102 protein-coding genes and 1 other RNA gene (2 of these 103 cut by a window edge) are annotated in these 115,343 nt (G+C 58.8%); 41 read left to right on the forward strand and 62 right to left on the reverse strand.

All coding sequences use genetic code 11. The annotated features are described in order from the left end of the window. From guaB to ACA063_RS23895, 3 genes are all read right to left on the reverse strand, one after another. Positions 1-658 carry the beginning of an IMP dehydrogenase gene (guaB, locus tag ACA063_RS23885; protein WP_497663617.1) on the reverse strand. It extends 812 nt beyond the left edge of the window, so the window shows 658 of its 1,470 coding nt (coding positions 1-658); it begins with the start codon at positions 656-658; its stop codon lies beyond the left edge, outside the window. Positions 659-876: 218 nt separating this feature from the next. Beyond that, entirely contained in the window at positions 877-1,425 is a 549-nt protein-coding gene (locus ACA063_RS23890) for a sugar ABC transporter ATPase (protein ID WP_497663618.1), read from the reverse strand. A gap of 162 nt (positions 1,426-1,587) precedes the next feature. Further along, entirely contained in the window at positions 1,588-2,355 is a 768-nt protein-coding gene (locus tag ACA063_RS23895; RefSeq protein WP_497663619.1) for a sulfite exporter TauE/SafE family protein, read from the reverse strand. Between the two features lie 100 nt (positions 2,356-2,455). Between ACA063_RS23895 and ACA063_RS23900 the strand changes: the two genes are divergently transcribed. The 3 genes from ACA063_RS23900 (at position 2,456) to ACA063_RS23910 (ending at position 5,711) form a co-directional block, all read left to right on the forward strand. Next, positions 2,456-3,352 carry a LysR family transcriptional regulator gene (locus tag ACA063_RS23900; RefSeq protein WP_497663620.1) on the forward strand — a complete coding sequence of 299 codons (897 nt, stop codon included), beginning with the start codon at positions 2,456-2,458 and terminating at the stop codon, positions 3,350-3,352. A gap of 154 nt (positions 3,353-3,506) precedes the next feature. Then, positions 3,507-4,886 (forward strand): exodeoxyribonuclease VII large subunit, encoded by a 1,380-nt coding sequence (xseA, locus tag ACA063_RS23905; protein WP_194692762.1) that lies wholly within the window; start codon positions 3,507-3,509, stop codon positions 4,884-4,886. A gap of 3 nt (positions 4,887-4,889) precedes the next feature. Further along, positions 4,890-5,711 carry a peptidoglycan DD-metalloendopeptidase family protein gene (locus tag ACA063_RS23910; RefSeq protein ID WP_162438720.1) on the forward strand — a complete coding sequence of 274 codons (822 nt, stop codon included), beginning with the start codon at positions 4,890-4,892 and terminating at the stop codon, positions 5,709-5,711. A 207-nt stretch (positions 5,712-5,918) separates the two neighbouring features. Here the strand turns inward: ACA063_RS23910 and ACA063_RS23915 are convergent, their stop codons facing one another. Next, the gene (locus ACA063_RS23915) at positions 5,919-6,230 is read right to left on the reverse strand and encodes an NGG1p interacting factor NIF3 (protein ID WP_497663621.1); all 312 of its coding nucleotides are present in this window, start codon (positions 6,228-6,230) and stop codon (positions 5,919-5,921) included. 5 nt (positions 6,231-6,235) lie between these two features. After that, complete coding sequence (gene purL, locus ACA063_RS23920; protein ID WP_497663622.1) at positions 6,236-10,132, reverse strand: phosphoribosylformylglycinamidine synthase; 3,897 nt, start codon at positions 10,130-10,132, stop codon at positions 6,236-6,238. A gap of 274 nt (positions 10,133-10,406) precedes the next feature. On the opposite strand from purL, the gene mltF reads away from it, so the two are divergent. Then, complete coding sequence (gene mltF, locus ACA063_RS23925; protein WP_162438717.1) at positions 10,407-11,867, forward strand: membrane-bound lytic murein transglycosylase MltF; 1,461 nt, start codon at positions 10,407-10,409, stop codon at positions 11,865-11,867. A 126-nt stretch (positions 11,868-11,993) separates the two neighbouring features. Here the strand turns inward: mltF and pdxJ are convergent, their stop codons facing one another. The 8 genes from pdxJ to lptF form a co-directional block, all read right to left on the reverse strand. After that, positions 11,994-12,740 (reverse strand): pyridoxine 5'-phosphate synthase, encoded by a 747-nt coding sequence (gene pdxJ / locus ACA063_RS23930; protein ID WP_497663623.1) that lies wholly within the window; start codon positions 12,738-12,740, stop codon positions 11,994-11,996. Between the two features lie 66 nt (positions 12,741-12,806). Next, positions 12,807-13,496: a DNA repair protein RecO gene (gene recO, locus ACA063_RS23935; RefSeq protein WP_497663624.1), complete on the reverse strand. Its 690-nt coding sequence runs from the start codon at positions 13,494-13,496 to the stop codon at positions 12,807-12,809. 174 nt (positions 13,497-13,670) lie between these two features. Then, on the reverse strand, positions 13,671-14,573 hold the full coding sequence (gene era, locus ACA063_RS23940; RefSeq protein ID WP_059403406.1) for a GTPase Era: 903 nt from the start codon (positions 14,571-14,573) through the stop codon (positions 13,671-13,673). Then, entirely contained in the window at positions 14,566-15,255 is a 690-nt protein-coding gene (gene rnc, locus ACA063_RS23945; protein ID WP_497663625.1) for a ribonuclease III, read from the reverse strand. The genes era and rnc overlap by 8 nt, the downstream gene beginning before the upstream one ends. 184 nt (positions 15,256-15,439) lie before the next feature. Beyond that, complete coding sequence (lepB, locus tag ACA063_RS23950; protein WP_497663626.1) at positions 15,440-16,294, reverse strand: signal peptidase I; 855 nt, start codon at positions 16,292-16,294, stop codon at positions 15,440-15,442. 5 nt (positions 16,295-16,299) lie between these two features. Then, positions 16,300-18,099, reverse strand: a complete 1,800-nt coding sequence (lepA, locus tag ACA063_RS23955; RefSeq protein ID WP_150746888.1) for a translation elongation factor 4 — start codon at positions 18,097-18,099, stop codon at positions 16,300-16,302. Positions 18,100-18,270: 171 nt separating this feature from the next. After that, positions 18,271-19,332, reverse strand: coding sequence for an LPS export ABC transporter permease LptG (gene lptG, locus ACA063_RS23960; protein WP_497663627.1), 1,062 nt, complete (start codon positions 19,330-19,332; stop codon positions 18,271-18,273). Continuing rightward, positions 19,325-20,443, reverse strand: a complete 1,119-nt coding sequence (lptF, locus tag ACA063_RS23965) for an LPS export ABC transporter permease LptF (protein WP_497663628.1) — start codon at positions 20,441-20,443, stop codon at positions 19,325-19,327. The genes lptG and lptF overlap by 8 nt, the downstream gene beginning before the upstream one ends. A gap of 393 nt (positions 20,444-20,836) precedes the next feature. On the opposite strand from lptF, the gene ACA063_RS23970 reads away from it, so the two are divergent. From ACA063_RS23970 to rlmF, 5 genes are all read left to right on the forward strand, one after another. Beyond that, positions 20,837-22,327: a leucyl aminopeptidase gene (locus tag ACA063_RS23970; RefSeq protein ID WP_497663629.1), complete on the forward strand. Its 1,491-nt coding sequence runs from the start codon at positions 20,837-20,839 to the stop codon at positions 22,325-22,327. 164 nt (positions 22,328-22,491) lie between these two features. Continuing rightward, positions 22,492-22,920: a DNA polymerase III subunit chi gene (locus ACA063_RS23975; RefSeq protein ID WP_497663630.1), complete on the forward strand. Its 429-nt coding sequence runs from the start codon at positions 22,492-22,494 to the stop codon at positions 22,918-22,920. A gap of 8 nt (positions 22,921-22,928) precedes the next feature. Further along, positions 22,929-23,303 carry a DNA polymerase III subunit chi gene (locus tag ACA063_RS23980; protein ID WP_194692680.1) on the forward strand — a complete coding sequence of 125 codons (375 nt, stop codon included), beginning with the start codon at positions 22,929-22,931 and terminating at the stop codon, positions 23,301-23,303. 226 nt (positions 23,304-23,529) lie between these two features. Beyond that, on the forward strand, positions 23,530-26,376 hold the full coding sequence (locus ACA063_RS23985) for a valine--tRNA ligase (RefSeq protein ID WP_497663631.1): 2,847 nt from the start codon (positions 23,530-23,532) through the stop codon (positions 26,374-26,376). A 271-nt stretch (positions 26,377-26,647) separates the two neighbouring features. Beyond that, entirely contained in the window at positions 26,648-27,670 is a 1,023-nt protein-coding gene (gene rlmF / locus ACA063_RS23990; RefSeq protein WP_194692682.1) for a 23S rRNA (adenine(1618)-N(6))-methyltransferase RlmF, read from the forward strand. Between the two features lie 205 nt (positions 27,671-27,875). Here the strand turns inward: rlmF and ACA063_RS23995 are convergent, their stop codons facing one another. Then, positions 27,876-28,157: an HU family DNA-binding protein gene (locus tag ACA063_RS23995; protein WP_007905514.1), complete on the reverse strand. Its 282-nt coding sequence runs from the start codon at positions 28,155-28,157 to the stop codon at positions 27,876-27,878. A gap of 475 nt (positions 28,158-28,632) precedes the next feature. Here ACA063_RS23995 and yejK point away from each other — a divergent pair, with 475 nt between their 5' ends. Together yejK and ACA063_RS24005 are read left to right on the forward strand one after the other, a co-directional pair. Continuing rightward, positions 28,633-29,637 carry a nucleoid-associated protein YejK gene (gene yejK, locus ACA063_RS24000; RefSeq protein WP_008147593.1) on the forward strand — a complete coding sequence of 335 codons (1,005 nt, stop codon included), beginning with the start codon at positions 28,633-28,635 and terminating at the stop codon, positions 29,635-29,637. Continuing rightward, a complete protein-coding gene (locus ACA063_RS24005) occupies positions 29,637-29,987 on the forward strand; it encodes a glutaredoxin family protein (RefSeq protein ID WP_497663632.1) in 351 nt (116 codons plus the stop codon). The genes yejK and ACA063_RS24005 overlap by 1 nt, the downstream gene beginning before the upstream one ends. Positions 29,988-30,135: 148 nt before the next feature. Here the strand turns inward: ACA063_RS24005 and ACA063_RS24010 are convergent, their stop codons facing one another. The 9 genes from ACA063_RS24010 to ACA063_RS24050 form a co-directional block, all read right to left on the reverse strand. After that, entirely contained in the window at positions 30,136-31,071 is a 936-nt protein-coding gene (locus ACA063_RS24010) for a glutathione S-transferase family protein (RefSeq protein WP_497663633.1), read from the reverse strand. A gap of 89 nt (positions 31,072-31,160) precedes the next feature. Continuing rightward, complete coding sequence (locus tag ACA063_RS24015; RefSeq protein ID WP_497663634.1) at positions 31,161-31,472, reverse strand: GIY-YIG nuclease family protein; 312 nt, start codon at positions 31,470-31,472, stop codon at positions 31,161-31,163. A 40-nt stretch (positions 31,473-31,512) separates the two neighbouring features. Next, positions 31,513-31,983, reverse strand: a complete 471-nt coding sequence (locus ACA063_RS24020) for a nuclear transport factor 2 family protein (protein WP_497663635.1) — start codon at positions 31,981-31,983, stop codon at positions 31,513-31,515. Positions 31,984-32,084: 101 nt separating this feature from the next. Continuing rightward, the gene (locus ACA063_RS24025; protein ID WP_497663636.1) at positions 32,085-33,395 is read right to left on the reverse strand and encodes a CynX/NimT family MFS transporter; all 1,311 of its coding nucleotides are present in this window, start codon (positions 33,393-33,395) and stop codon (positions 32,085-32,087) included. Beyond that, positions 33,385-34,044: a FadR/GntR family transcriptional regulator gene (locus ACA063_RS24030; protein ID WP_497663637.1), complete on the reverse strand. Its 660-nt coding sequence runs from the start codon at positions 34,042-34,044 to the stop codon at positions 33,385-33,387. Before ACA063_RS24030 ends, ACA063_RS24025 begins: the two co-directional genes overlap by 11 nt. Positions 34,045-34,311: 267 nt before the next feature. Then, positions 34,312-35,076 carry an amino acid ABC transporter ATP-binding protein gene (locus tag ACA063_RS24035; RefSeq protein WP_032859991.1) on the reverse strand — a complete coding sequence of 255 codons (765 nt, stop codon included), beginning with the start codon at positions 35,074-35,076 and terminating at the stop codon, positions 34,312-34,314. A gap of 10 nt (positions 35,077-35,086) precedes the next feature. After that, a complete protein-coding gene (locus ACA063_RS24040) occupies positions 35,087-36,184 on the reverse strand; it encodes an amino acid ABC transporter permease (protein WP_497663638.1) in 1,098 nt (365 codons plus the stop codon). Between the two features lie 10 nt (positions 36,185-36,194). Then, entirely contained in the window at positions 36,195-37,376 is a 1,182-nt protein-coding gene (locus ACA063_RS24045) for an amino acid ABC transporter permease (RefSeq protein ID WP_497663639.1), read from the reverse strand. A gap of 65 nt (positions 37,377-37,441) precedes the next feature. After that, a complete protein-coding gene (locus ACA063_RS24050; protein WP_162437257.1) occupies positions 37,442-38,473 on the reverse strand; it encodes an amino acid ABC transporter substrate-binding protein in 1,032 nt (343 codons plus the stop codon). A 470-nt stretch (positions 38,474-38,943) separates the two neighbouring features. On the opposite strand from ACA063_RS24050, the gene ACA063_RS24055 reads away from it, so the two are divergent. From ACA063_RS24055 to ACA063_RS24075, 5 genes are all read left to right on the forward strand, one after another. Beyond that, positions 38,944-39,600, forward strand: coding sequence for an alpha/beta hydrolase (locus tag ACA063_RS24055; protein WP_497663640.1), 657 nt, complete (start codon positions 38,944-38,946; stop codon positions 39,598-39,600). A gap of 97 nt (positions 39,601-39,697) precedes the next feature. Then, positions 39,698-41,185 (forward strand): ATP-dependent RNA helicase RhlB, encoded by a 1,488-nt coding sequence (gene rhlB, locus ACA063_RS24060; RefSeq protein WP_497663641.1) that lies wholly within the window; start codon positions 39,698-39,700, stop codon positions 41,183-41,185. A 139-nt stretch (positions 41,186-41,324) separates the two neighbouring features. After that, on the forward strand, positions 41,325-42,272 hold the full coding sequence (locus tag ACA063_RS24065) for an ornithine cyclodeaminase family protein (RefSeq protein ID WP_497663642.1): 948 nt from the start codon (positions 41,325-41,327) through the stop codon (positions 42,270-42,272). 149 nt (positions 42,273-42,421) lie between these two features. Beyond that, positions 42,422-43,549 carry an NAD(P)/FAD-dependent oxidoreductase gene (locus ACA063_RS24070; RefSeq protein WP_497663643.1) on the forward strand — a complete coding sequence of 376 codons (1,128 nt, stop codon included), beginning with the start codon at positions 42,422-42,424 and terminating at the stop codon, positions 43,547-43,549. Positions 43,550-43,638: 89 nt separating this feature from the next. Next, on the forward strand, positions 43,639-44,265 hold the full coding sequence (locus tag ACA063_RS24075) for a helix-turn-helix transcriptional regulator (protein WP_497663644.1): 627 nt from the start codon (positions 43,639-43,641) through the stop codon (positions 44,263-44,265). Positions 44,266-44,449: 184 nt separating this feature from the next. On the opposite strand, the gene hmpA is transcribed toward ACA063_RS24075, so the two are convergent. Then, on the reverse strand, positions 44,450-45,631 hold the full coding sequence (hmpA, locus tag ACA063_RS24080) for an NO-inducible flavohemoprotein (RefSeq protein WP_497663645.1): 1,182 nt from the start codon (positions 45,629-45,631) through the stop codon (positions 44,450-44,452). A gap of 156 nt (positions 45,632-45,787) precedes the next feature. Between hmpA and norR the strand changes: the two genes are divergently transcribed. The 5 genes from norR to ACA063_RS24105 all read left to right on the forward strand — a co-directional run bounded on the left by norR (position 45,788) and on the right by ACA063_RS24105 (position 50,248). Beyond that, on the forward strand, positions 45,788-47,338 hold the full coding sequence (gene norR, locus ACA063_RS24085; protein WP_497663646.1) for a nitric oxide reductase transcriptional regulator NorR: 1,551 nt from the start codon (positions 45,788-45,790) through the stop codon (positions 47,336-47,338). Between the two features lie 242 nt (positions 47,339-47,580). Then, positions 47,581-48,483 carry a chemotaxis protein CheV gene (locus ACA063_RS24090; RefSeq protein ID WP_162437249.1) on the forward strand — a complete coding sequence of 301 codons (903 nt, stop codon included), beginning with the start codon at positions 47,581-47,583 and terminating at the stop codon, positions 48,481-48,483. 27 nt (positions 48,484-48,510) lie between these two features. Then, on the forward strand, positions 48,511-48,969 hold the full coding sequence (locus ACA063_RS24095; RefSeq protein WP_497666580.1) for a GNAT family N-acetyltransferase: 459 nt from the start codon (positions 48,511-48,513) through the stop codon (positions 48,967-48,969). A gap of 57 nt (positions 48,970-49,026) precedes the next feature. Beyond that, a complete protein-coding gene (locus ACA063_RS24100; protein ID WP_497663647.1) occupies positions 49,027-49,353 on the forward strand; it encodes a hypothetical protein in 327 nt (108 codons plus the stop codon). 145 nt (positions 49,354-49,498) lie between these two features. Further along, positions 49,499-50,248: a YkgJ family cysteine cluster protein gene (locus tag ACA063_RS24105; RefSeq protein WP_497663648.1), complete on the forward strand. Its 750-nt coding sequence runs from the start codon at positions 49,499-49,501 to the stop codon at positions 50,246-50,248. Positions 50,249-50,400: 152 nt separating this feature from the next. Here ACA063_RS24105 and ACA063_RS24110 read toward each other — a convergent pair whose 3' ends face one another. Beyond that, the gene (locus ACA063_RS24110; RefSeq protein WP_497663649.1) at positions 50,401-50,658 is read right to left on the reverse strand and encodes a hypothetical protein; all 258 of its coding nucleotides are present in this window, start codon (positions 50,656-50,658) and stop codon (positions 50,401-50,403) included. Between the two features lie 140 nt (positions 50,659-50,798). Continuing rightward, positions 50,799-51,125 carry a type 1 fimbrial protein gene (locus ACA063_RS24115; protein ID WP_497663650.1) on the reverse strand — a complete coding sequence of 109 codons (327 nt, stop codon included), beginning with the start codon at positions 51,123-51,125 and terminating at the stop codon, positions 50,799-50,801. 259 nt (positions 51,126-51,384) lie between these two features. On the opposite strand from ACA063_RS24115, the gene ACA063_RS24120 reads away from it, so the two are divergent. The 6 genes from ACA063_RS24120 to ACA063_RS24145 all read left to right on the forward strand — a co-directional run bounded on the left by ACA063_RS24120 (position 51,385) and on the right by ACA063_RS24145 (position 60,328). After that, on the forward strand, positions 51,385-52,545 hold the full coding sequence (locus tag ACA063_RS24120) for an efflux RND transporter periplasmic adaptor subunit (protein WP_497663651.1): 1,161 nt from the start codon (positions 51,385-51,387) through the stop codon (positions 52,543-52,545). Further along, positions 52,542-55,655 (forward strand): multidrug efflux RND transporter permease subunit, encoded by a 3,114-nt coding sequence (locus ACA063_RS24125; RefSeq protein WP_497663652.1) that lies wholly within the window; start codon positions 52,542-52,544, stop codon positions 55,653-55,655. Before ACA063_RS24120 ends, ACA063_RS24125 begins: the two co-directional genes overlap by 4 nt. A 9-nt stretch (positions 55,656-55,664) precedes the next feature. Next, positions 55,665-56,342: a heavy metal response regulator transcription factor gene (locus ACA063_RS24130; protein WP_077044915.1), complete on the forward strand. Its 678-nt coding sequence runs from the start codon at positions 55,665-55,667 to the stop codon at positions 56,340-56,342. Continuing rightward, the gene (locus ACA063_RS24135) at positions 56,332-57,696 is read left to right on the forward strand and encodes a heavy metal sensor histidine kinase (RefSeq protein ID WP_497663653.1); all 1,365 of its coding nucleotides are present in this window, start codon (positions 56,332-56,334) and stop codon (positions 57,694-57,696) included. The genes ACA063_RS24130 and ACA063_RS24135 overlap by 11 nt, the downstream gene beginning before the upstream one ends. Positions 57,697-58,343: 647 nt before the next feature. Next, complete coding sequence (locus ACA063_RS24140; protein WP_497666581.1) at positions 58,344-58,568, forward strand: hypothetical protein; 225 nt, start codon at positions 58,344-58,346, stop codon at positions 58,566-58,568. 257 nt (positions 58,569-58,825) lie between these two features. Continuing rightward, positions 58,826-60,328, forward strand: a complete 1,503-nt coding sequence (locus ACA063_RS24145; RefSeq protein ID WP_497663654.1) for a sensor domain-containing diguanylate cyclase — start codon at positions 58,826-58,828, stop codon at positions 60,326-60,328. A gap of 178 nt (positions 60,329-60,506) precedes the next feature. On the opposite strand, the gene lpxC is transcribed toward ACA063_RS24145, so the two are convergent. The 18 genes from lpxC to rsmI form a co-directional block, all read right to left on the reverse strand. Continuing rightward, positions 60,507-61,418, reverse strand: coding sequence for a UDP-3-O-acyl-N-acetylglucosamine deacetylase (gene lpxC / locus ACA063_RS24150; protein WP_008060300.1), 912 nt, complete (start codon positions 61,416-61,418; stop codon positions 60,507-60,509). 112 nt (positions 61,419-61,530) lie between these two features. Further along, positions 61,531-62,724 carry a cell division protein FtsZ gene (ftsZ, locus tag ACA063_RS24155; protein WP_162437241.1) on the reverse strand — a complete coding sequence of 398 codons (1,194 nt, stop codon included), beginning with the start codon at positions 62,722-62,724 and terminating at the stop codon, positions 61,531-61,533. Between the two features lie 78 nt (positions 62,725-62,802). After that, positions 62,803-64,062: a cell division protein FtsA gene (ftsA, locus tag ACA063_RS24160; protein WP_059406214.1), complete on the reverse strand. Its 1,260-nt coding sequence runs from the start codon at positions 64,060-64,062 to the stop codon at positions 62,803-62,805. Between the two features lie 15 nt (positions 64,063-64,077). Then, complete coding sequence (locus ACA063_RS24165) at positions 64,078-64,947, reverse strand: cell division protein FtsQ/DivIB (protein WP_162437240.1); 870 nt, start codon at positions 64,945-64,947, stop codon at positions 64,078-64,080. A gap of 4 nt (positions 64,948-64,951) precedes the next feature. Beyond that, positions 64,952-65,908 (reverse strand): D-alanine--D-alanine ligase, encoded by a 957-nt coding sequence (locus tag ACA063_RS24170; RefSeq protein WP_497663655.1) that lies wholly within the window; start codon positions 65,906-65,908, stop codon positions 64,952-64,954. After that, positions 65,905-67,365, reverse strand: coding sequence for a UDP-N-acetylmuramate--L-alanine ligase (gene murC / locus ACA063_RS24175; RefSeq protein ID WP_497663656.1), 1,461 nt, complete (start codon positions 67,363-67,365; stop codon positions 65,905-65,907). Before murC ends, ACA063_RS24170 begins: the two co-directional genes overlap by 4 nt. Further along, complete coding sequence (gene murG, locus ACA063_RS24180) at positions 67,358-68,428, reverse strand: undecaprenyldiphospho-muramoylpentapeptide beta-N-acetylglucosaminyltransferase (protein WP_497663657.1); 1,071 nt, start codon at positions 68,426-68,428, stop codon at positions 67,358-67,360. The genes murC and murG overlap by 8 nt, the downstream gene beginning before the upstream one ends. After that, entirely contained in the window at positions 68,418-69,635 is a 1,218-nt protein-coding gene (gene ftsW, locus ACA063_RS24185) for a putative lipid II flippase FtsW (RefSeq protein ID WP_490146400.1), read from the reverse strand. The genes murG and ftsW overlap by 11 nt, the downstream gene beginning before the upstream one ends. Next, entirely contained in the window at positions 69,632-70,978 is a 1,347-nt protein-coding gene (gene murD / locus ACA063_RS24190; protein WP_497663658.1) for a UDP-N-acetylmuramoyl-L-alanine--D-glutamate ligase, read from the reverse strand. The genes ftsW and murD overlap by 4 nt, the downstream gene beginning before the upstream one ends. Positions 70,979-70,983: 5 nt before the next feature. Then, positions 70,984-72,066 carry a phospho-N-acetylmuramoyl-pentapeptide-transferase gene (gene mraY / locus ACA063_RS24195; protein WP_162437234.1) on the reverse strand — a complete coding sequence of 361 codons (1,083 nt, stop codon included), beginning with the start codon at positions 72,064-72,066 and terminating at the stop codon, positions 70,984-70,986. Next, a complete protein-coding gene (locus ACA063_RS24200; RefSeq protein WP_497663659.1) occupies positions 72,066-73,433 on the reverse strand; it encodes a UDP-N-acetylmuramoyl-tripeptide--D-alanyl-D-alanine ligase in 1,368 nt (455 codons plus the stop codon). Before ACA063_RS24200 ends, mraY begins: the two co-directional genes overlap by 1 nt. Then, a complete protein-coding gene (locus tag ACA063_RS24205; RefSeq protein ID WP_194692699.1) occupies positions 73,426-74,889 on the reverse strand; it encodes a UDP-N-acetylmuramoyl-L-alanyl-D-glutamate--2,6-diaminopimelate ligase in 1,464 nt (487 codons plus the stop codon). Before ACA063_RS24205 ends, ACA063_RS24200 begins: the two co-directional genes overlap by 8 nt. Then, positions 74,889-76,628: a peptidoglycan D,D-transpeptidase FtsI family protein gene (locus tag ACA063_RS24210; RefSeq protein WP_178114290.1), complete on the reverse strand. Its 1,740-nt coding sequence runs from the start codon at positions 76,626-76,628 to the stop codon at positions 74,889-74,891. Before ACA063_RS24210 ends, ACA063_RS24205 begins: the two co-directional genes overlap by 1 nt. After that, the gene (ftsL, locus tag ACA063_RS24215) at positions 76,628-76,921 is read right to left on the reverse strand and encodes a cell division protein FtsL (protein WP_110964807.1); all 294 of its coding nucleotides are present in this window, start codon (positions 76,919-76,921) and stop codon (positions 76,628-76,630) included. Before ftsL ends, ACA063_RS24210 begins: the two co-directional genes overlap by 1 nt. Next, positions 76,918-77,865 carry a 16S rRNA (cytosine(1402)-N(4))-methyltransferase RsmH gene (rsmH, locus tag ACA063_RS24220; RefSeq protein WP_497663660.1) on the reverse strand — a complete coding sequence of 316 codons (948 nt, stop codon included), beginning with the start codon at positions 77,863-77,865 and terminating at the stop codon, positions 76,918-76,920. Before rsmH ends, ftsL begins: the two co-directional genes overlap by 4 nt. After that, positions 77,862-78,317, reverse strand: a complete 456-nt coding sequence (mraZ, locus tag ACA063_RS24225; RefSeq protein WP_008147486.1) for a division/cell wall cluster transcriptional repressor MraZ — start codon at positions 78,315-78,317, stop codon at positions 77,862-77,864. Before mraZ ends, rsmH begins: the two co-directional genes overlap by 4 nt. A 446-nt stretch (positions 78,318-78,763) precedes the next feature. After that, positions 78,764-79,117: RNase P RNA component class A (gene rnpB, locus ACA063_RS24230), an RNA gene on the reverse strand. 75 nt (positions 79,118-79,192) lie between these two features. Further along, a complete protein-coding gene (gene rsmI, locus ACA063_RS24235) occupies positions 79,193-80,098 on the reverse strand; it encodes a 16S rRNA (cytidine(1402)-2'-O)-methyltransferase (RefSeq protein ID WP_497663661.1) in 906 nt (301 codons plus the stop codon). A gap of 176 nt (positions 80,099-80,274) precedes the next feature. Here rsmI and ACA063_RS24240 point away from each other — a divergent pair, with 176 nt between their 5' ends. The 4 genes from ACA063_RS24240 (at position 80,275) to ACA063_RS24255 (ending at position 83,721) form a co-directional block, all read left to right on the forward strand. Beyond that, positions 80,275-82,086, forward strand: coding sequence for a penicillin-binding protein activator (locus ACA063_RS24240; protein ID WP_497663662.1), 1,812 nt, complete (start codon positions 80,275-80,277; stop codon positions 82,084-82,086). Continuing rightward, the gene (locus ACA063_RS24245) at positions 82,086-82,448 is read left to right on the forward strand and encodes a YraN family protein (RefSeq protein ID WP_497663663.1); all 363 of its coding nucleotides are present in this window, start codon (positions 82,086-82,088) and stop codon (positions 82,446-82,448) included. Before ACA063_RS24240 ends, ACA063_RS24245 begins: the two co-directional genes overlap by 1 nt. 104 nt (positions 82,449-82,552) lie before the next feature. After that, on the forward strand, positions 82,553-83,146 hold the full coding sequence (locus ACA063_RS24250; RefSeq protein WP_162437226.1) for a phosphoheptose isomerase: 594 nt from the start codon (positions 82,553-82,555) through the stop codon (positions 83,144-83,146). Continuing rightward, a complete protein-coding gene (locus ACA063_RS24255) occupies positions 83,143-83,721 on the forward strand; it encodes a BON domain-containing protein (protein WP_497663664.1) in 579 nt (192 codons plus the stop codon). The genes ACA063_RS24250 and ACA063_RS24255 overlap by 4 nt, the downstream gene beginning before the upstream one ends. A 182-nt stretch (positions 83,722-83,903) precedes the next feature. On the opposite strand, the gene ACA063_RS24260 is transcribed toward ACA063_RS24255, so the two are convergent. From ACA063_RS24260 to rplM, 7 genes are all read right to left on the reverse strand, one after another. Further along, positions 83,904-84,317 (reverse strand): ClpXP protease specificity-enhancing factor, encoded by a 414-nt coding sequence (locus tag ACA063_RS24260; protein ID WP_162437224.1) that lies wholly within the window; start codon positions 84,315-84,317, stop codon positions 83,904-83,906. A 16-nt stretch (positions 84,318-84,333) separates the two neighbouring features. Beyond that, the gene (locus ACA063_RS24265; protein WP_497663665.1) at positions 84,334-84,951 is read right to left on the reverse strand and encodes a glutathione S-transferase N-terminal domain-containing protein; all 618 of its coding nucleotides are present in this window, start codon (positions 84,949-84,951) and stop codon (positions 84,334-84,336) included. A 150-nt stretch (positions 84,952-85,101) separates the two neighbouring features. Further along, positions 85,102-85,884, reverse strand: a complete 783-nt coding sequence (locus ACA063_RS24270) for a cytochrome c1 (RefSeq protein WP_497663666.1) — start codon at positions 85,882-85,884, stop codon at positions 85,102-85,104. Next, positions 85,884-87,095, reverse strand: a complete 1,212-nt coding sequence (locus ACA063_RS24275; protein WP_497663667.1) for a cytochrome b — start codon at positions 87,093-87,095, stop codon at positions 85,884-85,886. Before ACA063_RS24275 ends, ACA063_RS24270 begins: the two co-directional genes overlap by 1 nt. After that, positions 87,095-87,688, reverse strand: coding sequence for a ubiquinol-cytochrome c reductase iron-sulfur subunit (gene petA / locus ACA063_RS24280; RefSeq protein ID WP_007905300.1), 594 nt, complete (start codon positions 87,686-87,688; stop codon positions 87,095-87,097). Before petA ends, ACA063_RS24275 begins: the two co-directional genes overlap by 1 nt. A 268-nt stretch (positions 87,689-87,956) precedes the next feature. Then, complete coding sequence (gene rpsI, locus ACA063_RS24285; RefSeq protein WP_002555064.1) at positions 87,957-88,349, reverse strand: 30S ribosomal protein S9; 393 nt, start codon at positions 88,347-88,349, stop codon at positions 87,957-87,959. A 14-nt stretch (positions 88,350-88,363) separates the two neighbouring features. After that, positions 88,364-88,792 carry a 50S ribosomal protein L13 gene (gene rplM / locus ACA063_RS24290; RefSeq protein ID WP_007905295.1) on the reverse strand — a complete coding sequence of 143 codons (429 nt, stop codon included), beginning with the start codon at positions 88,790-88,792 and terminating at the stop codon, positions 88,364-88,366. Positions 88,793-89,037: 245 nt separating this feature from the next. Here rplM and ACA063_RS24295 point away from each other — a divergent pair, with 245 nt between their 5' ends. Further along, on the forward strand, positions 89,038-90,078 hold the full coding sequence (locus ACA063_RS24295; protein WP_497663668.1) for an NADP(H)-dependent aldo-keto reductase: 1,041 nt from the start codon (positions 89,038-89,040) through the stop codon (positions 90,076-90,078). 104 nt (positions 90,079-90,182) lie between these two features. Here the strand turns inward: ACA063_RS24295 and ACA063_RS24300 are convergent, their stop codons facing one another. Beyond that, positions 90,183-91,319 carry an acyl-CoA dehydrogenase family protein gene (locus tag ACA063_RS24300; protein ID WP_194692704.1) on the reverse strand — a complete coding sequence of 379 codons (1,137 nt, stop codon included), beginning with the start codon at positions 91,317-91,319 and terminating at the stop codon, positions 90,183-90,185. A 219-nt stretch (positions 91,320-91,538) separates the two neighbouring features. On the opposite strand from ACA063_RS24300, the gene ACA063_RS24305 reads away from it, so the two are divergent. The 5 genes from ACA063_RS24305 (at position 91,539) to ACA063_RS24325 (ending at position 97,988) form a co-directional block, all read left to right on the forward strand. Then, positions 91,539-92,459 (forward strand): GlxA family transcriptional regulator, encoded by a 921-nt coding sequence (locus tag ACA063_RS24305; RefSeq protein ID WP_497666582.1) that lies wholly within the window; start codon positions 91,539-91,541, stop codon positions 92,457-92,459. A 242-nt stretch (positions 92,460-92,701) separates the two neighbouring features. After that, entirely contained in the window at positions 92,702-94,648 is a 1,947-nt protein-coding gene (locus ACA063_RS24310) for a flavin monoamine oxidase family protein (protein WP_497663669.1), read from the forward strand. A gap of 173 nt (positions 94,649-94,821) precedes the next feature. Beyond that, the gene (locus ACA063_RS24315) at positions 94,822-95,709 is read left to right on the forward strand and encodes a nitrilase family protein (protein WP_497663670.1); all 888 of its coding nucleotides are present in this window, start codon (positions 94,822-94,824) and stop codon (positions 95,707-95,709) included. A gap of 16 nt (positions 95,710-95,725) precedes the next feature. After that, complete coding sequence (locus tag ACA063_RS24320) at positions 95,726-96,943, forward strand: hypothetical protein (protein ID WP_497663671.1); 1,218 nt, start codon at positions 95,726-95,728, stop codon at positions 96,941-96,943. A gap of 64 nt (positions 96,944-97,007) precedes the next feature. Continuing rightward, on the forward strand, positions 97,008-97,988 hold the full coding sequence (locus ACA063_RS24325) for an asparaginase (RefSeq protein ID WP_497663672.1): 981 nt from the start codon (positions 97,008-97,010) through the stop codon (positions 97,986-97,988). Positions 97,989-98,200: 212 nt separating this feature from the next. Here ACA063_RS24325 and zapE read toward each other — a convergent pair whose 3' ends face one another. The 3 genes from zapE to ACA063_RS24340 form a co-directional block, all read right to left on the reverse strand. Beyond that, complete coding sequence (zapE, locus tag ACA063_RS24330) at positions 98,201-99,295, reverse strand: cell division protein ZapE (protein ID WP_162437214.1); 1,095 nt, start codon at positions 99,293-99,295, stop codon at positions 98,201-98,203. A 91-nt stretch (positions 99,296-99,386) separates the two neighbouring features. Further along, positions 99,387-100,742 (reverse strand): tryptophan--tRNA ligase, encoded by a 1,356-nt coding sequence (locus tag ACA063_RS24335; RefSeq protein WP_497663673.1) that lies wholly within the window; start codon positions 100,740-100,742, stop codon positions 99,387-99,389. A gap of 24 nt (positions 100,743-100,766) precedes the next feature. Then, positions 100,767-101,396, reverse strand: a complete 630-nt coding sequence (locus ACA063_RS24340; RefSeq protein ID WP_497663674.1) for an alpha/beta hydrolase — start codon at positions 101,394-101,396, stop codon at positions 100,767-100,769. A gap of 144 nt (positions 101,397-101,540) precedes the next feature. Between ACA063_RS24340 and ACA063_RS24345 the strand changes: the two genes are divergently transcribed. Beyond that, complete coding sequence (locus ACA063_RS24345; protein ID WP_162437212.1) at positions 101,541-101,975, forward strand: Z-ring associated ZapG family protein; 435 nt, start codon at positions 101,541-101,543, stop codon at positions 101,973-101,975. A 164-nt stretch (positions 101,976-102,139) separates the two neighbouring features. Here ACA063_RS24345 and ACA063_RS24350 read toward each other — a convergent pair whose 3' ends face one another. The 6 genes from ACA063_RS24350 to ACA063_RS24375 all read right to left on the reverse strand — a co-directional run bounded on the left by ACA063_RS24350 (position 102,140) and on the right by ACA063_RS24375 (position 112,138). Continuing rightward, positions 102,140-102,868, reverse strand: a complete 729-nt coding sequence (locus ACA063_RS24350) for a YiaD family glycine zipper/OmpA-like lipoprotein (RefSeq protein WP_162437200.1) — start codon at positions 102,866-102,868, stop codon at positions 102,140-102,142. A 132-nt stretch (positions 102,869-103,000) separates the two neighbouring features. Continuing rightward, on the reverse strand, positions 103,001-103,642 hold the full coding sequence (locus ACA063_RS24355; protein ID WP_162437199.1) for an MBL fold metallo-hydrolase: 642 nt from the start codon (positions 103,640-103,642) through the stop codon (positions 103,001-103,003). 80 nt (positions 103,643-103,722) lie between these two features. After that, positions 103,723-106,461: a winged helix-turn-helix domain-containing protein gene (locus ACA063_RS24360; protein ID WP_497663675.1), complete on the reverse strand. Its 2,739-nt coding sequence runs from the start codon at positions 106,459-106,461 to the stop codon at positions 103,723-103,725. Positions 106,462-106,825: 364 nt separating this feature from the next. Next, a complete protein-coding gene (locus tag ACA063_RS24365; protein WP_497663676.1) occupies positions 106,826-108,190 on the reverse strand; it encodes a DUF1329 domain-containing protein in 1,365 nt (454 codons plus the stop codon). A 28-nt stretch (positions 108,191-108,218) separates the two neighbouring features. After that, positions 108,219-110,120 (reverse strand): DUF1302 domain-containing protein, encoded by a 1,902-nt coding sequence (locus tag ACA063_RS24370; protein ID WP_497663677.1) that lies wholly within the window; start codon positions 110,118-110,120, stop codon positions 108,219-108,221. A 335-nt stretch (positions 110,121-110,455) separates the two neighbouring features. Further along, on the reverse strand, positions 110,456-112,138 hold the full coding sequence (locus ACA063_RS24375) for a fatty acid--CoA ligase (RefSeq protein ID WP_497663678.1): 1,683 nt from the start codon (positions 112,136-112,138) through the stop codon (positions 110,456-110,458). 333 nt (positions 112,139-112,471) lie between these two features. Here ACA063_RS24375 and ACA063_RS24380 point away from each other — a divergent pair, with 333 nt between their 5' ends. Both ACA063_RS24380 and ACA063_RS24385 read left to right on the forward strand, forming a co-directional pair. Continuing rightward, complete coding sequence (locus ACA063_RS24380; RefSeq protein ID WP_497663679.1) at positions 112,472-113,365, forward strand: glycosyltransferase family 2 protein; 894 nt, start codon at positions 112,472-112,474, stop codon at positions 113,363-113,365. A gap of 46 nt (positions 113,366-113,411) precedes the next feature. Further along, entirely contained in the window at positions 113,412-114,050 is a 639-nt protein-coding gene (locus tag ACA063_RS24385; RefSeq protein ID WP_194692721.1) for a CatB-related O-acetyltransferase, read from the forward strand. Positions 114,051-114,096: 46 nt separating this feature from the next. On the opposite strand, the gene ACA063_RS24390 is transcribed toward ACA063_RS24385, so the two are convergent. Next, positions 114,097-114,726 (reverse strand): LysE family translocator, encoded by a 630-nt coding sequence (locus ACA063_RS24390; RefSeq protein ID WP_162437191.1) that lies wholly within the window; start codon positions 114,724-114,726, stop codon positions 114,097-114,099. A 281-nt stretch (positions 114,727-115,007) separates the two neighbouring features. Here ACA063_RS24390 and ACA063_RS24395 point away from each other — a divergent pair, with 281 nt between their 5' ends. After that, on the forward strand, positions 115,008-115,343 hold the beginning of the coding sequence (locus ACA063_RS24395; protein WP_497663680.1) for a 2-hydroxyacid dehydrogenase. Its footprint extends 630 nt past the window's final position; 336 of the gene's 966 nt are visible here — the first part of the coding sequence; its start codon is at positions 115,008-115,010; its stop codon lies off the right edge, out of view.

The raw sequence follows: 115,343 nt of genomic DNA on the forward strand, positions 1-115,343 counted from the left end.
CTACGCGCAGACGACCTTGATCGTCCTTGCTGGCCAGCGGGTAAGCCTTGGCTTTTTCGATGTCGTTGACGGTCATCATGCCTTTGAGGGCGAATTTGTCGTCGACGATCAGCACACGTTCGATACGGTGCTTGTGCAACAGCTCGCGAACGTCGTTCTTGTCGGCACCTTCCTTGACAGTGACCAGGCGCTCTTTAGGCGTCATCACTTCGCGGACAGTCGCTTCCAGACGATTTTCGAAACGCACGTCACGGGAAGTGACGATGCCGACGAGGTCGCCATCGTGCAGTACCGGAACGCCGGAGATGTTGTGCATGCGGGTGAGTTCGAACAGTTCACGAACCGTGGCGTCAGCCTCGATGGTGATCGGGTCCTTGACCACGCCGGCCTCGTAACGCTTGACCTTGCGCACTTCGGCAGCTTGCTGCTCGATGGTCATGTTCTTGTGGATAATGCCGATGCCACCTTCCTGAGCCATGGCAATTGCCAGACGGGCTTCAGTGACGGTGTCCATGGCGGCAGAAACCAGGGGAATATTCAGCTCGATGCCACGGGTTAGGCGGGTCTTGAGACTGACTTCGTTAGGAAGCACCTCTGAATAACCAGGCACTAGGAGAATGTCGTCGAATGTCAGAGCTTCTTGGCTGATACGCAGCATCGCGGGGGCTCCCGAGCGGGAAAATGGAAGCGCGCCATTATAGTCAGACACCCCCTCGGGTTCAATGTAAAACTCTGGGTATTATTGTCATTACTGATATACGGGAAATATCGCCCTTTGTAGGAGCTGCCGAAGGCTGCGATCTTTTGATCTTGATTTTAAAAAACAAGATCCAAAGATCGCAGCCTTCGGCAGCTCCTACAGGGGGTTGTGGTGATTCAGAGCTCGACTTTCACCCAGCTCACCGGCTGATCGAGCCAATCGGCAAACTCATCGATAAAGCTCTGCTTGAACCCGGCTTCGGCCCAGTTATTGAAAATGAACCCGAGATTGGAAAACCCGCATTCCTGTAAAAACAGAAACCCGTTGATGTCATCTTCATGCCCGCATTCAGGGCAGGTGAAGTTATCGGTACGCCCCGGCATCCACTCTTCCAGGCTTTCAAACAGCGCTTCGCCGATTTCCTTGCGGCACTCGGCACAGCCCGCCTCCTCCAGGAAACCCTTGGCCGGCGTATAGATGCAGCGTTTGGTGATGATCTCCAGGCCATTGACCGGCTCACCAAACGGCAGTGCTTCCGGGTGCAGCACGACCGCGCGCGCGCCGTCGCCGATGGCATGGGCCATGCGACTGCCGGTTCGGCCACAGGTGGTCAGTTCTTCCTTGATGATGTTCTTGCGCACCAGCCAGCGCACGATCGCCCGCGCCCGGGGTTCGTGCACCGGCAGGGTGGAAATTTTCGGGACGATGATGCTTTGGGAATTCATGGGTGCAGCCTACCAATACTGAATGATCACCCTTGTGGGAGTGAGCCTGCTCGCGATAGCGGTGTATCAGTCAACCATGATATTGCCTGACCCACCGCTATCGCGAGCAGGCTCACTCCTACAGGGTTTGCGGCCGGCAGCTTAATCCCTGACAAGCACAGGTCAAGTACTCAGATACCGCCAGATCAAGGCAATTCCACTCGCCAGGACCAACCAGGTCACGAGCCGCACGAATGCCTCGCGGGACAATCGCAGGGTCAGCCGCCGGCCGATCCATAGCCCTAACGCCATCGCGGGTAACAAACACAGCGCCAGTACCAACAAGGGTAGCTCGGCATACACGCCTGCGACGGCAAACAGGCTCAACCGCACCACCGTGCTGCAGCTGATCAGTGCGCTTTGGGTCGCGCGGGCCGATTCCTTGGGCAGCCGACTGTTCAAATAGATCGCATATAAAAAGCCGCCACTGCCAAACAGCGCGCCGAACATCCCGCCCACCGTGCCCATGGGCACTGCCCAACCGGCAGACAATTGCGCCGGCCGTTTTTTTACCCACAAGCTATAGACCGCATAGGCACTGATGAACAGCCCCATCAGTAACAGCAGCAGATCCGATTTCAGGTTGAGCAGAAAGATCACCCCCAAGGTGCACCCCACTGCCATACAGGGCAACAGCCGCAGCAATTCAGGTTTCGCCACATCCTTTCGTGAGGGCAGCAGATTGCCAAAGGCCGCCACGAAATCCAGCAAGACCAGCAGCGGCACAATCTTCGACAGCGGCATGAACAGAATCAGAATCGGCCCTGCCACCAGCGCCGTACCGAAGCCGGCAATGCCAAACACGATGTACGCCAGAGCGATACCCAGCCCGATCACCAGCCAATCCGTAGCGCCGAATGGCCACTGGCTCAACAACTCAATCACGTTCATCTGCTCGCCTTCCTTGAACACCTGTCATGACTTTAGCTATCGAGGAGAGTTGCGACTAATATCTTAAAAGTCGCTTACTCATCTCAAAAAGGCATGCCTCGTGTTATCGACCCGGCAATTGCGGTACTTCGTCGAGATCGCCGAATGTGGAAGTTTCAGCATGGCAGCAGAGCGCCTGTTCGTGGCGCAGTCGGCGCTTAGCCGGCAAATCAAGGACATGGAAAGTCGCCTGCAAACGCCACTGTTCGAACGTACCGCGCGCCAACCGCGACTGACGGCGGCTGGCGAAGCGTTCTTGCCGCGCGCCAGGAATCTGTTGACCGAACTGAGCAAGGCCAGCGAATTGGCCACTCAAGTAGGCAACGGCCAGTTGGGCACTTTGCGCTTGAGTCATTCCAGCACCGTTCCCATGAGTGGCCGCCTGCTGCGTGGCATCAGCGACTACCTGGATCAGCTGCCTGGGGTGTCCCTGGACATCGTCAAACTGTCTTCCGAGGCGCAACTCGAAGAACTGGCCGAGCGCCGCCTGGATGTTGGGCTGTTGCGTCTGCCGGTGCTACGTCAACGTGAAGGCGTGCAGATAATTCCTTTATATTCAGAACGCCTGCTGCTGGCCGTTCCGCCGAGACACTGGCTGGCTGCAAATGACCACGCGCAGGGTATCGATCTGGGCCTGCTGAAGGACGAAGCCTTTATCTCGATCCCGCACCCCCAGCGCGGCGGGCTGAGTTACCTGTCGGCCGAGTTGTGCATGCGTCAGGGCTTCTTTCCCAAAGCCGCCAGGGTGGTGTCGCGCAAAACCACGCAACTGCAATTGATCCAGGCCGGATTCGGCATCGCCCTGTTGCCGGAATCAATGCAAGACATTGCACCGCCCGATATCCGCTTCCTGCCGCTGGCTGACCCGGATTGCCAGAGCAGCGTGGCCGTCGCCTGCAGGCAGAGCCCGACGGCGCTGACTGAACAGTTCATCCGACATTTCACCACACCCCTGTAAATACTCTGTGTAGGAGCTGTCGAGTGAAACGAGGCTGCGATCTTTTGATCTTGTTCTAAAAAACCCGGATCAAAAGATCGCAGCCTCGTTTCACTCGACAGCTCCTACAGGGGGATCGTGCATTCCGTTGGAGATTGCCTTTATCATGCGCCCCATGATTAAAGATCCCTTTGCAAGACTCGGCCTGGACCGTGAAGTCCTGACTGTCAGCCAGCTCAACGGCCGCGCGCGGGTGTTGCTTGAAGACGTGTTCAGCAACATCTGGGTCGAAGGCGAAATCTCCAACCTTGCCCGTCCGGCGTCCGGCCATGTGTACTTCACGTTGAAGGACAGCGGCGCACAGGTGCGTTGCGCGCTGTTTCGGCAGAACGCCGCGCGGGTTCGCCAGGCGCTGAAGGACGGCCTGGCGGTCAAGGTTCGGGGCAAGGTTTCGCTGTTCGAGGGGCGTGGCGACTATCAGCTGATCCTTGATACCGTGGAGCCGGCCGGTGATGGCGCCCTGCGTCTGGCCTTCGATGCCCTGAAGGAAAAGCTCAGCGCCGAAGGCCTGTTCAGTGCCGAGCGCAAAGTGCCACTGCCTGCTCACCCGCAACGCATCGGCATCATCAGTTCACCGACCGGTGCAGTCATTCGCGACATTATTAGCGTGTTCAGACGCCGAGCTCCGCAGGTACAGCTGACGCTGATTCCAACCGCCGTGCAGGGTCGCGAAGCCACCGCGCAGATTGTTCGTGCGCTGAAGCTGGCCGATGCGCGCGGCTTCGACGCGTTGATCCTGGCCCGCGGCGGCGGCTCGCTGGAAGACCTCTGGTGTTTCAACGAAGAAGCCGTAGCCCGTGCCGTGGACGCCTGTGTGACGCCGATTGTCAGCGCCGTCGGGCATGAAACCGATGTGTCGATCAGTGACTTCGTTGCCGACGTTCGCGCACCAACGCCGTCCGCCGCCGCCGAGTTGCTGGCGCCGGATTCCAGCGACCTGGTTCGCCGGGTCGAAAGCCTGCATCGACGTCTGGTAATGCGTATCCGCGATCGCCTGATGCGCGACCGCCTGCGCCTGGAAGGCATGTCACGTCGTCTGCGTCATCCCGGCGAACGCCTGCGTCAGCAAGCGCAACGCCTGGATGACCTGGACATGCGCATGCGCCGCGCGTTCGAACGCAACCTTAATACCCGTCGCGAGCGGTTGATCCGCCTGGAAACACGCCTTGCCGGCCAGCATCCGGGCCGGCAACTGGCGATGTTGCGCCAGCGCCTCGACAGCCTCGCCGAACGCCTGCCCCGTGCCATGCGTGAAGGCCTTAAAGGCCGGCGTCTGCAGCTGCAAAGCCAAATGCAGACACTGCATGTGGTCAGTCCGCTGGCGACCCTCGGCCGTGGCTACAGCATTCTGCTGGATGAACGCGGCAACGCAATTCGTAACGCCGCCCAGACGCACACCGGCCAGCGCCTGAAAGCCAAGCTTGGCGAAGGCGAGCTGCACGTTCGGGTCGAAGACAATCACCTGACGCCTGTCACCCTTTCTTTACTGGATTAATCCATGCCGCGTTTCTTAGCTTCGCTGTTTCTGCTGTGCCTGACCTTCAACGCCCACGCTGACAGCTACATCACCCGCCTGCTGAACAAGCCAGTACCGGGCGGCGTGGCGGTGGTCGATCTGGGCGCATCCGCCCAGGCGCCGAAAGCCAGCTACCAGGGCAAACCGGTACTGGTGGTGAAGGAACAGAACAACTGGCTGGCCATCGTCGGCGTGCCGTTGACCGTCAAACCGGGCACGCAGCAGGTCACCAGCGGCGGCCGCAACCTGCCCTTCATCGTCGGCAACAAGAAATACCCGGAACAACACATCACCCTGAAAAATACCCAGCAGGTCAATCCGAACCCGGCAAACCTGAAACGCATCGAGGGTGAACTGGCCGAGCAAATCCAGGCCTACCGCAGCTTCAGCCCGAACACCCCGAGCAACCTGTTGCTGGACAAACCGGTCAACGGCCCACTGTCGAGCAAGTTCGGCGTACGTCGTTTCTTCAACGGCGAAGAACGCAATCCTCACGCCGGCCTGGATTTCGCCGTACCTGCCGGCACACCGATCAAAACGCCGGCCGCAGGCAAGGTGATTCTGATCGGCAACTACTTCTTCAATGGCAACACGGTATTCGTCGACCACGGCCAAGGGTTCATCAGCATGTTCTGCCACATGTCGAAGATTGACGTGAAAGTCGGCCAGCAAATGGCCCGGGGTGGTGTAGTCGGCAAGGTGGGCGCAACCGGCCGGGCAACCGGGCCGCACATGCACTGGAACATTAGCCTGAATGATGCGCGGGTTGATCCGGCGATATTTATTGGGGCGTTTCAGCCTTAGATTGAGGATCAAGCAACGGATCAAAACGCTCCCATAGGAGCTGCCGAAGGCTGCGATCTTTTGATCTTCAATGATATGGAGTCAAGATCAAAAGATCGCAGCCTTCGGCAGCTCCTACAGTGCTTTTCTGCGAGCGCACTCACTCAATCATTGGCAAAAAAAAACCGCTAACTTCAATTAGCGGTTTTTTTTGGTTTGGCGACAGGATCAACAATCCTCAAGCCGCCACACTTCATACGCCGGTGTCTCGTAGGGATGGCTGAGTTTCAACGCAGCCACTACGGCTACGATCAACTCATCCGCCACCACCAGCTCAACCCTCCACTCCTCGACCTGTTCGACCTGGCCACCCTGACCAATGAACGGCTGACTGCCGTCCAGCGGGCGGAACTGGCCCTGGCCCAACACCTGCCATGAACAGTGGTCGTAAGCGCCGATTCGCCCGCCACCGGCAGCGAACACAGCGCTCTTGACCAGCTCGACATGGCTGGCCGGAACGAAGAAAGCGAGCTTGTACACGACGCTTAGTTAACCCACACGCGAGCGTTACGGAACATACGCATCCACGGTGCGTCTTCGTTCCAGTCTTCCGACCGCCACGAGTTCTGCACGGCGCGGAACACGCGCTCCGGGTGCGGCATCATGATGGTCACGCGACCGTCACGGCTGGTGAGCCCGGTGATGCCGCGCGGCGAACCGTTCGGGTTGGCCGGGTAGCTCTCGGTGACCTTGCCATGGTTGTCGACGAAACGCATCGCCACGCAACCCGACAGATCAGCTTCAAGCAACGCTTCTTCGCTGGCGAATTCGGCGTGACCTTCACCGTGAGCGATGGCGATCGGCATGCGCGAACCGGCCATGCCTTGCAGGAAGATCGAGTTCGACTCCTGAACCTGAACCATCGCCACGCGCGCTTCGAATTGCTCGGAACGGTTACGCACGAAGTGCGGCCAGAACTCGCTGCCCGGAATCAGCTCGTGCAGGTTGGACATCATCTGGCAACCGTTGCACACGCCGAGGGTAAAGCTGTCGTTACGTTCGAAGAAGCCCTGGAACGCGTCGCGAGCACGGCTGTTGAACAGCGCGGACTTGGCCCAGCCTTCGCCGGCACCCAATACGTCGCCGTAGGAGAAACCACCGCAAGCGACCAGACCTTTAAACTCGTTCAGGTCGACACGGCCGGCCAGAATGTCGCTCATGTGCACGTCGATCGCGCTGAAACCGGCGCGGTCGAAGGCGGCTGCCATTTCCACCTGACCGTTGACGCCCTGCTCACGCAGTACGGCAACCTGTGGGCGAATGCCTTTCTTGATATAAGGCGCGGCAACGTCCTGGTTGACGTCGAAGCTCAGCTTGACGCTCAGGCCCGGGTTGTCTTCTTCCAGCAGCACGTCGAATTCTTGCTCGGCACAGTCGGCGTTATCACGCAGGCGCTGGATCTGGTAGCTGGTTTCAGCCCAGGTACGCTGCAGCAGACGACGCTGGCCTTCGAACACGGTTTCGCCGTTAAAGGTGATGTTGATCTGGCCGTTGTTCATCGGCTGACCGATCACCGACACGCACTCGCCCAGACCGGCAGCACTGAATTGCGCAAGGATGTCTGGCGTAGCGTCCTGGCGAACCTGAATCACTGCACCCAGTTCTTCGTTGAACAGGATGGCAGCGATGTCGGCGGATGTTTCTGCCAGACCGTCGAGGTTCAGGCTCAGACCGCAGTGACCGGCAAACGCCATTTCCACGGTGCTGGTCAACAGACCACCGTCGGAACGGTCGTGGTAGGCCAGCAAGTGACCGTCGGCGTTGAGGCCCTGGATCACAGCGAAAAAGGCCTTGAGGTCTTCGGCATCGTCAACGTCTGGAGCCTGGGAACCGAGCTTGCCGTGAACCTGGGCCAGGATCGAGGCGCCCATGCGGTTCTGGCCACGACCCAGATCGATCAGGATCAGGTCGGTGGTGCCCTTGTCCATGCGCAGTTCCGGGGTCAGGGTCTGACGGATGTCAGCCACTGGCGCGAAACCGGTCACGATCAGCGACATCGGCGAAGTCACGGTTTTGTCGACGCCTTCGTCGTTCCAGCGCGTGGCCATGGACATGGAGTCCTTGCCCACTGGAATGGTGATACCCAACTCAGGGCACAATTCCATGCCGACCGCTTTCACGGTGTCGTACAGACGTGCGTCTTCACCTGGGTGACCGGCAGCGGACATCCAGTTGGCCGACAGTTTGATGTCGGAAATCTTGTTGATGCGCGAAGCGACGATGTTGGTCAAAGTTTCGCCGATGGCCATGCGGCCGGACGCCGGGGCATTCAGCAGTGCCAGCGGAGTACGCTCGCCCATGGCCATGGCTTCACCGGTGTAAACGTCGAAACTGGTGGCGGTGACGGCCACGTCGGCGACCGGAACCTGCCAAGGGCCGACCATCTGATCACGGGCCACGAGGCCGGTGATGGTCCGGTCACCGATGGTGATCAGGAAGCTTTTGCTGGCGACAGCCGGGTGATGCAGGACGCGCTCGACGCAGTCTGCGATCTCCAGCGTGCTTGGATCGAAATCATCGCCCAGTTCGTTTTCACGTACAGCCGAACGGTGCATGCGCGGGGCTTTGCCCAGCAGCACTTCCAGTGGCATGTCCACCGGACTGTTGCCGAAGTGGCTGTCGGTGACCGTCAGTTGCGGCTCGGCAGTGGCTTCGCCGACGACGGCAAATGGGCAACGCTCGCGTTCGCAGATCGCCTGGAAGCGTTCGAAGTCAGCCGGGCCGACCGCCAGAACGTAACGTTCCTGAGATTCGTTGCTCCAGATTTCGTGCGGGGCCATGCCCGGCTCGTCGTTTGGAATGTTGCGCAGTTCGAAGCGGCCACCACGGTTACCGTCGTTGACCAGTTCCGGGAAAGCATTGGACAGACCACCCGCGCCGACGTCATGGATGAAGCTGATCGGGTTTTTGTCACCCAATTGCCAGCAACGGTCGATGACTTCCTGGCAGCGACGTTCCATCTCAGGGTTTTCGCGCTGTACGGAGGCGAAGTCGAGGTCCGCCGAGCTGGTGCCGGTGGCCATGGAGGAAGCGGCGCCGCCGCCCAGGCCGATCAGCATCGCCGGGCCGCCGAGCACGATCAGCTTGGAGCCGACGGTGATCTCGCCTTTCTGCACGTGTTCGGCACGGATGTTACCCATGCCGCCCGCCAGCATGATCGGCTTGTGGTAGCCACGAACTTCGTCGCCATGCGGGGTGGTGATCGATTGTTCAAAGGTACGGAAGTAACCGGTCAGTGCCGGACGGCCGAATTCGTTGTTGAACGCGGCACCACCGAGTGGGCCCTCGATCATGATGTCCAGCGCGGTAACGATGCGCTCCGGCTTGCCGTACGGCACTTCCCACGGCTGTTCGAAACCCGGGATTTGCAGGTTGGATACGGTGAAACCGGTCAGGCCAGCCTTTGGCTTGGCGCCGCGGCCGGTGGCACCTTCGTCGCGGATCTCGCCACCGGAACCGGTGGACGCGCCCGGGAACGGGGCAATCGCGGTCGGGTGGTTGTGCGTCTCGACTTTCATCAGGATGTGCACCGGTTCCTGCACCGCACCGTACTGGCGGGTTTCAGGGTCCGGGAAGAAACGGCCTGCAACGTTACCCACGATCACCGATGCGTTGTCCTTATAAGCGGACAGAACGCCTTCGCTGTGCATCTGGTAGGTGTTCTTGATCATGCCGAACAGGCTTTTTTCCTGGCTCTGACCGTCGATGTCCCAACTGGCGTTGAAAATCTTGTGACGGCAGTGCTCGGAGTTCGCCTGGGCAAACATCATCAGTTCGATGTCGTGCGGGTTGCGCTTCAAGCCAATGAAGGCGTTGACCAGATAGTCGATCTCGTCTTCAGCCAGGGCCAGGCCCAGTTCGGTGTTGGCTTTTTCCAGCGCGGCACGGCCGCCACCCAACACATCGATCGCGGTGAGCGGTTTCGGCTCAGCGTGGCTGAACAGGCCGGCGGCTTGTTCGAGGCTGGCGAGAACGATCTGGGTCATGCGGTCGTGCAAGGCGTCCGAGATCAACTGCGCTTCGGTGTCGCTGAACTGGCCGGCAACATAGAAGGCGATGCCGCGCTCAAGGCGCTGGATCTTGGCCAGGCCGCAGTTGCGGGCGATGTCGCTGGCCTTGCTTGACCACGGCGAGATAGTGCCAAAACGCGGTAACACCAGGAACAGACGACCGGTCGGCTCCTGGACAGGAACACTTGGGCCGTACTTCAGAAGGCGCGCAAGCACCTGCTGTTCGTCGCCCGTCAGGACGCCGGTAACTTCGGCGAAGTGAGCGAATTCAGCATACAAGCCGCTGACAGCCGGGACTTTCTGGCTCAGTTGCTCAAGGAGTTTGCTGTGGCGAAAGGCAGAAAGGGCAGGAGCGCCGCGCAGGATCAACATCTTCGGGACAGCCTCGGGAAGGGGTGTGCTTTGAGGCCGTGCATTCTAGCCTAAACCGCCCGCGACATCACCCGAAACGGTACGGGCGGCTACACCCGGGCGTCGGGCTGGGGATTCGAGCCTTAAATCGAAGTGCATGCGGGGTTATTTTTGCTGTCACAAATAAGCGTTCAGGCCCATTCCTGCGGGCTCTGGAGCGGTTTTTCGATCTCTAGCAGACTAGCCCTTCGCTGTCGAGATATGGCGCTCGTGGTCCTTTGCGTATACTGCGCAGATGTTTTCCCCAACGGCTTTGCGTCCGCGGTACGCCAAATGGCTGATCGCAACCGGACTCTTCCTGATGCTCAACGGGTGTGTTGATAAACCCAACACACTGGAGCGCGTAAAGGAGGATGGTGTGCTGCGGGTGGTTACCCGAAACAGCCCCGCCACCTACTTTCAGGATCGCAACGGTGAAACCGGCTTCGAATATGAGCTGGTGAAGCGTTTCGCCGACGATCTGGGGGTCGAGCTCAAAATCGAAACCGCCGACAACCTTGATGACCTGTTCAATCAGGTGGGCAAACCTAACGGCCCCGTCATGGCTGCTGCCGGTCTGGTCAGCAGCGAGCAACGCAAAAAGCAAGTGCGGTTTTCCCACTCTTACCTGGAAGTCACCCCCCAGATCATCTATCGCAATGGCCAATCGCGGCCAACCGATGCAGGCGATCTGGTCGGTAAGAAGATCATGGTGCTCAAGGGCAGCACCCACGCCGAACAATTGGCAGAGCTGAAAAAGAAGTTCCCCGCCATTGAATACGAAGAGTCCGATGCGGTTGAAGTCGTGGACCTGCTGCGGATGGTGGACGAAGGCCAGATCGATCTGACCCTGGTCGACTCCAATGAAGTGGCGATGAACCAGGTCTACTTCACCAACATACGGGTCGCTTTCGATCTCGGCGACGCCAGCAACCAGAGCTGGGCGGTGGCAGCGGGCGAAGACAACAGCTTGCTCAACGAGATCAACAGTTACCTCGACAAAGTGAAGAAGAACGGCACGCTGCAGCGGCTCAAGGATCGCTATTACGGCCACGTCGATGTCCTTGGGTACATGGGTGCCACCACCTTCGCCCAACATTTGCAGCAACGGCTTCCCAAGTACGAGCAGCACTTCAAGGCATACGCCAAGAAAGAGAAGGTCGACTGGCGCTTGCTGGCGGCGGTGGGTTATCAGGAGTCCCTGTGGCAACCGGCCGTCACGTCCAAGACGGGCGTTCGGGGGTTGATGATGCTGACCCAGAATACGGCGCAGGCCATGGGCGTCTCCAATCGGCTCGACCCCAAACAAAGCATCATGGGCGGGGCCAAGTACCTGGCCTACATGAAGGATCAGTTGGACGAGTCGATCCAGGAACCTGATCGCACCTGGTTTGCACTTGCAGCCTACAACGTTGGCAGCGGTCACCTTGATGACGCCCGCAAACTGACGGCCAAGGAAGGGTTGAACCCGGACAAATGGCTGGACGTGAAGAAGATCCTGCCGCGCCTGTCCCAGAAGCAGTGGTACAGCAAAACCCGCTACGGCTACGCCCGAGGCGGCGAGCCTGTGCACTTTGTGGCGAACATTCGGCGCTACTACGACATTCTGACCTGGGTCACGCAGCCGCAGCTCGAGGGCGATCAAGTGGCCGAGGGCAACCTGCATGTGCCGGGCATCGACAAGACCAAGCCGAGCCAGGAAACGCCGCAGCTTTAGATATTCGCCTCCCTTGAAGACGCCATCGCGGGCAAACCACGCTCCCACTGGTGCGCGTCGAACACACGATCGTCGTTCAACGCTTTTTTGGGAGCGTGGCTTGCCCGCGATGGCAGCGCCGCCGATTTAGCCTTTCAACGCTGCTGCCAGAATCAAAGTCTTCATCTCTGACACCGCCGACTTGAAGCCGACGAACAGCGCATGCGCCACCAGTGCGTGGCCAATGTTCAGTTCGTTGATGCCTTTGATCGCGGCGACCGCTTCAACGTTGTGGTAGTGCAGACCGTGACCGGCGTTAACGATCAAACCCTGGGCCAGACCGAAGGCCACGCCATCCGCTACACGCTTCAGCTCCTCAGCCACATCGGTCGGCGTCTCCGCGTCCGCGTAGCGACCGGTGTGCAGTTCGATCGCCGGCGCGCCAACACGACGAGAGGCCTCGATCTGACGCTCGTCTGCATCAATGAACAGCGATACTTCGCAGCCGATTTTCGCCAGGCGATCCACCGCGGCCTTGATCCGCGCTTCCTGCCCCGCTACGTCCAGGCCACCTTCAGTGGTCAATTCCTGGCGGGTTTCCGGCACCAGGCAGATGTGCGCCGGACGTATGCGCTCGGCAAACGCCATCATCTCTTCAGTGACACCCATTTCGAAGTTCATGCGGGTTTGCAGAACGTCCTTGAGCAACAGTACGTCGCGCTCCTGGATATGCCGACGGTCTTCGCGCAGGTGCACGGTGATACCGTCAGCGCCCGCCTCTTCCGCGTCCAGCGCAGCCTTGACCGGATCGGGATAGCGAGTGCCCCGGGCCTGACGCAGAGTGGCAACGTGATCAATGTTCACGCCAAGAAGAATGCGATTGCTGGTGGTCACGGAAGCGCTCCTGAAGAGGGGAAAGTTCGGTGCACAGCATACACGGGGAGACTGTGTCTGTTGACCCTAGGGCTTTCGAAACAACTCTCGGGACACCAACGGGCGACCGCCCAGATGCACAGCCAGCGCCTGGCGCATCAAACGCTTGGCAGCCGACAACGCGCCAGGAGCTGACCAGTCGGCTTCGGCCATGGCCAGCAGTTCAGTGCCGTTGAACAGACCAGGCTGCAGCAGATACACCCGCTCAAGCCCCGCGTCCACTTGCAAACGGTAGAGGCCATCCGGCGCGATGGTCTCGCCGTGGATGTCGGTACTCAGCGCAAAGCCATAACCGAGATCATCCAGCAGCCGCCACTCAAAGGAACGCAGCAGCGGTTCCAGGGGACGGCCCTCGGCCAGCGCAATCAACGTCGCGGCATAGTGATCGAATACGCCGGGAAGAGGGTCTTCGGCGGGCAGCATTCGAATCAGCAGTTCATTGAGATAGAGACCACTGAACAGTGCCTCCCCGATGAGCCAGGTGGATACACCCGCGCTTTCCATTCGCCCGACATTCTTCAGCTCGCCACGCCCCCGAAACTCCACTTCCAGCGGCACGAACGGTCGCGCCAATGTCCCGGCCTTGCCCCGAGCACTGCGCAACACCGCCCGCAGCCGACCTTGCGGCGTGAGGAAGTCCACCAGTGCACTGCTTTCGCGGTAAGCGCGGGTGTGGAGTACGAAGGCGGGTTGGGCGATGGGTGGGGTTGGCGACATGGAAGTCAGGGTTCTCAATAAAGAAACGCAGGCTTATGAAACACCCAAAACCACTGTGGGAGCGAGCCTGCTCGCGATTGCGGTGTGACAGTCGGCATCAATGCTGAATGTTACACCGCAATCGCGAGCAGGCTCGCTCCCACAGGGTATTTCTGGAATACAGGGAACCGAGTCTTACAGGTCGCCGTAACCCAGCGAACGCAGGGCGCGCTCGTCGTCAGACCAGCCGCCTTTCACCTTGACCCAGAGGTTCAGCATGATCTTGGAGTCAAACAACAGCTCCATGTCCTTGCGAGCCTCGGTACCGATGCGTTTGATGCGCTCGCCCTTGTCACCAATGATGATCTTCTTCTGACCGTCACGTTCTACGAGGATCAAGGCATGAATGTGCAGGGTTTTGCCCTGCTGCTTGAACTCTTCGATTTCCACGGTGATCTGGTACGGCAGCTCGGCGCCCATCTGGCGCATGATTTTCTCGCGCACCAGTTCAGCCGCGAGGAAGCGACTGCTGCGGTCGGTGATCTGGTCTTCCGGGAAGAAGTGATCGTTCTCCGGCAGGTAACCGGCGATCACTCGCTCCAGCGCTTCGAGGTTGTGCCCGTGCTGGGCCGAGATCGGCATGATCTGCGCGTTCGGCAGCTGTTCCTGCAACCACGACAGGTGCGGCATCAGTTCAGCTTTGTCTTCGATGCGATCGGTCTTGTTCAGCGCCACGATCAGCGGGCCAGTCACGTACTGGACGCGCTCAAGGACCATCTGGTCCTCGTCGGTCCACTTGGTGCGATCCACCACGAAGATCACCACGTCGACGTCTTTCAACGCCGCCGAAGCGGTCTTGTTCATGTAGCGGTTGAGGGCTTTTTCGCCACCTTTGTGCATACCGGGGGTGTCGACGTAGATGGCCTGCACGGCGCCCTCGGTCTTGATGCCCAGCATGTTGTGACGCGTGGTCTGAGGCTTGCGCGAGGTAATCGCCAGCTTCTGGCCCAGAATGTGGTTCAGCAGCGTGGACTTGCCCACGTTGGGACGGCCGACGATGGCAACATAGCCACAGCGTGTTGCGGTTGAATCAGTCATTGCCATTCTCCACACCCAGGGCAATCAGTGCTGCGGCGGCCGCTACCTGTTCGGCAATACGACGACTCACACCCTGACCTCGGCTTTTTTCATTCAGTAAGGTGATTTCACATTCGACGAAGAACGTCCGGCAATGCGGCTCACCCTGGATATCCACCACTTCGTAACGTGGCAGCTCACAACCGCGCGATTGCAGGAATTCCTGCAAGCGGGTTTTTGGATCTTTGTTGGTATCGACCAGTGTCAAGCTGGCGATCTCGGTCGCCAGCCAGGCCACAACCCGCTCCTTCGCCGCTTCCATGCCAGCATCGAGGTAGATGGCACCGATCAGCGCTTCGAGGGCGTCGGCCAGAATCGACTCGCGGCGAAAGCCGCCGCTTTTCAGTTCACCGGAACCCAGGCGCAGGTAGTCGCCCAGATCGAAACCACGGGCCAGTACGGCCAGGGTCTCGCCTTTGACCAGACGCGCGCGCAGTCGCGACAACTGTCCTTCGCGTGCCAGCGGGAAGTGCTGGAACAGCGCCTCGCCTGCGACGAAGTTGAGGATGGCATCGCCGAGGAATTCCAGGCGTTCGTTGTTACGCCCGGCAAAGCTGCGGTGAGTCAGGGCCAGGACCATCAGTTCCTGGTCCTTGAAGGTGTAGCCGAGCTGACGCTCTAGACGGCTTAAGGAAACGCTCACGGTGTACCCACGCTAAGTTCGTGGCTGGATTCCACCGCCATCGCCGTGGTACGGCGCGGGCTTGGGACAATTAACGCTGTGTTCAAAAATTACATCCTGAATATCATTGTTTTCATGCGTCCGGGGTCGATTGTGCCGGCTCCAGAAATGCATTCGGCGCTGTGTTCAACAGCGCCGTGTGTGATTACTTGATCAAGCCAACCCGCGAGAAATTCGGCAGGTGGCTGAGTTTGGGTTCTGGCCAGCTCATCCAGACTGCGAAAGCCTTGCCGACGATATTCTTGTCGGGAACCATGCCCAGCAGATCCTTGGGAATGTTCGGATCATCCCAGTAACGACTGTCGTTCGAATTGTCGCGGTTGTCGCCCATCATGAAGTAATGCCCGGCAGGCACGGTCCACGAACGGTCCGGCGTTGCGCGGTAGCGGCTCATTTCCTTGCGGATCAGGTGCTCGGCGATACCGAGTTTTTCCTTGTAGAGCTCTGCGCTGCCCAGCGTGCCCGGTTCGGAGCCCACCAGCTGCTCGGCGATCGACTCGCCGTTGACGAACAGGCGCTTGTCCGCGGTGTAACGAATCTGATCACCCGGCAGGCCCACTACACGTTTGATGTAGTTGACGTTCGGATCGCTCGGGTAGCGAAAGACCATCACATCGCCGCGCTGCGGATCACCGACTTCGATGATTTTCTTGTCGATCACCGGCAAGCGGATCCCGTAGGAAAACTTGCTCACCAGAATGAAGTCGCCGACATCCAGGGTCGGTTTCATCGAGCCGGATGGAATCTGGAACGGTTCCACCAGGAACGAACGCAGTACCAACACGATGAACAGCACCGGGAAGAACGACTTGCCGTATTCGACCAGCAGCGGCTCTTTATTCAGTTTCTCGACCACCATCCCGTCGGGCTGGCTGACGCTGCCCTGATAGGAAGCAATGGCAGCACGCCGACGCGGCGCAAGAATAACCAGGTCGAGCAACGCCAACAGGCCGCAGACGAACACGGCGATGACCAGCAACAGCGGGAAATTTAGTGACATAGGACCTAACTATCCAACCTGAGCACTGCAAGGAAGGCTTCTTGTGGAATTTCCACGTTACCGACTTGCTTCATGCGTTTTTTACCGGCCTTCTGCTTTTCCAACAGCTTGCGCTTACGGCTAACGTCACCGCCGTAGCATTTGGCCAATACGTTCTTTCTGAGTGCCTTGACGGACGTACGCGCAATGATCTGCCCGCCAATGGCGGCCTGGATCGCAACGTCGAACATCTGACGCGGAATCAGTTCTTTCATCTTCTCGGTCAACTGGCGACCTTTGTAGTGCGCGTTATCCTTGTGCACGATCAGCGCCAGGGCGTCGACCTTGTCACCGTTGATCAGCACATCCAGCTTCACCAGATTAGCCGATTGATAACGATCGAAATGGTAATCCAGCGAAGCATAGCCACGGCTGGTCGATTTGAGACGGTCAAAGAAGTCGAGGACCACTTCGTTCATCGGCAAATCGTAGGTCACCTGGACCTGGGTACCGAGGAACAACATGTCGTGCTGCACGCCACGCTTTTCGATACACAGGGTAATGACGTTGCCCAGGTGCTCCTGCGGCACAAGAATATTGGCCCGCACGATCGGTTCACGCATGTCTTCGATAGAGGACAGGTCTGGAAGCTTCGACGGGTTGTCGACGTAAATCGTTTCACCGGTTTTCAGCAGCAGCTCGAAAATTACGGTTGGCGCCGTGGTGATCAGGTCCAGGTCGTACTCGCGCTCCAGGCGCTCCTGGATGATTTCCATGTGCAGCATGCCGAGGAAGCCGCAACGGAAACCGAAGCCCAGGGCGTCGGAGCTTTCCGGGGTGTATTGCAGCGACGAATCGTTCAGCGTGAGCTTTTGCAGCGCCTCACGGAAGTCTTCGAAATCGTCGGAGCTGACCGGAAACAGGCCGGCGTAGACCTGCGGCTGAATGCGTTTGAAGCCTGGCAGTACATCGACGTCGGGCGTGGAGCTCAAGGTCAGGGTGTCACCGACCGGAGCACCGTGAATGTCCTTGATGCCGGCAATGATGAAGCCCACTTCGCCGGCCTTCAGGTCTACGGTGGCGGTGTGTTTCGGGTTGAAGACACCGACGCTGTCCACCAGGTGGATCTTGCCGGTGGACTTGACCAGAATCTTGTCGCCCTTCTTCACGCGGCCATGGCGCACGCGAACCAGGGAAACGACGCCCAGGTAGTTGTCGAACCAGGAGTCGATGATCAACGCTTGCAGCGGATCTTCGTAGTTACCGGTTGGCGCAGGAATGGTCTGCACCAGGCGCTCGAGTACTTCATCGACGCCCAGACCGGTCTTGGCACTGCACTCGACCGCATCGGTCGCGTCGATGCCGATGATTTTCTCGATTTCTTCTTTGACGCGGTCCGGATCAGCCTGTGGCAAGTCGATCTTGTTCAGGACCGGCATGACTTCCAGGCCCTGCTCGATGGCCGTGTAGCAGTTGGCAACCGACTGCGCCTCAACGCCCTGACCAGCATCGACCACCAGCAACGCACCTTCACAGGCCGCCAGCGACCGGCTGACTTCATAGGTGAAGTCGACGTGGCCGGGGGTATCAATGAAGTTCAGCTGGTACTTGATGCCATCGCGAGCGGTGTAATAAAGGGTGACGCTATGGGCCTTGATGGTGATCCCGCGTTCACGCTCCAGGTCCATGGAGTCCAGTACCTGGGCTTCCATTTCGCGCTCGGCAAGGCCGCCGCACATCTGGATGAATCGATCAGCCAGCGTCGACTTGCCATGGTCAATGTGGGCGATGATGGAGAAATTGCGGATATGACTCAAATCACTCACGGATCAACACTCAAAAAGGCTGCAGGCATAGCCCGCCGAAAAATAGCCGGGAATTGTACCTGATCCACGGCGCAAGCGTCACGTTTGCAGGTCAGACGGCGCATACAAAAACGCCCCAACCTTGCGGCAGGGGCGTTTTATGAGAGTGGCGAAGCAGGGAAATACCCGGAATCAACCGGCCCGACGCAACAGCCAGACGCCGGCCAAGGCGCACACACTGGCGGGCACCAGCACCGCAAACAGCGGCGAGAAACCGAACACCAGGCTCGAAGGACCGAGCAGATCCTGGACGATACGGAAGGTGAACCCCACCAGCACGCCAGTAAACACGCGCTGGCCGAGGGTCACCGAACGCAGCGGACCGAAGATGAAGGAGATCGCCATCAGCACCAGTGCAGCGGTAACCAGCGGCTGCAACACCTTGACCCAAAATGCCAGCCAGTACCGGCCGTTGTTCAGCCCTTGGTCTGCCAGGTAATGGATGTACCCCCACAAGCCGGAAATCGACAGCGACTCGGGTGCCATGACCACAGTGCTCAGCAACTGCGGGCTCAGGGCAATTTCCCAGCGCTCGACAGGTGCCGTGACCACTTCGGTGCTTTTCTCATGAAACAGCGTGGTGGTGACGTCGCTAAGCTGCCAGTGATCCTTGTCGAACTCGGCGCGCTTGGAGAAACTCGCCGACAGCATGTGCCGTTCTTTATCGAAGTGGTAACGGGTTACGCCATACAGCACGCCATTGGGCTGTACCGAGTTGACGTGGATGAACTCGTCACCCTGGCGATGCCACAAGCCATGCCGGGCGCTTTGTGCATCCCCACTGCCTTGTGCCAGAGAACGGTTGGCTTGAGCGGCGCTTTCGGTGGCGGGTGCCACGTACTCGCCAATCAACACACCAACGACCATCAATACCAGCATCGGCTTCATGACCGCCCAGACGATACGGCCGATGGACACGCCGGCTGCGCGCATGATCGTCAGTTCACTGTTACTGGCCAGGCTACCCAGACCGATCAGACACCCGATGAGCGCCGCCATCGGCAACATGTCGTAGAGACGGCGCGGCGCCGTCAGCAGGACGTAACTCAAGACGTCCAGCAAGGTATAGGTATCGCTGGCGTCGCCCATTTCATCGATAAAGGCGAACAGCGTCGCCAGACCGAGAATAATCCCCAATACCGCCAGGATGGCCACGAACACGCTGCTACCGATGTAGCGATCCAGCTTAACCACGGGCCACCTCCAGCGCGCTGCGGCGACTCGCCATTTTCAAGCGCATGGGCTCCCAATAAAGCAAGACGAGGCCAATCGCCAGGAAGATTCCGTGCACCGGCCACAGGCCCAAAGCCATCGGAAGCTTGCCTTTTTCCAGCGCGCCACGAGCAGCAATCAGGATGGTCAGGTAGGCCATGTAGAGAAGAATCGCCGGCAGCAGTTTGAGGAAACGGCCCTGACGCGGATTGACGCGCGACAGCGGCACCGCCATCAGCGTGACGATAAACACCAGCAATGGCAGCGAGATTCGCCATTGCAGTTCGGTGCGCGAACGGACGTCATCACTACCAAAGAGGCTGCTGGTAGGCATTGCATCCCGGTCGGTGACTTCGTCACTGACATCCGGCTTGGGCAGCAGAACACCGTACTCTTCGTATTTGATTGCACGGTAATCAGCCTGCCCCGGATTGCCGTCATAGCGGTAACCGTTGTCGAGAATCAGATAGCGGTTGCCGTCCGGGCGGATTTCCTGACGGCCTTTTTCGGCCACCAGCACGGAAATACCACGATCCTTCTGGTCCGACGACGTGTTCTTTTGCGAAATGAACACGCCACCCAAATGGATACGATCGTCCGTCAGCGTTTCGGTATAGGTCACCCGCGTACCGTCACGCAACGCCTGGAAGCGTCCGGGCTCCAGCGTATCGAACTCGGTCAGGGCGTCCTGCTTGTTCAGCAGCAACTGGAATTGATTGGCCCCTTGTGGCGCCAGGCTCAGGCTCAACCACGCCACCACGAGGGCGACCAGAGTGGCCGGAAACAGAGTCATGGCGAACAGGCGTTGCTGGCTCATGCCGGTGGCCGACAGGACGGTCATTTCGCTTTCGAGGTACAAGCGACCGTAGGCCAGCAGGATGCCCAGAAACAGCCCGAGGGGCAGGATGAGCTGCAGGAAACCCGGAAGACGAAAACCCATGATCAGAAACAGCGAGCCCGGATCCAGAAGACCTGCCGCCGCCTGGGCGAGGTATTTGATGAAGCGTCCGCTCATGATGATGACCAGCAGCACGGCGCTAACGGCACTCAGGGTCAACAGGACTTCGCGGGATAGGTAACGAAAGACAATCAAACCAGACACTCCAGGGTTGTCAGGCGAAGGCGGCCAAACAAGCAAACATATCAGGCGGACCGCAAGGCAGGGCCGCCGAAAAGATGGCGCATTATCCTGTGATTGTGCGCGCCTGTCACTGCGCAATGCATTGGCGCGCAGGGCGCAGGAGCAAGCCTGCTCCGGGCGGCGATCCGAGGATCATCGCCTACCTGCAGCGGGAAGTCTGACACCCCGTGGCGGGCTTGGGTTCCTTGCGAGCCGGCTCGCTCCCACAATCGTAAGACCGAGGGTTGTCAGGCGCAGCAGGCGAGGTTCAAACTGCGGCCTTTGTCGCAGGTCGTGTCTTGCGTCTTTCTATTTATAAGCAAGTTCATACGCTTGCGTGTTGACCATTTATTCAGGGGCCCGGACATGGAACTGGTTGTAAAAAGCGTTAACCCAGAAACGTTGAAGACCGCCACTCTGGTCGTCGCCGTCAGCGAAGGCCGCAAACTTGGCGCCGTTGCCAAGCAACTCGACGAATTGAGCGGCGGCGCGATCAGCGCTGTCCTCAAGCGCGGCGACCTGGCCGGCAAAGTCGGCCAGAGCCTGCTGCTGCACAGCCTGCCGAACCTCAAAGCCGAGCGCGTATTGCTGGTCGGCGTGGGCAAGGACGAAGAGCTGGGCGATCGCCCGTTCCGTAAAATGATCGCCGGCATCCTCAACACCCTGAAAGGTCTGGGCGGCACTGATGCAGTGCTTGCGCTGGACGAAGTGGTGGTAAAAGGTCGCGACAGCTACGGCAAGACCCGTCTGCTGGCCGAAACCCTGGTGGACGGCGAGTACACGTTCGATCAGTTCAAGAGCCAGAAAGCCGAGCCTCGCGCACTGAAGAAAGTCACTCTGGTGACCATCAAGGCAGCCCAGGCTGAAGTCGAACGCGCCGTGGCCCACGCTACCGCGATTGCCAATGGCATGGCGTTCACCCGTAACCTGGGCAACCTGCCTCCGAACATCTGCCACCCGACGTTCCTCGGTGAACAGGCGAAGAACCTGGGCAAGGAATTCAAGAGCCTGAAAGTCGAAGTCCTCGATGAGAAGAAGATCAAGGACCTGGGCATGGGCTCGTTCTACGCCGTCGGCCAGGGCAGCGCCCAGCCTCCGCGCCTGATCGTCATGCAATACAACGGTGGCAAGAAATCCGAGAAGCCATACGCGCTGGTCGGCAAAGGCATCACGTTTGACACCGGCGGCATCAGCCTCAAGCCAGGCGCCGGCATGGACGAAATGAAGTACGACATGGGCGGCGCTGCCAGCGTGTTCGGCACCCTGCGTGCCGTGCTCGAGCTGAAACTGCCGATCAACCTGGTGTGCATCCTCGCCTGTGCCGAAAACATGCCGAGCGGCAACGCTGCGCGCCCTGGCGACATCGTGACCACCATGAGCGGCCAGACCGTGGAAATCCTCAACACTGACGCCGAAGGCCGTCTGGTGCTGTGCGACGCCCTGACCTACTCCGAACGCTTCAAGCCACAGGCCGTGATCGACATCGCGACCCTGACCGGCGCTTGCGTTGTTGCGCTGGGTGCTCACACCTCCGGCCTGCTGGGCAACAACGACGAACTGATCGGCCAACTGCTGAGCGCCGGCCAGTCCGCCGACGACCGCGCCTGGCAGCTGCCGTTGTTCGACGAGTACCAGGAACAGCTGGACAGCCCGTTCGCCGACATCGCCAACATTGGCGGCCCGAAAGCCGGCACCATCACTGCCGCCTGCTTCCTGTCGCGCTTCACCAAAAACCTGAACTGGGCGCACCTGGACATCGCCGGCACAGCCTGGACCAGTGGCGGCAAGGACAAAGGCGCCACTGGCCGTCCGGTTCCACTGCTGACCCAATACTTGCTGGACCGCGCCAAAGCCTGAACATCAACTCACTGCCTACTGTAGGAGCGAGCCTGCTCGCGAAAAACTCAAGATCGCCGCGAGTAACCTGGTTTCCCGCGTCATCGTTGACGACCTTCGCGAGCAAGCTCGCTCCTACAGATTCCGGGGAAGTTGTATAACCGTTCCGGATTCCAGGAACCGCAATGACCAAAGTCGACTTCTATATCCTGCCCAGCGCCGATCCTTCGGCGCGGCTGGATTTCGCCTGCAAGCTCACCGAAAAAGCGTGGCGCATGGGGCACCACATCTATCTGCATTGCAGCGATGCCGCCCAACGCGACGATCTTGATGCACGCCTGTGGGCCTTCAAGGGCGAAAGTTTTGTTCCTCATGGACCTGCCGAAAACGAGGCTGAGGGTTTGATCGTGCTGGGTCTGGGTGATGACTGTGGTCAGCATCAGGATCTACTGGTCAATCTTGACCTGAAAGTGCCAGCCTTTGCCAAACAGTTCGCCCGTGTGGCGGAAGTGGTGGTAGAAGATCCAACGATTCGCCAGGCCGCGCGGGAGAGTTTCCGCTTCTATCGCGAACAGGGCTATCCTCTGCAAGACCACCGTTTACAGCGACTCTGAGTATTCCGATGGACACTCCAAAAACGCACCAACAGTCCGCGCACCTGCTGGACGACCTTGAGTCGATCCGCCAACTGCTCGGCGATGACAACCTGCAACCACCGCTTTTGACCGACACGGTCGAGGACGAGGACCAGGAACAGATTCCGATGTTGTTCGAGGCCGTCGACACCGCGCCGCCCGCTGCCGAACCCTCCCCCGCCCCGGCGGCACCTGCTGCGGACAAAGGCCCCGACGCCCTGCTGCATCTGGACGGCGAACTGCGCGCCGCCGCCATGCTGATCATGCAAGACGTGATCGACGACTTCGCCCCGCATATCGAAACCGAAATCAAACGCCGGCTCGCCGCGCGGATGGAACGGTTGCTTAGTCAGTACGAGTAAGCCCTCACCTTTACACTGTAGGAGCTGCCGAAGGCTGCGATCTTTTGATCTTGATCTTCAACGATGCCGGAAAGATAAGATCAAAAGATCGCAGCCTTCGGCAGCTCCTACAGTGTTCGCGCTGCTATAGATGACGCGCCCCGTCCGCACTGACTCGCTCTGCGCCCCATGCCCCGCTATACTTGCCGGCTTTTCCTGAATAAATGCCAATAGGGTCCCGCCGCGCATGGATAAGACCTACCAGCCGCACGCCATTGAAGCTTCCTGGTACAACACCTGGGAGTCAGAGAATTACTTCGCCCCGCAAGGCGCGGGCGAGTCCTACACCATCATGATCCCGCCGCCGAACGTCACCGGCAGCCTGCACATGGGTCACGGCTTCAACAACGCGATCATGGACGCCCTGATCCGTTTCCGCCGCATGCAGGGTCGCAATACCCTGTGGCAGCCGGGCACCGACCACGCCGGTATCGCCACGCAAATGCTGGTGGAACGTCAGCTCGAAGCCCAAGGCCAGAGCCGTCATGATCTGGGCCGTGAGAAATTCCTCGAGAAAATTTGGGAATGGAAGGATCAGTCCGGCGGCAACATCAGCCGTCAGATCCGCCGCCTCGGCTCGTCCGTCGACTGGAGCCGCGAGCGCTTCACCATGGACGACGGTCTCTCGGAAGCCGTTAAAGAAGCGTTCGTGCGCCTGCACGAAGACGGCTTGATCTACCGTGGCAAGCGCCTGGTCAACTGGGACACCAAGTTGCACACGGCGATTTCCGACCTCGAAGTGGAAAACCACGACGAGAAAGGTTTCCTGTGGAACCTGAAATACCCGCTGGCCGATGGCGCGAAAACCGCTGAAGGCAACGATTTCCTGATCGTCGCGACCACTCGCCCGGAAACCATGCTCGGCGACTCCGCCGTCGCGGTAAACCCGAACGACGAACGCTACAAAGCCCTGATCGGCAAATTTGTCGAGTTGCCGCTGGTCGGCCGCCGCATCCCGATCATCGCCGACGATTATTGCGACCCCGAATTCGGCACCGGCTGCGTGAAAATCACCCCGGCTCACGATTTCAACGACTACGAAGTCGGCAAGCGCCACAACCTGCCGCTGCTGAACATCTTCGACAAGAACGCGGCCGTGCTGCCTGCCTGCCAGGTGTTCAACCTCGATGGCACACTGAACGAAAGCATCGACGGCAAGATCCCGGCCGAATACGCCGGCCTCGACCGTTTCGAAGCCCGCAAGCAAATTGTTGCGGCATTCGACGCCGCGGGCCTGCTGGTCAGCGTTGACGATCACGCCCTGAAAGTGCCGAAAGGCGACCGTTCCGGCACCATCATCGAGCCGTGGCTGACCGACCAGTGGTACGTGTCCACCAAGCCGTTGGCCGAACCTGCAATTGCCGCCGTTGAAGACGGCCGTATCCAGTTCGTGCCTAAACAGTACGAAAACATGTATTTCTCGTGGATGCGCGACATCCAGGATTGGTGCATCAGTCGTCAGCTGTGGTGGGGCCACCGGATTCCGGCCTGGTACGACGAGTCGGGCAAGGTTTATGTTGGTCGCGATGAAGCCGAAGTACGCGCCAAGAACAACCTGGGGCCGGACGTTGCGCTGCAGCAGGACAACGACGTTCTCGACACCTGGTTCAGCTCCGGGCTGTGGACCTTCTCCACCCTGGGCTGGCCTGAGCAGACCGAGTTCCTGAAGAAATTCCACTCCACCGACGTGCTGGTCACCGGTTTCGACATCATTTTCTTCTGGGTTGCCCGGATGATCATGCTCACCATGCACTTGGTGAAGAACGAAGACGGCACCCCTCAAGTCCCGTTCAAGACCGTTTATGTGCACGGTCTGGTGCGTGATGGCCAGGGCCAGAAGATGTCCAAGTCCAAGGGCAACGTCCTGGACCCGCTGGACATCATCGACGGTATCGAGCTGGAAGATCTGGTGCAGAAACGCACCTCCGGCATGATGCAGCCGAAACTGGCGAAGAAGATCGAGAAGCAGACTCGCGACGAGTTCGCCGACGGCATCGCCAGTTACGGCACCGATGCCCTGCGCTTCACGTTCTGCTCGCTGGCGTCCACCGGTCGTGACATCAAGTTCGACATGGGTCGCGTCGAGGGCTATCGCAACTTCTGCAACAAGATCTGGAACGCCGCGCGCTACGTTCTGGACAAGGGCGAAGATTGCGGCCAGAACGGCGAGGCTTACGAGCTGTCTCTGGCGGATCGCTGGATCATCTCGCAACTGCAACGCACCGAAGCCGAAGTAACCCGTCAACTCGACCAGTTCCGCTTCGACCTGGCAGCACAAGCGCTGTACGAGTTCATCTGGAACCAGTACTGCGACTGGTACCTCGAACTCTCCAAGCCTGTGCTGTGGGACGAAAACGCCCCGGTCGAACGTCAGCGCGGCACCCGCCGCACGCTGGTTCGGGTGCTGGAAGTTGCGTTGCGCCTGGCGCATCCGTTCATGCCGTTCATCACCGAAGAAATCTGGCAGCGCATCGCGCCGCTGGCCGGTATCGAAGGCAAGACGATCATGCTGCAACCTTGGCCAGTGGCCAATGAAGCGCGCATTGATCAGGCCGCCGAAGATGACATCGAGTGGTTGAAGACGCTGATGCTCGGCACGCGCAACATTCGCGCCGAGATGAACATCGGTCCGGGCAAGCCGCTGAACCTGTTCCTGAAAAACGTCAGCGCCGAAGATCAGCGCCGTCTTACCGAGAACGAAGCCCTGCTGAAAAAGCTGGCTCGCCTCGAATCGATCACCGTACTGGCTGCCGGCGAAGAAGCACCGCTGTCCGCCACCGCGCTGGTGGGTGAGATGGAAGTGCTGGTGCCGATGGCCGGCCTGATCGACAAGGACGCCGAACTGGCACGTCTGGACAAGGAAATCCTGCGTCTGCAGGGTGAAGTTCAGCGCGTGGGTGGAAAGCTGTCCAACGCCGGTTTCGTCGACAAGGCCCCGGCCGAAGTCATCGAGAAGGAACGCGCCAAACTGGCTGAAGCCGAACAGGCTTTGGGCAAGTTGGCCGAGCAACATGCGCGGATTGCCAGCCTGTAACGGCAAATCGCAATAAAAGAGGGAGGCCCGCAAAGGCCTCCCTTTTTTGTGCCTGCCCTATTCCCCAAACACCACATATCCCCTGTAGGAGCTGTCGAGTGAAACGAGGCTGCGATCTTTTGATTTTTTAATACAAGATCAAAAGATCGCAGCCTCGTTTCACTCGACAGCTCCTACGGGGGATAGTCATGATCTTTTGCAATTGGGTTCGCAAGGTCTGGATGTGGGACAATACCCGCCACTTTCAGCCATACCCGAATCGACAACGCCCATGAACGCCCCCCGCACACCCAAACCCGCGCGCAAAAAGCCTGAATCCGCGACCCCGGCCAACGCCGTGGAGCCTCGTGAAAAGGCCAGCTTGCATCCGCGCAACCGCCATCAGGGTCGTTACGACTTCCCGGCGCTGATCAAAACCACGCCGGAACTGGCGAAGTTCGTGATCATCAACCCGTACGGCAAGGAAAGCATCGATTTCGCCAGCCCGGACGCGGTGCGTGTGTTCAACCGGGCATTGCTCAAGTCATTCTACGGCGTTGCCCATTGGGACATCCCGGCTGACTACCTGTGCCCTCCTGTTCCGGGTCGTGCCGATTATGTGCACTTCCTGGCGGACCTGCTGGCCAGCGTCAACGACGGCGAAATCCCACGCGGCGCGCCGGTCAAGGTGCTTGATATCGGCATGGGCGCCAACTGCGTCTATCCGTTGATCGGCTACAGCGACTACCGCTGGCACTTCCTCGGTTCGGAAATCGACCCGACAGCCGTGGCCGCCGCCAAAGCCATCGTGCAATCGAACGGGTTGAACAAAGCCATCCAGCTGCGCCAGCAGTCCAATCCCAAGCACATTCTGCTGGGCTTGCTGGAACCGGGCGAACGCTTTGACCTGACCATGTGCAACCCGCCGTTCCACGCGTCGATGGACGAAGCAACCAAGGGCAGCGAGCGTAAATGGCGCGCCCTGGGCCGCGCCGACCCTAAACGCAAACTGCCGGTGCTGAACTTCGGCGGTCAGTCGGCCGAACTGTGGTGCGAAGGGGGCGAAGCGCGTTTTGTGACGCAACTGATCGCCGAGAGCGCGCATTTCCAGCACAAAGTGCTGTGGTTCAGCACCTTGGTTTCCAAGGCGTCGAACCTGCCTGCCATCGAGACAGCCCTGAGAAAGGCCGGCGTACTGGAAAGCCAGGTGGTGGAAATGTCCCAGGGGCAGAAGAAAAGCCGCTTTGTCGCCTGGACGTTCCAGACCAAGAGTGAGCAGCAGGTGTGGCGCCAGCGCTGGGTTAAAAAGAGCTGAGTAACTGACCACCGCAGATCAACTGTAGGAGTGAGCCTGCTCGCGATGGCGTTGCATCAGTCGACATCATCGTTAACTGACACGCAGCCATCGCGAGCAGGCTCACTCCTGCATTGACTTAGTGGTGTTGCAGCTCAATCACCAAATCGCAGGCACAAAAAAACCGTGCCCGGATCACTCCGGAGCACGGTTTTTTTTACACGTCTTACTTGTTAACAGCGTCGGTCAGGCCTTTGGCCACAACCAGCTTGATAACTTTCTTGGCCGCGATTTCGATGGCAGCGCCAGTCGAAGGGTTACGGCCAGTGCGGGCAGGACGCTCAGTCACTTTCAGTTTGCCGATACCTGGCAGAGTGATTTCGCCGCCGTTTTCCAGCTGATCGGCAACGATTTGGCCCAGTTGGTCCAGAGCGTTACGCGCGGTGGTTTTTGGCGCGTCGATAGCTTCAGCGATGTCGGCGATCAGTTGGTCTTTAGTAAGAGCCATGTAGTGTTCCTTCCCTATCAAATTCATATGGATTGCAGAGTGCAGTGTCAGCCATCGAGCCCGATCTTCTGGATCTGGCACCCTCGGCCAATAACCACGGGATCGGGGTTATAGATACCGAAATCAGGGTTTGGTTCGACCTGACAAATGCTGAATGCACGCTTAACGCAGTGACTTCGCGCAAGACGGGGCAAAACTAGCACAGAGACGGGGAAATATCCGCCTCTTGCTACCCATTTGGTCAGCTTTATTGCTCTAAACCGGTAAAAAACAGCATAAGGGCCGCCGCGCACCGGCGAATGAACCCTCAACCCCCTGTAGGAGCTGCCGAAGGCTGCGATTTTTTGACTTTGTTTTTGTGAGATCAAGATCAAAAGATCGCAGCCTTCGGCAGCTCCTACAGAGGACACGCTGGGGTACACTTAGCCCTTTTTCGGGGAGCACGCCCTCCTCTCTACAATCAGCCGAGAAGCCCATGCCGATCCGCCATTGCATCGTCCACCTGATCGACAAAAAACCCGACGGCACCCCTGCAGTTCTCCATGCCCGAGACTCCGAACTGGCCGAGTCGAGCGCCATCGAGTACATGCTGGCCGATCTCAACGAAAGCTATAACGCCAAACAAGGCAAGGCCTGGGGTTTCTTCCACGCCGAGTCCGGGGCGCATCCGTTCAGCGGCTGGCTGAAGGAGTACCTGGACGGCGGCAAGGACTTCACCGCCTTCAGCCGGGTAGCGGTCGAGCATCTGCAAAAGCTGATGGAAGAATCGAACCTCTCTGTGGGCGGCCACGTGCTTTTCGCGCATTACCAGCAGGGTATGACCGATTACCTCGCCATCGCCCTGCTGCACCACAGCGAAGGCGTCGCAGTGACAGATCAACTGGACGTCACTCCCTCCCGACACCTGGACCTTGGCCAACTGCACCTCGCGGCACGGATCAACGTCTCGGAATGGCAGAACAACAAACAGTCCAAGCAATACATTTCGTTCATCAAAGGCAAGAACGGGAAAAAGGTTTCGGAGTACTTCCGCGACTTCATCGGCTGCCAGGAAGGCGTTGATGGTCCCGGCGAAACCCGCACCCTGCTCAAAGCCTTCAGCGATTTCGTTGAAAGCGAAGATCTGCCGGAAGAGTCGGCTCGCGAAAAAACCAAGACCTTGGTGGATTACGCCAGCAGCCAGGCCAAATTGGGCGAACCCATGGGCCTGGAAGAGCTCTCGGAGCTGATCGACGAAGAACGTCCTAAAGCGTTTTACGATCACATCCGCAACAAGGACTACGGCCTCTCGCCGGAAATCCCTGCGGATAAACGCACCCTGAACCAGTTTCGCCGTTTCACCGGGCGCGCCGAGGGGCTGTCGATCAGCTTTGAAGCCCACCTGCTGGGCTCGAAGATCGAATATGACGAAGAAGCCGGCACGCTGATCATCAAAGGGTTGCCGACTCAGCTCACTGATCAGCTCAAGCGACGCAACTGATGCTGGGCGGCGTGCTGAAAAAATGCCTGCTGATCCTGCTGGTCGTCGTGATTTATCAGAACTGGGGCAAGGTCGAGCGGGTTTTCAATCCCTCCCAGGTCGTGTCCGAGCAGACTCAAGCCAGGGCCAATGTCGTGCTCTATGCCACCGAGTGGTGTGGCTACTGCAAGCTGACCCGGCGTTTTCTCGATCAGAAAGGTATTCCGTACAAGGAATTCGATATCGAGAAGGACGCCGTGGCGCGCAAGGACTACGAGGCCTTGGGCGGCGGCGGGATTCCGATCATCGATGTGAATGGCACGTTGATTCGCGGGTATGACCCGGATGCGATTCCTGCGGCACTGAAATAACCCGACCGCTCTTACTCAATCCCCTTGTGGCGAGGGAGCTTGCTCCCGCTGGGCTGCGAAGCGGCCCCAACTATATTGTGAGCGCTGCGCACTGGTGCACCAGCCCGGTCAAGCGGGAGCAAGCTCCCTCGCCACAGATATGAGTGCATCAGTGTTTTTCGATGCGAAACCCAAACCGCGGAACGTGCACATGCACCACGCCGCCGCGTTCGTCTTCACGGCGCACAATCAGCTCTTCAGCGCCCGCGAACAGCAACTCTCCCGCCACCGGATCCACACCGTAATCGGTTGCAGCGATGACAACCTGCTGGCCAGCTTCAAACCCGTTCGGCTCATCGAACTGCTCATCCGGCAACGCCGCTGGGGTGGCATTGCGCGCCACTTCCAGCGCTTCCTGGGAAGTCATCTCGCTCGACGCGCCATGACCGAAGCCCATCACCCGCCCAAACCATGCGCTGACCGCCGGATAAGCATCGACCAACGGTGAAGTCACCGGCGTGGCTTTGAGAAACCACAGGGGATGAGCCAAGGCAAAGTCGGCAATCGACGGTTGGCCAAACAGGAAGTCGCCCTGTTCGCGCTCAAGCTGTTGCTCCAGTCGCGCCATGATCGTTGGCCACTGGTGCCGTGCTTGCTCGGCGGACAAACGCGTAGCACTGCCACCGCTAAACAGTCCGGTACGATCAGCGAGGAACGCCTTGATCGCTTCCGGCGGCAGACTGCCAAAGCGCACGGCGATCGATTCAGGCTGAAACACCAGGCTGACTGCGTGTTGAAACACCACCGAATCCGCCCAGGACGCGAACGATGCTGTGACCATTTCCTGACCTTCCGGAAAAAACGCCGGCAAGGCTTTTTCCTGTTCCAGTCGACGGGCAATCAGTGCCGTGTCGCAATAGATATCGGCACCGATCTGCAGCACCGGTGTCTTGCGATAGCCACCGGTTAGCGCGGTGAGATCCGGCTTGGGCATCACTGGCGAAATCTTCACCGAGCGCCAGGACAACCCCTTGAAGCCCAGCAGCAGGCGGGCTTTCTCGGCGAAAGGGGACGTCGGGTAATGATGCAGAATCAACTCGGACATGCTCGGCTCCGCCGCTGGGTTAAGGAGTCCGCAGCTTAGCGCGCAATCTATAAGCCGCGTACCCATCTACCGTGATGAGAACAGATCAATCAAATTGATGACGTGTGCGCGACACTCGCCACCAGGCATTCCTTCGCGCTTTTCCTGAGCTTTTTGATCAGTCGTTCCTGACGCAATGCGTCGCTCTTGTCGCGACACCGCTCGGTGTAGACCAACGCCATTGCCGGACTGGAAAGAAAGAATCGGGCGCCCTTGCCGCTTTGATGCTTGGCAAAACGCCGCACGGGATCATCGCTGATCCCGCAATAGAGCGAACCGTTGGCTGCGCGAACGAGGTAGACGAACCAGGTTTTGCTCACGGGCGTGTCGGCGTCGACAGGGCTTTCGCTGAGGGTGGTCACGTGAAGATCAGGGCTTGAAGGGAAACAAGCCGCGATCTTATCAGCGACTGGCCTGGAATGCCTTCAGCCCCTTCAATGCCTGGGCGCGAACGGCATTGCGCACCAGCGGCGTCCAGCCCAGCAGCAACCCTTTGAAACCCAGCGCCTGACGGGACCATGTCCACAAGTCGAAGCTGTCGTGATGCTCGCAGATCTTGCCGTCGCGAAAAACAAAGCGCGCCTGAATGTCGTTGATCACGGTGTTGCCGGTCTGGCTGAACAGGTAGGTCGCCACCCAGTGAGCGCTGCCCGTGCGCTCGTCGGCTCGAACGTCATCGAACGTCAACGAGAAATCCTTGGCCCGGGTGGTGAGCATGCGCCACATATCACCCGCGTCGCGCCCGCGCAACTCGCCAAACGCCGGATCGCTGAACACCACATCGTCGGTGTAGCAGTCGGCCATGGCCTCGGCATCCAGGCGTTGGAAGGCCTGGTAGAACCGGGTGATCAACAGGACGTGGGCATCACTCATGGGCAGACTCCGGGCGTCAGAAAAGATTGCCTGCACGATAGTCTGCAAATGCGCGCAGGACCATCGGCATTCGTGGGCCGAATACCGACAGTGCGAGGCCGTCAGACTTTTTCGCTGACCACCTGAACATACAACGAACGCCCCGCACCGAGCCCCCCAATGATCGCGCCGAGACCGATCACGCCGAAAATCCAGCCCACCGCGTTCCAGCCACCGGTCCAGTCATGCACGATACCGACCGCGAACGGTCCCATGGACGCCAGGGTGTAACCGAAGCCCTGGGCCATGCTCGACAGGTTCGCCGCCACATGCGCATCGCGCGAACGCAGCACAATCAGGGTCAACGCCAGGCTGAATGCACCGCCCTGCCCCAGGCCCAACAGGATCGCCCAGCCCCACAGGCCATTGATCGGCGCATACAGGCAACCGAACAAACCACTGAGGGTCAGCAGCATGACCACGACAATCGCCAGTCGCTGGTCCTTGCCGCGTGTGGCCAACCATGGAGCGGCCAGTGAACTGGCCAACTGGACGATCACCGAACCCGACAGCACCAGACCCGCCTGGGTCGGGGTCAGGCCGCGGCCGATCAGAATCGAAGGCAACCAGCCGAACACGATATACGCCAGGGACGATTGCAGGCCCATGTACAAGGTCACCTGCCACGCCAACGGGTCACGCAACAAGCCGCGAACGCGATACGCCACGTTGTGCGCGCCGTGTTTCTGGCCTCCCACTTGCGGCAACCAGAACAGCGCTGCCACGAACGCAGGCACCACCCAGAAGCCCAGCCCCAGCGCCCAGCTCTTGTCGAAATGTTCGCTCAACGGCACGGTGGCGCCTGCCGCCATGGCCGCACCCAGGCACAGGGCCATGGTGTAGACACCGGTCATGGTGCCGGCCTGCTTTGGGAAATCGCGCTTGACGATGCCCGGCAGCAATACGCCGATCACGCCAATACTGGCGCCTGCCATCACGCTGCCGGCAAACAGACCGATCTCACCGAACGAACTGCGCACGATGATCCCGCCCGCCAGCATCAGCAAAATACCCAACACCACCCGCTCGGCGCCGAAGCGACGCGCCAGAACGGGTGCCAATGGCGCAAACAAGCCGAGGCAAAGCACTGGCAAGGTGGTCAGCAAACCCGCTTGAACGGCGCTCAAGCCAAGGCTTTTCGACACTTCGCTCAGCATCGGCGCCATGCTCGACAACGCCGGGCGCAAGTTCAGCGCCACCAGAATCAATCCCAGCAGCAACAGCCACGGCCGCCCCAGGATCGGTCGGCTTTTCTGCACCTCTTCGTCATCGGCCTCGGCATCGATCAGCAGCTCATCAAGCTCTGCCGTGCGTTTGGGTTCATTAATGCTGCTGTTACGGCTGGACATGGATTTCTCGGTTTCAAGGTTCATTGATCAACTGCCTCGACAGGGCTTTGGCCCTTTCAGGGTCACGTTGCTCGACGGCTTCAAGCAGCTCGATGTGAAGATCGAACACCTCTTGGCGTCTTGGGGTGATGTTTAGCGTCTGGCGCAACTGCGCGCCGACGATGCTGGAGAAATAGCGATATAGCTCGCTGAGTGTCGGGTTGTGCGCGGCGTCAACCAGACGGCGGTGGAACACCAGATCGCACGCGATGTAACTGTCGAGATCGCCGTGGTAATGGCTGCCGCTGACGCCCAGCGCCTCGCGCAACGCCACCAGGTCTTCGTCGGTTCGGCGCAGGGCCGCGAGTCCGATGGCCTCGACCTCGAGAATGTGCCGGGTCTCGCGTGCCTGTTCATGGGAGCAGCGGGACAATGCTTTTACGGTGTCCAGCGGATCGACGACCGCACGCAGGTAACTGCCATCGCCCTGGCGAATTTCAATCAACCCGGAAAACGCCAGTACGCGCATGGCTTCACGCACGGTGTTACGGCTGATGCCGAGCTCAGCGGATAACTCCGGCTCGGTGGGCAGGCGCTGACCAACGGTCCAGGCACCTTGGGTGATGCGCAGGCGCAGTTGATCCAGGGCCTGATCGACCAGGGATCGTTTAACCAATGGAAAAATTTCTGACATGTCATTCGCCCTGTCATCCAATCATAGGATGAATTTTCTGACATGGTAGTCAGCTTATTCCTAAAGGGCAACAACACACCTTTGTAGGAGCTGCGGCACGCTGCGATCTTTTGATCTTAATGGTCCAGAAGCCAGGATCAAAAGATCGCAGCGTGCCGCAGCTCCTACATGGAATCGTGTACGACGGGCAATCGCGCACGTTGAAAAATCCCAGGCAAAAAAAAACCCGGAACGCTGTCCGGGTTTATTTTTAGTGCTTGAATCAGATCAATGCAGAATCTGGCTCAGGAACAGCTTGGTGCGCTCATTCTGCGGATTATCGAAGAAGTCATTCGGCGCAGCCTGTTCAACGATTTCACCCTTGTCCATAAAGATCACGCGGTTGGCCACCGTGCGCGCAAAGCCCATTTCATGGGTGACGCAGAGCATGGTCATGCCGTCTTCGGCGAGGCCGATCATGGTGTCCAGTACCTCTTTCACCATCTCGGGATCGAGTGCCGAAGTCGGTTCGTCGAACAGCATGATTTTCGGTTTCATGCACAGCGCGCGGGCGATCGCCACACGCTGTTGCTGGCCGCCGGACAGTTGCCCCGGAAATTTATGCGCCTGCTCCGGAATGCGTACGCGTTCCAGGTAATGCATGGCAATTTCCTCGGCCTTGCGCTTGGGCATCTTGCGCACCCACATCGGCGCCAGGGTGCAGTTCTGCAGGATGGTCAGGTGCGGGAACAGGTTGAAATGCTGGAACACCATGCCGACTTCACGGCGTACCGTTTCGATCTGCTTGAGGTCGTTGGTCAGCTCCACGCCATCGACCACGATTCGGCCTTGCTGGTGTTCTTCCAGACGATTGAGGCAACGAATGGTCGTGGACTTGCCGGAACCCGACGGGCCGCACAGGACGATACGCTCGCCCTGTTTCACGTTGAGGTTGATGTCTTTCAACACGTGGAACTGGCCGTACCACTTGTTCACGCCCTGCATCTGAATAATGCCTTCAGGGCTCACAGGCTGTTTGATCGCTTCGCTCATAAAAGAACTCCTAACGCTTGTGGCCAGTGTCGAGCTTACGTTCCAAATGCATGGAGTAGCGCGACATACCAAAACAGAAAATCCAGAACACCAGGGCTGCAAACACATAGCCTTCAGTGGCCATGCCCAACCATTTCGGGTCGGCGGCGGCTTGTTTGACGCTGTTGAGCAAGTCGAACAGGCCGATGATGATCACCAGGCTCGTGTCCTTGAACAGCGCAATGAAGGTGTTGACGATGCCAGGGATCACCATCTTCAGGGCTTGCGGCAGAATCACCAGGCCCATGCTGCGCCAGTACCCGAGGCCCATCGCCGCAGCTGCTTCGTACTGACCCTTTGGAATCGCTTGCAGACCACCTCGCACCACTTCAGCCACATAGGCCGACTGGAACAGGATCACCCCGATCAGCGCTCGCAGGAGTTTGTCGAAGTTCATGCCTTCGGGCAGGAACAACGGCAGCATCACCGAGGACATGAACAGCACGGTGATCAAGGGCACGCCGCGCCAGAATTCGATGAAGGTCACACAGACCACACGAATCGCCGGCATGTTCGAACGACGACCCAACGCCAGGACGATACCCAGCGGCAACGCACCGGCGATACCCACCGTCGCGATCACCAGGGTCAGCATCAGACCGCCCCATTGGCTGGTCGCCACTTGGGGCAGGCCGAACACGCCGCCATGTAGCAAGCACCAGGCAATGATCGGGTAGAGCACCAGGAAGCTCAGCCCGTATATCGCTTTACGCGGGAAGCGCGAGATGAACAACGGTGCCACGCCGATGACCGCCAGCCACACGGTCAGGTCCACGCGCCAGCGCAGTTCCGGCGGGTAGTAGCCGTACATGAACTGGCCAAAACGCTGCTGGATGAACACCCAGCAGGCGCCCTCTTTCGTGCAGTCGGCGCGTGTCGTGCCGACCCAGTTGGCGTCCAGAATGGCCCATTGCAAAATCGGCGGCACCACCAGATAGATCAGATAGAACGCGAACAGGGTCAGCAGGGTGTTGAGCCAGCTGGAAAACATGTTCGCGCGCATCCAAGCCATCGGCCCGAAGACTTTGCTCGGTGGCGGCATGTCAGGTTTGAAAGTATGAGTACTCATGCGCTTTTCCTTACCGCTCGATCAGCGCAATGCGCTTGTTGTACCAGTTCATCAGCAGGGAAATGCTGATACTGATCGCCAGGTACACGCTCATGGTGATCGCAATCACCTCGATGGCTTGACCGGTCTGGTTCAGCACCGTGCCGGCAAACAACGAAACCATTTCCGGATACCCGATACCGGCCGCCAGCGAAGAGTTCTTCGCCAGGTTCAGGTATTGGCTGGTCAGCGGTGGAATGATCACGCGCAGGGCTTGCGGGATGATGACCTTGCGCAGGGTCGGACCGTTGCGCAGGCCCAGGGAATGCGCCGCCTCGGTCTGGCCATGGCTGACCGACTTGATGCCCGAACGCACGATCTCGGCGATGAACGCCGCGGTGTAAACGGTCAGGGCCAGGGTCAGCGCCAGCAATTCCGGGATCAGCACCCAGCCACCGACGAAGTTGAAGCCTTGCAGCTTGGGCATTTCCCAGTGCACAGGTGCACCGAAGATCAATACGCACAGCGCCGGGATCACCAATAACAGCGCCAGTCCGGTCCAGAACTTGCGGAACGGCACGCCAGTCGCTTCAAAGCGTTTGTTGGCCCAGCGGCACATCAGCACGATGGCGACAATGGCAACGACGACACTGACCACGAACGGCCAAAAGCCGTCCGCCGTCAATGCGGCCGGCATGTTCAGGCCGCGGCTGCTGACGAAGAAGGTATCGCCGAAGTTGTGGCTGTTGCGCGGTCCCGGCATGGTCAGGAATACCGCGAAGTACCAGAACAGGATTTGCAGCAGCGGCGGAATGTTGCGGAAGACTTCCACATAAACAGTCGCCAGCTTGGCAATGATCCAGTTCTTCGACAGCCGTGACACGCCGACGATGAACCCGAGGATCGTCGCCAGGATCACGCCGATGAACGTCACCAGCAGGGTGTTGAGCAAGCCGATGACAAACACCCGGGCATAGCTGTCCGATTCGGTGTAGTCGATCAGGTGTTGAGCGATGCCGAAACCGGCACTGCGCTCCAGGAAGCTGAAGCCGGAGGTAATGCCCCGGTGTTGCAGGTTGGTCTGGGTGTTATCGAACAGATACCAGCCCATAGAGACCACCGCCACAATGGTGATGATCTGAAACAGCCACGCACGCACTTTGGGATCGCTGAGGCTGAGCCTCTGCTTTGGTGCGCCGATTGAATTTTGCATGAAGTGCCCCGGATGTAATGGAACAGAACATCACCCGGTGGTTGGCCCACCGGGTGATAGAACCATCAGCGCACTGGTGGTGCGTATTGAATGCCGCCGTTGTTCCACAGGGCGTTCAAGCCGCGGTCGATTTCCAGAGGCGTGCTCTTGCCGAGGTTTTTCTCGAACACTTCGCCGTAGTTACCGACTTGCTTGACGATCTGTACGACCCAATCTTTCTTCACTTTCAGGTCTTTGCCGTATTCACCGTCGGTGCCCAGCAGACGAGCGACGTCCGGGTTCTTGGTGCCTTTGGCTTCTGCTTCAACGTTTTTCGAGGTGATGCCGGCTTCTTCAGCGTTGAGCATGGCATAGCCAACCCAGCGCACGATGGCCAGCCACTCGTCGTCGCCGTTACGCACGACCGGGCCCAGAGGTTCTTTGGAAATGGTTTCCGGCAGAACCACGTAGTCCTTCGGCGCAGCCAGCTTGCTGCGCTGGGCGAACAGTTGGGACTTGTCGGAAGTCAGCACGTCGCAACGACCCGATTCCAGCGACTTGGCGCTTTCATCAGAGGTGTCGAAAGTGATCGGGGTGTATTTCAGACCGTTGCCACGGAAGTAGTCGGAAACGTTCAGCTCGGTGGTGGTACCGGCCTGGATGCAGATGGTCGCGCCATCCAGCTCTTTGGCACTTTTCACGCCCAGTTTGTTGTTAACCAGGAAGCCGATGCCGTCGTAGTAAGTGATGAAGCCCGGGAATTTCAGGCCCATGCCCGAGTCACGGGAGCTGGTCATGGTGGTGTTGCGCGACAGGATGTCAATTTCGCCGGATTGCAGCGCGGTGAAGCGCTCCTTGGCGTTCAACTGACTGAACTTGACCTTGGTTGCGTCGCCGAAGACAGCAGCCGCTACAGCACGGCAGTAGTCAGCATCGATACCCACGATCTTGCCAGTGGAGTCCGGCACCGAGAAACCCGGCAGACCGTCGCTCACACCGCACTGTACGAAACCTTTCTTCTGTACGCCATCCAGGGTTGCACCCGCCTGAGCGAACCCGCTGACACCGAGTACTGCGGCTGCAGTCACGATCGCCAGGGTGGATTTCAACATCTTCATTCAAACCTCCAGTTTTGCTCTTGTTGTGTCGGAGCGTGAGTCCAGTCGCACCCTTATGAGGCGTTGTTGACCCGTGTTGGCTTTTTTTAGGGTCAAGCGACGTAAGACCTTAGCTATGAGTCTAGTAGGAGAAAATCCACATCATGGATCACTCACTTCTCACCAATCGGCCGAACGGGCTGTAGCCCTTTCACATTCGCTAAGCCCGTAGCGGCCATTGGCGAACATCCATCACCGGATTTTGTTTGCTATCCCGCCGCCAGGGGTAGACTGATAGTGTTACCGCCAGCGGTGAGATTGATTGCTCGGGTTTTCCCATAGCAAAGCCCGTACCAGACCGCTCGCTAAACCGTTTCAGGAGCAGGTCAATAGCAAAACTTGTAGCCTTGCGACATCTTCTTAACTGATCAACCAGACGCGCACTCAGATCTCGCACTCAATGAGAGCGCACGCACACATTTGGAGCGAACATGACCGAGCCCTTGATTCTCCAACCCGTAAAGCCCGCAGATGCCTGCGTAATCTGGCTGCACGGCCTGGGCGCCGACCGCTACGACTTCCTGCCGGTGGCCGAAGCCCTGCAGGAAACGTTGTTGACCACCCGCTTCGTTTTGCCTCAGGCACCGACCTGCGCTGTCACCATTAATGGTGGCTACGAGATGCCGAGCTGGTACGACATATTGGCCATGAGCCCGGCTCGCGCGATCAATCGCGATCAGCTGGATGAGTCGTCGCAACGAGTGATTAATTTGATCGAAGTGCAGCGCGCCATCGGAATAGACGCCTCGCGGATTTTCCTGGCCGGTTTTTCACAGGGAGGCGCTGTCGTATTACACACCGCCTTTTTGAAATGGCAGGGTCCGCTGGGTGGCGTACTCGCCCTCTCCACTTATGCGCCGACGTTCAGCGATGAACTGGAGCTTTCGGCCAGTCAGCAGCGCACACCGGTGTTGTCCTTGCACGGGCAGTACGATGACGTGGTGCAAAATTCGATGGGTCGCAGCGCCTACGAGCATTTGAAGACCCGTGGTGTCACCGTGACATGGCAGGAATACCCAATGGGCCACGAAGTGTTACCCGAGGAGATCCACGATATCGGCACCTGGATCAGCGAGCGTTTGCTGTAAACGTCCTGTGAAAAACCGCACCTTTAATCATCACACTACGCCGCGCCCGATTCTTGCATTACACTGGCCGGCGTACATTCCTTAACCAATTGATGAGATGACCGTGCTCAAAGCACTCAAGAAAATGTTCGGTAAAAGCGAGACTGAGCAGCTCGCGCCAGTCTCCAGCGCTCCGTCTCATAACCCCAGCCACCGCACCGACGGTAATCAGTCTGGCCGGACCGCAACCGCAGCGGTACCGACACACGAGCCGATGACCACACCGGCCACTCCTCCTGTCGAGGCCATTGCCTCTGAACAGCCGCGCAGCGAAGCGCCGAAACCTGTCAAACCCCGTCGCGAACCCAAGCCGAAAGCGCCGGTCATTCCCTGGAAACTCGAAGACTTCGTCGTCGAACCCCAGGAAGGCAAAACCCGTTTCCACGATTTCAAACTCGCCCCTGAACTGATGCACGCCATCCAGGACCTGGGCTTCCCGTACTGCACGCCGATCCAGGCACAGGTGCTGGGCTTTACGCTCGCGGGCAAAGACGCCATCGGTCGTGCCCAGACCGGCACCGGTAAAACCGCCGCATTTCTGATTTCGATCATTACCCAACTGCTGCAAACCCCGCCGCCGAAAGAGCGCTACATGGGTGAGCCGCGGGCACTGATCATTGCGCCGACCCGGGAACTGGTGGTGCAGATCGCCAAGGACGCGGCCGACCTGACCAAGTACACCGGTCTCAACGTCATGACGTTTGTCGGCGGCATGGACTTCGACAAGCAACTCAAGCACCTCGAAGCCCGTCACTGCGACATCCTCGTGGCGACGCCGGGTCGCTTGCTCGACTTCAACCAGCGCGGCGACGTGCACCTGGATATGGTCGAGGTGATGGTGCTGGACGAAGCCGACCGGATGCTCGACATGGGTTTCATCCCGCAAGTGCGTCAGATCATTCGCCAGACTCCGCCGAAGAACGAGCGCCAGACGCTGCTGTTCTCCGCGACCTTCACCGAAGACGTGATGAACCTGGCCAAACAATGGACCACCGAGCCGTCGATCGTCGAGATCGAGTCGCAGAACGTGGCCAGCGAAAACGTCGAGCAGCACATCTATGCAGTGGCCGGCGCCGACAAATACAAGCTGCTCTACAACCTGGTCAACGACAATGGCTGGGAGCGGGTGATGGTCTTCGCCAACCGCAAGGATGAAGTGCGGCGCATCGAAGAACGCCTGGTACGCGACGGCGTTAACGCTGCGCAGTTGTCCGGCGATGTGCCGCAGCACAAGCGCATCAAGACCCTGGAAGGTTTCCGCGAAGGCAAGATCCGCGTGCTGGTCGCCACCGACGTTGCCGGCCGTGGCATCCACATCGACGGCATCAGCCACGTGATCAACTTCACGTTGCCGGAAGTCCCGGACGATTACGTGCACCGTATCGGTCGGACCGGTCGTGCCGGTGCTGAAGGCGTGTCCATCAGTTTTGCCGGTGAAGACGACTCCTACCAGCTACCGTCCATCGAGGCGTTGCTGGGACGCAAGATCAGCTGTGAAACACCGCCGACGCATCTGCTGCGGGCCGTTGAGCGCAAGCGCCCGTAACACGGGTCGAGTAAAAAAGGCGCAGCCGGAGACGGACTGCGCTTTTTTTTCGCCCGGGATTTTATCAGGCGCTTGCTCGAGACAACTAAAAGTCCATAATGGACAAATAAGTTTAGTTTCAGCCCCCCCGGAGCCGACCATGTCCAGTACGCCTAACGTGATCACCCAACCCCAGGCCCGAGCGCTGCTGGCACAGGTCGATGTGCCGCAGATTTTGCGCAAACTGTTTCGCGACCTGGCCGATGGAAAGGCTGTGCAACCGGCACAACAGCTGGTCGAGTTCCCTCAAGGGGCTGGCGACTTCATCAACTATCTGGGTGTCCTGGCCGAAGACGGCGTCTATGGGGTCAAGACCTCGCCCTATATCGTGCGCGAACAAGGCCCGTTGGTAACGGCATGGACGTTGCTGATGTCGATGCAGACTGGCCAGCCCTTGCTGCTGTGCGATGCAGGAGAATTGACGACAGCGCGCACCGCCGCGACTACCGCCGTCGCCATCGACGCGCTCGCGCCGTTGAACGCGCGACGCCTGGCCATTATCGGCAGCGGCAAAGTGGCCCAGGCGCACCTGCATTACGTCAAGGCACTGCGCGATTGGCAGAGCATCACCCTCTATTCGCCCGGCTTGAGCACGCTTGATCAACAGGCATTGGCGCAGCTTAAAAGCCTCGATCCGCGCCTGTCCCTTGTCGGGAGTCGCGAGGCGGCCGTCCACGACGCCGATGTGATCATGCTCTGTACCTCGTCCGCCGGCCCGGTGATCGATCCGGCCACGCTGAGCAAACCGGCGCTGATCACATCGATCAGCACCAACGCCCCCCGAGCCCACGAAGTACCGCCGCAAAGCCTCAATGACATGCAGGTGTTCTGTGACTATCGTCTGAGCACCCCGGGGTCGGCCGGCGAAATGCTGATCGCCGGTGAGCAGCATGGTTGGGACAGGAACAGCATCGTGGGCGACCTGCCCGATCTGCTCAGCGAAAAAGTGCAGCGCCCGGACTACGACCGTCACGTGTTTTTCCGCTCGATCGGTCTGGGACTGGAAGACATTGCGCTGGCAAATGCCATCTACCAATTGCAGCACTGACACCACCGCCCCTTTGTGGGAGCCGGGCTTGTCCGCGATGCCGGCGCCACGGTCTGTCAGGCACACCGCGGTGATGCAATCGCGGGCAAGCCCGGCTCCCACAGGGTTCCTATATAACAATGGCATTTACGCCCCATCAGGAGACGTTCATGAGCCAGGCAGACTTCATCATCATCGGCGGCGGGATCGCCGGCGCTTCCACCGGTTTCTGGCTGTCGCAGCATGCCCGGGTCATCGTGCTCGAACGCGAATCCCACCCGGCCTATCACTCGACGGGACGTTCCGCCGCGCTGTACACCGCCGCTTACGGCACGCCCCAGGTGCGGGCGCTGACCCAGGCCAGTCGCGACTTCTTCGACGCACCACCCGCCGGTTTCTGTGAACACCCGCTGCTGACGCCGCGCGGCGAGATGACCGTGGACTTCACCGGTGACCCTGCCGAGCTGCAAAACCAGTACCTGAGCGCGAAAGCCACGGTGCCGCAAATGCAGCTGCTCAGCGCAGAAGAAGCCTGCGTGCGCCTGCCGATCCTGCGCAGGGAAAAAGTCCATGGGGCCATTTATGATCCTACCGCCAGCGACATCGATACCGATGCCCTGCATCAGGGGTATCTGCGCGGTATCCGCCGCAATAAAGGCGAAGTCCATACCGATACCGAAGTCCTGAGCCTGACCCGCGATGCCGAAGGTGTATGGCAGGTGCAAACCCGCAATCAAACCTTCAGCGCCCCGATCATCATCAACGCCGCCGGCGCCTGGGCAGACAAGATCGGTGAGCTCGCTGGTGCGAAAACGCTGGGGCTGCAACCGAAGCGCCGCGCGGCGTTTATTTTCGCCGGCCCTGAAGGTGTGGATATCCATCATTGGCCCATGCTGGTCAGCCTCGACGAATCCTTCTACATGAAACCCGACGCCGGGATGTTCCTCGGCTCTCCGGCGAACGCCGATCCTGTGGAACCCCACGACGTGCAGGCCGAAGAACTGGACATCGCCATGGGCATCTACCAGATCGAAGAAGCGACCACTCTGACCATCCGCCGCCCGACCCGCACCTGGGCCGGTTTGCGCAGTTTTGTCAGCGACGGTGATTTATTGTCGGGCTTCGATCCCCTGGTCCCAGGCCTGTTCTGGGTAGCAGCTCAAGGCGGATACGGCATCCAGACCTCGCCCGCCATGGGCCAGGCCAGCGCCGCACTGGTGCGCGGTGAAGCGCTGCCCGAACCCCTCACGCGTTTTGGCTTGAACGCCGAGATGCTTTCCCCGGCACGCCTCGGTTGATGCGGCACTGAAGTGACGTTTCAGACTGTTTGCGGCAAAATCCCAGCGTCCCTTTTGACGGGCGCTGACGTGGCCTGGAGCTCTACTTGATGAACGCACCCGAAAAAGACCCGGCCCTGGACAACTACCGAGCCATCAGCGATGCAATCGCTACGCTGTTCTTTCCCCATGCCGAGGTGGTGCTGCACGATCTGCGCTCGCAAAAGGTCGACTACATCGCCAACAACCTGTCGAAACGGGAAATCGGTGATGACTCATCCTTGGAAGACATGCTCAGCGAAGACATCAGCGAACGAAACATCGGGCCGTACGAAAAGCTCAACTGGGATGGTCAGAAAATTCGCAGCCTGAGCAGCGTTTTGCGCGACGGAGAGGGCCTCCCTCTGGCGGTGCTGTGCATCAATCTGAATATTTCGTTGTTCGAGAATGCCAAGGCGGCACTGGATTTGTTCCTGTCGCCGAGCAAGTTGATTCCACAACCGGATTCACTGTTTCGCGATGACTGGCAGGAGCGGATCAACACCTTCCTGCACGCCTGGCTGCGCGAGCGTCAACTGAGCCTGAGCATGCTGACCCGGGACCATAAACGCGAACTGGTGCTGGCGCTGCACGCCGAAGGCGCCTTCAAGGGCAAAAGCGCCTCCAACTACGTCGCCAACGTCCTGAACATGGGCCGGGCGACGGTGTACAAGCATTTGAAGGAACTAAAAGGCTAAGCGCTGCGCCGCGATCCCTGTAGCAGCTGGCGAGCCTGCGTTCGAGGACGAAGTCCTCGCCTGCAAGATAACCGCGATCGACCTGTTGCAACGCAGCGACCGGACTGGCGAGGACTGCGTCCTCGAACGCAGGCTTCGCCAGCTGCTACAGGGGGTGATGTGTCCGGACTGGCGAGGACGGGTGTTATTCCAGCGCCGACGCCGGTCCGAAGAACTCGTAGCGGCTTTGCTTCTCGGGCACGCCCAAGGCTTTGAGGTGGCGCTTGATCGCTGCCATGAAGCCTTTAGGCCCCAGGAAATAAGCATCCACATCGCGCTCCTGCGGCAGCCATTCGCCCAACTGTTCCTGACTCAACAACCCGACCCGGTGCGCCGCCGGGCTCACGCCATCATCTTCGGCATAGCAGTAGAAGCGCTGCAGCTGCGGATGACTTTCAGCCAGCCCGTCGATCCAGTCACGAAACGCGTGGACGCTACCGTTGCGCGCGCAGTGGATGAAATGCACCGGCCGTTCGGTCGCCAACGCCGCTTCAAGCATCGCCAGTGTCGGGGTGATGCCGACGCCGCCACTGATCAGCACCAGCGGCTTGTCGCTGGCGCTCAGCGTGAATTCACCCGATGGCGGGAACAGCTGGATCCTTGCGCCAACATGCAGCTGATCGTGCAAATGATTGGAGGCGCGACCGCCCTGTTCGCGTTTGACGCTGATGCGGTACTGACCATTGTTGGCCAACGCCGACAATGAATAGTTACGACGGATCTCTTCACCGTCGAGGACCAGCTTCATGCCGATGTACTGGCCGGGTTCTGCCGCCAGAATCGGGCCCTTGTCAGCCGGCTCGAAGTAGAACGAGACGATCTCCGCGCTCTCTTCCACTTTGCTCGCCACGATGAATTCCCGCGCGCCGCGCCAGCCACCCGGTGCCTGCTCCTTCTGGTCGTAGATAGCGGTCTCGGCACCGATCAGAATGTCAGCCAGTTGCCCATACGCCGCGCCCCAGGCACTCATCACTTCGGGGGTCGCAATCTCGTCGCCGAGCACTTCGGAAATCGCGCGCAGCAGGCAAGTGCCCACAATCGGGTAGTGTTCCGGAAGGATCTGCAGGGCCACGTGCTTGTTGATGATCTTGGCCACCAGGTCGCCCAACTGGTCGAGCTGATCGATGTGCCGCGCGTACATCAACACACCGTTCGCCAACGCACGGGGTTGATCACCGCTGACCTGGTGGGCCTGGTTGAACAGCGGGCGCACTTCAGGGTATTCGGAGAGCATCATGCGGTAGAAGTGAGTGATCAACGCTTCGCCGCCGCTTTCCAACAGGGGCACGGTGGATTTGACGATTGCGCGGTCTTGAACGCTAAGCATAGGGTGACTCCTGAGCTACGTGGATTACCAACTGATTACCCTATGCTTATCAGTATTCGTGCCAGTTTATTTATCTTTATAAATCAACAAGTTAAAACAGTTATAGTCATTTAGACACTTTCTTCTATATAGTCATAACGACTACATGGAGTCACTATGACTGCAAAATCCCTGCTGACGACATTGCTTCCACTGGTCTCTGACCTGTCCCGCGAACTTCCGGAAGGTGAGCGCTATCGGCGCTTGCTCGAAGCCATGCGCGCCCTGCTGCCCTGTGATGCAGCGGCGCTGTTGCGCCTTGATGGCGAATGGCTGGTGCCACTGGCAGTCGACGGCTTGAGTACCGACACCCTTGGTCGACGTTTCAAGGTGAGTGAGCATCCACGTTTCGCGGCGCTGCTCAGCAGCCCCGAACCGACCCGGTTCGCCGCCGATAGCGAACTGCCCGATCCGTACGACGGTCTGGTCGATGGCCTGGATGAGCATCTTGAGGTTCACGATTGCATGGGTTGCCCCCTGTTCATCGACGAGCGCCCGTGGGGCTTGCTGACCCTTGACGCCCTTGATCCGGAACGCTTTGAACCGATCGAACTGGACGCCCTGCAAGCCTTCGCCAGCCTCGCCGCCGCCACGGTCAACGCTGCCGAACGCATCGAGCGCCTGGCCAATCGTGTCGAAGACGAGCATCAGCGCGCCGAGGTTTATCGCCAGGCGAGCGGGCAACAGAACCGCGAAATGATCGGCCAGAGCAAGACCCACAAGCGCCTGGTCGAAGAAATCAACCTGGTGGGCGGCAGCGACCTGACCGTGTTGATCACCGGGGAAACCGGGGTGGGCAAGGAACTGGTCGCCCAAGCCATCCACGCCGCGTCGGCCCGCGCCGATAAACCGATTATCAGCCTCAACTGCGCCGCGCTGCCGGACACCTTAGTGGAAAGCGAACTGTTCGGTCATGTTCGCGGCGCGTTCACCGGTGCGATGAATGATCGGCGCGGTAAATTCGAACTGGCCAATGGCGGCACACTGTTTCTGGATGAAGTCGGCGAGTTGTCCCTGACGGTGCAGGCAAAACTGCTGCGTGTCCTGCAAAGCGGCCAACTGCAGCGCCTGGGGTCGGACAAGGAGCATCAGGTGGACGTGCGCCTGATCGCGGCGACCAACCGTGACCTGGCGGAAGAGGTACGCAGTGGTCGTTACCGTGCCGATTTCTATCACCGCCTGAGTGTCTACCCGTTGCTGGTGCCCGCCCTGCGCGACCGTGGCCGCGACGTGCTGTTGCTCAGCGGCTTCTTCCTCGAACAGAACCGCTCGCGCATGGGCTTGAACAGCCTGCGACTGAACAGCGATGCCCAGGCTGCATTGCTGGCGTACGACTGGCCTGGCAACGTGCGAGAGCTGGAACACTTGATTGGCCGCAGTGCCTTGAAGGCGCTGGGCAACTGCAAGGAACGGCCGAAGATTCTCAGTTTGAGTGCCGCGGACCTGGACCTGCCGAACGGCGGCATTGAAGTGACCGCACAACCCTCCACTGCTGCCCCTGTACCGTTGGTATCGGGTGATTTGCGCGAAGCCACTGAGCAGTATCAACGCCAACTGATCGGCGCCTGCCTTGAACGCCACGACAACAACTGGGCAAGCGCAGCGCGTGAGCTAGGCTTGGACCGGGCGAATCTCGGGCGGATGGCCAAGCGATTGGGCATGAAATAAAACCCCTCCATTCACCACGCTTCATGTAGCAGCTGGCGAAGCCTGCGTTGGGTTGCAAACCAGTCGCCAACAGGGGTCGCTTCGCAACCCAACGCAGGCTTCGCCAGCTGCTACATAGGTCGCGTCGGTCGGTGATACCGGGTAATTAACCTAAAGCCTGCCCTTTACGAGTCGATAACCCGGCATCGATAGCTGTTGGCGATCCCGCGATCGCCTGCCACCTTTTTCCACAGAAGGTTTTTATGTCTTCCAACAAAGCCCGCGCAGACTCACTTTCGCTTCTGCTGTTTACCTTGCGCAGCGGCAAGCTGATGGCGATCAACCTGCTGAAAGTCAGTGAAATCATTCCCTGTCCGCCGCTGACCAGGCTTCCGGAGTCGCATCCACACGTCAAAGGCATTGCCACCTTGCGCGGTATGTCCCTGTCGGTGATCGACCTGAGCCGGGCCATCGGTGAACGTCCGCTTGAGGACCCCAACGGTGGTTGCCTGATCGTCACTGACGTCAGTCGCTCCAAGCAGGGCCTGCACGTCCAGGCGGTGAGCAAGATCGTCCATTGCCTGACCACTGACATCCGTCCACCGCCTTATGGCTCTGGCGGTCTGCGCTCGTACATTACCGGCGTCACGTCGGTCGACGGTACGCTGGTGCAGGTGCTGGACATCGAGAAAGTCATCCACGGCATTGCCCCGGCCCAGATCGAATCAGCCCCGACCGAACTCAGCATGGAAGACGCCGAGATACTCGGCACCGCGCGAATTCTGGTGGTCGATGACAGCCAGACAGCGCTGCAACAATCGGTACACACCCTGCGCAACCTCGGCCTGCAATGCCATACCGCCCGCAGCGCCAAGGAGGCCATCGATTGCCTGCTGGACCTGCAAGGCACCGATCAGCAGATCAACCTGATCGTCTCCGACATCGAAATGTCCGAGATGGACGGCTACGCCTTTACCCGCACCCTTCGCGAAACACCTGACTTCTCGCACCTCTACGTGCTGCTGCACACGTCGCTGGACAGCGCGATGAACAGCGAAAAGGCGCGACTGGCGGGCGCGAATGCCGTGCTGACCAAATTTTCTTCACCCGACCTGACCAAGTGCCTGATCACAGCGGCCAAGGCTGTCGCAGAACAAGGTCATTGAGTGTTGGCTGAGCAATTCTGTTTCTTGATGCGGCGCAACCTCACCGAGGCTGTGCCTGACTTCATCTGGCCGCAGGACATCGTGTTGACCCACTACCGTCCAGATCTGGCCGAGGCCGTTCATCAGCTGATGGAGATGGGTTATCAGCAAGGCGGCGGACGAGTACCGGCGCTGGATCTCTGGCAACGGCGCTTTGAAACCGACCCCGAGTATGATCCGAGCCTGTGTTTTATTGCGCTGGATGCTCAAGGCGTTGTAGGTGTGGCCCAGTGCTGGACCAGCGCCTACATCAAGAACCTGGTGGTGCATCCTCGAGCCCAGGGCCGGGGATTGGGACGTGCTTTACTGCTGCATGCGTTCAACGTGTTTCAACAGCGGCGCGAAGGGTTTGTGGATTTGAAGGTGCTGGAAGGCAACGTTCGGGCGCAACGCCTGTATGAAAGTGTCGGGATGCGTGTCGTTCGCCGGGAACTGGTTCCGGGCTGATACCGCTATCGCCCCATCAGGCATACTGGCCACCAAAAGCCCAAGGACTCCTGAACCATGAAAGCCTGCACTCTGTCCCTTCTCTGCCTCACGGCTCTGGCAACCCACGCCAACGCTTCCAGCCCCGACGCCTGGGCTGCCTACGACAAGGCCGTGATCGCCAGCTGCACCAAGGCCAGCGGCCTGAAAAACGTCAAACCCGTCGGCAAGTCCGCGCAGTTCGATGACCGGGTCGACTACACTGCTCTCCTGCTGCAAGGCCAGTACCCGCAAAAACACATGAAAGGCCAGCAAGGGACCGAGTTGTGCCTCTACAACAAGAAAACCAAAACCGCCTACGTCACCGAATGGGATTCGATTCGCCCAACCACCAAGGCGCAGTGACCGGTCAGATCGGTTAATGCTGCGCGCCTTGCATGACCGGTTCTCGCCATCAACACGGATGTGTGGCGCATAACTTGCTTCGACGCAGGTCTTCGCGGTGGCTTTCTGTCGCCGATTCCTGCTTCCGGATGCGACTGACTGCTCAATGAATACGACGTTTTCCTGCGTAGGTTGCGGCAAGTGCTGCAACGACCACCATGTCCCCCTGACCCTGGAAGAAGCCCGCATGTGGGCGAATGACGGCGGCCAGGTGATCGTGCTGGTCGAAGGTTTTCTGGGCAATGGCCTCGGGCTGCCCCTGCAGCAACGCGAACACGCCGAACGCCGCTCGGCGGCGGTTCGCAGCGGCACGTCCGACGCGTATGTAGCCATCACCTTCGCTGCGTACAACGCCGGTCGCTGCCGGAATCTTGACGAAGACAACCTCTGCCGCATCTATGACCGCCGTCCCTTGGTGTGCCGCATCTACCCGATGGAAATCAATCCGCACATCCCCCTGAACACCGCCGTGAAGGAATGTCCGCCGGAGACGTGGGAAAAAGGACCGGATCTGATTGTGGGGGGTGAATTGGTGGATCAGGAACTGGCAGGGTTGATCCATCGTTCCCGTCAGGCGGATCGTGACGAGATTCAAACCAAGGATGCTATTTGCGCATTGCTGGGGATTCGCACCACCGCGCTGAAAGGTGACGGATTCACCGCCTATCTGCCGGACATGACGGCATTTACCACGACCCTCGATGAGGTGATCGGGCAATCGCTACCGCAATGGGGCAGTGAGTGGCTGTTTCATTTGTCAGGTGAAGACGTAGCCGGGCAGGTGCTGGCGGCGGGGGCCGAAGTGGCACGCGAGATAACGCCGAACTATGCGTTCATATCGCTGAGGGCGGCTTGATTCAGCTAGAAGTGCTTTGCCTGTGAAGGCCTCATCGCGAGCAGGCTCACTCCCACACCGATCCGCGCCTGGCACAGTTCATTTGTGGCAGCTTAATTGTGGGAGCGAGCCTGCTCGCGATAGCGGTACAGCGGATACCGAAAATCTGAAACCTAACGCTTGCCCATCGAACGGCGAGTACCCGGAGGCGCTGCACCTGGCGTCTTGGTGTGGCCGTTCTTCGCGCCATTCTTGTACCACGGCTGGCTGGCGTTCTTGGCCGCTGCCAGGTCACCCGGTTTGAACGGGAACTTGAACGCCGGGATGGCGGCTTTGGGTTCGCTGTCTGCGCTGGAGTCGACGCTGTCTGGCAGGTCTGCCTGGTCGTCGCTCAAAGCGTCGGCAACCGGCGGTTGTGTCGGGGAAGTCATGAAAGCTCCGGGGTGATGCAATAGAGTCGGGCCCGGTCAGCGAGCCGCGAAAGGCGGCAGTATACCTGCCCGACCGACACACGCACGCGCACCTTCGGTCGGCCGTGAAAGAATTTTCCCTGGACCCTGCCCGCCGCTTCCTACAGATAGGTGATGGTGACGATGCCCATTTCAGAGGTTGTCGCCACGCCGATCCCGTCTGAATTCAAGCGCTCGAACGTCGCCGTAAGAGGCATCGAGCCGCGAGCACAGGCGTTTCGATGGGTGTTCACCTCTACGCTCACCCCCGGGGTTACCTGAAGACGTTTGGACTCGGTGAATTGCACAGCACCGGCCTGCTCCACCGCGCATCCCGCCTCGACAATCTGCCCGACAAAACTGATCTGCCCTGATTCATTCCTGGGCGCGGCAGTCACCGCCAGCGGTATAAATAACAGCACACTCGAAACCAGAAATTTCAGCTTCATTTCAAGGTCACTCCGTTATTGTTTTGAGGTCACACCTTTTGTATCTGCCCGCAGTAAAAGATCTTTAGTCAGCGTAGTTCGTGTCGCTAGCAGCCCTGTCCTCACACGGGACCGCGTTGTACGCGGATGTTTCGCGCAGGCGAGCATGAAACTGACAGCGCTGTCAGTTAGCAGTCACTTTCCTGACGGTGTAACAGGGCTATAAGGAATGTATAAACCTGACCGTCCTTCCGTCTCTTCTGCCCGGCGCCCGACTCGCATGCGAATTCAGAAAAAACCCGCCCTGCTCGCCACCCTTCTGATTGCGCTGTTAGCGCTGGGCGTCTGGTACGTGACAAAACCAGCCACGGCGAAACTCGCGGCACCCACCGCAATCCCCGTGCGTGTGGTCAACGTCGCCGAAAAAGATGTCCCTCGCTATGTCACCGGTATTGGTTCGGTCCTGTCGCTGCATAGCGTTGTGGTACGCCCGCAGATCGACGGCGTCCTCACCAAATTGCTGGTCAAGGAAGGTCAGTTGGTCAAGGCCGGAGACTTGCTGGCCACCATCGATGACCGCACCATTCGCGCCAACCTCGATCAGGCCCGGGCTCAACTGGGTGAGAGTCAGGCGCAGCTGCAAGTGGCCCAGGTAAACCTCAAGCGCTACAAACTGTTGAGCGTCGATGACGGCGTTTCCAAGCAGACCTACGATCAACAACAAGCGTTGGTGAACCAGCTCAAGGCCACGGCACAGGGTAATCAGGCATCGATCGACGCCGCACAGGTGCAACTTTCCTACACCCAGATTCGCTCCCCGGTCACCGGTCGCGTCGGTATTCGTACCGTGGACGAAGGTAATTTCCTGCGCATGACGGATACCCAGGGGTTGTTTACGGTGACCCAGATCGATCCGATCGCGGTGGAGTTCTCGCTGCCACAGCAAATGCTCCCGACCCTGCAGGGCCTGATCAACGATCCGGAGCATGCTCAGGTCAAGGCCTACATCGGCGCCGACACTGACGGTGAGACCGGCAATTTGCTGGGTGAAGGCCATCTGACCCTGATCGACAACCAGATCAACGCCAACACCGGGACCATCCGCGCCAAGGCTGAATTCAACAATGCCGGACAGAAACTGTGGCCCGGTCTGTTGGTGACGGTAAAGATTCAGACAGCGCTGGAAAAAGATGCGCTGGTGGTCCCGCCCACGGTCGTACAGCGCGGGCTCGATCAGCATTTCGTTTACCGGGTCAAAGGCGACAAGGTCGAAACCGTTCAGGTGCAAATGGTCTTTCAAGGCAGCGGTCAGGACATCATCAAAGGTGTGAATCCGGGTGATGTGTTGGTCAGTGATGGCCAGTCGCGGCTCAAGCCAGGCTCGACGGTTCAGGTGCTGACCGAGCCACCGCAGGTGGTTCAATCGGAGCCCAAGCCATGAAGGGCCATGGCTCGGTTTCCGCCTGGTGCATTGATCATCCGGTGGCGACGATCCTGCTGACCTTCGCCCTGGTATTGCTCGGCGTTATCGCCTTTCCGCGCTTGCCAATCGCTCCGCTGCCGGAAGCCGAGTTCCCGACGATCCAGGTGGCCGCGCAGTTGCCCGGCGCCAGTCCGGAAACCATGGCTTCGTCGGTGGCCACCCCACTTGAAGTGCAATTCAGCGCCATCCCCGGCGTGACCCAGATGACCTCGAGCAGCGCCTTGGGCTCGACCAACCTGACCCTGCAATTCACCCTCGACAAAAGCATCGATACGGCCGCGCAGGAAGTTCAGGCCGCGATCAACACCGCCGCCGGCAAACTGCCTAAAGACATGCCGACGTTGCCGACCTGGAGGAAGGTCAACCCGGCCGACAGCCCGGTGCTGATCCTGAGCGTCAATTCAACCCAGATGCCCGGCACCGAACTCAGCGATCTGGTGGAAACCCTGCTCTCCCGTCAGATCAGTCAGATCGACGGCGTAGGCCAAATCAACATTACCGGTCAGCAACGTCCCGCGATTCGCGTGCAGGCTTCGGCCGATAAACTCGCGGCCATCGGCCTGACGCTGGCGGACATTCGCGTGGCGATCCAGCAGACCAGCCTGAACCTGGCCAAAGGTGCGTTGTACGGCGAGTCGAGCATCTCGACACTGTCCACCAATGACCAGTTATTCCACCCCGAGGAATACAGCCAGCTCATCGTTTCCTACAAGGACGGTGCGCCGGTTCACCTCAAGGATGTGGCCAAAGTCGTCAACGGTTCGGAAGATGCCTACGTCCAGGCCTGGGCCGGCGATCAGCCGGGGGTCAACCTGGTGATCTCCCGTCAACCGGGGGCCAACATCGTCGAGACCGTGGACCGTATCCAGGCGGCGCTACCGGCGCTGGAAGCCATGTTGCCAGCCTCGGTTCAGGTCAAGGTGCTGGTCGACCGCACACAGACTATTCGCGCCTCCCTGCACGAGGTGGAAATCACGCTACTGATCGCCGTCCTGTTGGTGGTGGCGGTCATGGCGTTGTTCCTGCGCCAATGGTCAGCAACGTTGATCGTGTCGGCGGTGTTGGGGGTATCGCTGATCGCCAGTTTCGCCCTGATGTACATCATGGGGTTCAGCCTGAACAACCTGACGCTGGTGGCGATCGTGGTGGCCGTGGGGTTTGTGGTGGACGACGCGATCGTGGTGGTGGAGAACATTCACCGCCATCTGGAGGCCGGCGACGGTATGCGCGAGGCGGCGATCAAGGGCGCTGGCGAGATCGGCTTCACCGTAGTGTCCATCAGCTTCTCGCTGGTGGCAGCGTTCATCCCGCTGCTGTTCATGGGCGGTGTGGTCGGGCGGTTGTTCAAGGAGTTTGCGCTGACGGCAACGTCGACCATCATGATTTCGGTGGTGGTTTCGCTGACGCTGGCACCGACCCTGGCTGCGCTGTTCATGCGTGCGCCTGTGCATCACGCCCACAGCAAACCGACGTTCGGCGAGCGCTTGCTGGCCGGCTACGAAAAACTGCTGCGCCGCGCCCTCGCCCATCAGAAATTGATGATCGGTGTATTTGTCCTGTCCCTGGGCCTGGCAGTTGCCGGGTACATCTTCATTCCAAAGGGCTTCTTCCCGGTGCAGGACACCGGTTTTGTCCTCGGCACCACCGAAGCCGCCGCCGATATTTCCTACGGCGACATGGTGAAAAAACACCTGGCGATGGCCGAGATCGTCGCCGCCGATCCTGCCGTTCAGGCGTTCTCCCATTCGGTGGGCGTCTCCGGCAGCAACCAGACCATCGCCAATGGCCGGTTCTGGATCTCTCTCAAAAAACGCGGTGACCGCGATGTTTCGGCCAGTCAGTTCATCGACCGCATTCGCCCGCAACTGATGAAAGTCCCGGGTATCGTGCTGTACCTGCGCGCCGGGCAGGACATCAACCTCAGCTCGGGCCCGAGTCGCGCGCAGTACCAGTACGTACTCAAGAGCAACGATGGCGCGACCCTCAGCACCTGGACCCAGCGCCTGACGGAAAAACTGCGCAGCAACCCGGCATTCCGCGACATTTCCAATGACTTGCAACTGGGCGGCAGCATTACGCACATCAGCATCGACCGCAGCGCCGCTGCGCGTTTCGGGCTGACCGCCAGCGATGTAGACGAAGCGTTGTACGACGCTTTTGGTCAACGGCAAATCAATGAATTCCAGACCCAGATCAACCAGTACAACGTGATCCTGGAGCTGGACACCCAGCAACGCGGCAAAGCTGAAAGCCTTAACTATTTCTACCTGCGCTCGCCGTTGAGCGGTGAAATGGTGCCGCTGTCGGCCTTGGCCAAATTCGATGCGCCTACCATCGGCCCGCTGTCCATCGCCCATGACGGCATGTTTCCCGCCGCCAACCTGTCGTTCAACCTGGCACCCGGCGTCGCGCTGGGCGATGCGGTGATCATGCTCAACCAGGCCAAGGCGGAGATCGGCATGCCGGCGGCCATGAGCGGTAACTTCCAGGGCGCGGCCCAGGCGTTCCAGAGTTCGCTGGCCAGCCAGCCATGGCTGATTCTTGCAGCCCTGTTGGCGGTCTACATCATTCTCGGCGTGCTGTACGAGAGCTTCGTCCATCCGTTGACGATCATTTCGACCCTGCCTTCCGCGGGACTCGGTGCGGTCATCATGCTGTGGATTTGCGGCCAGGACTTTTCGATCATGGCGCTGATCGGTCTGGTGCTGCTGATCGGGATCGTGAAGAAGAACGGCATCCTGATGATCGACTTCGCCCTCGACGCACAACGTAATCGTGGCTTGCCGCCGGAAGAAGCGATCTACGAGGCCTGTATCACCCGGTTCCGGCCGATCATCATGACCACGCTCGCCGCCCTGCTTGGCGCCTTGCCGCTGATGCTTGGCTACGGCACCGGCGCCGAGCTGCGCCAGCCATTGGGTATCGCGGTGGTCGGTGGCTTGCTGGTGAGCCAGGCGCTGACGCTGTTCACCACTCCGGTCATATACTTGTGGCTTGAGCGGCTTTTCCACCGGGGCTCACCCACACCAGCACCTGCAGCGATGCCGGGGCTGGCGAACACAAACTGAGGCGGGGTCATGCGCGTTCTGATTATCGAAGACGAAGAAAAAACCGCGGACTATCTGCACCGTGGCCTGACGGAACAGGGTTACACCGTGGACCTCGCGCGCGATGGCGTCGAGGGCTTGCACATGGCGCTGGAAAGCGACTACGCGGTGATCGTCCTCGACGTCATGCTCCCGGGCCTCGATGGCTTCGGCGTACTGCGCGCCTTGCGTGCGCGCAAGCAAACACCGGTGATCATGCTCACCGCCCGCGAGCGTGTCGAAGACCGCATCAAAGGGCTGCGCGACGGTGCCGACGATTACCTCGGCAAACCGTTTTCCTTCCTGGAACTGGTCGCGCGCTTGCAGGCCTTGACCCGGCGCAGCGGCGGCCATGAACCGGTGCAGGTGAGCATCGCCGACCTGTGGATCGATTTGATCAGCCGCAAGGCCACCCGCGCCGGGACCCGCCTGGACCTGACCGCCAAAGAGTTCTCGCTGCTCAGCGTGCTGGCTCGCCGCCAGGGTGAAATCCTCTCGAAAACCGCCATTGCGGAAATGGTCTGGGACATCAATTTCGACAGCGATGCGAACGTTGTCGAAGTCGCGATCAAACGCCTGCGCGCCAAGCTCGACGGGCCATTCGACGAGAAACTGCTGCACACGATTCGTGGCATGGGTTATGTGCTGGAGAGCCGTGGTGTCCAGTAATTCGATTGCCTTGCGTTTGAGCGGAATGTTCACGCTGGTGGCGCTGCTGGTGTTCCTGTTGATCGGCTGGGCGCTTTATCAACAGGTCGACAAGGGCTTGGGCCTGTTGCCCGAAGCGGAACTGGATGCGCGCTACAGCGTGCTCGAATCCACCGTCGGCCGTTACGGCACGCCCGAGCATTGGGTGAAGATCAACAACAAGCTCAAGCTGCTTGGCGAAGAAGACAAACGCATCAGCTTCTGGATTATCAGCGGCGACCCTCACTACGAATACGGCAACCTGACACCGCAGATTCGCGCGTTTGCCGAAGGTCCGCTGGGCATGCGTGACTTGAAATTACCCGACCAGCCCTACCCCCTGAAAGTGCTGGTCAGCCAATTCCCGGCCAAGGACCAGCGACCGCCGCTGCGCTTCATGATCGGCATCGACACCGAGACGTTTTTCCAGACGCAACATCACCTGCTGATCGCGTTGATCAGCCTGGCGATCATTGGTGTGCTGCTGGCCTCGGCACTGGGCTACTGGGTGGCGCGGATCGGCCTCAAGCCACTGATCAAGCTGTCTCAGGAAGCGCAACGGTTGGCGCCGCCCTTGTTGTCCGGGCGCCTGCAGCTATCGCCGCTGCCGCCGGAGCTCAATCAATTCGTCAACTCATTCAACTCCACGCTGGAGCGGGTCGAACAGGCTTACTCGCGCCTTGAATCCTTCAACGCCGACGTGGCGCATGAACTGCGTTCGCCACTGACCAACCTGATCGGCCAGACCCAAGTGGCACTGACTCGCGGACGATCAGCGGAGCATTACTTCGAGGTACTGCAATCGAACCTTGAAGAGCTCGAGCGACTGCGTTCGATCATCAACGACATGCTATTCCTGGCCAGTGCCGATCAGGGCAGCAAGGCCACCAAACTGACCTCGACCTCCCTGGCAGACGAAGTGGCGACTACGTTGGAATACCTGGATTTCATCCTTGAAGACGCACAGGTTCGGGTACAGGTCAGCGGCGATGCGCAGGTGCGGATCGAGATCGCTCATTTGCGTCGGGCGCTGATCAATCTGCTGAGCAATGCGGTGCAGCACACTGAGCCGGGACAGGTGATCCAGGTAAGGATCGAGGTTGAGGCGCATCAGGTGAGTATCGGCGTCGCGAATCCGGGATCGCCGATTGCCAGCGAGCATCTGTCGCGGTTGTTCGAACGATTCTATCGGGTCGATGCATCGCGCAGCAACAGCGGAAACAACCATGGGTTGGGGTTGGCGATCGTCAAGGCGATTGCGCTGATGCACGGTGGGGATGTGTTCGTGCGCAGTGATCAGGGCGTGAATACCTTCGGGATTCATCTGCCTGTCTAAAGCCCTACCCCAATCCCCTGCGGCGAGCGAGCTTGCTCGCGCTGGGTTGTGAAGCAGCCCCATGCATTCTTCCAGTCAGACCGCGTTCGCAGGATTTGCGACTGCTGCGCAGCCGAGCGGGAGTAAACTCCCTCGCCACAAAAGCCCCCAATCCTCTGTGGCTCTGTGGCTCTGTGGCCCTGTGGCTCTGTGGCTCTGTGGCTCTGTGGCTCTGTGGCGAGCGAGCTTGCTCGCGCTGGGTTGCGAAGCAACCCCATGCATTCTTCCAGTCAGACCGCGTTCGCAGGGTCTGCGACTGCTGCGCAGCCGAGCGGGAGTAAACTCCCTCGCCACATAAGCCCTCCAATCCTCAGTGGCTCTGTGGCTCTGTGGCTCTGTGGCTCTGTGGCTCTGTGGCTCTGTGGCGAGCGAGCTTGCTCGCGCTGGGTTGCGAAGCAGCCCCTTGCATCCTTCCAGTCAGACCGCGTTCGCAGGATTTGCGACTGCTGCGCAGCCGGACGCAGGCTTCGCCGGCTGCTACAGGGGGCGCTTTTAAACTGTTGCTTGTGCCGCAACAGTCCTTTCATGAATCCGTTCTTTTTCCCCTCTCCATTCCCCCTTATCGTTGCGCCACCAAACAGCACTTGCCAAGCAAGAAGGTTTTAAAGATGTCCAACACCATGGGTATTGCCAGCGCTTTCGTTTTGTCCTCATTGTTCCTTTCCCCGCTCGCCTTTGCCGAAGAGTCCCAGGCCTTCGTTGCGCACAACAACGAGCGTGCCGCCGCGTTCGAAGCGTACCAAAGCGAAATGACGGCCAAAGCGCAAGATTCCGCGCAAACCCCACAAGCGTCGAATGCTCAGTCCCGCCAAACGATTGAGAAAGACAGCTGATCAACCGAATCCGCTCTGTTTCCCTCGACACTTTTCATCGGCTCTTCCCTTTGAAAAGTTGTCTTCAAGCCGCTGCTATCAGCGGCTTTTTTTCGGGTCGAATTCAGCCTTCCCTGGCTCGCCGTTGCTGAATAGATGCGTCAACGCTTCAGGATAATCGTCGACTACCCCGCTAATGTCTCCTAAGCTTCAATCAATCAGGGACCGGCACGAGTGCCGGTTTTTTTGTTTTGGACGTTTACGCGGACATCATTCCCATGATCACGAGCCGCCTACCGCAGGTTTCAGGCAAGAACCGTCGACCTGAAATCATGGTGATCCTCGGCAGCTCCCTGACCGTCATCGCAATTATCAGCATCGTCACCTTCCTGCTGATTCGCGAACACGCCGGCGCCCAAGAGGCCGCGACCCGCAGCGCGACCACCATCGCGCAGCTCATCGATGCCGACGTGCTGCGCACCGTGGAACTCTATGACCTGTCCCTTCAAGGTCTGATTGCAGCAGCGCAGCGGGACGACTTGAAACAGGTTTCTGCGCACATTCGCCATTTGGTCCTGTTCGACCGCTCCACCACGGCGCGTTTCAAAGGCGACATTCTGCTTTTGGACAAACATGGCGAGGTGCTGGCCGACTCTTCACGGATCGAGCCAAAACCCGGCAATTTCGCGGACCAGGATTATTTCCAGGCACATGTTTCCAGCCGCGACACCGGCATGTTCATCAGCCGCCCTTTCAAGCCTCGCTGCGACTGCGAAGACAGTAATGAATGGCGGATCAGCTTCAGCCGCCGCATCGCCTCCCCGACCGGTGAATTCCTGGGTGTTGCCGTGGCGTCGATGCGTCTGACTTACTTCGACCAACTGTTCAACACCCTGAACATCGGCAACGACAGTACGCTGAACATCATCAACGACGAAGGCATCCTGCTGGCTCAGAAGCCGTACCTGGAACACGATTCGATCGGTAAGAGTTTCGCCAATCGACCTAACATCATGCGCATCCTGCGCGAGGGCAGTGGCAGCTTTAACAGCGTGTCGAGCATTGACGGGCAGCAGCGGCTGTACACTTTTTCCAGGGTGGGTAATTTGCCACTGACGGTGATCGTCGCCCTTTCCGGTACCGACGTGTTCGGGGCGTGGAGACGAACAGCAATGGTGATCAGCGGCGCCTCGGGCGTGCTGTGTATCGGTCTGCTATGGCTGAGCTGGATGCTGTGCCGGGAATTGCGCCTGCGCCACAACGCCGAGCAGGAATTGTCGATGTTGGCCGCCACCGACGCGCTGACCGGTGTTGCCAATCGCAGGATCCTGGACCTGACCCTGCGGCATGAATGGTTCCGCGCCCAGCGATCTGGCCTACCGTTGTCGGTGCTGATGATCGATGCCGACCATTTCAAGGCGTTCAACGATCGACACGGCCATCAGCGTGGCGACGAGGCATTGCGAACAATAGCCAAGGTGATTTCAGCCAACGTGCGCCGCCCCGCAGATCTGGTGGCCCGATATGGCGGCGAAGAGTTTTCAGTGATCCTGGCGGAAACCGACAGTGTGGGCGCGCAGAAGATTGCCGAACAGATCCGTACGGCGGTGGAACAACTGCCACGGGTGGAAGGCGATGAAATGCCGGTGACTGTCAGTATCGGTATCAGTACCTGGACCACCAAGACCGATGCCACGCTGGAGCAATTGCTGTTCGCGGCAGACAAGGCGTTGTATCAGGCGAAGGAGCGCGGGCGTAATCGGGTGGTGGCTGCGCTGTGAAATCCTTGGTATGACAAAGGGCCTCATCGCGGGCAAGCCCGGCTCCCACAGGGTATGCATGAGCTTGCGGGAGCCGGGCTTGCCCGCAATGGGTCCGCTACAAGCACCGCTTCACTTTTGCACGAACATAAAAAAAGGCCACCCGAAGGCAGCCTTTAAAAACTAGAGAGGTTTTTACTTACACGGCCGCAACTGGACGCATGTAAGAGATCGGTGCTGTGCTGGCGTCTTCGAAAGTCACGACCTCCCAAGCATCTGTCTGCTCAATCAACTTGCGCAGCAGCTGGTTGTTCAATGCATGTCCGGACTTGAAGCCCTTGAACTCACCAATCAGGCTATTGCCCAGCAGGTAGAGATCACCAATAGCATCGAGGATTTTGTGCTTCACGAATTCGTCTTCATAGCGAAGGCCGTCTTCGTTCAGTACACCATCCGCGTCGACCACAATAGCGTTTTCAACGCTGCCGCCGAGTGCGAGGTTGTGCTTGCGCAGGTACTCGATGTCACTCATGAAACCAAAGGTACGGGCGCGGCTGACTTCTTTTACGAACGAAGTACTGGAAAAATCCACGCTTGCACTTTGTGTGCGGTCACGGAAAACCGGGTGATCAAAATCGATCTCGAAGCTCACTTTGAAACCTTCGAAAGGGACGAAAGTGGCGCGCTTGTCGCCGTCTTCCACTGTCACTTCCCGCAGGATCCGGATGAACTTCTTGGCAGCGTCCTGTTCTTCCAGGCCAGCCGACTGAATCAGAAATACGAAGGGTCCAGCGCTACCATCCATGATTGGTACTTCGGACGCGGAGAGCTCGACGTAGGCGTTATCGATGCCCAGGCCAGCCATGGCCGAGAGCAAGTGCTCCACCGTGTCCACTTTGACGTCACCGTTAACCAGTGTGGTCGACATAGTGGTTTCGCCAACATTTTCTGCGCGAGCAGGTATCTGCACCACAGGATCGAGGTCAGCACGACAAAACACAATGCCGGTGTCGATAGGCGCGGGCTTGAGGGTCAGGTATACCTTCTCCCCGGAGTGCAGGCCTACACCTGTGGCACGGATAATATTTTTCAGTGTGCGTTGTTTAATCATGGCTTGGGCCGCTTCAGCGCAAATTGCGAACTGGTATCAACAAAGGCTGGCGATAATAGCAGACCAGACCTTTGCTGAACACCAATCACCTTCATAGCCCTGATACATTCCATCAATCGGCCTGACGACGCAGGAAAGCCGGGATGTCCAGGTAGTCCAGGTCATCTTGCGGATTCATCTTCGCGGCAGTCGCAGCACCGGCCTGAGCCTGGTTGCGCATAACGGTCGGACGGTCCAGATCACGGTAGTTCACAGCAGGTGCGTCCTGACGAGCGGGCGCCTGTTGTTGAGGCTGGGAAGCCATGGAAGTGTGAACGGTATTGTCGATAATCTTTACAGGTTTCTCGATTTTAGCGCCCAGACCAGTGGCAACCACGGTCACGTGCAACTCGTCACGCATGTCCGGATCGATAACGGTACCGACCTTGACCATCGCGTGTTCGGAAGCGAAGGCTTCGATGATGCTACCCACGTCGGAGTACTCACCCAGGGACAGGTCAGGACCGGCGGTGATGTTCACCAGGATGCCACGTGCGCCTTGCAGGTTCACGTCTTCCAGCAGCGGGTTGCGAATGGCCGCTTCGGTGGCCTCGCGTGCACGGTTCGGACCGCTGGCGCAGCCAGTGCCCATCATCGCCATGCCCATTTCGCTCATCACGGTACGTACGTCGGCAAAGTCGACGTTGATCATGCCCGGACGCTTGATGATGTCGGAGATACCGCGAACGGCACCGGCCAGTACATCGTCTGCCTTGGCGAACGCCGACAGCAGGCTGGCGTCCTTACCGAGGATGGTCAGCAGCTTCTCGTTGGGAATAGTGATCAACGAGTCGACGCTTTCAGACAGCAGACGGATACCTTCGTCGGCGATCTGCATACGCTTGCGGCCTTCGAACGGGAACGGACGCGTCACCACCGCAACGGTGAGAATGCCCATTTCCTTGGCCACTTCAGCAATGATTGGCGCAGCACCGGTACCGGTACCACCGCCCATGCCAGTGGTGATGAACACCATATTGGTGCCCTGCAGGACTTCGGCAATGCGCTCACGGTCTTCGAGAGCGGCCTGACGACCTACTTCAGGGTTGGCACCAGCGCCAAGACCTTTGGTCACGCCGGTACCCAGTTGCAGGATGGTCCGCGCGCCGATGCTTTTCAGCGCCTGGGCATCAGTGTTGGCGCAGATGAATTCAACGCCTTCAATGTTGCTCTTGACCATGTGGTTGACAGCGTTGCCGCCGCCTCCGCCAACACCGATAACTTTGATGACCGGGCTTGCGGGGATGTTGTCTACGAGTTCGAACATTTTCCCTCTCCTTTACATTCTCTAGTTTTTTCGCCTACTGCTTTTGTTGCCGTGCTGCATGTCGCTTGAAACTGATGCTTAGAAGTTGCCTTGTACCCAGCTCTTGATGCGATCGAGCAAAGCGGGTTTCGGCTCTTCATTGCTGTAACTGTCGCGGCTGCTGATGCCCGAGAACGAAATCCCGTCGGACTGCTTTTGCAGGCCGTACATCAACAGGCCAACGCCTGTGGAGTAAATCGGGTTGCGGACCACGTCATCGAGGCCCTTCACGCCATGGGGCACGCCCAGGCGTACCGGCATGTGGAAAATTTCTTCGGCCAGTTCGACCGCGCCTTCCATTTTCGACGTACCACCGGTCAGCACGATGCCGGCCGGAATCAGGTCTTCGTAGCCGCTGCGACGCAGCTCGGCCTGGATCAGCGTGAACAGCTCGTCGTAACGCGGCTCGACCACTTCGGCCAGGGCCTGACGGGACAGTTCGCGCGGTGGACGGTCGCCAACGCTTGGCACCTTGATGGTTTCACCGGCACCGGCCAGTTTGGCCAGGGCGCAGGCATAGCGAATCTTGATTTCTTCGGCGTACTGGGTCGGGGTACGCAACGCCATGGCGATGTCGTTGGTGACCTGGTCGCCCGCAATCGGGATCACCGCCGTGTGACGGATCGCGCCTTCGGTGAAGATCGCGATATCGGTGGTGCCGCCACCGATGTCCACCAGGCAAACGCCCAGCTCTTTCTCGTCATCGGTCAGTACCGAATACGCGGAAGCCAGTTGCTCGAGAATGATGTCGTCGATTTCCAGACCGCAACGACGCACGCATTTTTCAATGTTCTGTGCAGCGTTGACCGCGCAGGTCACAACGTGGACCTTGGCTTCCAGACGTACGCCGGACATGCCCAGTGGCTCACGCACGCCTTCCTGGTTATCGATCACGTAATCCTGCGGCAGGGTATGCAGTACGCGCTGGTCAGCCGGGATCGCTACGGCCTGGGCGGCGTCGAGGACGCGCTCAAGGTCGGCGGAGCTGACTTCGCGATCGCGGATCGCAACGATGCCGTGGGAGTTCAGGCTGCGGATGTGATTGCCTGCAACACCGACGAACGCCGAGTGAATTCGGCAACCGGCCATCAGCTGCGCTTCTTCGATTGCGCGCTGGATCGATTGCACGGTGGACTCGATGTTCACCACCACGCCTTTTTTCAGGCCACGGGAAGGGTGGGTACCGATCCCGACGATTTCCAGCGTGCCGTCGTCCGAGACCTCGCCGACCAGCGCCACCACTTTGGAGGTGCCGATATCGAGACCGACGATCATTTTCCCGCTTTGCACGTTTGCCATGGGTCCTGCCTCTTCTTAATTCTTCGCGACAGCGGGTTGGGCTGCCGTGGGCGCTACAGGTTCCCGCCAGCCAACAGCGAGGCCGTTGGCGTAGCGCAGATCGATGCGCGCAATGTTCGTAATCTGTTCTTTAAGCGTCTTGTCGTAGATGGCAATGAAGCGGCGCATCTTTTCCAGCAGGTTGCCGCGTCCCAGCAACAGTTCGATTCCCGGGCCCGCGCTGCCAGCGCCAGTGGTCAGGAACCAGCTGCCCCGGTCACGCAACTCCAGGCGAGCAATCGAGAAGCCCAAAGGCCGGAGCATCTGGCTCAGTACCTGGTATTGCTGCATCACTTGCTGTTGCGCCCGTTGTGGGCCGAACAGCTGTGGCAAGTGTTCGTAATTGGCCAGCTCACGCGGGGTAAATGCCTGCCCCTGGTTGTTCAACAACGACTCATCGCCCCAACGAGCCACCGGCAGTTGTTCTTCCAGGCGGATCACGACCTGGTCCGGCCACACCCTGCGCACTTCGGCATGGGCAATCCATGGCATCTGTTCCAGCTCGGTCCGCATGCTGGCCAGGTCGATGGTGAAGAAACTCGCCGCCACGTAAGGGGCGATCCGTTGCTGCACCGCTTGCTGGCTGATGTAACTCAAGTCGCCCTGTACGGCGATCTTGGTGATCGGTCTATCCGCGTACGGCAGCAACCGCTGTGCGCCTTCGTAGGTACCAAAGCCCAGCGCGACCAGCAGCACCGGCCAGAACAACGCTTTGAGAAAGCCAAAGTTGGCTTTCGGCAGGCGCGCAGACATCGGCTCTTTAGCCACCATTCGGCTGGCACCCCGCGGCACCGGCTTGCGGCCGGGCGGTGCGGGAGGCTGATGTCTAAGCTGTGCGCCTTGCATGGTCTTACCCTCGCGGCTCAATGCTTGCGGCCAGAATGGCCAGAACCAACTGCTGGAAATCCAGACCGGCAGCACGGGCCGCCATCGGCACCAGGCTGTGATCGGTCATACCGGGAGCGGTGTTGACTTCCAGGAACCAGAACTGCCCGTCGGCGTCCTGCATCACGTCTGCCCTGCCCCAACCGGCGATACCCAGCGCCTCACAGGCTTTCGCCGTGAGGTCCATCAATTCTTTTTCCTTGTCGACGTCGAGACCGCACGGAATCCGGTACTGCGTATCGGAAGCCACGTACTTGGCGTCGTAGTCGTAGAAACTGTGCGTCGTGCCCAGGGCAATCACAGGTAACACCTGGTCACGCAGGGTGGCGATGGTGAACTCCGGACCTTGAATCCATTGCTCGACCAACACTTGCGAATCGTAGGTACTGGCCGCTTTCCAGGCGTCGATCAACTCAGACGCGGAAGTCACTTTGGCCATGCCGATACTTGAACCTTCATGGGCCGGTTTGACGATCAAAGGGAAGCCCAGTTCCGTCGCTGCAGAAATACAATCGGCCTCGCAACCCAGTACCGCATGACGCGGCGTAGGAATACCCAGACTGTGCCAGACCTGTTTGGTCCGCAACTTGTCCATGGCCAGCGCCGACGCAAGGATGCCGCTGCCGGTGTAGGGAATACCCAGGCATTCCAGCAGGCCCTGCATGCTGCCGTCTTCACCGCCACGACCGTGAAGGATGATGAAGGCGCGATCGATTTTTTCGTTCAGCAGACGCTGCAGCAGATCATCGCCGACGTCGAGACCGAACGCGTCCACACCCGCGCTTTGCAGCGCCTCGAGAACGGCGTTGCCCGACTTCAGGGAGACCTCACGCTCGGCACTCTTGCCGCCAAAAAGCACGGCAACGCGGCCGAAGTCTTTCGGCGCGACAGTGGAGACGAGGTTGGCGTATGCAGCGGTCATTTCAACTTCCCCACGCTCGGTGCGGCAACGGCACCCGCGAACAATGGACTCTTCAACAGTTTCGGTGCGAGACCACCGATATCACCGGCGCCCTGGCACAGCAGGATGTCGCCGGCACGCAGCAGCGGCTTGACCACTGGCGCAAGATCGACGCCACGCTCGATGTAGATCGGGTCGAGCTGGCCGCGTTGACGGATGCTGTTGCACAGCTTGCGGCTGTCTGCGCCCGGGATAGGCTCTTCACCGGCCGGGTAGACTTCCATCAGCAGCAGAACGTTGGCTTCGGCCAGTACATTGACGAAATCGTCGTACAGGTCGCGGGTGCGGCTGTAGCGGTGCGGCTGGTAGACCATCACCAGACGGCGCTCCGGCCATCCACCGCGCACGGCCTTGATCACCGCGGCGACCTCGGTCGGGTGGTGACCGTAGTCATCGACCAGCATCACGTTGCCGCCTTCGACCGGCAGTTCGCCGTAGACCTGGAAGCGTCGGCCAACACCCTGGAACCCGGACAGACCCTGGACGATGGCTTCATCGCTGACGCCCTCATCGGTGGCGATGCAGATGGTCGCCAGTGAGTTCAATACGTTGTGGTTGCCCGGCATGTTCACCGAAACGTCCAGCGGATCACGATCCGGGCGCAGTACGGTGAAGAAGGTTTGCATGCCCTGCTGACGCACATTGATCGCACGCACGTCGCAATCGTCGCCGAAGCCATAGGTCACGGTCGGACGCTTGACCAGAGGCAGGATTTCACGCACCACCGGATCGTCCAGGCACACCACTGCCAGACCGTAGAACGGCAGGTTGTGGAGAAACTCGACGAAGGTTTTCTTCAGTTTGTTGAAGTCACCGTCGTAGGTCGCCATGTGATCGGCGTCGATGTTGGTGACCACGGCAACCAGCGGCTGCAAGTGCAGGAAACTGGCGTCGCTTTCGTCGGCTTCGGCGATCAGGTAACGGCTGGTGCCAAGCTGGGCATTGGTACCCGCTGCATTCAGTCGGCCACCGATCACGAATGTCGGGTCCAGGCCGCCGGCTGCGAACACCGAGGCGATCAGGCTGGTCGTCGTGGTTTTACCATGGGTACCGGCGACGGCAATGCCGTGGCGATAGCGCATCAGCTCCGCCAGCATTTCGGCGCGCGGTACCACGGGAATACGACGCTCCAGGGCAGTGGCAACTTCCGGGTTGGAGGTGTTCACGGCACTCGAGGTGACCAGTACATCTGCAGTCGCTGCGTTCTCGGCACGGTGGCCGATATAGATGTGCGCACCAAAGGATTCGAGACGTTCGGTGACCGGCGAGGCTTTCAGGTCGGAACCGGACACTTCGTAGCCCAGGTTCAACAACACTTCAGCGATACCGCACATGCCCACACCGCCGATACCGACGAAGTGGATACGACGGATACGGCGCATTTCCGGTTGCGGCATGGCTTTCTGATTCTCAACCATGGGCCACCTCCAGGCAGGTATCGACAACGTTACGGGTAGCGTCGGGTTTGGCCAGTCGGCGTGCGGCAAGAGCCATGTCGGTGAGTCGTTGTGGTTGCATCAGGACCTCTGTCAGGCGCGCGGCAAGATCCGCTGCGCCGGTCGTTCTTTGTGGCATCAGGAAGGCAGCGCCTTCACGGGCCAAATAGTCGGCGTTGCGGGTCTGGTGATCGTCGATTGCATGGGGCAGAGGCACCAGCATCGAGGGCAGACCGGCGGCGGCCAGTTCACTGATGGTCAGCGCGCCTGCGCGGCACACCACCAGGTCGGCCCAGCCATAGGCTTGGGCCATGTCTTTGATGAAAGGCTGCACTTGCGCCTCGACGCCAGCCGCGCGATAGCGCTCTGCAGTCACTTCATCGTGGTTTTTGCCGGCCTGATGAAACACTTCCGGGCGCAGGTCAGCGACAACTTGCGACAGGGCTTCAGGCAACAATTTGTTCAACGGTTCTGCGCCCAGGCTTCCACCCAGGATCAGCAAACGCGCCTTGCGACCGGCCAGGGCCTGTCGCGGTGTTTCGAGGAACAGCTCGGTACGCACCGGGTTACCGGTGGTGCGGCGGCTGTCCGACAGGGTAAAGGTGTCGGGGAATGCTTCACAGACTCGGGCGGCCAACGGCACCAGCAACCGATTGGCGGTACCGGCCACGGCGTTCTGTTCGTGAACGATCACCGGAACGCCAGCCAGTTTGGCGGCAACGCCACCCGGGCCGGTCACATATCCACCGAAGCCAACAACGCAGACCGGCTGCAGCTGACGAATGATCGCCCGTGCCTGCCATACCGATTTGAGCAACATGAACGGTGCCTTGAGCAGGGACAATTTGCCCTTGCCCCGCAGCCCACTGGCATTGATCCGGTGCAGCTCGATACCAGCCAAAGGCACGAGCTCATTCTCGATACCGCGCGGAGTGCCGAGCCAATGCACGGTGTAACCGCGGGCCTGGAATTCGCGCGCACACGCCAGTGCCGGGAACACGTGGCCGCCGGTGCCGCCTGCCATGATCAGCACGTTAGCGCCCATGGGTCGGCTCCTCGGCGAAGTCACTTTCCTGGAACTCCATCTCTTCGCTGCCCAGGTGGGTTCGACTCTCCCACTCGATACGCAGCAACAAGCCAAGACAGGCACAGCAAATCACCAACGAACTACCGCCATAGCTGAGGAACGGGAGTGTCAGGCCTTTGGTTGGCAACAGACCGACGTTCACCCCGATGTTGATCAGGAACTGACCAATCCACAGGAACGACAAGCCATAGGCGATGTAAGCCGCGAAGAATTGCTTGGCTTTCTCGGCCCAGTAGCCGATGTACATGCCACGAATACAGACGAAGGTGAACAGCGCAACAGTGAACAAGGAACCCACGGCGCCCAGCTCTTCTGCCAAAACCGAGAACACGAAGTCTGTGTGGGCTTCCGGCAGGTAGAACTGCTTCTGCACGCTATTACCCAGGCCAACACCCAGCCACTCGCCACGACCGAAAGCGATCAATGCCTGGGACAGCTGATAACCCGCACCGAACTGGTCAGCCCATGGATCCGCGAAGTTGGTCAGACGCGCCATCCGATAGGGCTGAACTTGAATCAGCAACACCACCGCCGCGACGGCGAGAACCACCATCAGAGAGAACCGGAACAACCCGACCCCACCGAGAAACAGCATCGCTGCGGCAGCGCCCATCATCACGACGGTGGCACCGAAGTCCGGCTCCATCAGTAGCAGACCGGCCATTGGCAGCAGCACGATGAACGGCTTGAAGAAGCCCATCCAGCTTTCACGCACTTCTTTCTGGCGACGCACCAGGTAACCGGCGAGGTAAATCACCACGAACACCTTGGCGATCTCGGAAGGCTGAACGTTGAAGAAACTGAAGCCGATCCAGCGCATCGAACCGTTCACTTCACGGCCGATGCCCGGGATGATCACCATCACCAGCAAGCCGAACGCACCGATCAGCATCAGCCAGCCGAGGCGCTGCCAGGTAGCGATCGGGATCATCATGGTGACGATGCAGGCACCCAGGCCCAACACCACATAAATCAGGTGGCGGATCATGTAATACAGAGCACTGCCGGACTGCACAGCCGCCACTTCGGTGGACGCAGATGCAATCATGACCAGACCCAGGCCGAGCAATGCCAGGCAACCGGCGAGCATCGGGAAATCGAGGTCGATACCGCGCCCGGTGATGATCGGCGACGGGTAAGGCTTGATGATATTTTTCAGACTCATGCCAAGTCCTCCACGGCGCGGGCGAACAACGTTCCGCGCTCTTCGTAGTTCTTGAACATGTCGAAACTGGCGCAGGCGGGCGACAGCAGCACCGCATCACCCGGCTCGGCGATGGCGCGGCATTGCTCCACTGCTTCGTTCAGCGAGCTGACGCGAATCAATGGCACGGCATCGCCGATGGCCTGGCCGATCAGGTCGGAGTCGCGGCCCATCAACACCACGGCGCGGCAGTTGACTGCCACCGGATCACGCAGGTCCTTGAAGTCGGCACCCTTGCCGTCGCCACCGGCGATCAACACGAGTTTGCCGTCGATGTCCGCGCCCAGCCCTTCGATGGCGGCCAACGCGGCTCCGACGTTGGTGGCTTTGGAATCGTTGTAGTAGCTCACGCCATTCAAGTCGCGAACCCACTGGCAGCGGTGTTCAAGGCCAGCAAAGGTGCGCAGGCTCGAAAGCATGGCGTCGAACGGCAGGCCGACCGCATGCCCCAGCGCCAAGGCCGCGAGGGCGTTGGACTGGTTATGGGCGCCACGGATTTTCAATTCACGCACGGGCATCAGGTTCTGGAATTCGAAGGCAAGGTACTTCTCGCCCTCTTCTTCGCGGATACCGAAGGCCTTGAAATCAGGCTTGGTCAAACCGAAGGTCCAGCAAGGCTGGCCCTCACCCATCAGTGGGCGGCTCAGGGCGTCCTGGCGGTTGACCACGAACTGTTTGGCACCCCGGAAGATCCGGTGCTTGGCCAAGTGGTAGGCCGGCAGGCCGCTGTAGCGGTCCATGTGGTCTTCACTGACGTTGAGCACGGTCGCCACTTCGGCGCCGAGGTTATCAGTGGTCTCAAGCTGGAAGCTCGACAGTTCCATCACGTACAGCTCGACGTCGTCGCTGAGCAAATCCAGCGCTGGCGTGCCGAGGTTGCCGCCGACGGCAACACGCTTACCGGCCGCAGCCGCCATCTCGCCGACCAGCGTGGTGACGGTGCTTTTGGCGTTGGAACCGCTGATGGCAACGATCGGCGCCTTCGCGTGACGCGCGAACAGCTCGATGTCGCCGGACAATTTCACGCCACGGGCGGCGGCAGCCTGCAGGGCCGGGGTCGCCAGCGCCAGGCCGGGGCTCACGTAGAGCTCGTCGGCACGGCACAGGAATTCGACGTCCAGCTCGCCACAACGCACTTCCACGTGCGGATAGTCACGCTTGAGCGTGGCCAGTTCCGGTGGATTTTCCCGCGTGTCGGCGACAGCAAACGACGTGCCCCGGTTCGCCAGGAAGCGAACCAGGGACATGCCGCTCTTGCCGAGGCCGACAACGATGCGGAAGTGGTCAGAAGCGATCAGAGACACTCGTTCTACCTCAGCTTCAGGGTGGCAAGGCCGACCAGTACCAGAATCACGGTGATGATCCAGAAACGGACGATCACGCGTGGCTCGGGCCAGCCCTTGAGTTCAAAATGGTGGTGAATCGGTGCCATGCGGAATACGCGGCGCCCGGTCAGCTTGAAAGAGGCAACCTGAATGACCACCGACAGGGTTTCCATCACGAACACGCCGCCCATGATGAACAGGACGATTTCCTGACGGACGATCACTGCGATGGTGCCCAGGGCCGCGCCCAGCGCCAGTGCGCCAACGTCGCCCATGAAGACTTGCGCCGGGTAGGTGTTGAACCAGAGAAATCCGAGACCCGCACCGATCAACGCGCCGCAGAACACGATCAACTCACCCGCGCCCGGGACGTAAGGGATGAGCAGGTACTCCGCGAACTTCACGTTACCGGACAGGTAGCAGAAGATCCCCAAACCACCGCCAACCATCACGGTCGGCATGATCGCCAGGCCGTCGAGGCCATCAGTCAGGTTGACCGCGTTGCTCGAGCCAACGATCACGAAATAGGTCAGGACGATAAAGCCCGCGCCCAGGGGAATGCTGTAGTCCTTGAGCATCGGCAGGATCAGCGTGGTTTCCACCGGCGTGCTGGCGGTCATATAAAGGAAGATCGCCGCGCCCAGGCCGAACACCGATTGCCAGAAGTATTTCCAGCGACTTGGCAGACCACGAGAATTCTTTTCGATCACCTTGCGGTAGTCATCGACCCAGCCAATCGCACCAAACAGCAAGGTGACCAGCAGCACGGTCCAGACATAGCGGTTGCTGAGGTCGGCCCAGAGCAAGGTGCTGACGCCGATGGACGACAGGATCAGCGCGCCGCCCATGGTCGGGGTGCCTGATTTGGACAGATGCGATTGCGGACCGTCGTTGCGAACGGATTGACCGATCTGACGCTTCTGCAAAGTACGGATCATCCACGGGCCATAGCACAGCGACAAAACCAGCGCGGTCAGCACACCGAGAATCCCGCGCAGGGTCAGGTACTGGAAGACCGCGAAGCCTTTGTAGAACTGTTGCATGTACTCCGCTAGCAGCAGCAGCATTAATGTTTCTCCAGACTGGACCCGCACAAAGCGGCGACGACGTTTTCCATCGCAGCGCTGCGCGAACCCTTGATCAAAATGGTGGTGTTTGTGTCTTGCTCGGCGTCCAGGGCCTTGATCAACTCAGCCTGAGTGGCGAAGTGATAAGCCTGTTCACCGAAAGCGTTTACGGCGTGAACCATCATGGATCCGACGGCGTAAAGCGCGGAAACCTTGCCACGGGCGTACTCGCCCACGTCGCGGTGCCCCTGCTCTGCCCAATCGCCCAACTCGCCGATATCCCCGAGCACCAGGACGGTGCGGCCGGAAAAGCCGGCGAGTATATCAACGGCGGCGCACATTGAGGTGGGGTTCGCGTTGTAGGTGTCATCGATGACGCGCATGCCGTTGCTGGCCAGTTGCGCAACGGTGCGCCCCTTGACCGGCTGCACTGCGCCAAGCCCGGTGGCGATGCCGAACAACGAAACACCCAGCGCATGGGCGGCAGCTGCGGCGGCCATCGCATTGGCAACGTTATGAGTGCCGAGCAGGTTCAATTGAACGCGCTCCACACCTTCAGGACTGTGCAGATTGAACGCAGGGCAACCGCGAGTATCGCGATCCAGATCGCTGGCGTAGAAATCGGCGCTGAGGTTACTCAAGGCGAACGTCAGCACTTTGCGACCGGCTGCACGGGTCTTCCAGATACCGAACGCCTTGTCATCAAGATTAAGAACGGCGACGCCATCGGCGTCCAGCCCTTCAATGATCTCGCCCTTGGCTTCAACGATTTTTTCCGGCCCGCCGAACTCGCCAACGTGGGCGGTCCCGGCGTTGTTGAGAATGGCCACATGAGGCTTGGTCATGGCGACGGTGTAGGCGATTTCACCAAGTCGCGAAGCACCCAGCTCGATCACTGCAGCGGTGTGTTCCGGCGCGAGTTCAAGCAGGGTCAGCGGAACGCCGAGGTCGTTGTTCAGGTTGCCACGGGTCGCCAGTACCGGACCCCGCGTGCGCAGGATGCTCGCAAGCATTTCCTTGACAGTGGTCTTGCCGCTGGAACCGGTGATTGCTGCAACCTGATGCGTGAAGCCGGCACGGTTCATCGCACCCAATTGGCCAAGCGCCTGGCGCGTATCCTTCACCAGCAATTGCGCAAGCGTGCTGTCAGTAACTTCGCGCTCGACCAGGGCTGCAACGGCGCCTTTTGCGGCGACGTCGTTCAAGTAGTCATGACCATCGAAACGCGGGCCGGTCAAGGCGATAAACAGTTGGCCTGGCTGGATCGCACGACTGTCAATGCTGACACCGTTGAAAGTGGCATCAGTATTCACCAGACGGGCGTTCAGCGCGCCGGTCAGTTCGCTCAGTGTCAGGGCTTTAAGCATGAGCCACCTCCCACGCGGTCAGGGCATGATCAGCCTCGACCAGATCAGAGAAAGCGTGGCGCTCGCCGTTGATTTCCTGATAGTCCTCGTGACCTTTTCCGGCCAGGACAATCACATCATCCGCCGACGCACCGGCGATAAGCTGAGCAATCGCCTGGCCACGGCCGGCAACGAATGTGACGTTATCCACAGCGCTGAAACCGGCGCGGATGTCGTCGAAAATCACCGACGGGTCTTCGGTACGCGGATTGTCATCGGTGACGAGCACACCATCGGCCAGACGCTCGACCACTTCGGCCATCAGCGGACGCTTGCCGCGATCACGATCACCGCCGCAACCGAACAGGCACAGCAGCCGACCTTTGGCGTGTGGACGCAGCGCCGTCAGTACTTTCTCCAGCGCGTCGGGCGTATGGGCGTAATCCACGACCACCAAGGGCTGAGAGCCGCCGCCAAGGCGTTGCATACGACCGGCCGGGCCTTCGAGTTTTGGCAAGACCTTGAGGATTTCGTCCAGCGCGTAATCCAGGCCGAGCAGTGCGCCGACCGCTGCCAGCACGTTGCTCAGGTTGAAACGGCCGAGCAAGGTGCTGCGCAAATGGTGTTCGCCCTGGGGCGTGACCAGCGTGGCGCGTACGCCTTCGTCGTCGAATTGCGCTTCGCGGCAATACAGGTAAGCGCTGGCGTCTTCAAGGCTGTAGGTAATCAGCCGCGACTCGCGTTTTTCTGCAGCCAGTTGGCGGCCGAATTCGTCGTCGAGGTTAACTACGCGGCATTTAAGATCGTTCCAGGCAAACAGCTTGGCCTTGGCTTCGCCGTAGGCCTGCATGGTGCCGTGGTAATCAAGATGGTCCCGGGAAAGATTGGTCATCACCGCCACATCAAACGCCAGCGCAGTGACTCGCCCCTGATCAAGACCGTGGGACGAGACTTCCATGGCGACCGCTTTGGCACCGGCCTTTTTCAGATCGGCAAGGGTCGCCTGGACGGCAATCGGATTCGGCGTGGTGTGCAGGCCGCTTTCGAGCGCACCGTAGAAACCGGTACCCAGTGTGCCGACAATCCCGCAGTGCTGACCGAGCAGGTCCAACGCTTGCGCAACCAATTGCGTCACGCTGGTTTTGCCATTTGTACCGGTCACGCCAACCAGGTTCAGGTGGCGACTCGGATCACCGTAAAAGCGTCCAGCGATGTCCGACAACTGCGCCGCCAGGCCTTTGACCGGAATCAGTGGCACATCAGTGATTGGCAGCACTGTGGCGCCTTCGACTTCATAGGCCACAGCCGCAGCACCGCGCTGCAATGCGTCGGCGATGTGCGCGCGACCGTCGAACTTGCCGCCAGGAACGGCGAGGAACAGATCGCCTGCCCGCACGTTGCGGCTGTCGAGGGTCAGTTCGCGGATCAGAAGATCGCGACCGGCGTGGGCGAAAATCTTGTTCAGACTAAGAGACATCAGCCGCGCCCTCCATTGGCTTTCAGCGGAACGACCGGTGTGGCATTGGCCTGTTGAGTCGGTGGAAGGTTGTCAGGGGTGATGTTCATCAGGCGCAAGGTCCCGGACATCACTTTGCTGAAGACCGGTGCCGAAACCAGACCACCGAAATAACCGGCCTTGGTCGGCTCATCGATCACTACCACGATGGCGTAACGCGGATCGCTCATCGGGCCGAAGCCGGCGAACAGCGAACGGTAGGAATTCTCGGCGTAGCCTTTGGTACCGACCGACGTTTTGCGCGCGGTACCCGATTTGCCAGCCACGTGATAAGCCGGTACCTGTGCACGGAACACGCCGCGCGGAGCTTCGATCACTTGGGTCAGCATGCCCTGCATGGTTTTCGCGACAGCTTCCGGCAACACCTGAGTGGTCTGTGGCGCCTTGTCAGTCTTGATCAGGGTCAGCGGCGCGAGACGACCGTTGTTGGCCAGGGCCGAGAAGGCGTGGACCAACTGGATCGCCGTCACGGAAATGCCGTAGCCGTAAGACAGCGTGGCGGTCTCGGCTTTGCGCCATTCGCGATAGTTCGGCAGGTTGCCGACGCGCTCGCCCGGGAAACCGAGGCCGGTGTCCTGGCCAAGTCCGACTTTTTGGGCGAGACGGAAGATTGTTTCGCCGCCGATATCGAACGCGACCTTACTCATGCCGACGTTACTGGAGTTGATCAGGATGCCTGTCAGGTCGAGTACCGGACCTTCGCTCCTGGAAACGTCCTTGATGGTGTACTTACCAATCTGCAAGGTGCCCGGGTAAACCTCGACGGTATCGCTCGGCTTCCAGCGACCGCTTTCGATCGCAGCGCTCATGGAGATGGCTTTCATGGTCGAACCCGGCTCGAACACGTCGATCATTGCGCGGTTGCGCATCATCGCCGGTTGCAGGTTGCGACGGTTGTTCGGGTTGTAGGTCGGCTGATTGACCATGGCCAGAATCTCGCCGCTCTTCACGTCCATGATCACGAGGCTGCCGGCCTTGGCGCCGTTCTCGATGATCGCGTTACGCAGTTCGCGGTTGGCCAGGTATTGCAGGCGCAGGTCAATGGACAACGCCAAGGGCTTACCGGCCTTGGCGTTTTTGGTGACCTGGACATCCTTGATAAGCCGGCCGCGTCGGTCCTTGATGACCTGGCGTTTGCCAGGGACACCGGCGAGCCATTCGTCGTAGGCCAGCTCGACACCTTCGCGACCGTGGTCATCGATGTCGGTAAAGCCGACCATGTGCGCGGTCACTTCACCGGCAGGGTAGAAACGCCGGAACTCTTCAATGCCATAAACGCCCGGTACTTTAAGGTCGAGCACGGACTGGCCTTGCTCGGGGGTCAGACCGCGCACCAGATAGATGAATTCTTTGTTGGCCTGGGCCTCGAGACGTTCGGTCAAGGCTTTGGGATCCTGGCCCAGCGCGGCTGCGAGTGCCGGCCATTTTTCTTTGGCCTGCTGCATTTCCTTGGCGTTGGCCCACAGAGTCGTGACCGGCGTACTGACGGCCAACGGCTCGCCGTTACGGTCAGTGATCAAACCACGGTGAGCGGGAATCGGAATATGACGAACGCTGCGCGCGTCGCCCTGGCCTTTAAGGAAGGCACGGTCAACCACTTGCAAATCGATAATGCGCCAGGCAATCGCCGCAACCATGACGCTGAGCAAACCCACCACCAGGCGAAACCGCCATGGAAAGAGCGCACCTTCAAGTTTCATCATGGCGCCACCATCTGCACTTCAGCTGCGCCGGGGATGCGCATCTTCAGTTGCTCAGTGGCCAGGACTTCGATACGGCTGTGTGCGGTCCAGGTACTCTGCTCGAGAATCAGACGGCCCCACTCCGCTTGTGCCTTGTCGCGCACGCTCAGTTCGTTGTACAGCGAGTTCAACAGCTGACGGTTCCAGTGGGCGCTGTACGACACGCCGATGGCCGACACGAGCACGCCGAGAAACAGCAGCAGCATGAAAAAGCTTCCGCCTGGCAGTGGCTTGGCGAAAAGCTTGCTCACCGCAGCTTCTCCGCCACGCGCATGACGGCGCTACGGGAACGTGGGTTGGCTTTGAGTTCGGCCTCGGAGGCGGACTGCGCTTTGCCATGGACTTTGATTTTTGGTTCGAAGGCTACGTGCCGAACCGGCAGGTTGCGCGGCAGGTTGTCGGCTTCGCCTTTCACCAGTTTGCGCATGAACAGTTTGACGATCCGGTCTTCCAGCGAGTGGAAGCTGATCACGACCAGGCGGCCGCCGACTTCCAGGCATTCCAGCGCCGCTTCGAGACCGGCTTCCAGGTCGCCCAGTTCGTTATTGACGTGAATTCGCAGGCCCTGGAACGCACGGGTAGCCGGGTTTTTGCCCTTTTCCCATGCCGGGTTGGCGACCTTCAGGACTTCCGCCAGGTCGGCTGTACGCTCGAAGGGTTTGATATCACGCCGCTCGGCGACAGCGCGGGCCATGCGACCGGAAAAACGCTCTTCGCCATATTCCTTGAATACCCGGGCGATTTCTTCGGCCGGCGCGGTGTTGACGAATTCGGCAGCACTGATCCCGCGGGACGGGTCCATGCGCATGTCCAGCGGGCCATCGTTGAGGAAGCTGAAGCCGCGCTCCGGGTCATCAAGCTGTGGCGAAGACACGCCAAGGTCGAGCAGGATACCGCTGACTTTGCCCGCCAGACCGCGATCCGCCACTTCCGAACCCAGCTCGGCAAAGCTGCGCTGCACAACGACAAAGCGGCCGTCTTCGGCCGCTAGCGTTTGCCCGGTGGCAATCGCTTGAGGATCTTTGTCGAACCCGAGCAACCGACCTTCGGGACCGAGCTGGCTGAGGATCAACCGACTGTGTCCGCCGCGACCGAACGTGCCGTCCAGATAGCAACCATCCGGACGTACGGCGAGAGCCTCCACGGCTTCGTCGAGCAGTACGGTGATGTGGTTAAAGCCGCTATCAATAGTCACAGAATTAGATCACGCAGTTCATCAGGCATCGCGCCCGGTTGTTGAATAGCAGCCAGGTCAGCGGCAGAAACCGCATCCCAGGCATCCTCGTCCCACAATTGGAACTTGTTCAGTTGGCCTACCAACATCGCGCGCTTATCCAACTTGGCATATTCACGCAGACGCGGTGGAACCAGAAAACGACCACTGCCATCGAGTTCGAGGTCGACGGCATTACCAATCAGTAAACGTTGCAGGCGGCGGTTCTCTTCGCGAAGCGAAGGCAGTGCGCGCAGTTTGGTTTCAATAATTTCCCACTCATCGAGGGGGTAAACACACAAACACGGATCAACGGCATCGATTGTGACGATTAACTGACCGGAACTTCTCGAAACCAGCTCGTCGCGATACCGGCTCGGCATAGCGAGACGGCCCTTTGCGTCGAGACTGATAGCGTTAGCTCCGCGAAACACGTCAGCGTTTCTCCAAATATTAGCGTTTTTAGCTCAAAAAACCCACTTCATGCCACTTTCCGCCACTTGCGCACACTATAGGAATGCGCCTACCGCACCGTCAAGGCGCGCAGTAAAGGAAAAGCCTTACAGAACTGTGATTTAGGAGCCTAAAAGGAGGGGTAACGAGAATCTGACGCGTAATCTTGCGCAATAACTTGATTCAGCACTGATGGCTGCGCTCGGAAGTTAAAGTAGTTTGTTAAGAGTAAGATTTTTTTGGTATTACGAAAGTGCTTCAGCTGATGATTCTGGAAGGAGGTAAATCGGTGCAGCGAGGAGTTTATTAGAATGCCATCAATGCAGGCCAATCAATATCACTCAGCCCTTCCAGCGGTCAATCGACAGGAAGGTTAAAAGCTACTGCCTGCGCCCTGTTCAAAGCCTCAAACAGGGAGGGGAAAAAGGTGGAGAGTCGATCTGTAAGCCGGGTTCTGTCTTGAACAGTCATTCGTCTACGATGGCCATCACTGGACATCTTTAGCAACCTACCCGGTCCCAGCGCGGGCCACGCCTTGGGACCCTATTTGGTCTTGCTCCAAGTGGGGTTTACCTAGCCACGAACTGTTGCCAGTCGTGCGGTGCGCTCTTACCGCACCTTTTCACCCTTACCGGCGCCGAAGCGCTTAGGCGGTTATTTTCTGTGGCACTTTCCGTAGGCTCACGCCTCCCAGGCATTACCTGGCACTTCGCCCTATGGAGCCCGGACTTTCCTCCCCCCCCTAATTTTCATAGAGGGCAGCGACTGTCCAATCGACTCTCCGCCGCGAAGGTTAACGGCAGAGCGTCCGAAGAACAAGCGCTAAAAGCCTTCAGCCATGCCTTCGCGTCGGGTTTTACTCGCCCTTCTGTTTATCCAGCGCAACTTGATAGAGCACATTCTTGCGTTCACCGGTAATTTGCGCTGCCAGTGCCGCGGCTCGCTTGAGAGGCATTTCCTCCAGCAACAAATTGAGAATACGCATTGCCTCACTGCTGACCGCGTCTTCTGTTTCCGGCGCTGTCCAGCCTGCCACCAGCACCACGCATTCACCGCGCTGTTGATTGCTGTCCGACTCGACAAATGCCCGCAGCTCGGACAACGGCAAACCTTTGAGGGTCTCGAACGTTTTAGTCAGCTCGCGCGCCAGCAATGCCGGGCGCTCGGGACCGAACACCAACTCCATGTCCTGCAGGCATTCCAGGATACGGTGCGGAGCTTCGTAGAAAATCAGCGTACGCGGCTCTTCCTTTACCAGCTCCAGACGAGCGCGCCGACCAACGGCCTTGGCTGGCAGAAAACCTTCGAAGATGAACCGGTCCGACGGCAAGCCCGCCGCCGACAGCGCGGCAATCAATGCACAAGCACCCGGAACCGGTACCACGTTGATTCCGGCGGCACGCGCCTGGCGCACCAGGTGATAGCCCGGATCGGAAATCAGTGGCGTCCCGGCATCGGAGATCAGCGCGACGTCGTCACCGGCAAGCAAACGGGTAATAAAGCGGCTACCTTCATCCCGCTCGTTGTGTTCATGACAGGCCGCCAGCGGCGTAGGAATGCCGAAGTGCTGCATCAATCGCTGGGAATGGCGGGTGTCTTCAGCGGCGATCAACGCAACGTCACGCAGGATTTTCAGCGCGCGCGCACTGATGTCGTCCAGGTTGCCGATGGGCGTCGCCACCACATAAAGCGAGCCAGCAGCGGAATTCAAAGCACCTGGAGCAGTCAAAGCGCACACCTCATGATCGTTAAAAGGCGACATTGTAGCGCGTAGATCTGTTTCCGATACGCGCAAGCAACCTGGGGTTTTTCATGCCTTTTGACCGCACAGCAACATTTACACGAGCTAAATTGATCGATTCACACCAGTAACATCGCGCCCCGGCCAGTGCTTGGGTACAATTCCACGCTAATTTGATCGAGTATCAGGAACACTACATGATCGCTTGCCTGCGGCTGTTCACTGCCCTCTGCCTTGCTGCCTTGCTGGCGGCTTGCGCCAGCTCGCCCTCCTCCAGCCTTGGCGAACTTCCACGGACCCCGGACGCCAGTATCGAGCAACTGCTCGAGCAGGCGACTCAAAGCAAAGACCCGGAAAAAGCTGCGTTGCTGCGCCTGAGCGCCGCAGACCTGGCCTTCCGCCAAGGGAATGCCGGCCAATCCGCGCAAATCCTGCAGCAAGTGCCTGTCGAACAACTCAAGCCAGGCCAACAGGTTTTCGCGAGCACACTGGCAGCTGAACTGGCCATGGCGCGCAATCAGCCGAAAGCCGCCTTGACCGCGCTGAGCCATCCGAGCCTGCAACGACTGAGCGAACTGCCTGTCGAGCAGCAGGTCCGCACCGGCACCGTTCACGCCCGCGCACTTGAAGCCGATGGCCAAACCCTGGCTGCTGCGAAGGAGCGAATCTTTATCGCCCCGATGCTCGAAGGTGAAGCTGCCAGCAAAAACCACGAAGCGATCTGGACCCTGATCGCCTCACTGCCAACCGATCAACTGCAGCCCACCACCACCGACGACCTTGGCGGCTGGATGAGTCTGGCCCTCGCCGTGAAAACCGCGGGCACCCTGGAGCAACAGCAAGCCGCGATCGACAACTGGCGCGCGCAGAATCCCAAGCATCCGGCGGCCATTCAATTGCCGCTGCCACTGACCAGGCTCAAGGAGCTGGCCAGCCAGCCGCTGAGCAAGATCGCCCTGCTGCTGCCACAAGACGGACCACTGGCTTCGGTCGGCAAAGCACTGCGCGAAGGTTTCATGGCCGCTCACTACCAGGCTCAACAAGCCGGGCAGAAGCCACCGGCCATCGAGTTCTACGACAGCTCGCGCCTGACGTCTCTGGATGAGTTCTACCGCAAGGCTCAGGCAGATGGCGTGCAACTGGTCATCGGCCCGCTGGAGAAGCCTCTGGTCAAACAGCTCAGCACTCGCCCGCAATTGCCTATCACCACACTGGCTCTGAACTACAGCGAGGGCGCACCAGGCCCGGCCCAACTGTTCCAGTTCGGTCTTGCCGCTGAAGATGAAGCCCGTGAAGTCTCTCGCCGCGCTCGCGCCGATGGCCTGCATCGCGCCGCCATCATGGTGCCGAAAGGCGAATGGGGCGACCGTGTGTTGAAAGCGTTCAGCCAGGATTGGCAAGCCAATGGCGGCAGCATTGTTGCTACCGAGCGCGTTGATCAGCCGGTGCAACTGGCTCAGCAAATTGCCGACATGTTCCAGCTCCGCCAGAGCGAAGGTCGCGCCAAGAGCCTGCAAAGCACCGTTGGCTCGCAGGTTGCCGCCCAGCCTTCGCGTCGCCAGGACATCGAGTTCATCTTCCTGGCCGCTACCCCCCAGCAAGCTCAGCAGATCAAACCGACCCTGAACTTCCAATACGCAGGTGACGTGCCGGTTTACGCCACTTCCCACGTATTCAGTGCCAGCGGTGATGTTAATCAGTACAACGACATGAATGGCGTCCGGTTCTGCGAAACGCCATGGCTGCTGGACGTCAACGATCCGTTGCGCAAACAAGTCACTGCTCAATGGCCACAAGCTGCTGGCAGCTTGGGTCGCCTCTACGCAATGGGCGCGGATGCCTACCGTTTGGCGCCTCGTCTCGGCCAGCTGAAGGCTTTGCCGGACAGCCGTATCGAGGGTGAATCCGGTAGCCTGGGCATGACCCAGAACCAACGGGTTGAACGTCAGTTGCCGTGGGCACAGTTCGTCAATGGCCAGGTTCAACGCCTGCCGGACACCCCACGCTGATGCCCGACAGGTCACGCCAGCAAAGCGGACAAGATGCCGAGCGCCATGCGCTCGAGCATCTTCAGCAACACGGTCTGCGCCTGGTGGCGCAGAACTGGTTGTGTAAACGCGGCGAGCTTGATCTGGTCATGCTTGATGGCGATACAGTAGTATTCGTCGAAGTCCGTTACAGAAAAAACACTCAATGGGGTGGCGCGCTCGCTAGCATCGATGGGCGCAAACGGCAGAAACTGATTTTTGCCGCGCAGTATTTTCTTCAGCGCGAGTCGCGCTGGGCCAATTTCCCTTGCCGTTTCGACGTGGTTGCCATCGACAGCAACCTCGATCAGCTCAACTGGTTGCAAAATGCCTTCGACAGCTGATTGCTTATGCGCTGAACCGGACACTTTCACCCAACACTTTTGCTCTTTGCTTTGCGGGCTGCACATTCCTGTGCCAAGTAGCCGCGCTAATTAAGGTCACACAGATGGACATGCAATCCCGAATTCGCCAGCTTTTTCAGGCCAGTATCGACACCAAGCAAATGGCGATGGACGTACTTGCACCGCACATCGAGCAAGCCAGCCAGGTCATGGTCAACGCCCTGCTTAACGAAGGGAAAATGCTGTCCTGCGGCAATGGCGGCTCTGCTGGCGATGCCCAGCATTTTTCGTCGGAACTGCTCAACCGTTTCGAGCGTGAACGTCCAAGCCTGCCCGCCATTGCGCTGACCACCGACACGTCGACGATCACCTCGATCGCCAATGACTACAGCTACAACGAAATCTTCTCCAAGCAGATCCGCGCACTCGGCCAACCGGGCGATGTGTTGCTGGCGATTTCAACCAGCGGCAACTCGGCGAACATTATTCAAGCGATCCAGGCCGCACATGATCGCGAAATGATTGTCGTAGCAATGACGGGTCGCGATGGCGGCGGCATGGCGTCACTGCTTTTGCCCGAGGACGTTGAGATCCGGGTACCGGCCAACGTCACCGCACGTATTCAGGAAGTCCACCTGCTGGCGATCCATTGCCTATGCGACTTGATCGACAGCCAACTGTTCGGGAGTGAAGAATGACCCCTAATCGCCTAGGCCTACTGGCCTTGACCCTATGCCTCGGCATCAGCGGCTGCACCTCGGTGGTAAACGCCAGCCGGGAAGCGCCGATTGAAGACGACCGCGGCACCCGCACCTTCGGCAGTAAAATTGACGATTCCCTGATCGAAACCAAGGTCGGCGTGAACATCGCCAAGGCCGATCCTGCACTGGATAACGACTCACACATCGTCGTCACCAGCTTCAACGGCGTTGTACTGCTCGCCGGCCAGACGCCGCGCGAAGACCTCAAAGCCAAGGCCGAGCAGGCAGCATCTGCCGTCCAGCGCGTGAAGAAAGTCCATAACGAACTGCAAGTCCTGCCGCCTTCCGGCTTCCTTGCACGCCAGAACGATGCCTGGCTGACCTCCAAGATCAAGACCCAGATGCTCACCGACTCGAACATCCCGGGTTCGCGCATCAAGGTTATAACCGAGAACGGTATCGTCTATCTGCTGGGCCTTCTGACCAAGCAGGAAGCGACGCAGGCGACCAATCTGGTGCAGGGCGTTTCTGGCGTGCAGAAGATTGTGAAGTTGTTTGAGTACATCGACTGACACCTACTCACTTGCGATGGCGTCCCTGGATCTCCATCGACCTGTAGGAGCTGTCGAGTGAAACGAGGCTGCGATCTTTTGATCTTTAAAAGCAACATCAAAAGATCGCAGCCTTCGGCAGCTCCTACGTTTGAAAGTGGTGAAGTAATAAAAAAGGCGATCCGAGAGGATCGCCTTTTTTATTACTTCACCACTTTCAAACTGGGTCGACCGCTTGGACGCGGCGGCTCGGTGTCGGGTGGCGGAATATCATCATCCAGCTCGATCTCTTCCTCGTCTTCCATGGGCGATTCCAGATCGAACACCATGCCCTGACCGTTCTCCCGGGCGTAAATGCCCAGGATCGATGCGATAGGCACGTACAAGGTGTGCGGAACGCCACCGAAGCGCCCTTCGAAGCTGACCGCTTCGTTATCCATGTGCAAATGACGCACAGCTGCCGGCGATACGTTCAGGACAATTTGTCCGTCACTGGCAAAACCCTGAGGCACCTGTACCGACGGATACTCGGAATTGACCAGCATGTGCGGGGTGCAATCGTTATCCACAATCCACTCATAGAGCGCGCGGACCAGATAAGGTCGACTGGAGTTCATAGCGGCTCCTTAAGCCTTAGCGCATATCGCGTTCGACACCAGACAGACTCGCCTGGAAAGCCTCACGCGCAAACGAGCGCTCCATATAATCAAGCAGCGGCTTGGCTGGCCGCGGCAGTTCAATACCCAAAATCGGCAAACGCCAGAGTATTGGTAGTAGGCAGCAATCCACCAGACTTTGTTCCTCACTGAGGAAAAACGGCTTGTCAGCGAACAACGGCGACACGCCGCTCAGGCTTTCTCGAAGCTCTTTACGAGCGACGACACGGGCTGCTTCTTTGCTCCGCGAATCCAGAATCAGATCCACCAGGCCACACCAGTCACGCTGGATACGATGTATCAGCAGACGGCTGTTCGCACGCGCCACTGGATAAACCGGCAGTAGCGGCGGATGCGGGTAACGCTCATCCAGATATTCCATCACCACGGTCGACTCCCACAGCGCCAGGTCACGATCGACCAGGGTGGGCAGACTTCCGTAAGGGTTCACTTCAATCAGTTTAGGCGGCTGGCGACCAGCTTCCACATAAATGATCTCTGCGCTGACACCCTTCTCTGCAAGTACGATACGTACCCGGTGGGAATAGTGGTCGGCGGGGTCGGAGTAACAGGCCAACCGATTGGTCACGCCCATGGCGGTCCTCCTCGCTTGTTGAAATTTCGAAAGCGGAAAAACGAGCGCGCCCAGAGGGCGTCTCCCCGTAACGCCTGGATAACCAGATCCGTTACACCTTTAGAGACGCCCTTGGGCGCGCGCGATTAACAGCAATTGCTTAAAGCGTTATCAGTGCACGTCTTTCCAGTATTCGCGTTTGAGCAGGTAAGCGAATACGAAGAAGAACGCCAGGTACAGCAATACATACGTACCGATGCGCTGATGTTGCAGCTTAACCGGGTTAGCCGAGTAAGCGAGGAAGGTTACCAGATTCTTCACCTTCTCATCGAACTGCTCTTCAGTCAGCGTTCCGCTTTTCGGCACGATGGTCAGCTGATCGCACGCTTCATGAGTCAGCGGCGTACCGGTCAGCGGATCATATTGCTTCTTGCCGTCTTCGACGATCTGGACCTGTTTGCAGCCCACGACCTGACGACCTTGCAGACCGACCAGAACGTTTGGCATCCCTACGTTAGGAAATACCTTGTTGTTCACACCCCATGGACGGGCAGGGTCTTCGTAGAAAGACGTCAGGTAGCCATAGAGCCAGTCCGTACCACGAACGCGAGCAACCAGGGTCAGGTCAGGCGGTGCCGCACCAAACCAGGTCTTCGCGTCAGCCGGCTGCATGCCGATGTTCATGTGGTCGCCGATCTTGGCGCCAGTGAGCACCAGGTTCGAGAGCATCAGGTCATGCGGAATGCCGAGGTCGTCGGCAACACGCTCGTAACGCTGGAACTTGGCGCTGTGGCAACCCATGCAGTAGTTGGCGAACGTACGTGCGCCATCTTGCATTGCAGCCTTGTCGGAAACGTCGATATCGACTTTTTCCAGATCGGGACCACCGTGTTCAGCCGCAAAAGACAGCACTGGCAGAGCAGCAAGAATCAGTACAGCAAATAGCTTTTTCATCAGCCAGTCACCCTTTCCGGAACCGGTTTTGTCTTCTCGAGCCTGGTGTAGAACGGCATCAGAATGAAGTAGGCGAAGTACAGGAAGGTGCATACCTGCGACAGCAGCGTACGACCTGGCGTTGGAGCGAGTACGCCCAACACGCCCAGGATCACGAACGAGATGCAGAACACCCACAGCCAGATCTTGCTCAGCCAGCCCTTGTAACGCATCGACTTGACCGGACTACGGTCGAGCCACGGCAGGACGAACAGCACAGCGATCGCCGCACCCATGGCAATGACACCCAGGAGCTTGTCGGGAATCGCCCGCAAAATTGCGTAGAACGGCGTGAAGTACCAGACGGGTGCAATGTGCTCAGGTGTCTTGAACGCGTTCGCCTGTTCAAAGTTCGGCTTCTCGAGGAAGTAGCCGCCCATTTCCGGGAAGAAGAATACGATCGAGCAGAAGATGAACAGGAACACCACAACGCCGACGATATCTTTCACGGTGTAGTACGGGTGGAAAGCAATGCCATCCAGCGGTACGCCGTTTTCGTCTTTGTACTTCTTGATGTCCACGCCGTCCGGGTTGTTCGAGCCGACTTCATGCAGCGCCAGCACGTGCAACACCACCAGACCGAGAATCACGATTGGCAAGGCGACGACGTGCAAGGCAAAGAAGCGGTTCAGGGTAATACCGGAAATCAGGTAGTCACCACGGATCCACTGAGTCAGGTCGTCACCGATGACCGGAATCGCACCGAACAGCGAGATGATTACCTGGGCGCCCCAGTACGACATCTGGCCCCAAGGCAGCAAGTAGCCCATGAAGGCCTCTGCCATCAGCGCCAGGTAGATCAGCATGCCGAAGACCCACACCAGCTCACGCGGCTTCTGATACGAGCCGTAGAGCAAGCCACGGAACATGTGCAGATAGACCACGATGAAAAACGCCGAAGCGCCGGTGGAGTGCAGCAGACGCAGGATCGAGCCGTACTCGACGTCGCGCATGATGTATTCGACGGAGGCAAACGCTTCTTCCGCCGACGGGGTGTAGCTCATGGTCAGCCAGACACCGGTGACGATCTGGTTGACCAGAACGAGCAGCGCGAGGGAACCAAAGAAATAGAAGAAGTTAAAGTTCTTCGGGGCGTAGTACTTGCTGAGATGGTCTTCCCACATTTTGGTTGCGGGGAAGCGCGCATCAACCCAATCCATGAACTTGCTCATCACGCTTTCTCCGTATCGACGCCAATGACAATGATGTCATCGGTCTCATAGGAATGCGGGGGAACTGGCAGGTTCAAAGGCGCAGGTTGCGACTTGTAGACGCGGCCAGCCAGATCGTAGTGGGAACCGTGGCAAGGGCAGAAATAACCACCCACCCAATCCTTGCCCAGATCCGCAGGTGCCACTTCCGGACGGAAAGTCGGCGAGCAACCCAGGTGCGTGCAAATACCGATCAGCAGCAGAACCTCTGGCTTGATCGAACGCGTTTCCGGGTCGACATAAGTCGGTTGTGTCGAGTTCTTGGAGGTCGGGTCAGACAGCTGGCCCTCGATCTTTTTCAGATTCCCCAGGATTTCCTCGGTACGGCGGACGATGAATACCGGCTGACCGCGCCACTCAGCAATCATCTGCTGGCCTGGCTCGATTTTGCTGACATTCACTTTCACCGGTGCACCTGCGGCTTTCGCCTTGGCACTGGGAAACCATGACCCCACGAACGGGACCGCAGCCCCCACCGCTCCTGCAGCACCCACCACGGATGTGGCTGCTACCAAGAAGCGACGCCGGCCTGCATTCACGCCGTCATTGCTCATTCAGTCCTCTCCCATCAGCTTTGTGGCCTGTTAAATCAGGCATCTACTAAGTAAATCTATGTACTTATAAAAATTTTGCCGAATGGTAATGAAAAGCCCCAATTCTGACAAGGTAATTACCCAAGGGCTCCACTGCCAAGCCTTGCAGTATAGGGGCTCTGCGCGTGTGGCAAGTTGTCACAGCGCAATTATTCAAGAATTCGCGCCCATAAAAAAACGCCCAGCTCCGTGAGGAAACTGGGCGTTCTTTTTTGAACGTAGAAGCGAATTAACGCTTCGAGTACTGCGGACGCTTACGCGCTTTACGCAGACCAACTTTCTTACGTTCAACTTCACGAGCATCGCGAGTAACGAAGCCAGCTTTGCGCAGAGCGCCACGCAGGGTTTCGTCGTACTGCATCAGTGCGCGAGTGATACCGTGGCGGATTGCGCCAGCTTGACCACTTACACCACCGCCGATCACGGTGACGTAGATGTCGAACTTCTCGACAGTCTCAGTCAATTCCAGCGGCTGACGAACTACCATGCGGGCAGTTTCGCGGCCGAAGAAATTATCCAGCGAACGGTTGTTGATGGAGATGTTACCAGTACCCGGACGCAGGAAAACGCGTGCGGTTGCGGTCTTGCGACGGCCAGTGCCGTAATTTTGAGTCGCCGACATAATGAACTATTCCGTTAAAACTTCAGTTCTTGGGGCTGCTGAGCAGTATGAGGGTGTACAGCGCCCGCATAGACTTTCAGCTTACGATACATGTCGCGACCCAGCGGGTTCTTAGGCAGCATGCCTTTGACCGCGGTCTCGATCACGCGCTCAGGGGCTTTAGCGATCAGCTTTTCGAAGTTGATCGACTTGATGCCGCCCGGGAAACCGGAGTGGGAGTAGTAGATTTTGTCGGTGGTTTTAGCACCGGTTACACGAATCTGCTCGGCATTGATAACGACGATGTAATCGCCGGTGTCAACGTGAGGAGTGTACTCAGCTTTATGCTTGCCACGCAGACGGCTCGCGATTTCGGTGGCCAGACGACCCAGGGTCTGACCTGCAGCGTCGACGACAAACCAGTCGCGCTGTACTGTTTCCGGTTTAGCAGTAAAAGTTTTCATTCTTTATAGCCTCAGGGGCCGCCCTGTAAATTAGACGGCGGATCTTACTGAATAGTGCGTACTTTGACAAGTCAAAGGCAGCCGGATACAGACGCTTTCGGGGGCTCGGGTCGGCGCGTCCGTTCAACGGCAAGATTCTTCGGCGGCGGCGCATCACTTCCACTGCAGAAAGAGGTGCGCAATTATGCAGATTGCGAAAAATAATTCAACCTGCTTTTATGATTGTTTTTCCAAAGGAGCACCCGATGGACTATCGCCAGCTAGGCCGAACCAATCTGAACGTGAGCGCCATCTGCCTCGGAACCATGACCTGGGGCGAGCAAAACAGTGAAGCTGAAGCCTTCGCACAGATCGAACGGGCCAAGGGTGCGGGGATCAATTTCATCGACACCGCCGAGATGTATCCGGTGCCGCCCAAGGCTGAAACCTACGCCACTACCGAGCGCTACATCGGTAATTACTTCAAAAGTCGCGGTGATCGTGCAGACTGGATCCTGGCCAGCAAGATAGCCGGCCCCGGCAACACCATCGATTACATCCGTGATGGGAACCTGCGACACAACCGCCAGCACATCACCGAAGCCGTCGACGCCAGCCTCCAGCGCCTGCAAACCGACTACATCGACCTGTATCAGTTGCACTGGCCGGAGCGCAGTACCAATTTCTTCGGACAGCTCGGCTACAAACACAAGAGCGAAGCCAACCTGACGCCGCTGGAAGACACCCTCGAAGCACTGGACGAACAGGTCAAGGCTGGCAAGATCCGTCACATCGGCCTGTCCAATGAAACGCCATGGGGCACCATGCGTTTCCTCGCCCTGGCCGAAGCCCGTGGCTGGCCGCGTGCCGTATCGATCCAGAACCCCTACAACCTGCTCAACCGCAGCTTCGAAGTGGGCCTGGCAGAAATCGCCATCCGCGAACAATGCGGCCTGCTCGCCTATTCGCCGCTGGCGTTCGGCTTTCTGTCAGGTAAATACGAAGGTGGCGCGCGTCCGCCGAAAGGTCGTCTGAGCCTGTACAGCCGCTTCACACGCTACTTCAATCCGCAGTCGGAAGCTGCGTGCAGCCGATATGTTGCACTCGCTCGCGAGCACGGTCTGGACCCGGCGCAGATGGCGTTGGCGTTCGTGACCCAGCAGCCATTCGTGACCAGCAACATCATTGGCGCGACGACGATGGAACAGCTAGAGAGCAACATCGCGAGCTTCTATTTGAAACTGTCCGATGAGGTGCTGGAGGGCATCGAGGCGATTCATAGGGATCATCCGAATCCTGCGCCTTGATTGATTCTTGAAAAGCTTCGCGAGCAGGCTCACTCCTACAGGGGAATGCACTCCAAATGTGGGAGTGAGCCTGCTCGCGATAGCGGTTTGCAAATCACCAGGAATCAAAGCGACCGCGCAATAATCTCCTTCATGATTTCATTGGTCCCCGCATAAATCCGCTGCACCCTCGCATCCGCCCACGCCCGGGCCACCGGGTATTCCCACATGTACCCGTAGCCACCATGCAGTTGCACGCATTCGTCGAGCACCTTGCACTGCAGGTCCGTACCCCAATACTTCGCCATCGCCGCTGTCGGCACGTCCAGCTTGCCTTGCAGGTGCAGTTCCAGACAGCGATCGACGAAGACCCGGCCAATCTGGATTTCGGTCGCCATCTCCGCCAACTTGAAGCGGGTGTTCTGGAAATCTGCCACCGCCTTGCCGAACGCCTTGCGTTCGCGGGTGTATTCGAGCGTCCATTGCAGCGCGGCTTCAGCCGACGCAAGGCCGCCAATGGCAACGGTGAGCCGCTCCTGAGGTAGCTCCTGCATCAGATAGGCAAAGCCCATCCCCGCCTGACCCAGCAGATTCTCCTTGGGCACCCGGACGTCCTGGAAGAACAGTTCCGAGGTGTCCTGAGCCTTCATGCCGACCTTTTCCAGACGCTTGCCCTTATCGAAACCTGGTGTGTTGGCTTCGACCAGAAACAGACTGGTACCTTTCGCCCCGGCTTTCGGATCGGTCTTGGCCACGACAATCACCAGGTCGGCCAGAAACCCGTTGGTGATGAACGTCTTCGAACCGTTGATCACATACTCATCGCCGTCCAGCACAGCGGTGGTCTTGACCCCTTGCAGATCGGAGCCGGCGCCTGGCTCGGTCATCGCGATGGCGGTGACCATCTCACCCGACACCAGTTTCGGCAGGTATTTGTGTTTCAGCGCTTCACTGCCGTAATGCAGGATATAAGGCGCAACAATGTCCGAATGAAGAGAAAAACCTATTCCGGTAAGCCCGAGCCGACCCACTTCTTCGATCACCACGGTGCTGTACAAAAAATCCGCCCCCAGGCCTCCGTACTCTTCCGGCAGATGGGAACACAACATCCCCGCCTCCCCTGCCTTGTTCCAGAGTTTGCGGTCGATGTACCCCTGTTTTTCCCATTGCCCATGAAACGGCACCGCTTCTTTTTCGAGGAACGTTCGCACGCTGTCGCGAAAGAGTTCGTGCTCGGAGCTGAACAAGGTTCTGGGGATCATGCGGCACCTGTCGTTTTTGTTAGAAGGATGTAGCTCAAGAGACTAAGCCCCGCTTCCGATACAGGACACTGGACACATCAGACAAAAAATAAGACGATCCAGCCGTCTCGTGACCACTTTCCCCTATAAGAATAAAGTTGAATTATGTCTAACCGAGCCTCCACGCCTTTACGGCGCGTCTGCATCCTGGCGATCGACCGGGTTTTCGCTTCCACCCTCATGCAAGCAAAGGATTTTTTCCACCTCGCCAGCCTGCGTTACGGCAAACAGCTTGGCCACGGCCTGGTCCCGGCGTTCGAAACCCGCCTGGTCAGCCCCGATGGCAAACCGGTAAACAGCTTCAGCGATGTGATCATGCCGGTCGATGGCGGTCTGGAAAACGCCGACATCATCGTCCTTCCTGCTTTCTGGGACGATTTCGACACCCTTTGCCAACGTTACCCACAAGTGCTGCCCTGGCTGCGTCAGCAACATGCCCGCGGTGCCGTCCTGTGTGGCGAGGCCACTGGCGTGTTCTGGCTCGCCGAAGCCGGTCTGCTCGACGGCAAGGAAGCGACCACTTACTGGCGTTTCTTCAATGCCTTCGCCGAGCGCTTCCCGAAAGTTCAGCTCAATCAGGACAAGCACCTCACCGACGCCGACAACCTGTATTGCGCAGGCGGCACCACCTCGGCCTGCGACCTTTACATCTACCTCATAGAACGCTTCTGCGGCGCCAACGTGTCGCAAGCCGTGGCCCGCGACATCCTCTATGAAGTGCAGCGCAGCTACTCCCCCGGACGAATCGGTTTCGGCGGGCAAAAGCTGCACCAGGACGTGATCATCCTGCAGATCCAGCATTGGCTCGAAGAACATTTCGCCGACAAATTCCGCTTCGAAGACGTCGCTCGCGAACACGGCATGAGCATCCGCAATTTCATGCGCCGCTTCCAGACCGCCACTGGCGACAAACCGCTGCATTACTTGCAGCGCCTGCGCATCGAAACCGCCAAGGGATTGCTCTCCGCCAGTCGCAAAAGCATCAAGACCATCAGTTATGAGGTGGGTTACGACGATGCGAGCTTCTTTGCGCGGTTGTTTCGCCAGCACACGGAACTGTCGCCAAACCAGTATCGGCAGCAGTTCCAGCAGGCGGCATAAACCATTACCCCCCTGTAGGAGCACAGCTTGCTGGCGATGAACGAAGGCTCGTTTTTTGCTGACACACCGCGCAACTAAAATCGCGGCCTAGCCGTGTTCCTACAAGTATCAGTGGTGCTCGAATCTTCTTTCCCACATTTAAATGAGAATAAAGAGCGAACTGAAGTCCGACTTGGCTGACGTGCAAAACCACTCTATCCATTCAAGATCCTCCCTCGTTAATACATCAGGGAAGATCAACAATGACTATCGGGTCCAGTTACAACTACCCCTCCTCTATCGCCAAAAACATTGCCCGCAAAAAGCGCTCGTTAAAAACACAATGGTCCGCGCGTTTCCCAAACCCACCGGACTTATGCTTTGACTACCGAACACTGGTAGAACAGGATAACGGCATCGCACGAGCAAAGAATCCAGAGCACAAAATTTGTATTATCGGTGCAGGCATCACCGGGCTCACCGCAGCCCGAGAACTTTACCGTTGCGGCTTCACTCACATCACTATTATTGAGCAATCCAAACGTATTGGTGGTAGGCACCTTACTTTGCCAGGCAGCCCTGACTCGACGGCAAGTCATACACCTTTTGAGATGGGTGCGATGCGCATGCCATTTTTCAATACTGCGGACGAGCCTCCTAAAGAGGGTCGATCCTTGATGGCCTACTACGCTAATCAGTTCGACTTGGCCATTTCCGATTTCGCCAACCCAGGTAGCCAATGGGTAACTTCGACGGGCATCTATCTTCGAGAAGGCACCATGACGGGTGGGCCGGCACCACAGATGCTGATATGGAAAAATACCGATGGAACCACGCCGCCTCCCGGCGAGGAACTGCAGAAGGTCAACGCCAAGTGGAAGACGTTTGCTGACAGAATGACTCGTCATGTGGCAGAGGTGTATGGCAGTCAGGGATGGGAGGCAATGTGGGCTGCCATCGTCAACCAATACGAAAGTATTTCTTTTCGCGACCTTGTCAGCATGCCAGCCATCGGCTCTTGGGATGAAAGCAGCCCAGGAGACTTCGGTGGAATGGGCATGTCACCGGATGAATCTGCCATCTTTTATGCGATAGGCATCGGTGATGGTAGTTGGGGGGCGTTTTACGATGTGTGCAGCCTTTATCCGTTGCGCACCGCAATCTTCGGTTTCAGCAGCCAATTACAATTGGTCCACGGCCGTGTCGATACTGCGGGCAACCCAATTAACTCGCCCCTTTTGCGCTCCAGTGCGGTCTACGACTCAAAGGGACAGGAGTTTTCCAGGCCTCGATATATCGGGCTCGCCGCCCTTGCGGAATGCCTGTTCTTTATCAAAACCGTCGAAACGAAAAAGTCCGTTTACGAACACAGCCTTGAAAGAACTGACGGATTTCTGACCGATTCTTCGGTCACTAAACTAGTGAAGCTGGATGAACAAAAAACACGCGTTTACTACAACTGGAAATCCAGCAGTGCCGAAGAGTCTCAGGAGTTATTCGATGACTTTGATTCCGTCATAGTGACCCTCCCCTCGTGGCTGTTGGAAACCCGCATAACACTTGAAAACTTCAACCCGACCATGCTTCCTTTTGAGGTCATCAACGCTTATAAAACTGCACACTGGGAAACAAGCTGCAAAGTTTTCGCGCCCCTCAAACGATCATTCTTATCCAAAAACACGAAAATCCCTCAGGTCATCGTTACGGACAGCTTTATTCACGACGTCTATACCTACCGTTACAACAGCAACTATAGCTACGATTGCATCCTGTTGAGTTACACATGGGAAGACGACGCCACCAAACTGTCCTTGTTCTCGGACAAAGAGCTGATCAAGAAGTGCGTGAAAGAACTTGATCGAATACTCATGAACTCCGCCAACATCCAAGAAAGAATCTCCCCGTACATCGGAATCGAGCAAGCGGTCGTACAACGCTGGATGAACGATAAAAATGCGTTGGGCTGCGCAAAGTTATACCGACCGGGTACCTACTACGATGCCGTCAGCTTGATGAAGTACAACCGGGACTACTCCGCTCTCTCCGGCCTTTACCTTTCTGGTGAGTCTTTTTCCGTCGACGCCGGATGGACAGAGCCTTGCTTCCGAGGGGCTGTCGACGCAGTCATTCATATCTGTAACAAAACTGAAGCCACCTTCAATGGCGGTTTTTCCATGGCCGATTATCCAGAATACAAGCTCAGGCACTGACCTCGATTTTCCGCTCAAGCGCCCATGCGGGTCATGCATGGGCTCACCTGGCAATCTTGGGATATGGACTACACCCAAAACGGAAACGGCTGACTTCGCTGATTTGCATCTTCAACGCCTAATCACGGCACACCGAAACGTGTTGAAGAACAATAAAAACGAGGTCATTCGAAATGAGCGAATCAACAAGTCCTGTACGTGTAGCAGTCGTGCAATTCGATCCACAAGTCGGAATGAACAACCGGGAAGGCAATCTGTGCTGCAGCCTGGAGCTGGCTCAGGAGGCCGTTCAAGGGGGTGCAAATCTCATCGTGCTGCCCGAGCTGTCCAATACAGGCTATTTTTTCACCAATCGACAGGACGCTTTCGAACATTCGGAAGCGGTTCCCAACGGGCCAAGTGTTCTGAGCTGGACCAATTTTGCCAGGGAACACAACGTTTACCTGGTGGCGGGGTTGACCGAGCGAGACGGTATGCGGCTCTTCAACACCGCTGTCCTCTTGGGCCCGGAAGGTTTTATCGGGAAGTATCGGAAAGCTCATTTATGGAACCTGGAGAAACTTTGGTTCACGCCGGGTGACACGGGCTTTCCGGTGTTCGATACGCCGATCGGTCGCATCGGCTTGTTGATCTGCTGGGACATCTGGTTCCCGGAAGTACCACGCATCCTTGCCCAGCAAGGCGCGGACATCATTTGCAGCCTGAACAACTGGGTCTGGACACCGCCGCCGCTGTTCGATGAGGCCGGCAAGTGCATGGCTTCCTACCTGACGATGACGGCAGCGCACGTCAATAATGTGTTCATTGCGGCGGCGAGCCGTATCGGTGAAGAGCGAGGCGCACGTTATCTCGGTTGCTCGTTGATTGCCGGCACCAATGGCTGGCCGATGGGCGCCGTGGCCTCGGCAGACAAACAGGAAATACTGTTCGCCGACATAGACCTGACCAGTGCTCGCAGCGCCCTCATCTGGAACAACCTGAACGACCTGCATCGCGATCGTCGTACCGATCTGTTCGATCAGATGCTCGGGTACACCCAACACCCCGCCCTGCCGCGCTGATCAGGGAAACCTTATCATGGACACTCAAACCGATACTCCTCGGGCGGATTCGCTCGCCAGCAGAAAGCGTGATACGTCAATCCTTGCGCTGTTAATCGGCATCGCGCTACTGATTGCCTGGCTTTCGTTCACCTACCGTTCTTCCTGGTCAGCTCATTGGCCAGACTACACGCACTTGCTTTCCTCCCTCCCCGACCCCGGTGCCTGGTTGCGCTGGGTTCTGGGGGACATCAGCGAAGTCGCGTTCTACAAACACGAGTTCGCATCCCTCGGATTGCTGGCGGGCGCTTATCTGGCGTATTGGGCCAATCGAACGGGAAAACGCTGGCAAGGGTTTGCCATTTCCTACGGCAGCGGGCTCTGGCCATGGCTGGTGACCAGCTCCCTGCTTGGCCTGCTGCTAAGCAACCTGCTGTGGGGATGGACGGTTACCGCGACCAGTTGGCAGCCCACGTTTGTCGCATTTGTCTCGCTGCCCGCGGCGATGGTGCTGGTGTTTGGACGAGGTTGGAAAGTCACGATCAACGGCGCAATCATGGGAGCCACGCTGGTGACACCTATGTGCTTGTTGATCGTGAACTACGTCTGCAATCCGCTGGGGTTACCCGTCGTGATCGGCAATGTCTCGGGCATGGCGATTGCCAGCGTCCTGGCTTTCCTGCTCTGCCGGTACGTGCCGATCCTGGTCAAGGACGCCCCCTCTGCAACTGCAAAAGAACCCTGCGCACCTCCGGTAGAACCTGCCACGGCAAAAAAACCCAACTATGGCGTTATCTGGAGCCTGCGCCGCGTATTGGCAGACTTTTCAGAAGCGCCGTTCTTCGGCAATGAACTGGCGAGCATCGGCCTTTTGCTGGGGGCCTTCCTGGCCTACACACTTAACCCCATGAGTCCGGTCTACGGCTCGGGCTTGCTGCCTCAACTCATCGGCGCCCAGGCGCTGACGTCAGCTATAGGCGTGGTGATCTGGCGTCGACACTGGATGCATCTTGGTTGGTACCCCACCTACGTTCCGCTGGTGTCAGTCGTGCCGGCAGCGGTCCTTACCTATGGCGGTAGTTGGCAGGTCATCATCACGAGCGCACTGCTGGGCGCACTGATCGCCCCGCCACTGGCACACGCCATCGCCAAGAGAGTGCCGAAGGATATGCACCCCTACATCGGTAATGTCCTCTCCATGGCCATCAGTACGCTGCTGATCATCCCGTTTATCGGGTTCCTGATATCCAACTGAAGCGAACATCGGGCTGTGCTGGTGAGTGCAGCCCGTTTTTTGTCACCACTAAGCGAGGTAAAACATGGACCTGCCCAAACTGGCCATTGCGGCTTTAGGCGGCACCGTGAGCATGCAAGCCAGGCATGCGGGTGAAGGCGTTATACCGACAGTCAGTGGTGAAAGCCTTCTGGCCTTGGTGCCGGAGCTCACAAACATGGCTCGGGTGACGGTAGAAACGCTGGGGCTGATGCCCAGCGCTTCGTTGAACTTTGAATTTCTTCTAAGCGTACTCTCATGGGCAAACTATCAGGTTGAGCAAGGCGCTGTTGGCGTCGTCATCACTCAGGGCACGGACACCCTGGAAGAGACGGCCGCATTCTTTGATTACCTGTGGAATCACGACGCGCCGCTGGTACTGACCGGTGCCATGCGCTCGGCCGGACAAGTGGGCGCTGACGGTCCAGCGAACCTGCTGGATGCCAGCCGGGTTGCACTGGCGAAAAACAGTCGGCGACGAGGTGTCCAGGTGGTGATGGGTGCAGAGATTCACCACGGGACGACCGTACGTAAAACCGATTCATTGGCGTTACATGCGTTTTCATCGCCAATGGTCGGCCCTTCCGGAATGCTGCTGGAGGGAGCGGTCCGCTATCTACGCGAACCGCCTCGCAGAAAACTTTTGCCTGTACCGCAGAAGACATCCCAGGAAATTGCCCTGCTGGAAAGCACACTGTCCGCCGATTCCCTGTTGTTGGAGAACGTCCTTGAATTGGGTTACGACGGGCTGGTGATTGCCGGATTTGGAGCCGGTCACGTGTCAGAGCAGTGGGCTGACGCAGTCGAAAGAATCGCGAAGAAAATCCCCGTGATCATTGCGACACGTACAGGATCCGGCCCTACCGCTCAAAGCTCCTATGGCTTCATCGGCAGCGAAATGGATTTGATCCGTCGAGGCGCGTCGATGGCCGGTTTTCTGTGTCCGCGCAAAGCCCGAATTCTGCTGTGGTTGCTGGTGGGATGCAGGCGGCAAGATGATTTGGGACTTTTTCTCGCTCGAGATTGATTGGAGCAGAACCTCAACCCCTTGTAGGAGCTGTCGAGTGAAAGGAGGCTGCGATCTTTTGATCTTGTTTTAAAGAAAAGATCAAAAGATCGCAGCCTCGTTTCACTCGACAGCTCCTACACAGCTCCTACAGATGCCGGGTTATTCAGGACGAGACAGAAAACAAAAAAGGGCCTGCAAATGCGGGCCCTTTTTTTGTTTTCCGAATGTGCCTACGGCTTGTGTGCCCGAGACAGGAATTCGTGAGATTGCATTTCCAGCAGGCGACTCAAGGTCCGCTGGAACTCGAAGTTCAGGCGACCGCCGGTGTAGAGGTCCTTGAGTTCGACTTCGGCAGAAATGATCAACTTCACGTTACGGTCGTAGAACTCGTCGACCATGTTGATAAAGCGTCGGGCAATGTCGTCGGTGGTGACACTCATCTGCTCGACACCGCTGAGTAGTACGGCGTGGAAGATTTTTCCCAGTTCGATGTAGTCGTTCTGGCTGCGAGGGCCGTCGCACAGTTCGCGGAAGTCGAACCAGGCCACGTCGTCGCACGTACGCAGCGCGCGAATTTCGCGGTTTTCGATCATCAGCACGTCGTTTTCGATCGCTGCGGTGCACTCCGGCGTCAGGGCCCGGAAGCTTTTGCGCAGGCTTTCGTGGGACGCTTCGTCCAGCGGGAAGTGGAACAGTTCCGCTTGCTCCAGGTGACGCAGACGATAATCGACGCCACTGTCGACGTTGACGATCTCGGTGTTCTGCTTGATCAGCGCGATGGCCGGCAGGAAGCGCGCACGTTGCAGGCCGTCCTTATACAAGCCGTCCGGCACGATGTTCGAAGTCGCGACCAGCGTTACGCCGTTCTTGAACAGTTCTTCCATCAGCGTGCCGAGGATCATCGCGTCGGTGATGTCGGAGACAAAGAATTCATCGAAGCAGATCACACGCGATTCGTCGGAAAAACGCTTGGCGATGATGGTCAGCGGGTTTTTCTCGCCGCCGAGGGTCTTCATTTCTTCGTGCACACGCTTCATGAAGCGGTGGAAGTGAGTACGGGTCTTCTCCTTGAACGGCAGCGCTTCGAAGAAGGTGTCGACCAGGTAGGTCTTGCCGCGACCCACGCCGCCCCAGAAGTACACGCCCTTTACCGGGGCCTGGTCTTTTTTGCCAAACAGTTTGCCGAACAGGCCTGGTTTGTTCTGCTGCGCCGCGACCAGATCGTCATACAGGCGCTGTAAATGACGCACAGCATTTTCCTGCGCGGCGTCATGGAAGAATTCCGGGCGTTTCAGATCAGCTTGATATCGTTCTAGGGGCGTCATAATTCGTTAGCAAGGCAACAAAAACGGGCCGTCACTGTAGCGATGGCCCGTGGGAATGGCAATCGGCCCTTAGTCGGACCGAGCCGTTGTTTTATTCCTGAGCCGGCGTCAGCGCAACGCGCAGGGCGTCGATGGCGACGTCACGGGCGCCGCTGTCCGCGAACGCTGCACTGTCGGCAACGCACTCGCCTTCCAGCCAGACACTGAAGCTCAGGTCTTCGCTGCGCACGTCCAGAGGCTGGCCCGCTTGCAGCTGCTTGGTCACCTGGCCCGCGGTTTTACCGTCGGCAAAGTTGCGCGACAGCAGCAGTTGTTCGCCATCGGCCGCCAGGAGACGGAAGCGGAAGCTGCCGTCCTCCTCACGGAAGCTGACGAAACGCGCGGCTTTCGCGGCTTTCTTCCTGGTGCTGGCAGCAACCTGCGTCTGGGCGACGAATGAACGCAGGCCCACCGCTTCGCGCAGCTCCTGAAGGAATGGCGTCGCCACGGAGCGGGCCTTTTTGGCACCGATCTGCAGGATGTCTTCCAGGTCGGCCGGGCGCTCGATCAGTTGGTGATAGCGCTCGCGGGACTCGCCCAGCTCGCTGTCGAGCAACTGGAACAGACGATTCTTCGCCTCGCCCCAGCCCAGGCCCTGCAACAGTTCACTGCGGAACTCGTCGGACTGCGCCGGTGTGGCAAACGCCTGGAACAGGGTGAACAGATGGGAGTTGTCCGGATCTTTTGCTTCGCCTGGCGCGCGGGAGTCGGTGACGATCCGCGAGATCGCGTCTTTCATTTCTTTTGCGCTGCTGAACAACGGAATCGTGTTGTCGTAGCTTTTCGACATCTTGCGACCGTCGAGGCCTGGCAGCGTGGCGACGCTTTCTTCGATCAGCGCCTCAGGCATGGTGAAGAACTCTTTGCCCTGGCCAAACAAGTGGTTGAAGCGCTGGCCGATGTCCCGTGCCATTTCCACGTGCTGGATCTGGTCACGACCGACCGGCACCTTATGGGCGTTGAACATCAGGATGTCCGCAGCCATCAGCACCGGGTAGCTGTACAAACCCATGGTGATACCGGCGTCCGGGTCTTCACCGGTCTCGACGTTCTTGTCGACCGACGCCTTGTAGGCGTGGGCGCGATTGAGCAGGCCCTTGGCGGCAACGCAGGTCAGCAGCCAGGTCAGCTCGGGGATTTCCGGGATATCTGACTGGCGATAAAACGTCACGCGGTCCACATCGAGGCCACCGGCCAGCCAGGTCGCGGCGATTTCCAGACGCGAGCGCTGGATGCGCAGCGGGTCATCGCATTTGATCAGGGCGTGATAGTCGGCCAGGAAGTAGAACGAATCGGCATTGCTGTCACGGCTGGCGAGGATTGCCGGACGGATAGCGCCGGCATAGTTGCCCAGGTGCGGCGTGCCGGTGGTGGTGATGCCGGTGAGGATACGGGTACGAGTCGTCATGGGTAATCGCTTGTCAGACTGCAATCAATTCGAAAGACGCGGCAGGATCAGATCCTTGAGATCAGTCAGCTTGCCATGAAAAAAGTGTCCGCATTCTGCCACTTTCAGCAGCTCATGGGGGCGTTCAAGGTTCCCGGACCAGTCATAGACCAACTGCGGATCGATCACTTCGTCGGTTTCCGGCTGGATCAGGGTCAGTTCACCCTGCTGTGGCAGTTGATCCTGATCGCCCAGTCGCATGACCGCTGGCGCGATCATGAACACATGCTTGAGCGGCTCACCCTTGGCTTCCAGGCGTCCGCCGAGACTTGCCGCAACAAAACCGCCGAAGGAGAATCCGAACAGGGTCAAGGGTAGATCGGGGTGTCTGGTGCGCAACCATTCGGCAACAGCCTGTGCATCATCGACTTCGCCAGTGCCCATATCGTGGGCGCCTTCGCTGGCGCCGACGCCACGGTAGTTGAAGCGCAAGGTGATCAAACCGGCGTCGCGCGCGGTACGCTGCAGGGTCGACACCACTTTGTTGAGCATGGTGCCACCCTGCACCGGGTTGGGATGGCAGATCAACGCCAGGCCCCGGGGCTCGTCGCTGTTCAGGTAAAGTGCTTCCAGTTGGCCGACGGGGCCATCAATCACTACAGGGGTTTCGCGCATAAGCAAGGAAGGAACTCCGTGACCTCGAATCGGGTCGACTCGTCTAGCAAATTGTCTGTGCCAATCTATTGCGAGTGAATCGCGGTATACAGCGCAGGTTCGAGCCGTTAACGTAAAGCAAAGCCGTTTATAGAGGAAGGACTCGTGGAACACTCGCTCTTAGTTTGGTTGTTGCCGACTCTTGCCCTGGTTGTGGGTGTCGCCGTTGGATTCCTGATCGCTCGCCTGGTGCCGAATGCCGCTCCTAGTAGCACGCAACGTCAGCTGGATGACATTCAGGAACGTTTCGACAGTTATCAGAACGAGGTGGTTACCCACTTCAATAGCACTGCAACACTGGTCAAGAAGCTCACTCAGAGCTACCAGGAAGTGCAGGATCATCTCGCCGAGGGCGCCAATCGTCTGGCCCTGGACGAGCAGACTCGTCAACGCTTGCTGGCCGCTCTGCATGCTGATGCTGGGCAGGCCCCACGGGAACGCCTGACGCCACCGCGCAATCAGGAGCCGCCTCGCGACTACGCCCCTAAAGCCCCGAACGCACCGGGTATGCTCGATGAGCATTACGGCCTGAAGAAGTAATCAGGTTTCGCGCGACATGAAAAAGCCCCTGTAGGAGCTGTCGAGTGGAACGAGGCTGCGATCTTTTGATTTTTAGAAACAAGATCAAAAGCTCGCAGCCTGCGGCAGCTCCAAAAAAAACCGCCCGATCTGTGAGGATCGAGCGGTTTTTTTACGCCTGACGCTTATGGATACTGCTGAACATTGCCCTGCTGCTGGCCACCGTATTGCTGACCCGGAATCGCCTTCAGGTTGACCTCCACGCGGCGGTTCTGTGCCCGGCCATTGACGTCGCCGTTGCTGGCAATCGGGTTATCCGGACCGGCACCGCGAGCCGACAGGTTGGCACCGCTGACACCTTGCGACGTCAGGTAGGTTGCAACGCTTTGGGCGCGACGCTGGGACAGGTCCATGTTGTGCTGACGGCTGCCGGTGCTGTCGGTGTAGCCGACGATTTCGATCTGGTTCTGGCTGAATTCTTTCAATGAGCTCGCCAGGTTGTTCAGCGGCTGATAGAAGCTCGAAGCGATGTTCGCCGAATCGGTTGCGAACGTAATGTTGCCCGGCATGATCAACTTGATCTGATCGCCCTGGCGCTGCACTTCAACACCAGTGTTGGCCATGCTTGCGCGTAGTTTTTTCTCTTGCTGGTCAGCGTAATAACCGTAACCGGCAGCGGAAGCACCGACCACCGCAGCGCCGATCAGCGCACCCTTACCACGGTTATTGTGGTCAATGGCAGCACCCGCGAGCGCACCGGCCAGAGCGCCGAGGCCGCCATACTTGGCTGTTTTGCTCATGCCCGTGGAACCGCCATCAGCCTGACCCTGGTTGTCATACGGGTTAGGCGACGCACAGCCAGACAGCATGGCCATGGCAGTAGCGACAATAATCAAACGACGCGTGGTGAACATGAAGAGCTCCTACTTTCTGAATTCTGTGGTGCAACGGACTCAAGCATTCGTACTGTGAGGGCTGGACCTTTGCGGGCGTTGGATCATTTCCCGCGGCAAAAATTCCGTTTCCTCGATTCCGTTGCCTGGACGTCAGGCCCGCACAAACGGGTTCTCGCGCATTTCATCACCCAAACGTGTGTCCGGGCCATGACCGGTAACGACGGTCGCGTCTTCGTCGAGGGTATACAAACGCTGTTTGATCGAACGCACGATGGTCGCCTGATCGCCACCCCATAGATCCGTGCGCCCTACCCCACGACGGAACAACGTATCTCCGGCGATCAGCAGCTTGGCCTCTGAAAACCAAAAGCTCATGGAGCCTGGCGTATGGCCGGGCGTGTGCAGCGCTACACCACAACCACACGCCAGCTCTTCGTCATCGGCCAACCAGCGATCCGGCGAAGGCACTGGCGTATAAGGAACACCGAACATCTGGCATTGCATCTCCAGATTGTCCCAAAGAAATTGATCTTCCTTGTGCAGGTGCAGGGTTGCGCCGGTCTTCTCCTTCATCTGACCGGAGGCCAGGAAGTGATCGAGGTGCGCATGGGTGTGAATGATGCTGACCACCTTCAGCCCGAGGGCGTCGAGGCGTGCCAGGATCAGTTCGTGGTTGCCACCCGGATCGACCACGATGGCTTTTTTGGTGATCGGATCGCCGATGATCGTGCAATTGCACTGCAGCGGGCCGACAGGAAAAGTTTCGCGGATCAGGGTCGGTATCTGTGACATCGGGCGTGCTCGAAAAACATGAATAGGCAATTTTGGCACATTTGCATCAAGCCATTTGCTAGCGCCGTATTCAGAAGGCGCTAGCTCAATACTCCCAATTCTTTCGCCCGCGCCACCGCCTGCGTCCTGCGCTCAACGCCGAGTTTGCTGTTGATATGGCTGGCGTGGGTTTTGACTGTGTGCAGGGAGATAAACAGCTGGTCGCTGATTTCCTGGTTGGAACAGCCTCGGGCGATCAGTTTGAGCACGGCAAGTTCACGTGTACTGAGTTGTTCGCACGCGTGCGAAGGCTCGATCGAGATGCGCGCAGCCACGGCCGGCAAGTGTTCAGACAAGCTGAGGGTGACGGCGTTTTTTGCGTGTTGATGCAATTGCTCGCGTAACCAGTCGGGGTGTTTGCTCAACAAGCTCTCGAAGGGTTGCAGGACACCGCCACTCGCCGCTTCAAGCGACTGAGCGAAAGAATCCCGGGCCTGAGACTCTCGGTTGGATGCCAACAGAATCTCGGTCTTCTGAACCAGCGCCATCACGCTGAGCATCTGCCGGCCCGTCTGCTGACCATTTTCGAGCAAGGCGTTCAAACGCCCCTCGGCCAGCATCGGTTGACCCTGGATGACTTCCAGCAGGGCCTGCTGCAATTCGATATGCAGCGGCAGTTGCGGGTGAAACTCAGGGGGCGCTGCAGGTTGCTCGCCGTTATAGGTCTGGCCGAGGCGCGCCAGCCAGGCTTCAGCCAGGTCCGTGCGCCCCTGGGCCAGCCACAGTTCGCATTTGACCAGGGTGATCATCGCCAGATAATAAATCGGCGGCACGTCCCAGATGTGCATCAGTCGCTCGGCCTCGGCGAGTTCGGCAAAAGCTTTGGCAAACTCGCCGCTGTTGCCTTCAAGCCTGGCAATCACGCAATGACCGATCAACACGCTGATATCGCGACAGGCCCGAGCTTCATTCAATCCGGCCAGCAAGCGTACTCGGGCGGCCTGTGGCTGCAGACGCATGGCGAGCAGAAACCCTTCGTACAACGTTAATCGTGCGCGCACGGCGTAAAGCCGCTGCGGTGATAAGCCCTGCAAACGTCGCAAGCCCTGCCGGACTTCATCCAGCGCGCGAAGAATTTCACCTCGCGCCTGCAACACCCGCGCGCGGTCGTAATGGGCCAGCGCCTCGAACAATGGATTGCCGACCCGTTGCGCCAGCTCCAGAGAGTCACGGTTCAGGCCGCGCGCGCGCCACAGGTCGCCATCGGCAATGGCCAGATTGGACAGGGTCGACAGGCACATCAATCGCTGTCCATAACGCTTGGAAGGCAGGCTCTCCAGCGCTTCAGTGCAATACAGCAGGGTCAATTCACGGTTGCCGCGCCCCCGGGCGATGATTCCGCTCAAGGCCAGCCATTGCGCCAACATGGATTTCTGCGCGGTGGCCGATGGGGCCGGCAGGAAGCGACTCAGGTGACTGGCCAGCTCCTCGGCGGCGTCCAGTTGGCAGGCCAGCCCCAGCGCCCAGCTGTACAGCACGATCAGTCGAGGGGTGCTGATCAGCAGGCTGTCGGGCAAGTCCATTTTCCAGCGCAGCAACATGCCGACGTTCTGTTCGGCCAGGAGTTGTTCTTCAGAAAGGTTCTGCACCAGGTTTGCCGCCACGTCCAGATGCCCGGCGCGCAACGCCTGCTCCACGGCCTCATCCAGCAAGCCCTGTGCGTTGAACCAGCGGCAGGCGCGCAGGTGCAGGCTCGCGGCCGGCACGATGACCTGTGCGGTCGGGCGAGTACGCAAGAGGTCGGAAAACAAATGGTGATAGCGGTACCAATGGCCGTGTTCGTCCAGCGGCACCAGGAACACCTGATGGGCCAGCAGAAAACGTAATATTTCGGCGCTGTCATGGGCTTCGCGAACGGCGTCGCACAGCTCGCTGCAAAAACGTTCTTGTGGCGCGGTGTCGTACAGGAATGACTGCACCTCGGCGGGCAGGCAATCGATGACTTCTTCGAGCAAGTAGTCGCGGATCAACCCTTCCCCGCCGTGCAGGGACTGGGGTAATTCACCCTCGGTACCCGCTTCCGAAGCGGCCAGCAGCCAGAATCGCAGCCCGGCGACCCAGCCTTCACTGCGCTGGATCAGATTTTCCAGCGCTTCGCCACGCAAGGACGTGCTGTGCCGATCGAGGAGCGTCAGCGCTTCATCGTGGGTCAGGCGCAAGTCTTGTTCGTGCAGTTCGAGCAGTTGCCGCGACAAGCGCAGGCGCGCCAGGTGCCAGTCCGGACGCTGTCGACTGGTGACCATCACGAGCAGCCCATCAGGGAGATGATTGAGGAAAAATTGCAGACAACGATCGAGTACCGGCCCTTGGGCCAAATGGTAATCGTCCAGCACGAGAAGCAACGGCGCCGTCGGTAACAAGTGCACGGCCAACTCATCGAGCAAACCGTCCAGCCACTCTTCAAAGGCAAACGGTTGATGCCGCTGACGCATTTTCAGCAGCCCCAGTGACTGGCTACCGAGTTTCGGGAAATAGTCTTGAAGGCCTTCGAGCAGTCGTTCCAGAAAGCGGCCAGGATCACTGTCACGCTGGCTCAATCCGAGCCAGAGGCTTTGCCAGTGAGCCGGTAGCCCCTGGCAGAATTCCACCGCCAGCGAACTCTTGCCAAACCCTGCCGGCGCACTGACCAGCAACAGCCTGCCACCGAGACCTGCACTCAGGCGCTCGCACAAACGAGGTCGAAGCACATGGCCATCGGGCAACGGGGGGCGAAAAAAACGTCCGTCCAGTGCCGCGACGGCAACGCTTGCAGTGCCCGGGATAGGGGACAGATCAGTCATGGCCGGCTCTTGTTTGAATTGCTGATGGCGGCATTGCAGATGTCCGCAGACTAGCGGTAAACGCAGAGGGAATGAAGGTTATTGCAACAAATGACTACAAAAAGGCTACAAGGCGTTGCGTCGAATCAGGGCCAAGAGCCCTGAAGGCCCTGAAGGCCCTGTAGGAGCTGTCGAGTGAAACGAGGCTGCGATCTTTTGATCTCGCTCTTTCCTAATGAAGATCAAGATCTAAAGATCGCAGCCTCGTTTCACTCGACAGCTCCTACAAGAGCACGCGCGGAGTTGCATCGGTCGGTGGAAACGCAAAAAAAAACGCCCCGAACCAGTCGGGGCGTTTCTACAGGTTGCGGCCTCTGCTCAGTCCTTAGCGAACCCCCTCCTGACGCAAAGCTGCTGGCGTGAAGTCGCTGGTGGTGGCGGTGAAACCGAAGTCATATGCCGATTTTTCTTCGTTCTTCATGCCCAGCGCCAGGTAACGGCCCGATTGCAGGTCATACAGCACTTCCAGGGCGTACCACGGCACTTGCTTGTCGTAGTAGTCCTCAGCATGCGCCTCGGCCACACGCCACAGCTGACCACGACCATCGTAGTGATCGATTACTGCTGCTTGCCAGGTGTCTTCGTCGATGTAGAAGTCACGTTTGGCGTAGATATGACGCTGACCTTCCTTCAGGGTCGCGACCACATGCCAGACCCGGCGCAACTCGTAACGCGTCAGGTCCTGGTTGATGTGGCCAGCCTTGATGATGTCGGCGTACTTGAGCGTCGGCGAGTCGATCTTGTAGCTGTCGGAGGCGATGTACATCTCCTTCTTGCCTTCAAGTTTCCAGTCGTAGCGATCCGGCGCACCGTTGAACATGTCGAGGTTATCGGAAGTACGCAGGCCATCGGCAGCAGTACCCGGCCCGTCATAGGACACCTGCGGCGCACGACGCACACGACGCTGACCGGCGTTGTAGACCCACGCCGAGCGTGGTTCTTTAACCTGGTCGAGGGTTTCGTGCACCAGCAGCACACCACCGGCCAGACGCGCCGGAGCAGTCACTTTCTGCTTGAAGTAGAACAGGATGTTGCCCGGGTTCGCTGGATCGTAATCCTTCATTTTGTCGCGGAACACGAACTGATCCTGGAAGTACACCAGGCTGAAAGAGCCGTTCGGCTGAGGTGTCGCCTGGGTAACGAGGCGAGTCACGCTACCGCCGCGATACCGGGTGATGTGGTTCCAGATGACTTCGACGCCGGTCTTCGGAATCGGGAATGGCACGGCGGTTTCGAAGTTTTCCAGACCGTTGCCGCCGGATACCAGCTTGGTGTTGGTGGCGTTTTTCTTGATGGAAGCGAACACTTCATCCGGCACGGTCGAGCCGCGATGGGAGGTGTAGACCGGCATGATGAAGGTTTCCGGGTAACGCTTGAACATCGCGTATTGGCCCGGAGCAAGCTTGTCCTTGTACTGGTCGACGTTCTTCGCCGTGATGGTGAACAGCGGTTTTTCACTGGCGAACGGGTTGGACAGGAAGCCTTTGCTGTCCACGGTCCCCGCGTTTTTCGGCAGCGGCTTCCAGGCCGGGATCGACCCGTCGGCATTGCCCGCCATTTCAGCGCCCATTGGCGTCAGGCTCTTGCCCAGCTTGTCCGCTTCGGCGGCAGGGACGGCGGCCATCACACTGGTCGCCAACAGCGAAAGTCCCAGAACACCGGCTTGGAACAGACTCTTTGTTATTTTCATATGTGTGTTCGTCCTGAAAATACAGTGCTTAGAAGTTCACGCCGACGCTGAGCGCAACAAAGTCGCGGTCGTCCACAGTGGTGTACTTGCCGTCGAAGAAGTTGGTGTAGGCCAGGCTCGCGGTGTAGGTGTTCTGGTACTCGGCATCGACACCCAGGCTGACCGCTTTGCGACCTTCCTCGAAGTTGCCGCCAGGGCCAGGCGAGTAGCCGCTCACGTCATGGGACCAGGCCACGTTCGGCTTGAGGTTCACACCGGCAAACACGTCGTTGTATTCCCAGATGGCGCGACCGCGGTAGCCCCATGAGGTTGCCGTGGTGAAGCCTTCGTTGTCGCAATTGCGGGTACGGTTGTTAGCCGGAGTACCCGGACCTGCCCCGTTGATGGTGCTGGTGTTGAGCAATGCGCACGTATCCGCCGTACCGGTGGCTGGCAATTCGCCCGGACCGTAGACCGGATCGCGGCCATAACGAACGTCGGAAGTGCTTTCCAGGCCGCCGACATGCGTCACGCCAACTTCACCTACCAGTGTCAGACGGCTCGCACCCATGACCTGATCGAAGAAGTGCGTCAGCGTGGTTTGAAACTGCGTCACTTCTTTACGACGATAACCGTGGAGGTCTTGACCCGCACCCGCGGATAGCAGCGAAGCATTGGTCAATGGATTGCCCGGATTGCCATTGCCCAAAGGACGAATACCGGCGAACAGGATGTCGGTGGAGTTGAGCTGCACCGGTGCGTTCGGACGATAGCTGATCTCACCGCTCCACGCCGTGCCGGTAGGCAGGGTGGTGGAGAAGCTCAGGCCATAAAGGCGAATGTCTTCCGGGTATTCGATGAAGTATTGCGAGTTGCCGGCCACCAACAGTGGCGCGAGTGCGGCGAATGGCCCAGGCAGACCCGCTGCAGTGTTGTAGACCGACTGCGGCGCACCCGTGGCGCTGAAGATCGGCGCACGGCTGTGGTAGTTCATGAAGTAGGCACCGAACTCGGTGTCCAGTGGGTCGAACATGTACTTCAAGGACGCGCCCCACTGGCCGCTGTCCCGTGCATCGCGATCCGGGCCGCGACGAACCAGAACCCCTTCCTCGTTGACATCGACACCCGCGCCAGCCAATGGGCCCAGGGCGATGGCTGGAATCTGCGAACGCTTGTTCAGCACGCGCAGGTTGTTGTCGCAACCATCGGCAACGATGTCTGGCTGAGAGAAGAACGTGCCGCAGTTGTCGACGACAGTCTGGTCCCATTCCAGCTGGTAGAACGCTTCGCCCGAAAGGTTTTCGGTGAGGCTTTGCGAGACGTAGAACATGTTGACCGGGATCAGACCTTCCTTGATCTCGGCACCTGGACGACGGAATGCGGAAACGTCGATCGGGTTGATCGAGTTGATACCGCCACCGATGAACGTACTTTCACCCCAGCTCACGACCTGCTTGCCCAGACGGACGGAACCCGGCTGATCGGCAATGGCGTAGTTGTGGTAGATGAAGGCGTCGAGAATCTGGCCACCGGAAGACTTGGCGCCTTCCTTGCGGTTGTCATTGCTGACGTTCTTGAACTCCAGGTCTTCGTTCTGCAGCGCGAAGTCGTACCAGTATTTGCCCCGTACGAAAACACCGGTATCGCCGTATTTCAGCTCAAGGTCATGGATGCCTTTGAAGATCTTCGAGAAGGCCTGGCCGCTCTTGAAGTTCAAGTGACCGTCGTCGGAGGTCTGGGACAGGCCGTGACCGCCGTTGTTGACACCAATGAGGTTCTTGTTCGGCGACTGGGTTGAGACGCTCATACCCAGGGAGAGAGAAGAGTCGAACTGACCTTCGATTTCACCAATGTTGAAACTGACGCCGAATGCGGGCCCGGCGAGCGTAGAAGCAAGACTGACCGCCAGCGGCAATTTCGCCCGGCGCCAGAACTGGTTTACTGATGTCATCGACGCTACTCCATGTGCATTATTGTTATGGCAGTGAGTACTTTTAAAAACGTTGTGGATGACCGGAAACCAAGGTGTCCCGAAGTCAATCCCAAGGTGCATCGCCCCGTTTGTGCGTTTGCTCCGTTCTTAAAAATCCTTGAGCGGACTATAGCCAGCAGGTAGTAGAGCTTGATCCCTCTAAAGTGTGATTTGCAGCTGCCAGCCACTCTGGAACAGTCCTTTCGCCAGTCCGACAACTGTCGGCACGGGAAGAATGGCTGAAAATTCAGATTTCACAAGCCAAGCGCTTGCTTGGTGGGGCTGGCGTGCCTTTTCGGGCACGCCGGAAACGCTTAAAGCGTCGAGAGGAAGGTGCTGTTGTTGGCTTGCCACTCGGTGATGTCGATGCGAATTTTTTTCTTGTCGAGTTTGCCGACGCTGGTCTTGGGAATTTCAGTAACAAGGGCAATCTGGCTAGGGATGGCCCACTTGCTCAGGTGCCCCAGTTCCACGAATGGCTTGAGGTGTTCCTTGAGTTCCTTGGCCCCGATAACGTGGCCCTCGCGGATCACCAGCAGCGCAAAGGGACGCTCACCCCACTGCGGATCGGCGATGCCGACCACTGCTACTTCGCGTACCGCTACGTGGCGGCTGATCAGGTCTTCGAGGTCCAGAGAGGAAATCCATTCACCGCCGGTCTTGATCACGTCCTTGATGCGATCGCGAATGTCGATCACGCCCATGCTGTCGAGTGTCGCGACGTCACCGGTATGCAGCCAGCCACCGGCCCAGAGCTCTTTGCCTTTTTGCGGCTCGTTGAAATAGCCTTCCGTGAGCCACGGTGCGCGCAACACCAGTTCACCTTGGGTCTCGCCGTCAGCGGGCAGGAAATTACCGTCAGTGTCGACAATCGCCGCTTCCACCAAGGGCCCAGGGACACCGGCCTTGATGCGATAGGTGGTGCGTTCGTCTTCGGAGCCCGCCATCAGCTCGTCATTGAGGTGAGCACACGACACCAGCGGACCGGTTTCCGACATGCCATAGGCGGCGGTCAGCTGGATGCCCTTGGCTTTGGCCGCTTCGTACAAGGCACGGTTCAGCGCGCTGCCACCAATGACGATTTTCCAGCCCCCGAAGTCGGTGTTCTGCGCGGCCTTGGCGTTGAGGACCATTTGCAGAATGGTCGGTACACAGTGGGAAAAGGTAACCTTTTCCTTGCGCCACAGCTCCACCAGGTACTCAGGGTCGTAGCGACCGGGATAGACCTGCTTCAGCCCGAGCATGGTCGCGACATAAGGCAAGCCCCAGGCGTGAACATGGAACATCGGCGTAATCGGCATGTACACATCGTTGGTGCCCAAGAGACGCACGCTGTCGATGGCGCCCATGATCGTCGACACGCCCATGGTGTGCAGCACCAGTTGCCGATGGGTGAAGTACACGCCCTTGGGATTGCCGGTGGTACCAGTGGTATAGAACGTGGTGGCGACCGAGTTTTCGTCAAAGTCCTGGAAGTCGTACTGCGGGTTCGCGTCCGCCAATAGCTGCTCGTACTCACCGACAAGGTTCGGCAGGTCAGCGGTTTTCTCCGGCAAGTCGGTCAGCAGCAGGGTTTTCTCGACGGTGGTCAGGTGGCCGGCAATCGCGTTGTAGAGGCCTACGAACTCGCTGTTGACCAATACGAATCGGTCCTCGGCGTGATTCATGGTGTATAGAATCTGTTCAGGTGACAGGCGCACGTTAATGGTGTGGATAACCGCACCGATCATCGGGATGGCGAACATGCATTCCAGGTAGCGATGGCTGTCCCAGTCCATCACCGCCACGGTATCGCCCGCTTTAACACCGGCCGCCGTCAGCACATTGGCGAGCCGCGCAACTCTTTCGATCAGGGTTGGGTAGCTGTAACGCAACTGATCACGGTAGACGATCTCGCGGGTCTTCTCGTAGCGAGCACCCGACATCAACAGCCGTTTAATCAGCAGCGGGCATTGGTAAGCGCCTTCGGCTGGGGGGATAACGCGAGTCTGCAACATAAGAATCCCTTTTCCTGACTGCACGGTCGTGGCTGAAAGCAAGCACTCTAATGCCGTTGCACGAGTGCCAAATCAGCCAAAGGAATGATTTGGCATCAGCGTAAAATGCTAGCTTTGCGCCACTACCAAGACGGGTTTCCGAGAATTTTCGGCGTTTGCTGTGTAAAACCTTGTAATGGATGCAGCATCGTTCGTGAGACCTACGTACCATTATCGATGTAACGAGCATACCGGTAGACTTATAACTATTGACCGAAACGCCGTCCCATCTTCAAAGTCAGGCACTTGCCATAGCGCCTGCCTTGCCAATTGCCATCGGTATTGCATAGAACAATGAGCACTGAAGTGATCGCCCCTCTGGACCATTCCAAGACACAAGCGCCCCTGATTTCCATCGTGGCGCCTTGTTACAATGCGGAAAAGTACCTGGAAGAAGCCATAAAGAGCATCTTCGGCCAGGAATACCCGAATTTCGAAGTCATCATCGTGGACGACGGGTCCAGCGACAACAGCATCGCGATGCTCAAGCAATTGCAGAAAACCTATGACTTTCAGCTGTACACCCAGGCCAACCAGGGTGTGAGTGCGGCGCTCAACCATGGTTTGCGCTACGCCAAGGGTGAGTACGTGTCGACCCCCGATCTGGACGACATCATGCTGCCGCAGTCCTTGAAGGTCCGCGCCGAGTACCTCGACAAGCACCCGAATGTCGGTTGCGTCGGAGCGCTGATCATCTATATGGACAGCGAAGGCAAAACCCTCAAGCAGCAACAGCGCGATCAGATCCGTGTTTACACCTTCGATCAGATTCTCAGCCGCGCCGTGGTGATCGGCGCCCCGACTGCGCTCTACCGCATGAGTGCGATGCGCAATGCCGGCTTCTATGCGCCCAACCTGCGCGTTCAGGACTTCCAGATGACCTTGCGCATTGCACGCCTGGGTTACGAGATCCATGAACTGCCGGTGTGCGTGACCCGCTATCGTCGCCACCCAAACAACCTGTCGAGAAAGTACAAGGTATTGCTGCAGGCGGACCTTGAAGCCATCGCACCGTACCTCAGCCATCCGGGCTATCAGAGCGGGCGTACGCAGTTGGTGAACAAAGCCCTTAAATACGCCGTGATCGAAGACAAGAAGGAAGCCTGGAAGCTGCTGCGTTCCATTCCGTGGCGACATTTGAATCGAACCAGCTTCAGACGTTTGAAACGCTTGATGCTGCATCACTGACAGGTATTCACGCGCCCAAACTTCTTCCGCTTTCCAGGCATTGCCCATGAAATTTCTCGAAAAACTCAAAGAACGAAAAACCAGAAAACATCTCAAGCGCCTGGAAAAACTGCAAAGGGCTCCGGAAAAAATACGCCTGCGCTATCCCAAGTATGAAATCGGCGTAGGCACTTACGGTATTCCGAATGTGATGGAGTTCGGTGACGATACGATTCTGAAAGTTGGCTCGTACACGTCGATCGCCGAGGGTGTGCAAATTTTGCTGGGCGGCGGGCACCGCACTGATTGGGTCAGCACCTACCCGTTCCCCCTGATGATCGATGAAGCCCGGGACATTCCCGGTTGCAGCCCGACCAAGGGCGATGTGGTGATTGGCAGCGATTGCTGGATCTGCGCCAACGTGATGATCCTGTCCGGCGTGACGATCGGCCACGGCGCGGTAGTCGCGGCGGGTGCCGTCGTCACGCGTGACGTCGAACCCTATGCCATTGTCGGCGGCAACCCTTGCCGCCACATTCGCTGGCGGTTCGAGGAAGATGTGCGCAATGAACTGTTGGCGTCCGCCTGGTGGGACTGGCCGATGGAAGAGGTCAAAACCGCCTCTCGCCTGCTCTGCAGCAGTGACATGGAGGGTTTTCTGGATTACGTCCGCCAGCGTCAGGCGCCCACAGTCGACGCCACTTAAAGCAGATACGGCCGCAGTTGATCATGCCGCGGCGGCTGAACACGCGTTAATGCATTTCGGTAAAGGCAAGTTTTACGCCGATGGCAATCAGTACCGCGCCCATCGTGCGATCAAACCAGTGGCCCATACGAGCGAAGCCGGCGCGCACACGTTGCTGGCTGAACAGCATCGCCACCAGGCAAAACCACACCGCCGTCGCCACTGCGAGATAGATCCCGTAACCGGCCTGCACCGCTAATGGCGTGTGCGGGTTGATCACCACGGTGAACAGGGACAGGAAGAACAGCGTGGCTTTCGGGTTCAGGCCGTTGGTCACGAACCCCGACGTAAACGCTCCACGCGCAGTGCGCTCGCCGACTTCCTTGTGCAGATCGTCCGCAACCGGTTTGGCGGGCTGCGCACGCAGTGCCTTGAAGCCGATGTACAGCAGATAAGCGGCGGCAGCCCATTTCAAGGCGTTGAACAGCACAATCGACTGCGACACGATCAGCCCGATGCCGAGCAACGAGTACCCCACGTGCAGGAAGATCGCCGAACCGACCCCCAGCGCCGTCCAGGTGCCGGCACGACGACCATGGGTCACGCTCTCGCGCACCACCACGGCAAAGTCGGGGCCGGGGCTGGCCACGGCAAGCAGATGGATTAGGGCAACGGTCAAAAACTCTGTCCAGTACATGTGAAAATCCTTAAGAGGCAGGCTTAACAAAAAAACTGAGGGTAGCTTCGCAATTGTGGCGAGCGAGCTTGCTCGCGCTCGGCGGCAAAGCAGTCGTAAACCGGTTGATGCGGTGTTCCTGAAAAAACACGGTCGCCTGTGTTGGGGCAGCTTCGCAACCCAGCGGGAGAGAGCTCCCTCGCCACAAGTTCTGTGCTGCTCCGAGTAATAAGTAACTCATTGTTTCATCTGTTAGGCTCGGCAGATTACGCCTTCAGTTCACCGCACAAAAGGTACAGTTGATGACGAACACTCACCGCGCCGTTTTCCTCGACCATCCGTCCCTGGACCTGGGCGACCTCGATCTGAGCCCGTTGCGCGCCTGCTTCAGCGAGTTGCAACTGTTTGCCCAGACCACACCGGACCAGGTGATCGAACGCCTCAAGGGCGCCACGGTCGCGATCAGCAACAAAATCCTGATCGATGCCGTGGCCATCGCCGCCAGTCCCGAACTGAAGCTGATCCTGATCACCGCCACAGGCACCAACAATGTCGACCTCGCCGCCGCCCGCGCCCATGGCGTCACAGTGTGCAATTGCCAGGGTTATGGCACGCCCTCGGTCGCGCAACACACGATC

This window comes from Pseudomonas sp. LBUM1643, from assembly GCF_059716215.1.

Bases quoted from the DNA above. Each gene is read 5' to 3' on its own strand.
- ACA063_RS23890 (WP_497663618.1), bottom strand. From the start codon at position 1,425: ATGAATTCCCAAAGCATCATCGTCCCGAAAATTTCCACCCTGCCGGTG.
- ACA063_RS23895 (WP_497663619.1), bottom strand. From the start codon at position 2,355: ATGAACGTGATTGAGTTGTTGAGCCAGTGGCCATTCGGCGCTACGGAT.
- xseA (WP_194692762.1), top strand. From the start codon at position 3,507: ATGATTAAAGATCCCTTTGCAAGACTCGGCCTGGACCGTGAAGTCCTG.
- ACA063_RS23910 (WP_162438720.1), top strand. From the start codon at position 4,890: ATGCCGCGTTTCTTAGCTTCGCTGTTTCTGCTGTGCCTGACCTTCAAC.
- purL (WP_497663622.1), bottom strand. From the start codon at position 10,132: ATGTTGATCCTGCGCGGCGCTCCTGCCCTTTCTGCCTTTCGCCACAGC.
- mltF (WP_162438717.1), top strand. From the start codon at position 10,407: ATGTTTTCCCCAACGGCTTTGCGTCCGCGGTACGCCAAATGGCTGATC.
- recO (WP_497663624.1), bottom strand. From the start codon at position 13,496: ATGTCGCCAACCCCACCCATCGCCCAACCCGCCTTCGTACTCCACACC.
- era (WP_059403406.1), bottom strand. From the start codon at position 14,573: ATGACTGATTCAACCGCAACACGCTGTGGCTATGTTGCCATCGTCGGC.
- lepB (WP_497663626.1), bottom strand. From the start codon at position 16,294: ATGTCACTAAATTTCCCGCTGTTGCTGGTCATCGCCGTGTTCGTCTGC.
- ACA063_RS23970 (WP_497663629.1), top strand. From the start codon at position 20,837: ATGGAACTGGTTGTAAAAAGCGTTAACCCAGAAACGTTGAAGACCGCC.
- ACA063_RS23975 (WP_497663630.1), top strand. From the start codon at position 22,492: ATGACCAAAGTCGACTTCTATATCCTGCCCAGCGCCGATCCTTCGGCG.
- ACA063_RS23980 (WP_194692680.1), top strand. From the start codon at position 22,929: ATGGACACTCCAAAAACGCACCAACAGTCCGCGCACCTGCTGGACGAC.
- ACA063_RS23985 (WP_497663631.1), top strand. From the start codon at position 23,530: ATGGATAAGACCTACCAGCCGCACGCCATTGAAGCTTCCTGGTACAAC.
- rlmF (WP_194692682.1), top strand. From the start codon at position 26,648: ATGAACGCCCCCCGCACACCCAAACCCGCGCGCAAAAAGCCTGAATCC.
- ACA063_RS23995 (WP_007905514.1), bottom strand. From the start codon at position 28,157: ATGGCTCTTACTAAAGACCAACTGATCGCCGACATCGCTGAAGCTATC.
- yejK (WP_008147593.1), top strand. From the start codon at position 28,633: ATGCCGATCCGCCATTGCATCGTCCACCTGATCGACAAAAAACCCGAC.
- ACA063_RS24005 (WP_497663632.1), top strand. From the start codon at position 29,637: ATGCTGGGCGGCGTGCTGAAAAAATGCCTGCTGATCCTGCTGGTCGTC.
- ACA063_RS24010 (WP_497663633.1), bottom strand. From the start codon at position 31,071: ATGTCCGAGTTGATTCTGCATCATTACCCGACGTCCCCTTTCGCCGAG.
- ACA063_RS24020 (WP_497663635.1), bottom strand. From the start codon at position 31,983: ATGAGTGATGCCCACGTCCTGTTGATCACCCGGTTCTACCAGGCCTTC.
- ACA063_RS24025 (WP_497663636.1), bottom strand. From the start codon at position 33,395: ATGAACCTTGAAACCGAGAAATCCATGTCCAGCCGTAACAGCAGCATT.
- ACA063_RS24030 (WP_497663637.1), bottom strand. From the start codon at position 34,044: ATGTCAGAAATTTTTCCATTGGTTAAACGATCCCTGGTCGATCAGGCC.
- ACA063_RS24035 (WP_032859991.1), bottom strand. From the start codon at position 35,076: ATGAGCGAAGCGATCAAACAGCCTGTGAGCCCTGAAGGCATTATTCAG.
- ACA063_RS24040 (WP_497663638.1), bottom strand. From the start codon at position 36,184: ATGAGTACTCATACTTTCAAACCTGACATGCCGCCACCGAGCAAAGTC.
- ACA063_RS24045 (WP_497663639.1), bottom strand. From the start codon at position 37,376: ATGCAAAATTCAATCGGCGCACCAAAGCAGAGGCTCAGCCTCAGCGAT.
- ACA063_RS24050 (WP_162437257.1), bottom strand. From the start codon at position 38,473: ATGAAGATGTTGAAATCCACCCTGGCGATCGTGACTGCAGCCGCAGTA.
- ACA063_RS24055 (WP_497663640.1), top strand. From the start codon at position 38,944: ATGACCGAGCCCTTGATTCTCCAACCCGTAAAGCCCGCAGATGCCTGC.
- rhlB (WP_497663641.1), top strand. From the start codon at position 39,698: ATGACCGTGCTCAAAGCACTCAAGAAAATGTTCGGTAAAAGCGAGACT.
- ACA063_RS24065 (WP_497663642.1), top strand. From the start codon at position 41,325: ATGTCCAGTACGCCTAACGTGATCACCCAACCCCAGGCCCGAGCGCTG.
- ACA063_RS24070 (WP_497663643.1), top strand. From the start codon at position 42,422: ATGAGCCAGGCAGACTTCATCATCATCGGCGGCGGGATCGCCGGCGCT.
- ACA063_RS24075 (WP_497663644.1), top strand. From the start codon at position 43,639: ATGAACGCACCCGAAAAAGACCCGGCCCTGGACAACTACCGAGCCATC.
- hmpA (WP_497663645.1), bottom strand. From the start codon at position 45,631: ATGCTTAGCGTTCAAGACCGCGCAATCGTCAAATCCACCGTGCCCCTG.
- norR (WP_497663646.1), top strand. From the start codon at position 45,788: ATGACTGCAAAATCCCTGCTGACGACATTGCTTCCACTGGTCTCTGAC.
- ACA063_RS24090 (WP_162437249.1), top strand. From the start codon at position 47,581: ATGTCTTCCAACAAAGCCCGCGCAGACTCACTTTCGCTTCTGCTGTTT.
- ACA063_RS24095 (WP_497666580.1), top strand. From the start codon at position 48,511: ATGCGGCGCAACCTCACCGAGGCTGTGCCTGACTTCATCTGGCCGCAG.
- ACA063_RS24100 (WP_497663647.1), top strand. From the start codon at position 49,027: ATGAAAGCCTGCACTCTGTCCCTTCTCTGCCTCACGGCTCTGGCAACC.
- ACA063_RS24105 (WP_497663648.1), top strand. From the start codon at position 49,499: ATGAATACGACGTTTTCCTGCGTAGGTTGCGGCAAGTGCTGCAACGAC.
- ACA063_RS24110 (WP_497663649.1), bottom strand. From the start codon at position 50,658: ATGACTTCCCCGACACAACCGCCGGTTGCCGACGCTTTGAGCGACGAC.
- ACA063_RS24115 (WP_497663650.1), bottom strand. From the start codon at position 51,125: ATGAAGCTGAAATTTCTGGTTTCGAGTGTGCTGTTATTTATACCGCTG.
- ACA063_RS24120 (WP_497663651.1), top strand. From the start codon at position 51,385: ATGCGAATTCAGAAAAAACCCGCCCTGCTCGCCACCCTTCTGATTGCG.
- ACA063_RS24125 (WP_497663652.1), top strand. From the start codon at position 52,542: ATGAAGGGCCATGGCTCGGTTTCCGCCTGGTGCATTGATCATCCGGTG.
- ACA063_RS24130 (WP_077044915.1), top strand. From the start codon at position 55,665: ATGCGCGTTCTGATTATCGAAGACGAAGAAAAAACCGCGGACTATCTG.
- ACA063_RS24140 (WP_497666581.1), top strand. From the start codon at position 58,344: ATGTCCAACACCATGGGTATTGCCAGCGCTTTCGTTTTGTCCTCATTG.
- ACA063_RS24145 (WP_497663654.1), top strand. From the start codon at position 58,826: ATGATCACGAGCCGCCTACCGCAGGTTTCAGGCAAGAACCGTCGACCT.
- lpxC (WP_008060300.1), bottom strand. From the start codon at position 61,418: ATGATTAAACAACGCACACTGAAAAATATTATCCGTGCCACAGGTGTA.
- ftsZ (WP_162437241.1), bottom strand. From the start codon at position 62,724: ATGTTCGAACTCGTAGACAACATCCCCGCAAGCCCGGTCATCAAAGTT.
- ftsA (WP_059406214.1), bottom strand. From the start codon at position 64,062: ATGGCAAACGTGCAAAGCGGGAAAATGATCGTCGGTCTCGATATCGGC.
- ACA063_RS24165 (WP_162437240.1), bottom strand. From the start codon at position 64,947: ATGCAAGGCGCACAGCTTAGACATCAGCCTCCCGCACCGCCCGGCCGC.
- ACA063_RS24170 (WP_497663655.1), bottom strand. From the start codon at position 65,908: ATGACCGCTGCATACGCCAACCTCGTCTCCACTGTCGCGCCGAAAGAC.
- murC (WP_497663656.1), bottom strand. From the start codon at position 67,365: ATGGTTGAGAATCAGAAAGCCATGCCGCAACCGGAAATGCGCCGTATC.
- murG (WP_497663657.1), bottom strand. From the start codon at position 68,428: ATGGGCGCTAACGTGCTGATCATGGCAGGCGGCACCGGCGGCCACGTG.
- ftsW (WP_490146400.1), bottom strand. From the start codon at position 69,635: ATGAGTCTGAAAAATATCATCAAGCCTTACCCGTCGCCGATCATCACC.
- mraY (WP_162437234.1), bottom strand. From the start codon at position 72,066: ATGCTGCTGCTGCTAGCGGAGTACATGCAACAGTTCTACAAAGGCTTC.
- ACA063_RS24200 (WP_497663659.1), bottom strand. From the start codon at position 73,433: ATGCTTAAAGCCCTGACACTGAGCGAACTGACCGGCGCGCTGAACGCC.
- ACA063_RS24205 (WP_194692699.1), bottom strand. From the start codon at position 74,889: ATGTCTCTTAGTCTGAACAAGATTTTCGCCCACGCCGGTCGCGATCTT.
- ACA063_RS24210 (WP_178114290.1), bottom strand. From the start codon at position 76,628: ATGAAACTTGAAGGTGCGCTCTTTCCATGGCGGTTTCGCCTGGTGGTG.
- rsmI (WP_497663661.1), bottom strand. From the start codon at position 80,098: ATGTCGCCTTTTAACGATCATGAGGTGTGCGCTTTGACTGCTCCAGGT.
- ACA063_RS24240 (WP_497663662.1), top strand. From the start codon at position 80,275: ATGATCGCTTGCCTGCGGCTGTTCACTGCCCTCTGCCTTGCTGCCTTG.
- ACA063_RS24245 (WP_497663663.1), top strand. From the start codon at position 82,086: ATGCCCGACAGGTCACGCCAGCAAAGCGGACAAGATGCCGAGCGCCAT.
- ACA063_RS24250 (WP_162437226.1), top strand. From the start codon at position 82,553: ATGGACATGCAATCCCGAATTCGCCAGCTTTTTCAGGCCAGTATCGAC.
- ACA063_RS24255 (WP_497663664.1), top strand. From the start codon at position 83,143: ATGACCCCTAATCGCCTAGGCCTACTGGCCTTGACCCTATGCCTCGGC.
- ACA063_RS24260 (WP_162437224.1), bottom strand. From the start codon at position 84,317: ATGAACTCCAGTCGACCTTATCTGGTCCGCGCGCTCTATGAGTGGATT.
- ACA063_RS24265 (WP_497663665.1), bottom strand. From the start codon at position 84,951: ATGGGCGTGACCAATCGGTTGGCCTGTTACTCCGACCCCGCCGACCAC.
- ACA063_RS24270 (WP_497663666.1), bottom strand. From the start codon at position 85,884: ATGAAAAAGCTATTTGCTGTACTGATTCTTGCTGCTCTGCCAGTGCTG.
- ACA063_RS24275 (WP_497663667.1), bottom strand. From the start codon at position 87,095: ATGAGCAAGTTCATGGATTGGGTTGATGCGCGCTTCCCCGCAACCAAA.
- petA (WP_007905300.1), bottom strand. From the start codon at position 87,688: ATGAGCAATGACGGCGTGAATGCAGGCCGGCGTCGCTTCTTGGTAGCA.
- rpsI (WP_002555064.1), bottom strand. From the start codon at position 88,349: ATGTCGGCGACTCAAAATTACGGCACTGGCCGTCGCAAGACCGCAACC.
- rplM (WP_007905295.1), bottom strand. From the start codon at position 88,792: ATGAAAACTTTTACTGCTAAACCGGAAACAGTACAGCGCGACTGGTTT.
- ACA063_RS24295 (WP_497663668.1), top strand. From the start codon at position 89,038: ATGGACTATCGCCAGCTAGGCCGAACCAATCTGAACGTGAGCGCCATC.
- ACA063_RS24300 (WP_194692704.1), bottom strand. From the start codon at position 91,319: ATGATCCCCAGAACCTTGTTCAGCTCCGAGCACGAACTCTTTCGCGAC.
- ACA063_RS24305 (WP_497666582.1), top strand. From the start codon at position 91,539: ATGCAAGCAAAGGATTTTTTCCACCTCGCCAGCCTGCGTTACGGCAAA.
- ACA063_RS24310 (WP_497663669.1), top strand. From the start codon at position 92,702: ATGACTATCGGGTCCAGTTACAACTACCCCTCCTCTATCGCCAAAAAC.
- ACA063_RS24315 (WP_497663670.1), top strand. From the start codon at position 94,822: ATGAGCGAATCAACAAGTCCTGTACGTGTAGCAGTCGTGCAATTCGAT.
- ACA063_RS24320 (WP_497663671.1), top strand. From the start codon at position 95,726: ATGGACACTCAAACCGATACTCCTCGGGCGGATTCGCTCGCCAGCAGA.
- ACA063_RS24325 (WP_497663672.1), top strand. From the start codon at position 97,008: ATGGACCTGCCCAAACTGGCCATTGCGGCTTTAGGCGGCACCGTGAGC.
- zapE (WP_162437214.1), bottom strand. From the start codon at position 99,295: ATGACGCCCCTAGAACGATATCAAGCTGATCTGAAACGCCCGGAATTC.
- ACA063_RS24335 (WP_497663673.1), bottom strand. From the start codon at position 100,742: ATGACGACTCGTACCCGTATCCTCACCGGCATCACCACCACCGGCACG.
- ACA063_RS24340 (WP_497663674.1), bottom strand. From the start codon at position 101,396: ATGCGCGAAACCCCTGTAGTGATTGATGGCCCCGTCGGCCAACTGGAA.
- ACA063_RS24350 (WP_162437200.1), bottom strand. From the start codon at position 102,868: ATGTTCACCACGCGTCGTTTGATTATTGTCGCTACTGCCATGGCCATG.
- ACA063_RS24355 (WP_162437199.1), bottom strand. From the start codon at position 103,642: ATGTCACAGATACCGACCCTGATCCGCGAAACTTTTCCTGTCGGCCCG.
- ACA063_RS24360 (WP_497663675.1), bottom strand. From the start codon at position 106,461: ATGACTGATCTGTCCCCTATCCCGGGCACTGCAAGCGTTGCCGTCGCG.
- ACA063_RS24365 (WP_497663676.1), bottom strand. From the start codon at position 108,190: ATGAAAATAACAAAGAGTCTGTTCCAAGCCGGTGTTCTGGGACTTTCG.
- ACA063_RS24370 (WP_497663677.1), bottom strand. From the start codon at position 110,120: ATGACATCAGTAAACCAGTTCTGGCGCCGGGCGAAATTGCCGCTGGCG.
- ACA063_RS24375 (WP_497663678.1), bottom strand. From the start codon at position 112,138: ATGTTGCAGACTCGCGTTATCCCCCCAGCCGAAGGCGCTTACCAATGC.
- ACA063_RS24380 (WP_497663679.1), top strand. From the start codon at position 112,472: ATGAGCACTGAAGTGATCGCCCCTCTGGACCATTCCAAGACACAAGCG.
- ACA063_RS24385 (WP_194692721.1), top strand. From the start codon at position 113,412: ATGAAATTTCTCGAAAAACTCAAAGAACGAAAAACCAGAAAACATCTC.
- ACA063_RS24390 (WP_162437191.1), bottom strand. From the start codon at position 114,726: ATGTACTGGACAGAGTTTTTGACCGTTGCCCTAATCCATCTGCTTGCC.